This is a genomic window from Yunchengibacter salinarum, assembly GCF_037658235.1.
In the GTDB taxonomy this organism is placed as follows: domain Bacteria; phylum Pseudomonadota; class Alphaproteobacteria; order Sphingomonadales; family Kordiimonadaceae; genus Yunchengibacter; species Yunchengibacter salinarum.
The window spans coordinates 113,545-214,217 of sequence record NZ_JBBJLN010000007.1; the positions used below are offsets into that span (position 1 = coordinate 113,545).

General features: G+C 63.6%; 85 protein-coding genes, 2 tRNA genes and 1 rRNA gene (1 of these 88 running past the window's edge). 36 read left to right on the forward strand and 52 right to left on the reverse strand.

From position 1 onward, the window contains the following. Positions 1–249, forward strand: partial view of a thiolase family protein gene (locus tag WGH93_RS09250; protein WP_374764595.1) — the end only. Its footprint begins 933 nt before the window's first position; only the last 249 of its 1,182 coding nucleotides appear in the window; its start codon lies beyond the left edge, outside the window; it ends in the stop codon at positions 247–249. Positions 250–312: 63 nt separating this feature from the next. Here WGH93_RS09250 and WGH93_RS09255 read toward each other — a convergent pair whose 3' ends face one another. Next, complete coding sequence (locus tag WGH93_RS09255; RefSeq protein ID WP_374764596.1) at positions 313–1,239, reverse strand: hydrogen peroxide-inducible genes activator; 927 nt, start codon at positions 1,237–1,239, stop codon at positions 313–315. A gap of 141 nt (positions 1,240–1,380) precedes the next feature. On the opposite strand from WGH93_RS09255, the gene WGH93_RS09260 reads away from it, so the two are divergent. Next, the gene (locus WGH93_RS09260) at positions 1,381–2,040 is read left to right on the forward strand and encodes a carbonic anhydrase (RefSeq protein WP_374764597.1); all 660 of its coding nucleotides are present in this window, start codon (positions 1,381–1,383) and stop codon (positions 2,038–2,040) included. A gap of 45 nt (positions 2,041–2,085) precedes the next feature. Then, entirely contained in the window at positions 2,086–3,747 is a 1,662-nt protein-coding gene (locus tag WGH93_RS09265; RefSeq protein WP_374764598.1) for a SulP family inorganic anion transporter, read from the forward strand. 303 nt (positions 3,748–4,050) lie between these two features. Here WGH93_RS09265 and ssb read toward each other — a convergent pair whose 3' ends face one another. Then, entirely contained in the window at positions 4,051–4,569 is a 519-nt protein-coding gene (ssb, locus tag WGH93_RS09270; RefSeq protein WP_374764599.1) for a single-stranded DNA-binding protein, read from the reverse strand. Between the two features lie 189 nt (positions 4,570–4,758). On the opposite strand from ssb, the gene WGH93_RS09275 reads away from it, so the two are divergent. The 4 genes from WGH93_RS09275 to WGH93_RS09290 all read left to right on the forward strand — a co-directional run bounded on the left by WGH93_RS09275 (position 4,759) and on the right by WGH93_RS09290 (position 10,728). Further along, a complete protein-coding gene (locus WGH93_RS09275; RefSeq protein WP_374764600.1) occupies positions 4,759–5,316 on the forward strand; it encodes a hypothetical protein in 558 nt (185 codons plus the stop codon). A 165-nt stretch (positions 5,317–5,481) separates the two neighbouring features. Next, positions 5,482–8,346 carry an excinuclease ABC subunit UvrA gene (gene uvrA, locus WGH93_RS09280; RefSeq protein WP_374764601.1) on the forward strand — a complete coding sequence of 955 codons (2,865 nt, stop codon included), beginning with the start codon at positions 5,482–5,484 and terminating at the stop codon, positions 8,344–8,346. 62 nt (positions 8,347–8,408) lie between these two features. Then, on the forward strand, positions 8,409–9,098 hold the full coding sequence (locus WGH93_RS09285; RefSeq protein ID WP_374764602.1) for a methyltransferase family protein: 690 nt from the start codon (positions 8,409–8,411) through the stop codon (positions 9,096–9,098). Between the two features lie 70 nt (positions 9,099–9,168). Beyond that, positions 9,169–10,728, forward strand: coding sequence for a DUF4139 domain-containing protein (locus WGH93_RS09290; protein ID WP_374764603.1), 1,560 nt, complete (start codon positions 9,169–9,171; stop codon positions 10,726–10,728). Here the strand turns inward: WGH93_RS09290 and WGH93_RS09295 are convergent. After that, complete coding sequence (locus WGH93_RS09295; RefSeq protein ID WP_374764604.1) at positions 10,715–11,896, reverse strand: M28 family peptidase; 1,182 nt, start codon at positions 11,894–11,896, stop codon at positions 10,715–10,717. The two genes, WGH93_RS09290 and WGH93_RS09295, sit on opposite strands and share 14 nt — an antisense overlap. A gap of 126 nt (positions 11,897–12,022) precedes the next feature. Between WGH93_RS09295 and trmFO the strand changes: the two genes are divergently transcribed. Beyond that, positions 12,023–13,393, forward strand: a complete 1,371-nt coding sequence (gene trmFO / locus WGH93_RS09300) for a methylenetetrahydrofolate--tRNA-(uracil(54)-C(5))-methyltransferase (FADH(2)-oxidizing) TrmFO (protein WP_374764605.1) — start codon at positions 12,023–12,025, stop codon at positions 13,391–13,393. Positions 13,394–13,442: 49 nt separating this feature from the next. On the opposite strand, the gene WGH93_RS09305 is transcribed toward trmFO, so the two are convergent. The 6 genes from WGH93_RS09305 to WGH93_RS09330 all read right to left on the reverse strand — a co-directional run bounded on the left by WGH93_RS09305 (position 13,443) and on the right by WGH93_RS09330 (position 20,404). After that, entirely contained in the window at positions 13,443–14,000 is a 558-nt protein-coding gene (locus WGH93_RS09305; protein ID WP_374764606.1) for a tetratricopeptide repeat protein, read from the reverse strand. 95 nt (positions 14,001–14,095) lie between these two features. After that, the gene (locus WGH93_RS09310; RefSeq protein ID WP_374764607.1) at positions 14,096–15,466 is read right to left on the reverse strand and encodes an RsmB/NOP family class I SAM-dependent RNA methyltransferase; all 1,371 of its coding nucleotides are present in this window, start codon (positions 15,464–15,466) and stop codon (positions 14,096–14,098) included. Between the two features lie 2 nt (positions 15,467–15,468). Beyond that, the gene (guaB, locus tag WGH93_RS09315) at positions 15,469–16,938 is read right to left on the reverse strand and encodes an IMP dehydrogenase (protein WP_374764608.1); all 1,470 of its coding nucleotides are present in this window, start codon (positions 16,936–16,938) and stop codon (positions 15,469–15,471) included. Between the two features lie 157 nt (positions 16,939–17,095). Then, complete coding sequence (locus WGH93_RS09320) at positions 17,096–17,785, reverse strand: RlmE family RNA methyltransferase (RefSeq protein ID WP_374764609.1); 690 nt, start codon at positions 17,783–17,785, stop codon at positions 17,096–17,098. Next, entirely contained in the window at positions 17,782–19,074 is a 1,293-nt protein-coding gene (locus tag WGH93_RS09325) for a Ppx/GppA phosphatase family protein (protein ID WP_374764610.1), read from the reverse strand. The genes WGH93_RS09320 and WGH93_RS09325 overlap by 4 nt, the downstream gene beginning before the upstream one ends. A gap of 442 nt (positions 19,075–19,516) precedes the next feature. After that, a complete protein-coding gene (locus WGH93_RS09330; protein WP_374764611.1) occupies positions 19,517–20,404 on the reverse strand; it encodes an SPOR domain-containing protein in 888 nt (295 codons plus the stop codon). Positions 20,405–20,689: 285 nt separating this feature from the next. Here WGH93_RS09330 and WGH93_RS09335 point away from each other — a divergent pair, with 285 nt between their 5' ends. Together WGH93_RS09335 and WGH93_RS09340 are read left to right on the forward strand one after the other, a co-directional pair. Beyond that, the gene (locus tag WGH93_RS09335) at positions 20,690–21,820 is read left to right on the forward strand and encodes an efflux RND transporter periplasmic adaptor subunit (protein WP_374764612.1); all 1,131 of its coding nucleotides are present in this window, start codon (positions 20,690–20,692) and stop codon (positions 21,818–21,820) included. Next, positions 21,820–25,011, forward strand: coding sequence for an efflux RND transporter permease subunit (locus tag WGH93_RS09340; protein WP_374764613.1), 3,192 nt, complete (start codon positions 21,820–21,822; stop codon positions 25,009–25,011). The genes WGH93_RS09335 and WGH93_RS09340 overlap by 1 nt, the downstream gene beginning before the upstream one ends. A 33-nt stretch (positions 25,012–25,044) precedes the next feature. Here the strand turns inward: WGH93_RS09340 and WGH93_RS09345 are convergent, their stop codons facing one another. Beyond that, on the reverse strand, positions 25,045–25,815 hold the full coding sequence (locus tag WGH93_RS09345) for a CDP-alcohol phosphatidyltransferase family protein (RefSeq protein WP_374764614.1): 771 nt from the start codon (positions 25,813–25,815) through the stop codon (positions 25,045–25,047). 4 nt (positions 25,816–25,819) lie between these two features. Continuing rightward, positions 25,820–26,482 (reverse strand): phosphatidylserine decarboxylase, encoded by a 663-nt coding sequence (locus WGH93_RS09350; RefSeq protein WP_374764615.1) that lies wholly within the window; start codon positions 26,480–26,482, stop codon positions 25,820–25,822. Positions 26,483–26,744: 262 nt separating this feature from the next. Between WGH93_RS09350 and WGH93_RS09355 the strand changes: the two genes are divergently transcribed. After that, positions 26,745–27,167: a hypothetical protein gene (locus WGH93_RS09355; protein ID WP_374764616.1), complete on the forward strand. Its 423-nt coding sequence runs from the start codon at positions 26,745–26,747 to the stop codon at positions 27,165–27,167. A gap of 50 nt (positions 27,168–27,217) precedes the next feature. On the opposite strand, the gene WGH93_RS09360 is transcribed toward WGH93_RS09355, so the two are convergent. Further along, on the reverse strand, positions 27,218–28,384 hold the full coding sequence (locus WGH93_RS09360; protein WP_374764617.1) for a LysM peptidoglycan-binding domain-containing protein: 1,167 nt from the start codon (positions 28,382–28,384) through the stop codon (positions 27,218–27,220). 158 nt (positions 28,385–28,542) lie between these two features. On the opposite strand from WGH93_RS09360, the gene WGH93_RS09365 reads away from it, so the two are divergent. Then, on the forward strand, positions 28,543–29,142 hold the full coding sequence (locus WGH93_RS09365) for an LOG family protein (RefSeq protein ID WP_374764618.1): 600 nt from the start codon (positions 28,543–28,545) through the stop codon (positions 29,140–29,142). Between the two features lie 229 nt (positions 29,143–29,371). Beyond that, positions 29,372–30,589, forward strand: a complete 1,218-nt coding sequence (locus tag WGH93_RS09370; protein ID WP_374764619.1) for an NADP-dependent isocitrate dehydrogenase — start codon at positions 29,372–29,374, stop codon at positions 30,587–30,589. Between the two features lie 112 nt (positions 30,590–30,701). Here WGH93_RS09370 and WGH93_RS09375 read toward each other — a convergent pair whose 3' ends face one another. The 10 genes from WGH93_RS09375 to WGH93_RS09420 form a co-directional block, all read right to left on the reverse strand. Further along, positions 30,702–32,003, reverse strand: coding sequence for an ion transporter (locus WGH93_RS09375; protein WP_374764620.1), 1,302 nt, complete (start codon positions 32,001–32,003; stop codon positions 30,702–30,704). Between the two features lies 1 nt (position 32,004). Next, a complete protein-coding gene (alaS, locus tag WGH93_RS09380) occupies positions 32,005–34,668 on the reverse strand; it encodes an alanine--tRNA ligase (protein WP_374764621.1) in 2,664 nt (887 codons plus the stop codon). Between the two features lie 181 nt (positions 34,669–34,849). Next, positions 34,850–35,923, reverse strand: coding sequence for a recombinase RecA (gene recA, locus WGH93_RS09385; RefSeq protein ID WP_374764622.1), 1,074 nt, complete (start codon positions 35,921–35,923; stop codon positions 34,850–34,852). Between the two features lie 145 nt (positions 35,924–36,068). Then, positions 36,069–38,456 carry a hybrid sensor histidine kinase/response regulator gene (locus WGH93_RS09390; protein WP_374764623.1) on the reverse strand — a complete coding sequence of 796 codons (2,388 nt, stop codon included), beginning with the start codon at positions 38,454–38,456 and terminating at the stop codon, positions 36,069–36,071. 9 nt (positions 38,457–38,465) lie between these two features. Next, a complete protein-coding gene (gene flhB, locus WGH93_RS09395) occupies positions 38,466–39,548 on the reverse strand; it encodes a flagellar biosynthesis protein FlhB (protein WP_374764624.1) in 1,083 nt (360 codons plus the stop codon). Positions 39,549–39,578: 30 nt separating this feature from the next. Further along, on the reverse strand, positions 39,579–40,337 hold the full coding sequence (gene fliR, locus WGH93_RS09400) for a flagellar biosynthetic protein FliR (RefSeq protein WP_374764625.1): 759 nt from the start codon (positions 40,335–40,337) through the stop codon (positions 39,579–39,581). Positions 40,338–40,339: 2 nt separating this feature from the next. Next, positions 40,340–40,609, reverse strand: a complete 270-nt coding sequence (fliQ, locus tag WGH93_RS09405) for a flagellar biosynthesis protein FliQ (protein ID WP_374764626.1) — start codon at positions 40,607–40,609, stop codon at positions 40,340–40,342. A 246-nt stretch (positions 40,610–40,855) separates the two neighbouring features. Further along, the gene (gene fliE, locus WGH93_RS09410; RefSeq protein WP_374764627.1) at positions 40,856–41,173 is read right to left on the reverse strand and encodes a flagellar hook-basal body complex protein FliE; all 318 of its coding nucleotides are present in this window, start codon (positions 41,171–41,173) and stop codon (positions 40,856–40,858) included. 54 nt (positions 41,174–41,227) lie between these two features. Beyond that, positions 41,228–41,635, reverse strand: coding sequence for a flagellar basal body rod protein FlgC (gene flgC / locus WGH93_RS09415; RefSeq protein WP_374764628.1), 408 nt, complete (start codon positions 41,633–41,635; stop codon positions 41,228–41,230). A 67-nt stretch (positions 41,636–41,702) separates the two neighbouring features. Next, positions 41,703–42,119: a flagellar basal body protein gene (locus tag WGH93_RS09420; protein WP_374764629.1), complete on the reverse strand. Its 417-nt coding sequence runs from the start codon at positions 42,117–42,119 to the stop codon at positions 41,703–41,705. 222 nt (positions 42,120–42,341) lie between these two features. Between WGH93_RS09420 and WGH93_RS09425 the strand changes: the two genes are divergently transcribed. The 3 genes from WGH93_RS09425 to fliP all read left to right on the forward strand — a co-directional run bounded on the left by WGH93_RS09425 (position 42,342) and on the right by fliP (position 43,850). Continuing rightward, positions 42,342–42,689 (forward strand): EscU/YscU/HrcU family type III secretion system export apparatus switch protein, encoded by a 348-nt coding sequence (locus tag WGH93_RS09425; RefSeq protein WP_374764630.1) that lies wholly within the window; start codon positions 42,342–42,344, stop codon positions 42,687–42,689. Continuing rightward, positions 42,682–43,002, forward strand: a complete 321-nt coding sequence (locus WGH93_RS09430; protein WP_374764631.1) for a FliO/MopB family protein — start codon at positions 42,682–42,684, stop codon at positions 43,000–43,002. The genes WGH93_RS09425 and WGH93_RS09430 overlap by 8 nt, the downstream gene beginning before the upstream one ends. 116 nt (positions 43,003–43,118) lie before the next feature. Next, positions 43,119–43,850, forward strand: coding sequence for a flagellar type III secretion system pore protein FliP (gene fliP / locus WGH93_RS09435; RefSeq protein WP_374764680.1), 732 nt, complete (start codon positions 43,119–43,121; stop codon positions 43,848–43,850). Between the two features lie 10 nt (positions 43,851–43,860). Here the strand turns inward: fliP and WGH93_RS09440 are convergent, their stop codons facing one another. The 4 genes from WGH93_RS09440 to WGH93_RS09455 form a co-directional block, all read right to left on the reverse strand. Continuing rightward, the gene (locus WGH93_RS09440; protein WP_374764632.1) at positions 43,861–44,994 is read right to left on the reverse strand and encodes an SMP-30/gluconolactonase/LRE family protein; all 1,134 of its coding nucleotides are present in this window, start codon (positions 44,992–44,994) and stop codon (positions 43,861–43,863) included. An 82-nt stretch (positions 44,995–45,076) separates the two neighbouring features. Beyond that, positions 45,077–46,660, reverse strand: a complete 1,584-nt coding sequence (locus tag WGH93_RS09445) for a peptide chain release factor 3 (protein ID WP_374764633.1) — start codon at positions 46,658–46,660, stop codon at positions 45,077–45,079. Between the two features lie 255 nt (positions 46,661–46,915). Further along, a complete protein-coding gene (gene phaP, locus WGH93_RS09450; protein WP_374764634.1) occupies positions 46,916–47,380 on the reverse strand; it encodes a TIGR01841 family phasin in 465 nt (154 codons plus the stop codon). Between the two features lie 258 nt (positions 47,381–47,638). Then, positions 47,639–49,837: a S9 family peptidase gene (locus WGH93_RS09455; protein WP_374764635.1), complete on the reverse strand. Its 2,199-nt coding sequence runs from the start codon at positions 49,835–49,837 to the stop codon at positions 47,639–47,641. 332 nt (positions 49,838–50,169) lie between these two features. On the opposite strand from WGH93_RS09455, the gene WGH93_RS09460 reads away from it, so the two are divergent. The 3 genes from WGH93_RS09460 (at position 50,170) to WGH93_RS09470 (ending at position 53,643) form a co-directional block, all read left to right on the forward strand. Further along, a complete protein-coding gene (locus WGH93_RS09460; protein WP_374764636.1) occupies positions 50,170–51,027 on the forward strand; it encodes an alpha/beta fold hydrolase in 858 nt (285 codons plus the stop codon). A gap of 79 nt (positions 51,028–51,106) precedes the next feature. Continuing rightward, positions 51,107–52,339, forward strand: coding sequence for a threonine ammonia-lyase (locus WGH93_RS09465; protein ID WP_374764637.1), 1,233 nt, complete (start codon positions 51,107–51,109; stop codon positions 52,337–52,339). A 227-nt stretch (positions 52,340–52,566) separates the two neighbouring features. Continuing rightward, positions 52,567–53,643: a hypothetical protein gene (locus WGH93_RS09470; protein WP_374764638.1), complete on the forward strand. Its 1,077-nt coding sequence runs from the start codon at positions 52,567–52,569 to the stop codon at positions 53,641–53,643. Positions 53,644–53,650: 7 nt separating this feature from the next. On the opposite strand, the gene recG is transcribed toward WGH93_RS09470, so the two are convergent. Continuing rightward, positions 53,651–55,825, reverse strand: coding sequence for an ATP-dependent DNA helicase RecG (gene recG / locus WGH93_RS09475; protein ID WP_374764681.1), 2,175 nt, complete (start codon positions 55,823–55,825; stop codon positions 53,651–53,653). On the opposite strand from recG, the gene WGH93_RS09480 reads away from it, so the two are divergent. Together WGH93_RS09480 and mfd are read left to right on the forward strand one after the other, a co-directional pair. Further along, positions 55,824–56,138, forward strand: a complete 315-nt coding sequence (locus tag WGH93_RS09480; protein ID WP_374764639.1) for an FAD assembly factor SdhE — start codon at positions 55,824–55,826, stop codon at positions 56,136–56,138. The genes recG and WGH93_RS09480 overlap by 2 nt on opposite strands. Positions 56,139–56,182: 44 nt before the next feature. Next, the gene (mfd, locus tag WGH93_RS09485) at positions 56,183–59,689 is read left to right on the forward strand and encodes a transcription-repair coupling factor (protein WP_374764640.1); all 3,507 of its coding nucleotides are present in this window, start codon (positions 56,183–56,185) and stop codon (positions 59,687–59,689) included. A gap of 588 nt (positions 59,690–60,277) precedes the next feature. On the opposite strand, the gene WGH93_RS09490 is transcribed toward mfd, so the two are convergent. Next, positions 60,278–60,919, reverse strand: a complete 642-nt coding sequence (locus WGH93_RS09490; protein ID WP_374764641.1) for a DsbA family oxidoreductase — start codon at positions 60,917–60,919, stop codon at positions 60,278–60,280. Between the two features lie 99 nt (positions 60,920–61,018). On the opposite strand from WGH93_RS09490, the gene WGH93_RS09495 reads away from it, so the two are divergent. From WGH93_RS09495 to WGH93_RS09505, 3 genes are all read left to right on the forward strand, one after another. After that, a complete protein-coding gene (locus tag WGH93_RS09495) occupies positions 61,019–61,399 on the forward strand; it encodes a hypothetical protein (RefSeq protein ID WP_374764642.1) in 381 nt (126 codons plus the stop codon). 54 nt (positions 61,400–61,453) lie between these two features. Continuing rightward, positions 61,454–62,497 (forward strand): GTP 3',8-cyclase MoaA, encoded by a 1,044-nt coding sequence (moaA, locus tag WGH93_RS09500; RefSeq protein WP_374764643.1) that lies wholly within the window; start codon positions 61,454–61,456, stop codon positions 62,495–62,497. Between the two features lie 84 nt (positions 62,498–62,581). After that, positions 62,582–63,340 (forward strand): NAD kinase, encoded by a 759-nt coding sequence (locus tag WGH93_RS09505; RefSeq protein WP_374764644.1) that lies wholly within the window; start codon positions 62,582–62,584, stop codon positions 63,338–63,340. On the opposite strand, the gene WGH93_RS09510 is transcribed toward WGH93_RS09505, so the two are convergent. The 6 genes from WGH93_RS09510 to flgK all read right to left on the reverse strand — a co-directional run bounded on the left by WGH93_RS09510 (position 63,337) and on the right by flgK (position 72,018). Next, the gene (locus tag WGH93_RS09510) at positions 63,337–64,773 is read right to left on the reverse strand and encodes a KAP family P-loop NTPase fold protein (protein WP_374764645.1); all 1,437 of its coding nucleotides are present in this window, start codon (positions 64,771–64,773) and stop codon (positions 63,337–63,339) included. The genes WGH93_RS09505 and WGH93_RS09510 overlap by 4 nt on opposite strands. Before the next feature lie 60 nt (positions 64,774–64,833). After that, positions 64,834–66,639 (reverse strand): PAS domain-containing sensor histidine kinase, encoded by a 1,806-nt coding sequence (locus WGH93_RS09515; protein ID WP_374764646.1) that lies wholly within the window; start codon positions 66,637–66,639, stop codon positions 64,834–64,836. Between the two features lie 88 nt (positions 66,640–66,727). Beyond that, the gene (locus WGH93_RS09520; RefSeq protein WP_374764647.1) at positions 66,728–67,858 is read right to left on the reverse strand and encodes a DUF2336 domain-containing protein; all 1,131 of its coding nucleotides are present in this window, start codon (positions 67,856–67,858) and stop codon (positions 66,728–66,730) included. Positions 67,859–68,100: 242 nt separating this feature from the next. Further along, the gene (locus WGH93_RS09525) at positions 68,101–68,604 is read right to left on the reverse strand and encodes a flavin reductase family protein (protein ID WP_374764648.1); all 504 of its coding nucleotides are present in this window, start codon (positions 68,602–68,604) and stop codon (positions 68,101–68,103) included. Positions 68,605–68,767: 163 nt separating this feature from the next. After that, the gene (locus WGH93_RS09530) at positions 68,768–69,802 is read right to left on the reverse strand and encodes a flagellin N-terminal helical domain-containing protein (RefSeq protein WP_374764649.1); all 1,035 of its coding nucleotides are present in this window, start codon (positions 69,800–69,802) and stop codon (positions 68,768–68,770) included. Positions 69,803–69,858: 56 nt separating this feature from the next. After that, positions 69,859–72,018 carry a flagellar hook-associated protein FlgK gene (flgK, locus tag WGH93_RS09535; protein WP_374764650.1) on the reverse strand — a complete coding sequence of 720 codons (2,160 nt, stop codon included), beginning with the start codon at positions 72,016–72,018 and terminating at the stop codon, positions 69,859–69,861. Positions 72,019–72,276: 258 nt separating this feature from the next. Between flgK and WGH93_RS09540 the strand changes: the two genes are divergently transcribed. After that, complete coding sequence (locus WGH93_RS09540; RefSeq protein WP_374764651.1) at positions 72,277–72,876, forward strand: S24 family peptidase; 600 nt, start codon at positions 72,277–72,279, stop codon at positions 72,874–72,876. On the opposite strand, the gene WGH93_RS09545 is transcribed toward WGH93_RS09540, so the two are convergent. The 8 genes from WGH93_RS09545 to nhaB form a co-directional block, all read right to left on the reverse strand. Next, on the reverse strand, positions 72,873–73,643 hold the full coding sequence (locus tag WGH93_RS09545; RefSeq protein ID WP_374764652.1) for a substrate-binding periplasmic protein: 771 nt from the start codon (positions 73,641–73,643) through the stop codon (positions 72,873–72,875). The two genes, WGH93_RS09540 and WGH93_RS09545, sit on opposite strands and share 4 nt — an antisense overlap. A gap of 640 nt (positions 73,644–74,283) precedes the next feature. Continuing rightward, positions 74,284–74,360, reverse strand: a tRNA-Arg gene (locus WGH93_RS09550). 65 nt (positions 74,361–74,425) lie between these two features. Then, the gene (locus WGH93_RS09555) at positions 74,426–74,704 is read right to left on the reverse strand and encodes an ETC complex I subunit (protein WP_374764653.1); all 279 of its coding nucleotides are present in this window, start codon (positions 74,702–74,704) and stop codon (positions 74,426–74,428) included. Positions 74,705–74,759: 55 nt separating this feature from the next. Further along, a tRNA-Pro gene (locus WGH93_RS09560) sits at positions 74,760–74,836 on the reverse strand. 63 nt (positions 74,837–74,899) lie between these two features. Next, positions 74,900–75,376, reverse strand: coding sequence for a PaaI family thioesterase (locus WGH93_RS09565; protein WP_374764654.1), 477 nt, complete (start codon positions 75,374–75,376; stop codon positions 74,900–74,902). Continuing rightward, complete coding sequence (locus tag WGH93_RS09570; RefSeq protein ID WP_374764655.1) at positions 75,373–75,915, reverse strand: DUF192 domain-containing protein; 543 nt, start codon at positions 75,913–75,915, stop codon at positions 75,373–75,375. The genes WGH93_RS09565 and WGH93_RS09570 overlap by 4 nt, the downstream gene beginning before the upstream one ends. A 90-nt stretch (positions 75,916–76,005) precedes the next feature. Further along, complete coding sequence (locus WGH93_RS09575) at positions 76,006–76,563, reverse strand: cold-shock protein (protein ID WP_374764656.1); 558 nt, start codon at positions 76,561–76,563, stop codon at positions 76,006–76,008. 215 nt (positions 76,564–76,778) lie between these two features. Beyond that, positions 76,779–78,359, reverse strand: coding sequence for a sodium/proton antiporter NhaB (gene nhaB, locus WGH93_RS09580; protein ID WP_374764657.1), 1,581 nt, complete (start codon positions 78,357–78,359; stop codon positions 76,779–76,781). A 214-nt stretch (positions 78,360–78,573) separates the two neighbouring features. On the opposite strand from nhaB, the gene WGH93_RS09585 reads away from it, so the two are divergent. Together WGH93_RS09585 and WGH93_RS09590 are read left to right on the forward strand one after the other, a co-directional pair. Then, complete coding sequence (locus tag WGH93_RS09585) at positions 78,574–79,605, forward strand: XdhC family protein (protein ID WP_374764658.1); 1,032 nt, start codon at positions 78,574–78,576, stop codon at positions 79,603–79,605. Continuing rightward, complete coding sequence (locus WGH93_RS09590) at positions 79,602–80,222, forward strand: nucleotidyltransferase family protein (protein ID WP_374764659.1); 621 nt, start codon at positions 79,602–79,604, stop codon at positions 80,220–80,222. The genes WGH93_RS09585 and WGH93_RS09590 overlap by 4 nt, the downstream gene beginning before the upstream one ends. Here the strand turns inward: WGH93_RS09590 and WGH93_RS09595 are convergent. Together WGH93_RS09595 and WGH93_RS09600 are read right to left on the reverse strand one after the other, a co-directional pair. Then, positions 80,198–80,809 (reverse strand): RecX family transcriptional regulator, encoded by a 612-nt coding sequence (locus tag WGH93_RS09595; protein ID WP_374764660.1) that lies wholly within the window; start codon positions 80,807–80,809, stop codon positions 80,198–80,200. The genes WGH93_RS09590 and WGH93_RS09595 overlap by 25 nt on opposite strands. Next, entirely contained in the window at positions 80,806–82,005 is a 1,200-nt protein-coding gene (locus WGH93_RS09600; protein ID WP_374764661.1) for an aminotransferase class V-fold PLP-dependent enzyme, read from the reverse strand. The genes WGH93_RS09595 and WGH93_RS09600 overlap by 4 nt, the downstream gene beginning before the upstream one ends. Positions 82,006–82,464: 459 nt before the next feature. On the opposite strand from WGH93_RS09600, the gene WGH93_RS09605 reads away from it, so the two are divergent. The 4 genes from WGH93_RS09605 (at position 82,465) to spt (ending at position 86,789) form a co-directional block, all read left to right on the forward strand. Further along, the gene (locus WGH93_RS09605) at positions 82,465–84,204 is read left to right on the forward strand and encodes a fatty acyl-AMP ligase (RefSeq protein ID WP_374764662.1); all 1,740 of its coding nucleotides are present in this window, start codon (positions 82,465–82,467) and stop codon (positions 84,202–84,204) included. Between the two features lie 4 nt (positions 84,205–84,208). Beyond that, positions 84,209–85,237, forward strand: a complete 1,029-nt coding sequence (locus WGH93_RS09610) for an NAD-dependent epimerase/dehydratase family protein (protein WP_374764663.1) — start codon at positions 84,209–84,211, stop codon at positions 85,235–85,237. Between the two features lie 97 nt (positions 85,238–85,334). After that, the gene (locus WGH93_RS09615) at positions 85,335–85,583 is read left to right on the forward strand and encodes an acyl carrier protein (RefSeq protein WP_374764664.1); all 249 of its coding nucleotides are present in this window, start codon (positions 85,335–85,337) and stop codon (positions 85,581–85,583) included. Between the two features lie 3 nt (positions 85,584–85,586). After that, entirely contained in the window at positions 85,587–86,789 is a 1,203-nt protein-coding gene (gene spt / locus WGH93_RS09620; RefSeq protein ID WP_374764665.1) for a serine palmitoyltransferase, read from the forward strand. A gap of 445 nt (positions 86,790–87,234) precedes the next feature. On the opposite strand, the gene WGH93_RS09625 is transcribed toward spt, so the two are convergent. The 3 genes from WGH93_RS09625 to WGH93_RS09635 all read right to left on the reverse strand — a co-directional run bounded on the left by WGH93_RS09625 (position 87,235) and on the right by WGH93_RS09635 (position 89,936). Beyond that, positions 87,235–88,128 (reverse strand): hypothetical protein, encoded by an 894-nt coding sequence (locus WGH93_RS09625; protein ID WP_374764666.1) that lies wholly within the window; start codon positions 88,126–88,128, stop codon positions 87,235–87,237. 3 nt (positions 88,129–88,131) lie between these two features. Beyond that, the gene (locus WGH93_RS09630) at positions 88,132–89,151 is read right to left on the reverse strand and encodes a diacylglycerol/lipid kinase family protein (protein ID WP_374764667.1); all 1,020 of its coding nucleotides are present in this window, start codon (positions 89,149–89,151) and stop codon (positions 88,132–88,134) included. A 161-nt stretch (positions 89,152–89,312) separates the two neighbouring features. Beyond that, on the reverse strand, positions 89,313–89,936 hold the full coding sequence (locus WGH93_RS09635) for a DUF2141 domain-containing protein (protein WP_374764668.1): 624 nt from the start codon (positions 89,934–89,936) through the stop codon (positions 89,313–89,315). Positions 89,937–90,130: 194 nt separating this feature from the next. Here WGH93_RS09635 and lptF point away from each other — a divergent pair, with 194 nt between their 5' ends. The 4 genes from lptF to WGH93_RS09655 are packed head-to-tail and all read left to right on the forward strand — an operon-like array spanning position 90,131 to position 95,226. Continuing rightward, positions 90,131–91,321 (forward strand): LPS export ABC transporter permease LptF, encoded by a 1,191-nt coding sequence (gene lptF, locus WGH93_RS09640; protein WP_374764669.1) that lies wholly within the window; start codon positions 90,131–90,133, stop codon positions 91,319–91,321. After that, on the forward strand, positions 91,318–92,514 hold the full coding sequence (lptG, locus tag WGH93_RS09645) for an LPS export ABC transporter permease LptG (RefSeq protein ID WP_374764670.1): 1,197 nt from the start codon (positions 91,318–91,320) through the stop codon (positions 92,512–92,514). The genes lptF and lptG overlap by 4 nt, the downstream gene beginning before the upstream one ends. 1 nt (position 92,515) lies before the next feature. Next, the gene (locus tag WGH93_RS09650; RefSeq protein ID WP_374764671.1) at positions 92,516–94,093 is read left to right on the forward strand and encodes a lipopolysaccharide biosynthesis protein; all 1,578 of its coding nucleotides are present in this window, start codon (positions 92,516–92,518) and stop codon (positions 94,091–94,093) included. Continuing rightward, a complete protein-coding gene (locus WGH93_RS09655; protein ID WP_374764672.1) occupies positions 94,090–95,226 on the forward strand; it encodes a GNAT family N-acetyltransferase in 1,137 nt (378 codons plus the stop codon). The genes WGH93_RS09650 and WGH93_RS09655 overlap by 4 nt, the downstream gene beginning before the upstream one ends. Before the next feature lie 37 nt (positions 95,227–95,263). Here the strand turns inward: WGH93_RS09655 and WGH93_RS09660 are convergent, their stop codons facing one another. Both WGH93_RS09660 and WGH93_RS09665 read right to left on the reverse strand, forming a co-directional pair. Next, positions 95,264–96,046: an SDR family NAD(P)-dependent oxidoreductase gene (locus tag WGH93_RS09660; RefSeq protein ID WP_374764673.1), complete on the reverse strand. Its 783-nt coding sequence runs from the start codon at positions 96,044–96,046 to the stop codon at positions 95,264–95,266. Between the two features lie 30 nt (positions 96,047–96,076). After that, positions 96,077–97,297, reverse strand: coding sequence for an acyl-CoA dehydrogenase (locus WGH93_RS09665; protein WP_374764674.1), 1,221 nt, complete (start codon positions 97,295–97,297; stop codon positions 96,077–96,079). Positions 97,298–97,466: 169 nt separating this feature from the next. On the opposite strand from WGH93_RS09665, the gene WGH93_RS09670 reads away from it, so the two are divergent. Beyond that, the gene (locus WGH93_RS09670) at positions 97,467–98,618 is read left to right on the forward strand and encodes an acyl-CoA dehydrogenase family protein (RefSeq protein ID WP_374764675.1); all 1,152 of its coding nucleotides are present in this window, start codon (positions 97,467–97,469) and stop codon (positions 98,616–98,618) included. A 75-nt stretch (positions 98,619–98,693) separates the two neighbouring features. On the opposite strand, the gene WGH93_RS09675 is transcribed toward WGH93_RS09670, so the two are convergent. The 3 genes from WGH93_RS09675 to rrf all read right to left on the reverse strand — a co-directional run. After that, positions 98,694–99,266: a superoxide dismutase family protein gene (locus WGH93_RS09675; protein WP_374764676.1), complete on the reverse strand. Its 573-nt coding sequence runs from the start codon at positions 99,264–99,266 to the stop codon at positions 98,694–98,696. Between the two features lie 34 nt (positions 99,267–99,300). After that, positions 99,301–100,308 (reverse strand): Gfo/Idh/MocA family protein, encoded by a 1,008-nt coding sequence (locus WGH93_RS09680; RefSeq protein ID WP_374764677.1) that lies wholly within the window; start codon positions 100,306–100,308, stop codon positions 99,301–99,303. A 288-nt stretch (positions 100,309–100,596) separates the two neighbouring features. Further along, positions 100,597–100,673: ribosomal RNA gene (gene rrf / locus WGH93_RS13220) — 5S ribosomal RNA — on the reverse strand; the annotation flags it as partial.

Genomic DNA, 100,673 nt, shown 5'->3' on the forward strand with positions numbered 1-100,673 from the left:
GACCTGTTCGAAGTGAACGAGGCGTTCGCCGTGGTGGCCATGGCCGCCATGAAGGAACTGGGCCTTGATCACGACAAGGTGAACATCAATGGCGGCGCCTGCGCCATGGGCCACCCGATCGGCGCTTCGGGCGCGCGCATTTCCGTAACCCTGCTGAACGCCATGCGGCGCCACAAGCTGAAAAAGGGCATTGCATCCCTTTGCATCGGCGGCGGCGAAGGCGTGGCCGTGGCGCTGGAAATGATGTAACGCCCGGCGAATCTACCGCATGAAGGGCCGGTGCCGCCCCTGCGTGGCACCGGCCTTTTTCATTCAACTGGAAACAATCACCACGCCTTGCAGGCGCTCATAGCAGATGCGCCGCATCAGGCGGGCGATTTCCCGGTAAAGCTGCCGGTGCGGGCTGTTACGGCGCCACGCCAGCACCACCTGCCGCCTGATCTGGCCGGTGTCGATATCCAGCACCGCCACATCGCTGCGCGGCTCGATCTCCGACTTCACATAAAGCGCGGGCAGAAAGGCCAGCCCCATGCCCATGCCGATCATCTGGCGCAGCGTATCAAGGCTGGTGCCTTCATAATCCCGCATCAAGTGGGCGCCGAAGCGATCCGCCAGCGTCTTCACCTGCTCGAAGAAGCGGTAGCGTTCCTCGATCGCCAGCAGCTTTTCGCCCTTCAGATCGGCGCCGGTGATGGATTTCTTCGCGCTCAACGGATGGTCCGGCGGGGCGGCGAGCCTCAAGGGTTCCTCGAACAGCGGATCATAGCTCAACTCCCCGGTGTCAAGGGGCAGGCTCACCAGGATCAAGTCATGGCGCCCGTCGATCAGCTTGTTTTCCAGATCGCTGGGCGTGTCTTCCCGCACATAAAGGCTGAGATTGGGATAGGCCGCGTGCAGATCGGTGATCACCTCCGGCAGGAAATAGGGGCCAAGCGTCGGCGGCACACCCAGGCGATGCGTTCCCGCCGGACCATCGGAAGCGCTCCGCGCCCTGTCAATGAAAACGCCATATTCATGCAGCACGCTTTCGGCCTGCCCGATCAAGTCCCGCCCCAGGGCCGTGGGAATGGCGCCGCGCCGGGAGCGTTCCAGCAAGGTAACGGCAAGCGACTGTTCCAATGCGGAAATCTGCGCCGTCAGCGTGGGCTGGGATACGCCCAGGCGCTCCGCCGCGCCGCGAAAGCTGCCCGCCTTGGCCACGGTCAGAAAATACTTCATCTGACGGATGGTCGGCTCCATCACCCCTCCTATAGCCAACGGCTATCAATAATTCTTCAAGACTTCTGTATCCTTGCACAGGACGGACACCATATCCACTGCATATGCTGAACCATACCGGGTCAGCCGACCGGCAACCCCTGTACAAGAAAGAGGCCCGACATGGACAAGATCCTATCCGGCGTATCCCGCTTCCAGAAAGACGTATATCCCGAACATCAGGAACTGTTCGAGGAACTGGCCAATGGCCAGGCGCCCGAAGCCCTGTTCCTCACATGCTCCGACAGCCGGGTGGACCCGAACATGATCACCCAGACCAAGCCGGGCGACCTGTTCATCTGCCGCAATGCCGGCAATATCGTGCCGCCCCACCTGTTGCAGGGCGGCGGCATGACCGCCAGCATCGAATTTGGCGTGGCGGCCCTGAATGTGAAGCATCTGATCGTCTGCGGCCATACGGATTGCGGCGCCATGAAAGGCGCCCTGAACCCCAATGGGCTGGATGCCCTGCCCCATGTGCGCGACTGGCTGAGCCACAGCTTCGCCGCCGTATCCGTGGTCAAGGAACTGAACACACCGGAAGATGAATTGCTCGACCGGCTGACCGAGCACAATGTTCTGCTGCAACTCCAGCACCTGCGCACGCACCCGGCGGTGGCGGCCAAACTGGCGACCGATGAACTGCAACTGCACGGCTGGGTTTACGACATTGAATCCGGCGAAGTGCGCGCCTATGATTTCGACAGCCGCACCTGGCTGCCGCTGGGTGAGGCGGAGCGCATCAAGCATCATCTGGGTGACCATACCCACGCCGCCCAGTAAATCGCTCCTACCCCAGTAATCCGCCATTCCCCAGGAGTGACACGTATGAAACTGTTGGATTTTTCCAATCTGCGCGGCGATATTTTCGGGGGCATCACAGTGGCCGTCGTGGCCCTGCCGCTGGCCCTCGCGCTTGGCGTGGCGTCCGGCGCGGGGCCGATCGCAGGCATGTACGGCGCCATCATTGTGGGCTTTTTCGCCGCCCTGTTCGGCGGCACACCCACCAACATCACCGGCCCCACCGGGCCAATGGTGGTGGTTTTCGGCGGCCTTTACGCGGCCTTTTCCGGGCGGCCCGACCTGGCCTTTACCGCCGTGGTGCTGGCCGGCCTGATTCAGATCGCCATGGGCGCCTTCAAGGTGGGGGAATATATCCGCCTGGTGCCCTATCCGGTGATTTCCGGCTTCATGACCGGCATCGGCGTCATCATCATCATCCTGCAATTCGGTCGCCTGCTGGGCCATGAAGCGCCTCCGGGCGTGCTGGGCGCCCTGGGGGCCCTGCCCGCGGCTGTGGCCGACATCAATATGGGTGCGCTGGCTGTAGGCGCCGTCACGCTAGCCGTGATTTTCACCTGGCCGATGAAATGGGGGAAATATTTCCCCGCCCCGCTGGCGGCCCTGTTCGCGGGCGTGCTGGCCAGCATGGTCATTCCCGGCGGTGCGCCGATTCTGGGGGATATCCCCAGCGGCTTACCCAGCTTCCACATGCCCATGTTTGAAGCCGACGCCATGACAAAGGTGATCGAGGCCGCGGTGGTTCTGGCCCTGCTGGGCGCCATTGACAGCCTGCTCACCTCTCTGGTGGCGGACAACATGACCCGCACCCGGCACGAATCCAACCGGGAGCTGTTCGGCCAGGGCATCGGCAATACACTGGCGGGCCTGTTCGGGGCCGTTCCCAGTGCCGGGGCCACCATGCGCACGGTGGTAAACATCCGCACCGGCGGTCGGACCAACCTGTCCGGCATCATCCATGCCCTCGTGCTGTTCCTGATCGTCATTGCCCTTGGTCCGCTGGCCGCCAAAATCCCCCATGCGGCACTGGCGGGCATTCTGGTCAAGGTGGGCTATGACATCATTGACTGGAACTATCTCAAGCGCGCCCACAAGGGCCCGCGGCTGGACCTGATCCTGATGGCGTTGGTGCTGGGCATCACCGTTTTCGTGGACCTGATCACCGCCGTGGCCGCTGGTGTGGTTCTGGCGGCACTGGCCTTTATCCAGCAGCTCGCCAAATCCCAGCTTGAGGAAATCATGCAGGCTCGCGGCGCCATGGACGACCCGGAAGAAATCGCCGAGGTGGAAAAGTCCAATGGCCGGATCAACCTGTTTTCCTTTGGCGGCCCGCTGAGCTTCGGCGCGGCGGCGGACATCAGCCACCGTCTGCGGGAAGAGGTGAAGTACCATGAAAAGGTCATGGTGCTGGATTTCTCCCGCGTGCCCTTCATGGATGTGTCGGCGGCCAACGCTGTGGAAACCATTGCCCGCGATGCCCATGAAGCCGGGAAATGGGTCTTTCTGGCTGGCACCAATGAAAAAGTCCGCGCCGTACTGGCCGGCTTGGGATCGGACCATCACATTCCCTCGGACGGCTATTTCGACACACGCCTTGAAGCCCTGAAGCACGCCAACAAGGTGCTTGCCAAGGATGACGCCGAAAATGGCACGGACCCGTCGGATGGACAGCCGGCACCTGCCACCTGATGAAATAAGGGCGGCCCGGATGGGCCGCCCTTTCTTTTTTTTGATTTCACGCTTGGGCGCTGACGCGCCCCGCTCCAAATGGGCGCCGCACGAGCGGCGGGCCACGCTTGTGGCCTCCGCTCATCCCGCGCAGTGGCGGGATGGCGGTAGAAGCAACGTCCGGGGGTGTTTACCGCTCACGCAAGCGTGCTGCGCACGCGCTCCGCGAGGGCGCCGCACTGGCGGCGGGCCACGGTCGCGGCCTCCGCTCATCCCGCGTTTGGCTGGATGGCGGTAGGAGCGACGCCGGTATGGGGTGTGGGTCTAAAACGGGATTTCGTCGTCCAGATCGTCATGGCCGCCACGGCCACCGCCCTGGGAACCACCCTGGGCGCCACCTTGAGGGCCACCCTGGGCGCCGCCATAATCACCGGCGCCATAGCCCGGATCGCCCTGAAAACCGCCGCCGGCATCACCGCCGCCACCGCCGCCCTTACTGTCCAGCATGGTCAGCTCGCCGCGGAATTTCTGCAACACAATCTCGGTGGAATAGCGGTCCTGCCCGCTCTGGTCGGTCCATTTCCGGGTCTGCAACTGGCCTTCGATATAGACCTTGGACCCCTTGCGCAGATAATTCTGCGCCACCTTGGCCAGATTGTCATTGAAGATCACCACCCGGTGCCATTCCGTCCGCTCCCGGCGTTCGCCGGTATTGCGGTCGCGCCATGTCTCCGACGTGGCCACGGCCAAATTGACCACCGGGCTGCCATCGTTCAGGCTGCGCACGTCCGGGTCCCGCCCCAGATTGCCCACGATGATCACCTTGTTCACGCTCCCTGCCATAATAATCGCCTTTTCTTCTCCGGGGATGGGCTCATGGTTTCGCGCACTCTAGACCAAGCCATGTTCCCCACACAATGACCGTTTTGGTGCCTGCGTGCCGGGCCAGGGATAAACCAAAAGCCGGTTGGGTTCGCGCGGTGTGCCGGGTATGCTGCCACCAAGCGCCCTCTTGCCAACGGGAGAGAGACCATGCGCCGCCTGGCCATCCATACCGCGCTGATGCTTGTCGTGGCCGCCGTGTTCCCGCCCGCCGGGCCGGGTGCGTTTGGCCAGCAGGCCGAGTCCGAAACACGCCGGGGCTGCGCCGGGCAGGACGGCTTCCACGCCTTCGATTTCTGGCTCGGCACCTGGGATGTGACAAGCTGGCAGGACAACAAACCCCAGGGCCGCAACCATATCCGCGCCCTGGAAGATCACTGCCTGATCATGGAACAATGGCAGGGCAAGGGGGGCTCGTCAGGCCGGTCCATCAATTATTACAACCCCGTCAGCGATCAGTGGCGGCAGGTCTGGATATCGGCGCAGGCCTATGCCATCGACATCACAGGCGGCTGGCGGGACGGCGCCATGCGCCTGACCGGCAGCATATGGTATTACACGTCGGGCAGGCAGCGCCCCTTCCGGGGCATCTGGACCCCGCAAGCCGACGGCAGCGTGCGCCAGCGGTTCGAGCAGAAAGCCGATGACGGCGGGGATTGGCAGGTCTGGTTCGATGGCCGCTACACGCCCGCCAAGGCGGCGGAATAAGCCCAGGGCGGCGACTCTGGCCCGACCGGGCCGGATCATCGAACGCCCGCGCGCCGCGAAGCCCTTGGCCCGGCGCCGCTTATGGCTTTCACCTTGACGCGCCCCCTGCCCGCGACACATCAAAGCCTGTCAAACTCATCCCTCACCCATAAGGGCACCTGACTTATGCTGACACAGATTTCCGTGCGCGGGGCACGCGAACACAATCTGAAATCCGTGGATGTGGATCTGCCACGGGACAGCCTTGTGGTGGTCACGGGGCTCAGCGGGTCCGGCAAGTCATCGCTGGCCTTCGACACCATCTATGCCGAAGGGCAGCGCCGCTATGTGGAATCGCTCAGCGCCTATGCCCGCCAGTTTCTGGAAATGATGCAGAAACCGGACATGGACCATATCGAGGGCCTGTCCCCCGCCATTTCCATCGAACAGAAGACCACCAGCAAGAACCCCCGCTCCACCGTGGGCACGGTGACGGAAATCTACGACTATATGCGGCTGCTGTGGGCGCGGGTGGGGGTACCCTATTCCCCGGCGACCGGCCTGCCGATCGAAAGCCAGACCGTCAGCCAGATGGTGGACCGGGTGCTGGCGCTGGGCGACGGCACGCGGCTTTACCTGATGGCGCCCTATGTGCGGGGCCGCAAGGGGGAATATCGCAAGGACTTTCAGGAACTGCGCAAGAAAGGCTTTCAGCGCGTCAAGGTGGACGGCACCCTGTACCAGATCGAGGACGTGCCGGACCTGGACAAGAAACGCAAGCACGATATCGACGTGGTGGTGGACCGGCTGGTGGTGAAGGACGGCATTAAGCAGCGCCTGACCGACAGCGTGGAAACCGCCCTTTCCCTGTCCGATGGCCTGCTGGCGGTGGAAACCGCCCCGCGTGAGGGCGACGGGGAACGGCATCTGATGTCCGCCAAGTTCGCCTGCCCGGTTTCCGGCTTCACCATTGAGGAGATCGAGCCGCGCCTGTTTTCCTTCAACAACCCCTTTGGCGCCTGCCCGGTCTGCGATGGGCTGGGCGCCCGTATGCATTTCGAGCCGGACCTGGTGGTGCCGGATGGCAGCCGCTCCATCGCCAGGGGGGCGCTGGCGCCCTGGTCCAACAAGGGCACGCAGAACCCCTCCCCCTTTTACGGGCAGGCGCTCAAGGCGGTGGCGGAGCATCTGGACATTTCGCTGGACACCCCCTGGCAGGACCTGCCGGACTCCGCCCGCCACGCCATTCTGTACGGGACGGGATCGGAGTCGGTGCGCATCCTGTACAAGGACGGCAAACGCCGATTCGAGGTGAACAAGCCCTTTGAAGGCGTCATTCCCAACATCACCCGCCGCTGGCGGGAAACGGAAAGCAACTGGGTGCGCGATGAACTGGACAAATATCAGGCCAGCGCCCCCTGCGACGCCTGCGGCGGTCACCGCCTGAAACCCGAAGCGCTGGCCGTGAAGGTGGACGGGCGCCATATCGGCGAAATCACCGAACTGTCGGTCAGGGCGGCCCATCGCTGGTTCACCGATGTGGCGGACAATCTGGGGCCCAACCAGCGCACCATCGCGGACAAGGTACTGAAGGAAATCAATGAACGGCTCGGCTTTCTTGTCAGCGTGGGGCTGGATTATCTCACCCTGTCCCGTGCATCGGGCACGCTGTCCGGCGGGGAAAGCCAGCGTATCCGGCTGGCCAGCCAGATCGGGTCCGGGCTGACCGGCGTGCTCTATGTGCTGGATGAGCCCAGCATCGGCCTGCACCAGCGGGACAATGACCGGCTGCTCGCCACGCTCAGAAATCTGCGCGATCTGGGCAATACGGTGATCGTGGTGGAGCATGACGAGGACGCCATCCGCGCCGCCGACCATGTGATCGACATGGGGCCGGGCGCGGGGGAACACGGCGGCCAGGTGGTGGCCGAAGGCACGCCGGAAACCATCATGGCCAGCGAAAACAGCCTGACCGGCCAGTATCTGACGGGCCGTCGCGCCGTCCCCCTGCCCGCCCGGCGGCGCCCGCCGCGCAAGACCCACATGGTCAGCGTGGAAGGGGCCAGCGGCAACAATCTGAAGGATGTGACGGCAAGCCTGCCGCTGGGCCTGATGAGCTGCGTTACCGGGGTCAGCGGGTCCGGCAAATCCACCCTGATCGTTGAGACACTGTACAAGGCGCTGGCACGGGATCTGAACGGCGCCCGCGCCATGCCCGCCCCCCACAAGCGGATCAAGGGCCTGAACAAGCTGGACAAGGTGGTGGATATCGACCAGAGCCCCATTGGCCGCACGCCCCGTTCCAACCCGGCCACCTATACGGGCTGCTTCACCCCGATCCGGGAATGGTTCGCCGGGCTGCCGGAAGCGCAGGCCCGCGGCTACAAGGCGGGGCGCTTTTCCTTCAATGTGAAGGGCGGACGCTGCGAAGCCTGCCAGGGCGACGGCGTGCTGAAGATCGAAATGCACTTCCTGCCCGATGTCTATGTGGCCTGCGATCAGTGCGAAGGCGCCCGCTATAACCGGGAAACGCTGGAAATCCGCTATCGCGGCAAGTCCATCGCGGATGTGCTGGACATGACCGTGGAAGACGGGCTGGACTTCTTCAAGGCCGTGCCCGCCATACGCCAGAAGCTGGAAATGCTGGACCGGGTGGGCCTGTCCTATATCCGCATCGGCCAGCAGGCCACCACCCTGTCCGGCGGGGAGGCGCAGCGGGTCAAGCTGGCCAAGGAGTTGAGCAAGCGCGCCACCGGCAAAACGCTCTATATTCTGGACGAGCCCACAACCGGCCTGCATTTCGAGGATGTGCGCCGCCTTCTGGAAGTGCTGCAAGCCCTGGTGGATCAGGGCAATACGGTGCTGGTGATCGAGCATAATCTGGAAGTGATCAAAACCGCCGACTGGCTGATCGACCTTGGCCCCGACGGCGGCGACGGCGGCGGCGAGATCGTCGCCACCGGCACCCCCGAAGCCGTGGCGGACACCCCCCGCAGCATCACCGGCCAATATCTGAAGGGCATCCTCGCCCGCCACAAGGCGGCGGAGTGACGCGCACACGCCCCCCGTGCTAAACTGGCCATACGCGAAACAGCACGGGGGGAGATCGGGTGATGCTGAAAACGCTCTATCGGGCCTTTGCCGGCCTTGGATCACTGACCATCTGGGCGGCTTTCATCTGGGGCTGGCGGCATGATCCAATGGGGCCGGTCTCTGCGGTCTGGGTCAATCTGGCGCTTTATGGCGGCTTTATCGCCGTTCATATGGCGATGATCACCCCGGCCTTCAAGAAAACCCTGTATGGCGACCGGCGCGGCGGCGGGCTGGAACGGCGTATCTTCGTCAGCGTGGCCGTCCTTACCTGGCTGGCGCTGCTGTATTTTCACCAGCCCCTGCCCGGCCCGGCCCCGGACCTGCCCGCGCCTTTGCGCTTTGTGGGGCTGACCCTGTCGCTTGCGGGCTTCATGGCCTTTACCGGCGGCGCAAGTCAGGACCAGATAGACCGCCTTATCGGCACGCCGGGCCACGAGATCAGCCACAGCCATGATGACAGCACCCCGCTGATGGACAAAGGCGCCTATGGCCGGGTGCGCCACCCCATGTATGCCGGAGCGGTGGTGGCCACGCTGTCCAGCATTCTGATGCACCCCAATGCGGCCCAGGCATTCTGGGCGGTACTGGTCAGCCTGACCTTCATCCTGTTTATCCCGATCGAGGAACGCCAGCTTCTCAAAGCGCGCGGGGACGCCTATCGGCAGTATCGGGAAAAGGTCCGCTGGCGGCTGTTTCCGGGCCTTTGGTGAACGCCGCCTTACGGGTGCCACGATCACCGGCAAGGCTACCCAACCGCCACATCATCCGGGAGTGAAAGCCATGCACCGCCTTGCCCTTTTTCTGGTTCTCAGCCTGTGGCCGCTGCTGTCCGCGGCGGCTGCCGACGACCCGGCGGACAGGATAACCGCAAGGCCAGTGCACGCCACGCTGTATGAAGGGGCCGCCCATATGAGCTTCCGGGCGGAAGTCATGCTTGATGCGGGCGCCAATACCGTCACCCTGACCGGCCTGCCGGAGGACTGGCGCGTTGACCAGCTTCAGGTGACCAGCCTGACGAACGAGGTCAACGTCACGGATGTGAGCCTTCAGCCCGCCACCCGGCCCAATGAAACGGCCCGCATGACGGCCCTGGAATCTGCGATCGCATTGATTCGAGACGATTCGGACATTTTACGGGATCAGGGCAAACGGATCAGAACCCTTATATCCATCCTGAAAAACAGCACCCCGCCCGCGCCGGACACGGCGGACGCCGAGCGCCGCTGGGGTCGCATGGTAGACACCCTGAAAAACCGGATGCAGGGCCTGCAACAGGAACAGCGCCGGATATGGTCAAAGCGCCGGGCACTCATGCAGCGCAAGAAAGCGCTTCAGGTGGAACGGCGCGCCCTGCCCGGACGCATTGACTATCAATCCGCCACCGTGCGGCTGAATGCGCGCTCAGGCACCGAAGCCGTGCTCTCCCTGAAGGGATTGACGCGGCTGGCGGGCTGGTCCCTGGCACCCCGCGCGGCGCTGGATCAGGCAAGCAGCCGGATGACCCTGACCGTCAATGCCCGGCTGCATCAGAAAACCGGGCGGGACTGGCGGGGAATTCCCGTCACGCTGACCACCGCTGCCCCCGATCACTTTCTCAGCGTGCCGGACCCCGGCCCGCACCTGATCACCACGCCGACCGACCGCCCCCGGCCACGCCTGATGCGCGCGGAAGCCAACAAGGCCGACAGCTCCGACAACGACCTGTTCGTCATGCGCCGCACGCTGGCGGAGCCGGTGACCCTGGCCCATGACGCCAGCCTGACCCGCCCCCTATGGCAAAGCGGCATCGATGTGGAAACACAGGTGCGCGTCATGCCGCTGGCCCTGGATCAGGCGATTTTGACGGCCACAGGCCCCTATGACGGCCCGGCGCCGCTGCCCGCAACGCAGATCACCCTGATGCGGGACGGCCTGCCCGTGGGGCACAGCCGAACCGCGCTGATAACGCCCGGCAGCTCTTTCACCCTGCCCTTTGGCCGGATTGACGGGATCACCGTGACCAGCACGCCCATCGCCCGCCCTGATGACGGGGCAGAGGCGCCTACGCCCGAAAAAGGCGCGGACCCGATCATGGTGCGGGAACGCCTTTGGCGCTTCAGCGTAACCAACCGCACCGAAACCGCGCTGCCGGTGCGCCTGATAGCCGTCCAGCCCGGTAGCGATCTGGATAATGTAAGCATAACCACATTGCCGCGCACCACGGAACCGGATGTGCGCAATGCCAATGGCGTTGCGGGCCGGTTCGAGTGGCACATGACCCTCGATCCCGGCGAAAACCGCGATATCCTGTTCGGCTATGGCGTGCGCCACCCCGCCGATATGCGCCTTACCGGTCCTTAACCGCCGACGATGCGGCGGATCGCACCGGCGGCAGGGCGCGCACGAAGGCTTCCGCGAACAGGGCCGCTTCGTGGATCAGCCCCCTGTCGCAGGCGGCCACCGTATCGTCGGGGCGCGCCCGGCGCGGAACCTGCCCCGCCGCATCCCGCGCTCCGATCACCAGACCGGGCAGGCCGTCCCGCATGAAAGGCAGGCTATCGGGCACATCCAGGCCGGTGCGATGGGCTTTCAGGTGGGTGAAGCGCCCGTCTTCCGTCATCAGGCGACCGGCCAGCCGGGTCAGGCCATTATCCGGCTGAACCGGGGTCAGGCCGCCAAAGCGGGTCACCACGCCCAGATCACCGGCGCCCACACAGTCCAGCGCCAGCACCAGTGTCTGCCGCTGACGCAGCTCCTGCCGGTGGCGACGCCAGTAATCCAGCGCACCCAGCCGCAGCGGCCCGGCGGCGGAGGTGACCACCAACCGCACCTCGCAGCCGCGCGGCAGGCGCTCCCACAGGCGGCTGGCGGCCACGGTAGCCGCCGCCACGCCGGACAGATTGTCATTACCCCCCGGCGATGGCCCCAGCCGCACCGCATCAAAGGCCGCCACCATCACCACGGTCAGCAAAGCGGCGCTGACCAGCCATTTGAGCCAGAGCGGCGGCACCACCCCCACGTCCGCCATGATCGGCACGATGGCCGACAGCACGAACAGCACCAGAAGCCCCACAAGGATCTGACGGCGATAACCGGCCTGGCCGGGGCGGAACAGGCTGTCGTTCAAGGGGCTGTCCAGATGAGCGAGAATCAGCACCAGGCGGCGCCCTTCCCCCTTGCTGGCCACCAGATTGGCGGTTTCCAGCCGCGCCAGAAACCATGACAGCGGCCCGCCGCGCCCATCGGCCACCAGCGTCATCAGCACCACCAGCGCCAGTGCCGCGGCGCTGATTATGCCAGCCAGAAACCCCGCCGCCCAGACGCAGGCGATCAGACCCAGCGCCGTCAACGCCAGCGCCACCAATGGCGTGCCGGGAGTATTGAATGGTTCCTCGGTGATGAACAGGCCGGGTATGCCTTCAAGCGGCACGGCCAGTTCCTCCCGCGCATAAAGCTCGTTCTCCGAGCCCGCGCGTCGGTGCGGATACTGCCCCAGCCGATTCAGCACGTCATGAATACCCAGCGCCACGCGCCCCTCTCCTTTCGGGTTTTTGAAACCGCGCCCTTTTTTCCTTAAAATCGCGGGCCAAGTCCAGTACACCCGGCCACAGACAACAGCGGCGCGGCGGACGCCAAATGCACATCAGGAGGTGGCATGAACACCACGACCCCCCACAGCGACATGGCCCCCATTCATGTGATCGGCGGCGGACTGGCCGGGTCCGAAGCCGCATGGCAAGCAGCCAGCCTGGGCGTGCCGGTGATCCTGCACGAAATGCGCCCCGTACGCCAGACCGAGGCCCATCAGACCGACGGGCTGGCGGAGTTGGTGTGCTCCAACTCCTTCCGTTCCGATGACGCGGACAATAACGCCGTCGGCCTGCTTCATGCGGAAATGCGGCGGCTGGGGTCGCTGATCATGGCGGCGGGCGACACCCACAAGGTGCCCGCAGGCTCGGCGCTCGCCGTGGATCGGGACGACTTCTCCGCCCATGTGAGCGCCACCATCGCGGATCACCCGCTGATCACGGTGGAACGCGACGTGGTGGACGGCCTGCCGCCCGCCGACTGGGATAGCGTGATCATCGCCACCGGCCCCCTGACCGATCCGGCTCTGTCGGAAGCAATCCTGAACCTGTGCGGAGAAGAGTCGCTGGCCTTTTTCGATGCCATTGCCCCCATCATTCACAAGGACAGCATTGATTTCGACAAGGCCTGGTTCCAGAGTCGCTATGACAAGGGCGACAGTGCCGACTATATCAATCTGCCGCTGGACCGGGACCAGTACCACGCCTTCATCACCGCCCTGATCGAAGGCGACAAGACCGAATTCAAGGACTGGGAAAAGGACACCCCCTATTTCGAAGGCTGTATGCCGATCGAGGTGATGGCGGAACGGGGGCCTGAAACCCTGCGTTTCGGCCCGATGAAGCCGGTGGGGCTGACCAATCCCCACACCGGGGAGCAACCCCATGCGGTAGTGCAGCTCAGGCAGGACAACAAGCTGGGCACGCTTTACAACATGGTGGGTTTTCAGACCAAGCTGCGCTATGGCGTGCAGGCGGAAACCTTCCGCATGTTGCCGGGGCTGGAAAAGGCCCGTTTTGCCCGCCTGGGCGGCCTGCACCGCAACACCTTCATCAACAGCCCCCGCGTGCTGGACGGGCAATTGCGCATGAAGGCGGACCCGCGCCTGCGCTTCGCCGGGCAGATCACCGGGGTCGAAGGCTATGTGGAGTCCGCCGCCGTGGGCCTGATCACGGGCCGCATGGCCGCCGCCGAGCGCCTTGGCCGCCAGTTACCGCCCTTGCCGAAAACCACGGCGCTTGGCGCGCTCGTCTCTCATATCACCGGCGGCGCGGATGCCAAAACCTTCCAGCCGATGAATGTGAATTTCGGCCTGTTTCCGCCGCTTGAAGGCAAGGTGAAAAAGAAGGAACGCAAACCCGCCATGAGCCAGCGGGCGCGCGCGGCGCTGGAAGAATGGGTCATGGCACAGGAAGGCACCGGCGCGGCGGCGGAATGATCACGCGGCACCGGCCACGGCGCAATAACCGAAAAGCCCGCCGGGGCGCTTAGCGGCCGTCGTCTGTTTTCTGATTCTTGGCGGCGGTGTCGCTGGCATGGACCATCAGCGCCTCCTCCACAGCCGTAAGCGGCGCACAGGCGGAATCGCACAGGCGGGACAGGCGGTCCCGGTTGTGGCGGGCCCGCTCCGGCAGGTCCCGTTGCAGAAAGACAAGGGCCTGGCGCTTCAGCGCTTCCCGGTTGTTGGGCGCCAGTTCCAGCGCGTGCCGGTAATATTTCAACGCGCGGCCCAACTGCTCCAGCGCCTCATAGCTGCGGCCCAGCCCCATCAGGGCCGATACATTGGCCGGGTTGGCCACCAGCGCCTGCTCGAACAGGGCGCGCGCCTTCTTCGCCTCGTCCTGCCCTTCAGCCGCTTCAAGCGCGGTTTCCCCCTGCTTCACCAGATCACGGGAAATATCCCGATATTTGGGGGCCACCTGTGCCTGTGCCATCAATGCCGAGGCTTGAACCGGCGCCGAAAAACCCTGCTGTGCCACCGGCGCAACCAGCAGGGCCAGTGCAAAAGGCATGGCAAGGGCGGAAGCAAAGCGGATATGGCTCATACTGTCGATCCTTCGTTACCGGGGATGCCTGATTATATCCCAAGGCTTGGGCGCTGTCTCCCCCCTCAGGCGGGGAATTCATGTCATAACGGCCTTTATGACGGGGCGCGGCGCAACACCGCCAGGAAAAAACCGTCCGTGCCGTGGCGATGCGGGGCCAGTTGCAGGCCAAGCCCGGCGGGCAAGCTGCTCTCCCCCGCCGGGTCCAGACTTTCGGGAATGGGCAGACCCAGCCCCGCTTCCGCCCAAAGGCCCCGTATGGGCATGGCCTCAAACGCGCCATCAGTCTGCCTCAGGAAATCGGCCACCACGTCCTCGTTCTCCTCCGGCAGCAGGGAACAGGTCATATAGATCAGCCGTCCGCCCGGCTTGACCGCGCGGGCGGCTTCCAGCAGCAGGGCGCGCTGGCGCCCGGCCTGCGCCCGCAACCAGTCCCCATCACCGCGCCAGCGCTGATCCGGGTTGCGCCGCCAGGTGCCGGTGCCGGTACAGGGCGCATCCACCACCACCCTGTCCATGGCATCGGCAAGATGCGCCAGGGCGGACTCCCGCCGCGCGCCTTCCCGGTTCAGCAATACCGGCTGAATATTGTGCGCCCCCGCCCGCGCGGCCCGCTTCTTCAATTCCTGCAAGCGCCCGCGCGCGATATCGCAGGCGTGAATCTGCCCCTTGCCCGCCATCAGCGCGGCCATAAGCAGACTTTTACCGCCAGCCCCGGCGCACAGGTCCAGCACCTGCATTCCCGGCTTGGGGGCTGCCATCAGGCAGGCGATCTGCGCCGCTTCGTCCTGGATTTCCACCCAGCCCCTGGCCAGGGCCTTCGTGCCGCTCAGGTCCACCGGCGTCGCCGATCGCAAGCCGATGGGGGAAAACAGCACCGGTTCGAATCCATCCGGCAGATGGCCCATCACATCCATCAGCCCCGCCAGCTTCAGGGGATTGAGCCGCACATCCAGCCCCGCGCGACTGTTGAGCGCGGCCATGGCCGCCGCCAGCCCGGTGCCAAAGCGGCGGGTGAGCCCGTCCAGCGCCCAGTGGGGAATGCCCAGCCGCGCCGCTTCCGGCGCCGCCGACACATCCAGTTGGTGCAGCCGTGCAAGGGCGGCCTGTTCGTCCTCATCCAGCGCGTCGGGGCCATATGGCCCGTGGCCGAACAATCCGGCATCGATCCAGTGGGGGCGGCTGTCCTCAGGCATAACAAGTGCCGCCAGCACAAGCGCCCGACCGGTCGGCCCCGACGCGCCCGGCACCGCCGCCTCTTCAGCGGACCAGAGCAGCAGGGCGCGGTGGCGCAACAGGGAAAAGGCGGCCTCCCGGATGGCGCGGCGATCACCGCTGCCGGCATAGCGGCGGGTGCGGAAAAACCCGCGCACCAGCCGGTCCATCGGCGCGGCACGGCGGCCCATGGCGGTTTCCACGGCATCGAGAAGCTGGATCAGGTCCCCCAGGCGGGCGGCTGGTACCATGCCTATTTCGCAGGATAATTGGGGGATTCACGGGTGATGGCCACATCATGCACATGGCTTTCCTTCAACCCGGAATTCGTGATGCGGACAAATTCCGCCTTTTCGTGCATCTCCCCGATGGTGCGGCTGCCGGTATAGCCCATGCCCGCGCGCAAGCCCCCCACAAGCTGGTGCAGCACATTGCCCGCCGGGCCCTTGTACGGCACCTGGCCTTCGATCCCTTCGGGGACCAGCTTCAGCGTATCGCTCACATCCTCCTGGAAATAGCGATCCGCGGAACCGCGCGCCATGGCACCCACCGAGCCCATGCCACGATACGCCTTGTAGGAGCGGCCCTGATACAGGAACACTTCGCCCGGCGCCTCTTCGGTGCCCGCCAGCAGGGAACCCACCATGCAGCAGTCCGCCCCGGCGGCGATGGCCTTGGCAATGTCCCCGGACATGCGCAGGCCGCCATCCGCGATAACGGGAATACCCGCCGCGCGGGTGGCCTGAACCACATCCAGAAGGGCCGTGAGCTGCGGCACGCCGACCCCCGCCACCACCCGCGTGGTGCAGATGGAACCCGGCCCGATCCCCACCTTCAGGCCGTCGGCGCCTGCATCGATCAGGGCGCGGGCGGCATCGGGCGTGGCGATATTGCCAGCGATGATATCGGTATCGGGAAAGTCCTTGCGGAAACGGGCCACCTGCTCAATCACGCGGCTGGAATGACCGTGCGCCGTATCCAGCACCAGCAGGTCCACTTCCGCGTCCACCAGGGCGGCGGCACGGTCATAGCCGTCCTCCCCCACGCTGGTCGCCCCGGCGCAGCGCAGGCGCCCCTGGCCGTCCTTGCAGCTATCGGGATTGGCCACCGCCTTTTCCATGTCCTTGACCGTGATCAGGCCCACACAGCGATAGGCTTCGTCCACCACGATCAGCTTTTCGATGCGATGCTTGTGAAGCAGGCGGCGTGCTTCGCCGCTGCTGACACCCGGCTGAACCGTAACCACCTGTTCCGTCATCAATTCATGAACCGGCTGCTGCATCCGGTCGGCAAAGCGCACGTCCCGGTTGGTGAGTATCCCCACCAGCTTTTTCGGGCCCGGACTGTCGCCCCGTTCCACCACCGGGATGCCGGAAATCCTGTGGCGCTGCATCAGGTCCATGGCGTCGGCCAGCGACTGATCGGGATAGATGGTGACCGGGTTGACCACCATGCCGCTTTCATACTTCTTCACCTGGCGGACCATTTCGGCCTGCTCGGCAATGCTCATATTGCGGTGAAGCACGCCAATACCGCCCGCCTGCGCCATGGCGATGGCCATGTTCGTTTCCGACACCGTATCCATGGCGGCGGACAGAAGCGGCATGTTCAGCCGTATATTGCGGGAGACGCGGGTGGCGATATCCACCTGACCAGGCATCACATCGCTGGCATTGGGGACGAGAAGCACATCGTCAAAGGTGAGGCCGAGACGAATATCCATGGGGAGCACCTGCCTGTTGGGGGGCCAAGATATTCGCCGCTTCATACCGAAGATGAGCGCGGCTTACAATGGCTTTTCCGCCCCCGTCGCCCAAGACCACCCCAAACGTCGCCCAGGACCGCCCCGCGGGAACCGCGAAAGGCAAGCGGACACAGGCTCAGCCCTTGAAATCCAGCGCCACCACGAACCATTCCTTGCTGTCCGCCCGGCTGGCGGGGGGCTTGGCATGGCGGACCTGGGCGAAGCGGGTTTTCAACGTGCCCAGCAGGCTGTCGTCAGACCCGCCCTGAAGCACCTTCGCCACAAAGGCCCCGCCGGGCGACAGCACCATGAGCGCGAAATCGAGCGCCGCTTCCGCCAGGGCCACCGTGCGCAGATGGTCGGTCTGTCGGTGACCGGTAGCGGCATTGGCCATATCGGACAGCACCAGATCCACCGGGCCGTTCAGCATGTCCCTGATCCGGGCGTCCGCATCCGGCTCCATGAAGTCCATCTGCACCAGATCCACGCCGTCCATGGGCTCCATCTCAAGCAGGTCGATACCCAGAATGCGCGCGCCGTCGGGGGTGCGCTCCCGCGCCACCTGACACCAGCCGCCGGGCGCGGCGCCAAGGTCCACAATGGTGCGGGCCTTCCTGAACAGATTGTACTTGTCATCCAGTTCGCTGACCTTGAAGGCTGCACGGGAGCGATAGCCGAGTCGCTTGGCTTCCGCCACATAAGGATCGTTGAGTTGCCGCTGAAGCCAGCGGGTGGAGGATGCCTTGCGGCCCCGCGCCGTCTTCACGCGCACTTTTCCCCCGCGTGATCGGCTGCGGGTGCTGTTTCGGTTCCAGGTACGGCTCATGTGATATCGCGTCCTTGTGGGTCGGCGCCTACCCGATCCGTGGCAAAAGCGGTCTGCTCCCGCGCGACGGGCGGGCGTGTAATGCCGGGCATGGTATTGGCGGGCGGGCTGTCCAGTTGCATCAGGCCGCGCAGAATGCCTTCCCGGATGCCACGATCGGCCACCCGCAGGCTCGGCACCTGCCACATGCCCAATATACCTTCCAGAATAGCGCAGCCGGCCACCACCAGGTCCGCGCGCTCCCGCCCGATACAGGGCTGAGCGGCGCGTTCGTCATAGCTCATCTCCGCCACCTGATGGCTGAGCCGCTGAATGTGATGGGCCTTCATCCAGGCGCCGTCCACCTCGTCCCGGATATAGCGGGGCAGCTTCAGATGCAAGCTGGCCAGCGTTGTCACGGTGCCGCTGGTGCCCAGAAACTGAACCCGGCGGCGACCGATGCAGGCTCCCACATTGTGCGCCTCCTCAAAGGCATTGAGATGGGTCTTCACCTCGTCGATCATGGCGGCATAGGCGTTTGCCGAAGCGTTCCCGCGGGCATCGCCGAACTGCTCGGTCAGGTTCACCACGCCCCACGGAATCGACATCCAGCCCTGAATTTCCGAACCGCCACCCGGCTTCATCCGCACCCAGATCAGCTCCGTGCTGCCGCCGCCAATGTCAAACACCAGCGCGTGACGATTGGTGGGCGCCACAAGGGACTGGCACCCCATCACCGCCAGCCGCGCCTCCTCCGCCGCCGAGATGACCTCGATGTTCAGGCCGGTTTCCTGCTTGATACGATCCACGAAGACATCCCGGTTGCCCGCCACACGGCAGGCTTCCGTGGCCACATGGCGCATACAGGTAACGCCGCGACGGTCGATCTTCTGGGCGCAGATTTTCAGGGCGTCCACCGTACGATCCATAGCGGCTTCGGACAGGTCGCCACTGGCCTTGATCCCCTCGCCCAGGCGGACAATGCGGGAAAAGGCATCCACCACACGGAAACCGTGCCGCGTTGGTTTGGCGATCAGCAGTCTGCAATTATTGGTGCCAAGGTCGATGGCGCTGTAAACGCCGCGAAAGCCGCCGTCCCGGTCACGCCCGCCCCGACGCCCCCGGCTGCGGCGACCGCCCGCACGATGCGCTTCGCCCGAACGCTCAGGCCGCCCGCCGCCAGCCGAATCACTCGCCGACCGTTGCCGCGAAGGCGCGGGCTGCGCCTTTGGCCCTTCTTCGCTTTTGAAACCGGGGCGCGGTGCTTTCCCGCGCTGCCGATTACTGGCCTGACCACGATCGGACGGCATACCTGCGTTCCCGAACTTTTACCGACCCCTTTGAGAGCCGTTATTTTCTTCACCATGCGGCCTTCAAAGCCACGCTGGTTCACTTGGGGAAGAAGATAACACCCTACCGGGCGGGAATCCAATTTTATAATATGTTCCTGTAATGTCCGCCTATGTTCTAATATTGTTCTTTACAATGAGAACATAACATGATTTCTATAGCATATGGCACATCAGGAAAGGATATCCCATGGACAGTCATATGCTTTCGCTCGCCGCCTTTGCCCTGATCGGGGTCGCCGGTTTGCTCAGCCTGGCCCACGGGCTGACCATTCTGGTGCGGCACAGCCTGAAACAGGCGTTGAGATGAAAAACCGCCACGGCCCTTGAAGCAGGGCGCGGCGGTTTTGACAGGATGGGCTGCACAGGATGCGGCGTGCCGGACACCGGGGCCGCGAGCGGCTTACCCGCTCTCATTCAGGGGTTCGCCCTGATATTCGGAAATTCGGCAATATTGCGTATCCTGCTGATCACGGATGCGGTCACAGGCGGCACGGGCGGCCTGCTCGCTGGGCAACGGCCCGGCGATCAGCCGCAGAAAGGTGCCAATGCCTTCCTGACTTTGCACATAGACACGCGGCGTCATTCCCTGAAGTTCGCCAACAAAGGTGGACTTCATGCGATTCCAGGCCTCCGGCACCTGCCCCCTGGAACGATAGGACCCAAGATGCATACCGAATTGCGGCCCGCTCGAAGCGGCAGCCGTATCGTCGCTGCCATCATCATCGCCGGTGGTGCCGCCGGACCCGCCGCCATTGCCATCGCCGGACCCGCCACCCGTATTGGCCTCCATGGACGGGCTGAACCCGGACATCCCCTGCCCGGTGGTATCAGCCGGCCCACCGTCGCCATCGCCCGACTCGTTTTCCGACCGCCGCCGGTCGGAAACCTGCAGGCCGAACAGGCGGTTTTCCAGTGACTGCATCTGGGACTGGATGTCGTTCATCTCGCCGCGCACCTCTCGCACCGTCGCCTCATTGGCGGTGGTGGCGGCCTGCACGGCTGTTTCCCGAATGGACCGGATACGGTTTTTCTGCTCCTCCAGTTCGCGGGCCAGGTCCAGATAAAGCTGCTCCAGCGCATCGAAACGGGCCTTCAGTTCCCGGCTGTCCTCGCTGACGGCATAAACCTGATTGTCCAGGCGCTGGGCCTGCGCCTTCACCTCAATCTCGTCGCCAGCCTGCCACAGATCGGTGGTGCCGCCACACGCCCCAAGGCTCAGCGCCGCCACCATGACAAGGGCAGCTTTTGCCGGGCGCCCGGCGGGTGATGTATGCGCGCTTTTGGCCATGACGGTCTCCTTCGGTCCAGCCGCCCCACCGCCGGGCGCCGACGGGCGCAGGCCGGGCGGGGCCTTTCCCGGCAATACAAGCAAACCACATGCCAGTCCCGGCCATGTCCGCTCGTCGAAGATGTGCCCTTTGGGTCTGGCGCGGTCATCCAGTCCGCCAAGCGCGCCGTAGGACGGATTAACACCTGAACACCCCTCGCCAAACCCGCCGGGTCACCCTAGAATGATCTTGCCATCCATGGTCGCAAAAACCGAACGGAAACCACTGAGAGGAACACATTCCGCATGTTGAAGCCTGTTCCAACCGCTCTCGCCATCACCGGCGTTCTGGCGCTCTATCTGGCAGGGGGCATGGTGCTCCGGGATGATGACGCGCCTGAAACCAGGCCGGAAAGCCAGGCCGATTCCCGCTTTTCCGTTCAGGTGCAGGACAGTGCCGCCCGCCCCTTTACCCGACAGGCCGACCTGCGGGGCCGCACACAAGCCATAAGGGAAGTGACCGTGATGGCCGAAGTGGCCGGTCGGGTTGAAGCCACGCCCACCACACCCGGCGCCATAGTTTCGGCGGGTGATATCTTATGCCGCCTGGCCCCCGATGAACGGGAAGCGGAACTGGCGGAAGCCAGAGCCACCCTCGCCCAGCGGGAACAGGAAATGACCGCGGCCCGGCGCCTGTTCGAAGGGGGGCACCGGTCCAGCACCCAACTGGCGGCGGCGGAAGCGGCGCTGGAAGCGGCGCGCGCCCTGGTCTCCCGTCGACAGATCGCGCTGGACAATACCCGCATCCGTGCGCCCTTTGACGGCATTTTCGACCGCCGGATGGCCGAGGTGGGCAGCTATCTGCGCCCCGGTGAAGCCTGTGGGCGGCTGGTGTCCACCGATCCTTATCTGGCCGTGGGGGAAGTGGCGGGGGAAGACGTGTCCAGCCTGTCCGCCGGGGGCAGCGCATCGGTGGAGGTGGCCGGCCTTGGCAGCTACACCGGCACCATTCGCAGCATTGCTGCCGTGGCCAATACCGAAACACGCGCCTTCCGCGTGGAAGTGCTGGTGGACAATGCGGATGGTCGGCTGAAAAGCGGGCTGGCCGCCGATATTTCCCTTGATGTGGCAGAGGTCAGCGCCCACCGCGCGCCCGCTTCCGCCCTTGTGCTGGACAGCGAAGGCGCGCTTGGCGTACGCACGGTGGACCCGCAAGGCCAGGTGCGCTTCCACCGGGTTTCCATATTGGCGGACGATGATGACGGACTGTGGCTTTCCGGCCTGCCGGATCAGGTGCGCATCATCACCGTGGGGCAGAATTTCGTCACCGCCGGGGAGACCGTGCGCGCCGTGTCTGACGCCGACACGCCCGCCGGGGATGCCGCGGTTTCCACAGGCAAGAGCGGCCCGCCCGCGCGCGCAAGCGGGGGACTGTGATGCATACCCTGATCGACCTGGCCGTCAGCAGCAAGCGCCTGATCATCACTTTGCTGGTCATGATCCTGGGCGCGGGTTTTTACGCCTATTTCAACATCGTCAAGGAAGAGCAGCCGGACATCCCCTTCCCCGTCTTTCTGGTGAACATGGCGCATGACGGCATTTCCCCGGAAGACTCGGAGCGCCTTCTGATCAAGCCGATGGAAACCCATATGCGCTCCATCGAGGGGATCAAGGAACTGACCGCCGTAGGCCGGGAAGGCGGCGCCTATATCATTCTGGAATTCTATCCCGACGTGGATCAGGACCGCGCCCGCACCGATGTGCGGGAAGCCGTGGACATGGGCAAATCCCGCCTGCCGGAAGATACGCTGGAACCCCTGGTGAACGAGTTTTCCACCAGCGAGGAGCCGGTCATCACCATCGTGCTGCATGGCACGGCACCGGAACAGACCATGGTGGACATCGTGCGCACCGCGCGGGAGGAGCTGGAAGCCCAGCCCCTGATCCTTGAGGCGGAGACACAGGGCGAGCGGGACCGGATGCTGGAAGTGCTGATCGACCCGCGCAAGCTGGCCAACAATGCCGTAACGCCGCAGGAACTGCTGAACGTGGTCCAGCGCAATAACAGGCTGGTGGCGGCGGGCGCGGTCAGCGGCGCCACCGGGCGCTTTTCAGTGCGGGTGGACGGGTTGGTGGAAAATGCCAATGACGTGCTGTCGCTGCCCATCAAGTCATCGCCGGACGGCGTGGTCACGCTGGGCGACATAACGGACGTGCGCCGCACCTTCAAGGAAGCCACGTCGCTGGCGCGCTATGATGGCCAGCCCGCCTTCACCATCGAGGTGAAGAAACGCTCCGAGGCCAACGCGGTGGAGGCCGCCAACAGCGCCAAGGCGGTGATCGCCGCCATGAGCGCGGACTGGCCGGAATCCGTGCGCCATGACTATCTGTTCGACCAGTCCGTCGAAGTGTCGGACTTTCTGGCCACCCTGCGCAACAATGTGGTCTCGGCCATCGTGCTGGTTTCCATCATCATCGTGGCGGCGCTGGGCGGGCGGTCGGCGCTGCTGGTGGGGATTTCCGTGCCCGGCTCCTTCCTGTTCGGCATTCTGCTGCTCTATTTCACCGGCAACAGCATCAATAATGTGGTGATGTTCGGGCTGATCCTGTCCGTCGGCCTGCTGGTGGACGGGGCGATCGTGGTAACCGAATATGCCGACCGAAAAATGGTGGAAGGACTGGGCCGGGATCAGGCCTATCGCATGGCGGCCAAGCGCATGGCCATGCCCATCCTGTCCAGCACGCTGACCACCATGGCCGCCTTTCTGCCCATTGTCTTCTGGCCGGACGTGATCGGCAAATTCATGGCCTACATCCCGATCACGGTGATCTACACCCTGATCGGCTCCTTCCTGATGGCGATGATCTTCCTGCCTACGCTGGGCGCCGTCATCGGTCGGCCCAGTCAGGCCAACCCCGGCCAGATGCAGACCCTGGCCCAGGACAGCCGGTTCGACGTGTCGAAGCTCAGGGGCATCACTCGCTGGTATGGTGAAATCCTCACCGCCGTAACACGGCATCCGGGCCGGGTTCTGGCGGGTACGGCGGCCATCATGGCGCTGATCGTGGTGGCCTATGTGCAGGCCGGGCTTGGCAGTCGCGCCTTTGCCGACACCGACCCGCCTTATGTGCGGCTGCTGATCCATGCCCGCGGCAATATGGCCATCGAGCAGGTGGACAGCCTGGTACGCCAGGTGGAAGACCGGGTGCGCGACACGCCTGGCATAGAGGCGATCTGGTCCACCACCATGACCAATAACAGCGACATTCGCGGCTCGGAGGACGTGGTGGGCCGCATCAACCTGATGCTGGAAGACTGGTTCGAGCGCGCGCCCGTGGCGGACATCAAGGCGGACCTGCGCGCCCGCGTGGCCGATGTGCCAGGCATCCGCGTGGAGCTGGCGGAAGCCGAATTCGGCCCCATTCAGGGCAAGGATGTGCAGATCCGGGTGAGCGCGGAAAATCCGGGCCTGATCACCCCGGTGGTGGCGGCGATCCGGGACCGCCTGGCGGAAAGGGACGACACGCTGGAAGTGGAGGATACCCGTCATGTGCCGGGCATCGACTGGTCCATGCGGGTGAACCGCGCGGAGGCGGGCCGCTTCGGCACGGATGTGACCACCGTGGGCGGTTTTATCCAGTTGATGACAAACGGTCTTCTTGCCAGCCGCTATCGCCCGGCGGACACCATCGAGGAGGAGGACATACGCATCCGCTTTCCCGCCGAATATCGCGGTATTCAGGCGATGGACGATCTGATGATCCAGACCCCGGTGGGCGGTGTCCCCATCTCCAACCTCGTGGAGCGCGCGCCCACGCAGAAAGTGGGCAAGATCACCCGCGTGAACATGGAACGCGCCGTGACGATCAGCGCCAATGTGCAGAAAGGCGTGCTGGTCAATCGGGTGGTGGGAGACATCAAGGGCTGGATCAAGGATCAGGGTTTTGATCGCCGGGTCGGCATTCATTTCGAGGGCAGCGACGAAGTGCAGCAGGACGCGGCCAGTTTCCTCGTCACCGCCATGGTGGCGTCTCTGGCGCTGATGGGGCTGATTCTGCTGGCCCAATTCAACAGCTTCTATCAGACCCTGCTGATCCTCACCTCCGTCGTCATGGCCACCATCGGCGTGCTGTTCGGCCTGCTGGTGAGCGAACGGGAATTTTCCGTGATCATGACCGGCATGGGGATCGTGGCGCTGGCGGGCATTGTGGTAAACAACAACATCGTGCTGATCGACACCTTCAATCGCCTGAAATCACAGGGTATTCCCGCCATTGAAGCAATTATTCACACCGGCGCGCAGCGGCTGCGGCCCGTTCTGCTGACCACCACCACCACCATGATCGGCCTGCTGCCCATGGCGCTGAAGTTCAATATCGATTTCTTCACCGCCAGCATGGAATTCGGCTCGCCCAACGCCAAGTTCTGGGTTGATCTGGCGGTGGCCGTGGTCTGGGGGCTGGGCATCGCCACCATCCTCACCCTGGTGATCACCCCCGCCGCCCTCGCCCTGCCCGAACGCTGGCGCCTGAAAAAAGCGGCCAAACGCGCGGAAAAGGCCGCGCCGGATGAGTCACGAACCGACCCGGCGACCGGATCTGCGCCGGGGCGGAAAGCGGCGGAATAAAAAAGCAGGAAGCGGTGGAAAACCTCGCCGGGATTACCGACGGTTACGGCGATTGCGACGGCGGCGATAGGCCAGCCAGCTCAGCGGCAGGGACAGCACATAGATCACCGCAATGGTGAACAGCACCGCCCATGTCTGGGCGAAAAGCGCCGCCAGCGTGGCGCCGATCAGCAGCATGAAGGGGGCGAACAGGGCCCTTGGAATGCGAAATGCCTTCAGTGAAAAGGTGGGCAGGGTGGACACCATCAGCATGGCCACACCAATGCCATAGGGCGCGACAAACCAGGGATGGTGAAAAATCAGGCTGTCTTCCAGCGCGAAATCGGCCATGAGCGGCATCATCAAAAGCCCCGCCCCCATGGGCGCGGGCACACCGGTTAGAAAGCCGAGCCGCCGCCGGGGCTCTTCCGCATCCTCAAGCTCAAGCTGGGCATTGAACCGGGCCAGCCGGAGCGCCATGGCGATGGCGAAGATCAGGGATACCGCCCAGCCGGGCCGATCCAGGGTCTGCAACCCCCACAGATAGAGCACCACGGCGGGCGCCACGCCGAAGGCCACCACATCCGACAGCGAATCCAGCTCCGCGCCGAAGCGGCTGGTGGATTTGAGCAGGCGGGCCACGGTTCCATCCAGCCCATCCAGAATGCCCGCCACCACAATGGCCGCCACGGCCAGTTCCCATTTGCTCTGAAAGGCAAAGCGGATCGCCGTCAGGCCCGCCGTGAAGGCCATCAGCGTCACGGCGCTGGGCAATATGGTGCGGATGGAAACCTTGCGGATCAGCGGGGGGTCAGCCTGGGTCATGGCCTTACGCCTTCATCCGGGCGATCACGGTTTCCCCGCCGATCATGGTCTGACCTTCACTGACCATGGCTTCCTGTTTTGGGGCCAGGTAGATATCCGTGCGGCTGCCGAAGCGGATCAGGCCGAACCGCTCCCCGCGCGCCACCTTCTGATCCACCTTCAGGTCGCACAATATGCGCCGCGCCACCAGCCCCGCCACCTGGGCAAAGGCGATGCGGGCGCCGTCCTCGGTGGTCATGGCCACAAGCTGGCGCTCGTTCTCATGGCTGGCCGCCTCGTCCGCCGCATTGAGAAAACGCCCCGGCACATAGATCAGCTTGTCGATGGAACCGGCAGCGGGCACGCGGTTCACATGCACGTCGAAAACAGACAGAAAAATGGAGATGCGGGTGACAGGCTCGCTGCCCATGTCCAGCTCCGGCGGCGGGGCGGCGGCGCTGACGGCGCTCACCACGCCGTCCGCCGGGGCAACCATGACGCCCTCTTGCCGGGGCACCACCCGCTCCGGGTCACGGAAGAAATAGACGCACCAGGCCGTGGCCACCATCCCGATCCAGCCCAGCGGTTCCGCGATCATGAACAGGACGAGCGAGGCGACGAAAAAGAGGGCGACGAACAGATGCCCCTCCCGGTGAATGGGGGTGAGGACCGCATCGCTGGCTTTCATGGGCTTGTTTCCTGTTCCTGTTTCTCCGCGCCGGCTTTTACCGGCAGCGCGAGCATGATATTCCGAATTCGGCCCTAAAGGTGACCAGATGGCCCGCCCGCGTCAAGCATGGCCGCGCACCGGTGCGTCATTGAATGCAAGAAATCGCTTGCCAACACCTTGGCGCCTGCGACAATACTGGCACCGCAAGGGAGATGCGCCGGGCTGACCGGTTCGTGTCCGCCTCCGGTCAACGGCTCTGATTTTCGAGAATAAACCGCTCATGATGCATGTGCCTATGAAACTGGAAGAAACCCTGCGCCAGGGGGAGGGCCACCTCCAGAAGGTTGAGGAACAGCAGTTCCATGCCATCGACTTCAACTGGGAAGGCATCGCTTTTCATGCCGTGTGCACCGAAGCCGCGGACGGAAGCTGTGAAATCCGGCTGACCGGTACGCTGGGCCAGCTTTATTACACGGTTGAAGATGCCATGCAGCGCGGCCTGGCGATCGAGCGGATCAGCCGCTGCAACCGCACCCTTGACGGCGTTTATGACATATCCAGGGACGGCACCGTCACCTATCACAGCCGCACCGGGTGCGACCGGCCCCTGTTGGGGCAGGAATTGATGGCCGCGCTGGCGGTGATCCTGCTGGAAGCGGAAACCCATCTGCGCGGGCTGCACGCCCACCTGAAGCCGGTATAGGCCCGCATTCCCGCCTGTAAAATCATTCGGATAATGGATAAACGCCCGGCTCAGCGCCCCGTTTGGAACCCGGCCCCGGACCCGCTGTCGCCGTCACCGCCATCAGCATCGCTTTCCTGATCGCTTTCCTGCGGCTGTTCCCGTGGCAGATCGAACACCTGCCCCGGATAGATCAGGTCCGGGTCCGCGATCTGTTCGCTGTTTTCCCGGAAAATCAGCGTATAGCGGAAACCGGTGCCGTATAGCTGGCGTGCAATTTCCCACAGCGTGTTGCCGGGCCGCACGATCACACCGCTTTCGGCCTCTGCGGCCTTGATCTTTTCGCCCGTGGTGAAGGGCTGGGTGATGCGCAATTTCACCTCCCCGTCGCCGCCCACGGTCTGATCCGCGCGCAGAACATGCCTGCCGGGCTGGAGCGGATCGGACAGTTTCAGGGTCCAGTCCCCCTCGTCCGTCGCCCTGGACTGGCCAACGAAAGCCTCATCCAGATACAGCCGCACATCGGCCCGTGGCAGCGCCCGGCCCGTCACCACCGCGTGACCGCCCGCGCCATAATCGATCACGTCAATGGCCAGGCTGTCCCCCACCTCGCCGAACCCGGTAACGCCGGGCTTTTGCAGAACACGGCTGCCGCCCTCCCCGTCCCGCGGGCTGAGCACGGCGACCACCCCGTTTTCCTGCCGTTCCATGAAGCGGCGGCTGTCCCGTTCGGGAACGGAGACCACCACCACGTTTTCCGCTTCGCGGGGCGCATCACCATCGCCGCCCGCTTCCAGCGTCAACTTGACGGAACCGCTCTGCAACGGTTCCTCCAGAATCATCACCCACTCGCCGTTCTGATCCGCCGTGACCGCCGACACCTGCTTGCCATTGGCAAAAAGCCGCACTTCCACACCCGGCGCCATACGCCCGGCTATCACCCCGGTACCGCCACGGGAAATGCGCACCAGGTCAAAGGCGGGGCGCGCCGCAACCCCATCGGGGGCCGCGCCCTTGCCATCGCCGCCCGAAGGCGTCGACCCATCGGCATCACGATTTGGTGAAGGGGCGGTGGCAGCGCTCTCGTCCCGCCCTTTATCGGCATCTTGTGGCGACCGATCACCGCTGCCGCCGCTCATCACGAGCACGACGATACCGACCACCACAAGCGCGGCGAGCGACAGGATGGACAGCGCATTCCTGCGCCCTTCGGCGGTTTCCATATCAAAAAGTGCCATGGCACCCCACTTTAACTTCGCTCGACCCGCCCAAACCGGTGATCGGACGCTATCATTTAGCCGATAAAATTGCGATAAAGATGTCAAAATCAAGACGTGACCCGTCGCGCCGTCTGGGTTAAGGCGCACCTGACAGCCTTTTATTCACAGGAGTTCACATGCAGGACAACGCCTCCCGGCCCATCCGCTCCGTCTGTGTCTATTGCGGTTCCCGAATGGGCAACCATCCCGCCTACAAGGACATGGCGGAAACCATCGGTCAGGGGCTGGCGAAACGCGGCCATACACTGGTCTATGGCGCCGGCAGCATCGGGTTGATGGGCGTGGTGGCCCGCGCGGCCAGGGACGCGGGCGGCGAGGTGGTGGGCATCATCCCCCGCCATCTGGACGATGTGGAAATCGTTCAGGACGGGCTGAGCGAAACCCACATCACCGAAAACATGCACGAGCGCAAGAAAATGATGTTCGACCGCTCCGATGCCTTTATCGTCCTGCCGGGCGGATTCGGCACGCTGGATGAAACGCTGGAAGTGATGACCTGGGTGCAACTGGGCCTGCACGACAAGCCGATCATCCTGATCAACCACGAGAATTACTGGACACCGCTGCTGGAGCTGGTGAACCATGTGCTGGAAGCTGGCTTTGCGGACGAAAAACACCGCGGCATCCTGCAAGTGGCCGCATCGGCGGAAGAGGCGCTTGGTCTTCTCGGCCACACGTCGCGCAGCACCCGGCCAAGCGAGAGCGCCCTGTTCTGAGCCTGGCCGCCCTTGCCCGCACTGTTCGCGGGGCTTTCCGGGCCTGGCAAGACCCTGTTCAAACGGCGGAATCACGCTGTCCGCTTTTTTGGCCATTTCACCTTCACCCAGATGGGGCTTGGTGATAGGCTCCGCCGCGATTCGACGACCCGAAAGGGTTGCAAGGGGCGCAAAAGGGGGCAGACGCGGCCTCCTCCCCAGATTCACACTGTAACGCCAGAGGGACCCAATGAGCAAAATCAAGGTAAAAAATCCCGTCGTCGAGATCGACGGCGACGAAATGACCCGGATCATCTGGGACTGGATTCGGGAGCGGCTGATCCGCCCCTATCTGGATGTGGACCTGCGCTATTATGACCTGTCCATCGAAAACCGGGACGCCACCGATGACCAGGTGACCGTGGATGCCGCCGAGGCCATCAAGGAACATGGCGTTGGTGTGAAATGCGCCACCATCACCCCGGACGAAGCGCGGGTGGAAGAATTCGATCTGAACCGCATGTATCGCAGCCCCAATGGCACCATCCGCAACCTGATCGGCGGCACCGTCTTCCGCGAGCCGATCATCATGCAGAATGTGCCGCGCCTTGTACCGGGCTGGACCCAACCCATCATCATCGGCCGCCACGCCTTCGGCGACCAGTACCGCGCCACCGATTTCAAGGTGCCGGGCAAGGGCAAGCTGACCATGCGTTTCGAGCCGGAAGACGGCGGCGAAGCCATTGAAAAGGAAGTCTTTGACTTCCCCTCCTCCGGCGTTGCCATGGGCATGTACAATCTGGATGACAGCATCCGGGATTTCGCCCGCGCCTCGATGAATTACGGGCTGATGCGGAACTATCCGGTTTATCTGTCCACCAAGAACACGATCCTGAAAGCCTATGATGGCCGCTTCAAGGATCTGTTCATGGAAGTCTATGAAAACGAATTCGCCGACAAGTTCCGCGATGCGGGCCTGACCTATGAACACCGCCTGATCGACGACATGGTGGCCTGCGCCCTGAAATGGGCCGGCGGCTTTGTCTGGGCGTGCAAGAACTATGATGGCGACGTGCAGAGCGACACGGTGGCCCAGGGCTTCGGCTCGCTCGGCCTGATGACCAGCGTACTGATGACGCCGGACGGCGGCACGGTGGAAGCGGAAGCCGCCCACGGCACGGTGACCCGCCACTATCGCCAGCATCAGGAAGGCAAGGAAACCTCCACCAACCCGATCGCCTCCATCTTTGCCTGGACCCGTGGCCTGAAATATCGCGGCAAGATGGACGACACACCGGAAGTAACCGATTTCGCCGAAAAGCTGGAACGGGTGTGCATCGAAACCGTGGAAAACGGCTTCATGACCAAAGACCTGGCGCTGCTGATCGGCCCCAATCAGAACTGGATGACCACCAACCAGTTCTTCGACAAGATCGACGAGAACCTGAAAGCGAAACTGGCCATTTAACCACGCCAGGCGCTGTTCGATCCGTAACGGGCCTCGCGGTTTGCGCCGCGGGGCCCTTGTTTTTAAGGGGTCTGTGCTTTTTCAGTTGAGGGTTCAGGTGGCTGAGGGCGCGTCAACCCTGCCCCGCCCCTCCCGTTGGCGCGTGCTCGGCGGAATGATCGGCAGGGTCAATGCCCAGTTCCATCAGGGCCGCGTCCACCCAGTGCCGTTGGCGCGCCACGTCATCCTCGCTCAGGCGGCCCGCCTTCAACAGTGCAGCCAGCGTCCGATCCGCCGCCAGGCGCACATTATGGGCAATGCGGGGTGTGGCCGCCAGACTGTCTTCCAGACGCTCCCGATCCATCCACAGCATACGCACCCGGCTGCGTGCCACGGCGGGCGGCTGCACACCATCATCCCGCACGGGGCTGATGTCCCCGAAAAAGTCACCCGCACCCAGATCGATCCCGCGCCGGTCCAGAAACAGGGTCACTTCCCCGGACAGGATCAGAAAAAGGCCGGTCTCCTGCTCGCCGCGATGGGCCAGCACCATGCCGGGCGCCGCCGTTATGGGCCGCATACGCGCGCCAATGGCGGCGGTGACATCCCGGTCAAGACCGGAAAACAGGAGATTGCGATTCACCAGCCCGGTGGGCACGAGAAATTCCCGACGGTGAATTTCCTCCGTGAAGCCGGAAGCAATAATGCCAATGGGCAGCGCAAAAAAGCCAAGCCCCGACACCATCACCAGACCGCCCAGCAATCGACCCAGATTGCTTACGGGCACCACATCGCCATACCCCACCGTGGTCAGTGTCGCCACCGCCCACCACAGGGCACGCGGGATGCTGCCGAACGCTTCCGGCTGCACATCGCGCTCGGCGAAATAGATCAGCGCCGCGGACAGGAACAACAGGCCCAGCATCACCACCGGAGAGGCGAGCAGCGCCATGCGCTCGGCATAGACGGCCCGGCCCAATGTGGCCAGAGCCGCGGAATACCGGACCAGTTTCAACAGACGCAGCAACCGGAATATGCGCAGAAAACGCAGGTCCACCCCCGGCCCCGCAAGCAGGGCCAAAGGCAGAATGGCCACCAGATCGATCAGGGTCATGGGGGTAGCCATATAGCGCAGGCGGGCCCGTAGCGGGGAAACCGCGCCGTCGGGCTCCCGTTCCGCGGAAACCCAGACACGGGCCACATATTCCAGGCTGAAAAGCGCCAGCGAGACAATCTCGAACGCAAGAAAAGCCCGCTTGTGGCTTTCCCAGAGGTCGTCCACCGTCTCCATCGCGACAGCCGCCACATTGGTAACAATCAGCGCCACCATGAAATACTGGAACAGGCGCGCGGGCCAGGCGCCGAAACCACCCAGTTCCAGAAAATCATACACCCGCCGTCGCATACCTAACGCGTCGGGCGGGTGCACTGTCATATCAGGCTGCCTTCATGGCATCGCGGATGGCATTGAGCGCCGCTTCGGCGCTGTCACCGTCCGGGCCGCCAGCCTGAGCCATGTCCGGGCGGCCACCGCCCCCCTTGCCGCCCACCGCAGCGGCCCCGGCGCGCACCAGGTCCACCGCGCTCAATCGCTCGGTCAGGTCCGATGTGATCCCCACCAGCAGCGCCGCCTTGCCGTCATTGACTGCCACAAACGCCACCACGCCGGAACCGAGGGTTTTCTTGGCCTCGTCCGCAAGGCCGCGCAGGTCCTTCGGGTTCACGCCGTCGAGCACCTGGGCGATCAGCTTCACATCCCCCACCTGCTCGGCTTCCGCACCGCCACCGGACCCACCGAGCGCGGCTTTCTTGCGCTCTTCCTTGAGTTGGCGTTCCAGCGCCTTGCGATCATCCTGAAGGGCGCGGATGCGATCCGGCACCTCGTCCGGCACGGTTTTCAACAGGTCCGCCGCCTCCGCCAGTCGCGCCCGGCGATCCGCCAGAAAATCGAACGCCGCCTGGCCGGTCAGCGCCTCGATCCGCCGCACGCCGCTGGATACCGCGCTTTCGCCCACGATCACGAACAACCCGATATCGCCTAGCCGGTGCACATGGGTGCCGCCGCACAGCTCAACGGAAAAGCCGTCCTTGCCCGCGTCCCCGTCGGCGCCGCCCATGGCCACCACGCGCACCTCGTCGCCGTATTTCTCACCGAACAGGGCCAGCGCCCCGGCCTCCAGCGCGGAATCATAATCCATCAGGCGGGTTTCCACCGGGCCATTGGCGCGGATCATGGCATTGACCGCCTGTTCGATGCGCGCCTGCTGCGCCCGGTCAACCGGCTTGGGATGAGCGATATCGAACCGCAAGCGATCCGGCGCCACCAGCGAACCCTTCTGCGTTACATGGTCGCCCAGTTCGCGGCGCAATACCTCGTGCAGCACATGGGTGGCGGAATGGTTGGCGCGCAGCCGGTCCCGCCGGTCGGCATCAATGGCGAAGCCGAGCCGGTCCCCCGGCTTGACGGTACCTTCCCGCACCTTTGCCACATGCACATGCAGGCCACCGGCGGCTTTCACCGTGTCCGTCACCACCAGAGACACGCCCGGCCCGCTTATGGTGCCGGTATCACCCATCTGGCCGCCGGATTCGCCGTAAAACGGGGTCTGATCCGCGATCAGGCGCACCGTATCGCCCGCTCTGGCCGATGGCAGCTCCGCGCCGTCGGCCACCAGCGCCTGAACCGTACCTTCGGCTTCCGTGGCTGTATATCCCAGGAATTCACTGGCCCCCAGCCGGTCCTTCAACTGGAACCAAAGCTTCTCGGATGCCGTATCGCCGGACCCGCTCCAACTGGCGCGGGCCAGACGTCGCTGCTCTTCCATAGCGGCATCGAAACCCGCCTTGTCCACGCCGCGCCCCTCGGCGCGCAGGGCGTCTTCGGTCAGATCCAGCGGGAAGCCATAGGTGTCATAGAGCTTGAATGCCACATCCCCCGGCAGATCAGCCCCTTCCGGCAGCGCGGCCACGGCCTCCTCCAGCAAGGTCAGGCCGGTGTCCAGCATCTTGCGGAACCGGGATTCCTCCAGCTTCAGGGTTTCCACGATCAGGCTTTCGGCGCGGCGCAGTTCACCGAAGGCATCCCCCATTTCACCAATCAGCGCCGGCACAAGGCGGTGCATCACCAGATCATCGGCCCCCAGCATATGGCCGTGGCGCATGGCGCGTCGCAAGATGCGCCTGAGCACATAGCCGCGCCCCTCATTGGCGGGCATGACGCCATCGGCGATCAGGAAGCAGGCGCTGCGCAAATGGTCCGCGATCACCCGGTGCGAAGCGCGGGTCTCGTCCGTCTCCGCCGCGCCGGTGACATCCACGGACGCCTTGATCAGATGGCGGAATGTATCGATTTCGTAATTGTCATGGGTGCCCTGAAGCACGGCGGCGATCCGTTCCAGCCCCATGCCTGTATCGATGCTGGGGCTGGGCAGGTCGATCCGGGTGCCGTCCGCCATCTGCTCATATTGCATGAAGACCAGGTTCCAGATTTCCACGAACCGGTCGCCATCCTCCTCTGGCGTGCCGGGCGGGCCACCGGCGATATGGGGGCCGTGGTCATAGAAAATCTCGGAACAGGGACCGCACGGGCCGGTATCGCCCATGGACCAGAAATTGTCGCTGGTGGCGATGCGGATGATCCGCTCATCCGGCAGCCCGGCAATGGATTTCCACAGATCGAACGCCTCGTCATCCTCATGATAGACGGTGACGGTCAACCGATCCGGGTCAATGCCGAATTCCTGTGTGATCAGCCGCCAGGCCAGGTCGATCGCGGTTTCCTTGAAATAGTCGCCAAAGGAAAAATTGCCCAGCATCTCGAAGAAAGTATGGTGGCGCGCCGTATAGCCCACATTATCCAGATCATTGTGCTTGCCCCCGGCACGCACGCATTTCTGGCTGGAGGCGGCGCGCACATAATCCCGCGTCTCGGCGCCCGTGAACAGATTCTTGAACGGCACCATGCCCGCATTGGTGAACAGCAGGGTGGGGTCGTTCAGCGGCACCAGGGGACTGGACGGGACCACGGTGTGGCCTTCCCGCTTGAAGAAATCCAGAAATGTCTGTCGAATTTCATTGGTGGTGGGGGCAGTGGCGGCCATGCAAAACCATCCTGTTTGGCTGTGATCACGGTGGGTGCGCGTTCAGGCGACCTTTTGAACGTCCCGTCAACAGCCGCCGTTTTAGCGCCGCACCCGCCCCCTGTCCAGCCACCCCGCCCAAAGCGGCGGAGATGGCTGCCCCCGTTTTCGCCCGCCGCCGTTCCGGGCAGCGGGGAACGGGCTATTCGTCGTCTTCCTTGCCCTTGCCCGGATCGGCCAGCATGGCTTCATTCACCAGACCGGCATTGGACAGGATGGTCTTCTGGATCTTTTCCGCCACATCCGGGTTTTCGCGCAGGAACTGCTTGGCGTTTTCCCGGCCCTGGCCGATGCGCTGGCTGTCATAGCTGTACCAGGCGCCGGATTTTTCCACCACGCCAGCCTTGACGCCAAGGTCCACCAGCTCGCCCATCTTGGAGACACCCTCGCCATACATGATGTCGAATTCCACCTGCTTGAACGGCGGCGCCATCTTGTTCTTCACCACTTTCACGCGGGTGGCATTACCCACCACTTCGCCCTTGTCCTTCACCGCGCCGATACGGCGGATATCGAGCCGGACGGACGCATAGAATTTCAGCGCGTTCCCACCGGTGGTGGTTTCCGGGCTGCCATACATGACACCGATCTTCATGCGGATCTGGTTGATGAAGATAACCATGGTGTTGGACCGGGAAATGGACGAGGTGAGCTTGCGCAGCGCCTGGCTCATCAGCCGCGCCTGAAGGCCCACATGGCTGTCCCCCATCTCCCCCTCAAGCTCGGCTCTGGGGGTCAGGGCGGCCACCGAATCCACCACCAGGATATCCACCGCGCCGGAGCGCACCAGCGTATCCGCGATTTCCAGCGCCTGTTCACCGGTATCCGGCTGGCTGACCAGCAATTCTTCCACGTCCACGCCCAGCTTTCGGGCATACACCGGGTCCAGCGCGTGTTCCGCATCCACGAAAGCGGCAACCCCGCCCTGTTTCTGGGCTTCCGCCGTGGCGTGCAGCGCCAGCGTGGTCTTGCCCGAACTTTCCGGGCCGAAAATCTCGATGACACGGCCCTTGGGATAGCCACCGATTCCCAGCGCGATATCCAGATTGAGAGACCCTGAGGAAATGGTGTCCACATCCACGGTGCGCTCCTTGGCGCCCAGTTTCATGACGGACCCCTTGCCAAAGGCCCGGTCGATCTGGCCCAGCGCGGCTTCCAGTGCTTTTGTCTTGTCCACGGATGATCCTTTCACAAGCTCCAACTCCGGCATGGTCATTTGAACCCCCTTATTCCATAGGCAAAAGCACCGTTCAACGGGTCATTTGTACGATATTTGTTCTATATTGCAATAGGGAAATTCCTGATTTGTTCTTATCAGGTCGAAAAAGCGTTCCCGAACAAGGCCACCCAACGGGGCAATGTCAGGGCGAGAGGGTTTTCTTGACCTCTTCGGCCAGGCTTTTCAGGGAGAACGGCTTGCCAAGGAAGCGCACATCGTCCCCTTCCAGGGATTTGCGCAGCATGTCTTCCGCATAACCCGATATGAAAATCACCGGCGGACGGGGGCCTTGCGCGCCGATCGCCTCCATCAAGGCCGGGCCATCCATGCCGGGCATCACCACATCACTGATGATCAGGTCCACGGCGCCCTCCGCGTCCTGATACAATTCCAGCGCGGTTTCGGCGGAATCGGCCTCCATCACCTGATATCCCTTGTTGGCCAGGGCGCGGGCGGCGAACAGGCGCACGGCGGTCTCATCCTCCACCAGCAGAATGGTGCCCTTGCCGGTCAGGTCGCGCTGACGTTCCTGTGCGTCGTCATGCCCCTCACCGTCGGGGGCATCGTCCGTATCGCCCTCATGGGCGCGGAACAGCAGCGTGAAGGTGGTGCCCGCATCCGGGCTGGAATCAAGAAAGACGAACCCGCCGGTCTGCTTGACAATACCGTAAACGGTGGCAAGGCCGAGCCCGGTCCCCTGCCCCAACTGCTTGGTGGTGAAGAAGGGCTCGAACACCTTGGCCTGAATATCCTCCGGGATGCCCACGCCGCTGTCGCGGATGGTCAGCTTCAGATAATGGCCCGGCGGCACCTCGGGATGAGCGGCGAAAACGGCGTCACCGGGGGCCACCGCGACGGTACGGATCGACAGTCGCCCGCCATCCGGCATGGCGTCGCGGGCATTGACCGCCAGATTGACAATCACCTGCTCGAACTGGCCCTGATCCACCCGGATCGGCGGCAGCTCCCGCCCATGCTGTACGTCCAGCTCGATCGGCTCCCCGATCAGGCGGCGCAGCAGGGCGCTCAGCTCCGCCAGCACATCGGTCACATAGATCACTCTGGGCCGCAGCGTCTGCTGCCGTGACAGCGCCAGCAACTGGCGCACCAGATTGGCGGCCCGGTTGGCATTCTGGCGAATCTGGATGATGTCGGAAAAGGACGGGTCCCCCGCCCCGTGCCGGGACAGCAGCAGATCGCAAAAACCCAGTATGGCGGTCAGCAGATTGTTGAAATCATGCGCCACGCCGCCCGCGAGCTGCCCCACCGCCTGCATTTTCTGCGCCTGAACGAACTGCTGCTCAAAGGATTTTTCCTGGCTTGCATCGGCCAGATACAGGGCGGCAGCCACATCCCCGGAATGTTGAAGACCGGCCACATGGAGCCGGGCGGGTGCGCCGTCCACCGCCAGATGCACGTCCACCGGTGCATCGGGCGCCGCGCCATTGATGGCCGCCTCCAGCCGATCCCGCATCAGGCCACGGTCCTCCGGGACGATGACCGCCTCCGCCGCCAGGCGCCCCTCACCGCCATCCCCCTCACTCAGGCGTTCAAAGCGGGCATTGGCCCTGATCACGGCGCCTTCACCGTCCAGCAGCGCCATGGCAATGGGGGCCTGATCCAGCAACAGGGTAAGAGCGGACTCGTCCAGCGCGGCCATGCTGGGCAGCGACCGCGCCCCGCGCGCATCCCGAACCAGCGCCAGGCTGCCAAACATTTCCCCCTTTCGCCTGACGGGCAAGGGCGTGGTGGCCACCGTCACCGGCATGACGCTGCCATCGGCACAGGCGAGTGACCCGTTTTCACCGGACAGGGTCAGCCCCTGAGGCGCCGCCCCGTCGCCGTGAAGCCCCAGCCAGCGACGCAACACGGTGTTCAGATACACGGGCCGCCCGGCAGGGTCCAGCACCGCCGCACCGATCGACAGGGCTTCCAGCGCCGGGCCGACGCCGTACATGAGGTCGCCCATCTCCCGCTCAAGCCGCGGCGCGGGATCACGGGTGCTGATCTGCCATATCAGGTGGCGGCTCGTGCGCTCCACCGTCAGGGTCACGGGGCCGACAGGCGTGCGTTCCAGCGTTCTGTCCACCGCATCCCGGCCCCGAATGGCGGCAATCAGTGCCGACGCCTGCTCCGGCCCCAGCGCATCCGCCAGACCGGCGCGGTTGCCGCCACACAGCGTATCGAAGCGACTGTTGGAGGCGACGCGAACCCCGTCCATATCGGTGACCAGAACACACCGGCGCGACATGGCCGTAAGCCGCAGCACCAGCCGGATATCCCGCTGCACGGCGGGCGGGGCCACCGCGCCGCCATTGCCCTGCCGGAAATGATCCCAAAGGGCGAGCGCCCCACCGCCCGCCATGACAAGTACAGCGGGCAGCAGCGCCGATGTCATTCCGGCCAGAAACAGCCCCAGGGCAAAGGCCACCACCGCCGCCACAAGGGCCAGTGCCGCGATACGAACGGGCCGGGCGAGGCCGCCAAAGCCATTGGGTGGGTCGGAATGCTGCTGCGGCAGGCGCGACATTGGCGCCCCCTAACCCGCGGCGCGCCGGCGCCCGCCAGCGGCCTTGTTCATGCGCATCACATAGCCGATCACTTCGGCCACGGCCTTGTAGTGCTCCGGCGGCACTTCTTCATCCAGATCGACGGATGCGAACAGCGCCCGCGCCAGCGGCGGGTTTTCCAGCACGGGGATGCCATGTTCCTCTGCCGTTTCGCGGATGCGCAGGGCCACTTCCTCCGTCCCCTTGGCGATCACCTTGGGCACATCCATGGTGCCATGCTTGTATTCCAGCGCCACGGCGAAGTGGGTGGGGTTGGTCACCACCACGTCCGCATTGGGCACGCTGGCCATCATACGTTGCTGGCCCCGTTCCGCGCGGATCTGGGCCAGTTTCTTCTTGACCTCCGGGCTGCCTTCCTGCTGCTTGCGCTCGTCCTTCACCTCCTGCTTCGTCATCTTCATCTTTTCGTGGTAGCTGTGCTTCTGATAAGCGATATCGATGGCGGCCACGATGGTGACCACCAGTGTCACCCCGATCAGAACCCGCACCACCATGATGAAGATGACCTCCACGGTCTCCTCTATGGGCACCATGACCAGCGTGTCCAGCCGGTCCCGCTCCGGCCAGACAATCAACAGAACGGTGAAGCCCACAGCGGCGAATTTCAGAAGGGTTTTCAGCAGCTCGATCAGGCTCTGGGTGCCGAAAATCTTTTTCAGCCCCTTGGCCGGGCTCATATTGCTGAGCTTGGGTTTGAGCTTTTCATTGGTGAAAACGACGGGGTTCTGGACCCGGCTGCCCAGAAACCCCGCCAGCATCAACACGCTGAACGGCACCGCCATGAGCACGCCCACCTCGGAAATCAGCCCGATTATGGGTGGCATTATCCCCGTGGTGCCCTGCGAAATACCGTGAATCTGCTCCATATAGACGGACAATATGTCCCGAAGCGATCCGGCAAACCACGGGGCGGCAATGGCCATAAGGAAGGTGACGACGATCAGCATGACCCAGGTTTTCACTTCCTGGCTAACGGCCATGTCGCCCTTTTCCTTGGCGTCATCCAGCTTTTTGGAGGTGGGCTCCTCTGTTTTTTCCTCGTCGTCCGCCATGGTGTTCCCGCGTGCGCGCCTTAAGGGCCATCAGCCCATGAACCCCAGAAACATCTGCCGCACATGGTCCAGATATACTCGCATGATGGTGCCAACCACCAGCGACAACAGGGTGAAGCCTACCAGAATATTCATGGGCATGGCGATAAAGAAGATCTGAAGCGATGGCGACAGGCGCGCCACCAGGCCAAGGCCCGTGTTGAAGATCAGGGCATAGACCATGAAGGGCGAGGCCATCTGGATGCCCAGATAAAACGCATCGGACACGAAGCCGATCATGACACCGGCAAAATCCGCCACCATCAGCTCCGAACCGGCGGGAAACTTCGTATAGCTTTCCACCATGCCCAGGATCAGCACATGGTGCAGGTCGGTCACGAAAATCAGCGCCGTGGCGATCAGGGTCAGCAGGGTGGCCACGGTGGCCGACTGGGTTCCCTGGGACGGGTCGAAACTCTGTGCCGCGGCAAGGCCCGTATTGAAGGCGATCACCGTGCCCGCCACATGGCTTGCCGAGACCAGCACGCGGGCGGCATAGGCCACCATGCTGCCCAGCAACAGTTCCCGCAGCATCAGCGCCCCCAGCCCAAAGGGCGAGGCCGGCATATCCGGCAGGTGGGCCTGCACCGACAGATAGACCGGCAGGCTGATGACCATGGCAAGGGTGGTTCGGATGCGGGTGGGGATGCTGCGGTCGCCAAGGGCGGGCATGATCAGCGCCATCGGCAACATGCGCACCAGAACCAGAAGATAGCCGAAAGCCTCGGCGGGCAGCACATCTCCCAGCATGATCACCCCCCGCCGGTAACGATCTTGTCGGCGATCCGGTCCATGAAACTGCCAAGAAGCTGCCCCATGCGCGGCAGAAGCAGGGTCAGCCCAAGGAACACCGCAATGATCTTCGGCACGAAGGTCAGGGTCATTTCCTGCAATTGGGTCATGGCCTGGAACAGCGCGATGATAAGGCCGGTGCCCAGCGCGATGGCCATGATCGGCCCCGCCACCGACAAAAGCGTGGTCAGCGCATCCCGCGCCACATCCAGAACTTCAGGGCCGGTCATTGGCTGGTTCCCGTCACTGTTAACCGGTCGGGCGCGCGGCCCGCGAGTGGTGCATCGCCCGGCAGTCTGCCCGCGCTTTCAAGCGGCTGTCAATCAACGCACCGGCAGAACCGGGCAACATTGGCCCATGCACGGCAAAAAGCACCCCCCACGGCAAAGTATGCCGGGTGCAAAGGCGCGCCGATGATGGTGATAGACGCCGTTTCCCGAACCAGGCCCTGGCGGGAACCGGCGTGCCGACAGGCCCTAAATGGGCATCCGCATGATCCGGTTATAGCTTTCCAGAATCTTGTCCCGCACGCGCACCACCGTATTGACGGTATTTTCCGCGTCCGAGACCGCCGTGACCACATCCACAAGATTGCCTTCGCCGCGCACCGCCTGCGCCGAGGCGGTTTCCGCCCGCTCGCTGGTGTCGCGCACATTCTTCAGGCTGTCTTCCAGCAGTTGGGTGAAGCCGGATTGCCCCTCGCCCGCGGCGTCGGCCTTGTCCGCCCCGCCGCTCTGAAGTGCCTGGGACGCGCGGGCATAGGCACTGGCAGCGTCGAAATTCTTGATGTCCATGTGTCACACCTTTCCGGGCCCGCGGCCAAGAGGGCAGGCCCGTTTCACCACGCCCTAACGCAGCAGTTCGACCGTCTGGGTCGCCATCCGGCGCGCGCTTTCCATGGCGTTCAGATTGGAACGGTAGGAGCGCTGCGCCTGCTGCATGTCCATCATTTCCACCATGCTGTTCACATTGGTGGTCTTGATATAACCGTCCGCATCGGCAGCCGGATTGCCCGGATCGTATTTCTTGCCGAAGTCGCTCTGATCATGAACCACCCGATCCGATTTCACAAGGGTCACCTCGCTGGCGCGGTCCAGTTCCGCCTTGAACGTGATCAGCTTGCGCCGATAGGGATCGCCGCCCGGCTCGGACGCCTGCGTGCCCGCATTGGCAAGATTTTCCGAGATGACCCGCATCCGGGTGCTTTGGGCTTTCAGGCCCGATGCGGATGCCATCATTGACTGTTTCAGGTCCATTGTTCGTCTCCTTGGCTCAGGCGGTCAGTGTTCATTCCGGGCGGGCTGGCGGTCATCCGGCCTGTGTTCAGGCCCTGCCCAGGGCGGCTGACAGAATATCCCTGTTCTTCTTGTACAGATTGGCCACCATGCCGTAATTCATCTGATTGTCCGCCAGCTTGATCATCTCGTCCTCCAGCACGACGGCATTGCCATCCGGCGTCACTTCGGTGTCGGCCTCGCGCGCTTCGGGCACCCGCTGATCGCGGCCACCGGCCCCGGCGGCGCCGCGTGCGCCGGCACTGGATGCCGGGCGACCGGCATCATCGGTGCGGCTGGCCAGCTTTTCCACCATGCCGCCGAAAGACTGACCGGGCATTTCCTTGGCGTGATAACCGGGGGTATCCGCATTGGCCACATTCTCGGCGATGGTCTGCTGATTGGCGGTCAGCCAGATCATGCGCTCCTTCAGCGCCGACATCACACTCAGATCCTGCATACTCATTCTGTCACCCTTCCCTTGCCGATGGGGTCGTTCTCAGCCCCGACACCGTGGTCGGATGAATGATATGCAATCATGGTGCCAGTTTAAGAGCGCCACACCGCAAGTCCCCCCTTGCAAAAGCCGGCCCTTTCCGCCTTCACTGGGGGCATGGGCAATGATCACACCAGCAACCGGGATGCCCCTGAACATGGGGCCGGGTCAGCGCCAAGGCGGGCGGTGGCGGTGTCCGGTGATAGCGCCGCTGGCGGGCCCCGTGTCACGGCCACCGGTGAAGGCGCGCTGGCGGAACGGATTCTGGATATCGCCTTCGCCAATGGTGTAAAGGTACGCGAAGATGCGGCCCTGGTGGACATTCTCTCCACGCTTGAGGTGGACAGCCCCATTCCGCTGGAAGCACTGACGGCTGTATCCATGGTGCTGGAACGGGTTTACCGCGCGAACCAGGAGGCCAGCGGCGACCATGGCGCCACGACGGTCAGCGTCGGCACCGGCGCGCGCCCCGATGCGGTGGAAGGCGTGTACCGCCATGCCCCGGCACAGCCCCGGCTTGAAGGAAACGGCGATGGATGACAGCAGCTATGTGGTGGATATCCTGAGCGCGCTCAGCGTGCTGCTGATACTGCTTGGGGTGCTGTTCGGCGGTGCGTGGCTGGTGCGCCGCTTCAATCTGGTTCCGGGCGTTCCCCTTGGCCCGCGCGGCCAATCGCGGGAAGTGGAGGTTCTGGAAACCCGCGCGCTGGACCCGCGCAACCGCCTTGTGCTTGTGCGCTGGCGGGGGCACCGTTATCTTCTTGCCGTCGGTCAGGAAGGCAGCCGCCTGATCGATCGCACGCCAGCCGATACCGGCGGCACCTTTCAGGACCAGTTGAGTGACCCGTCATGACCGCGAAATTCTCCCCTGCGTCCACGCCCGACTATGGCCAGATCGCCGATGATGCCCGGCGTGGTCTGCGACAGGCCCTGAAATGGGCGCTGCCCGTGGCCGGGGCGCTCGCGATCATGGCCGTCATGGTGGTGGCCCTCAGCCAGCCCGGCGCGGCCCAGTCGGTTAATCTGGATCTTGGCGAATCCGGCACGCTCACGGGGCGCGTGGTCCAACTCATCCTGCTGATCACGGTGATTTCACTGGCGCCCAGCATGTTGATCATGGTCACCAGCTTCGTGCGCATGGTGATCGTGTTCTCCATCCTGCGCAACGCCATGGGCACGCAAAGCTCCCCCCCCAACATGGTGATGATATCGCTGGCCTTTTTCCTGACCCTCTATGTCATGGCGCCGGTGTTCGACCGGGTCTGGGAAAACGCCATCGACCCGCTGATCAAGGAAGAGATCGACGAGTTCGATGCCTATGAACGCGCCCGCGGGCCGTTGCACGGCTTCATGATGAGCCAGGTACGCGAAAACGATCTGAAGCTGTTCATGGATCTGGGCAATGTCCCGAATGAAACGGTGGAAAACCCGGAAGACATTTCCATGGCCACGCTGATCCCGGCCTTCATGATCAGTGAAATCCGGCGCGGTTTCGAAATCGGCTTCCTGATCTATGTGCCTTTTCTGGTGCTGGACATGGTGATCGCCTCGGTCCTGATGAGCATGGGCATGATGATGCTGCCCCCGGTGATGGTTTCCATGCCGTTCAAGCTGATCTTTTTCGTGCTGGTGGACGGCTGGAATCTGCTGGCGGGCTCGCTGGTGCGCAGCTTCGGCACCATACCGCCGCCCACACCCTGACCGGCATCCCCTACCGGGCCGCATCCACAGCCAGGGCCGGGCGCGGTATCCGGGCGATATGGGGGCTGTCCAGCGTACCCAGAAACAGCATTCCGCCTCTTTCCTCCACCGATGTCACATGGTGCAGGTGGCTGCCGTCCGGGTCGTCCAGGCTGGCCATCACGGCGGCGCCATCGGCGGCGACCGTCAGCCCCAGCACATGGCCGGAACGCACCGGCGCCGGGGCCAGCCAGTCCGGCAACAGGGTGGTGATGCGCTTCAATACGGGGTAAGGATGCATCCGATCCAGCAGGGCATTGCGCGGCGCGAACAGCGCCACCCAATAAACGCCCCCTGCCCCACGGGAAACACCATCGGGAAAGCCGGGCAGATTGTCCGCCACGATCCGGCTTTCGCCCGCACGCGGCCCGGACAGGAAAAGCTGGCGCAGGCGATAGCGCCCGGTTTCCACCACCAGCACCGAAGACCCGTCATCGGCCACGGCCACGCCATTGGCGAAATGCAGGCCGGAAAGCAGCACCCGCACGGCCCGTTCCGCCGGGTCATACGCCAGCAGGCGCCCGGTGCCGCGCCCCTCAATGATGTCCAGCCGCGACTGGCCAATGGTAAAGCGGGCGCTGGCATCGCTTACATATATCCGGCCATCCGGCCCCACCGCCACATCGTCCGCGAAATGCAGGTGGGCCGCATCCGCCGCGCCAGCCGGGATCAAGGTGTCCACCATCGCCGCGTCCGGGGAAAACGGCTGACGCACGCGCAGCAGGCCGCGACCGGCATCGGCCACGATCAGGCTGCCGTCCGCCGCCCAGTCCAGCCCCAAGGGGCGGCCACCCCGCCCCAGCAATGTATGCAGGCGACGGCCATCGGGGGCCATCACCAGCAGGCGGCCATCATCCAGCCCGGTGATCATGCGCCCGTCATGCCACACGGCCACGTCTTCGCCGCCCACACCGTCGCCCAGGGGCAGGCGCTCGGCGCCATCCAGTTCATTATTGCGGGTCAGGGCGCCCGTCAGGGCCGGCGCGGCGGGTGCGCGCCAGGCCACCGGGCTGATCGGGGCGGGCACCAGAAAGGCCAGAACGCCGAAGAATCCCGCCACCACCAGCAGCAGCCCCAGCACCACACGCAGCCATGTCGAACCCATGTTCGCCCCCTCCTCATGATGATCCCTGTCATGACAGCACCCGAAAACGGCGCCGGGATCAAGGGGAACGACGCAACAGGCCCTATACCACCTCTTCCTTGGCTTTCAGGAAGTGCAATTCGGGGAAGTCATCCATGGCCTTGTCGAGATGCCACTGATTGCGCGCCAGATAGACCGGCGCGCCGGTATGATCATGGGCCAGCGCGGTGCGGTTGCGCTCCTCGAATTTTTTCAGAACGGCCTTGTCGCCCTCCACCCACTGGGCGGTCATCAGGCTGGTGGGCTCGAACGTGACCGGCACCTGATATTCGGTGCGGATGCGATCCGCCAGCACGTCGAATTGCAGGGCGCCCACCACGCCCACCACCCAATCGCTGCTCATCAGCGGCTTGAACACGCGGGCCGCGCCCTCCTCGGCCAGTTGCTCCAGCGCGCGGCCCAGATGCTTGGCCTTCATGGGGTCATCGGCGCGCACGGTCTGCAACAGTTCCGGCGCGAAGCTGGGCACGCCTTTGAAGCGGATGTCCTCGCTCTCGCTCAGCGTGTCGCCAATGCGCAGATTGCCATGGTTGGGGATGCCGATAATATCGCCGGGATAGGCTTCTTCCGCCACTTCACGGTCCCGGGCCAGGAACAGCAGCGCATTATGGATCGCCATGGTCTTGCCATTGCGCACATGCTTCAGCTTGATCCCCTTGCGGAAACGCCCCGAAGCCAGGCGCAGAAAGGCGATGCGATCCCGGTGGCGCGGGTCCATGTTCGCCTGAATCTTGAAGACGAAGCCGGAAACCTTCTCCTCCTCCGGCCTCACCTCGCGGGTGACGGCGGGCGCGGGCTTCGGCGACGGGGCGAAATCCCCCAGTCCACGCAGAATTTCCTGCACGCCAAAATTATTGATCGCCGAACCGAAAAACACCGGCGTCAGCGTGCCATCCAGATAGGCTTGCGGGTCCCACGAAGCGCAGGCGCCCCGCACCAGTTCCACCTCCGAGCGCAACTGTTCCACCGCATAATCGGGCAGCAAGTCATCCAGCTTGGGATCGTCCAGCCCGCTGCACTTGATACCTTCCTTGATCTCGTCGCCCTTGGAGCGGTCGAACAGGATCAGTTGGTCGTTCAACAGATCATAGCAGCCGCGGAAATCCCGCCCCATGCCGATGGGCCAGCTTGCCGGGCACACGTCCAGCGCCAGGCTTTCCTCCACCTCGTCCAGCAGTTCCAGGGGGTCGCGGGCTTCACGGTCCATCTTGTTGATGAAGGTGGTAATGGGCATGTCGCGCAGGCGGCACACTTCAAACAGCTTGCGGGTCTGGGTCTCGATCCCCTTGGCCGCATCCAGCACCATCACGGCACTGTCCACCGCGCTGAGCGTGCGATAGGTGTCCTCCGAAAAGTCCTCGTGGCCCGGCGTGTCCAGCAGGTTGAAGGTGTGCCCCTCGAACTCGAAGGTCATCACAGACGAGGAGACGGAAATGCCCCGTTCCTGCTCCACCTTCATCCAGTCCGACCGGGCGCGGCGCCGCTCCCCACGGGCCTTCACTTCCCCGGCAAGCTGAATGGCGCCGCCGAACAGAAGCAGTTTTTCGGTCAGCGTGGTCTTGCCCGCGTCCGGGTGTGAAATGATGGCGAAGGTGCGCCGCTTGCGGATTTCCTCGGCAAGGCCCATGGGATATTCCCTTACTTGTCTGGTCAGGCTGGCGCGCGGCCAGATGGGCGCGACCCTAGCGATCCGAACCACAAATGCAAGGGGGGAAGCCCGCCTGCCATACCCGGTGAGCGCTGGTTCCGCACCACGCCCCGAACATGAAAAGCCCGCCGCCCTGGGGAGAAGGCGGCGGGCAAGCGCTTAATGGACGAGCGGGCCCCTCAGGAGTTGAGGGAGGGGAGGGAGGGAGACCCCTGAGGCCCCGCCACCGTCACATTACTTCGCTGCGCTTTTCAGATCTTCAACGCACTCGCTGTAGCGCTTTTGCAGAACGGACACGGCCTTCTGGTTGGCGTCCACAGCGGCATCATTGGCTTCACGCAGAGCCTTCAGGTTCTTCTTGAACAGATCCTGGCTCTTCTTGAAGGTTTCGTTGATGCCATCTTCCGGTGTCTTGGTGGAGAACACGCTGGAAGCGTCTTCGCTGAACTGGCTCATATTGTCCTTGGCCAGGTCCACCTGCTTCTGGGCCACCGTCTTGATGCCTTCAAAGGCGAGGCGGCTGGCTTCAGCGGATGCTTCCATGTTCTTGCGACCGAAGTCGAACATGGTGGAAGCGTCAAAGCTCGGCGCCGAGAAAAACTCGGAGAAGGCTTCGAAATTCTTTTTCATGTCATCCGCAACCTTGGTGGCATTGTCAGTTGCGGTGCTCTTGGTGCTTTTCGTGCTGGTAGTGGTCATTTTTCAGTTCCCTTGGTGTCCGGGTTGTCAGTCAAAAAGACGGTTTTCCAACCGGGCCCGTCTGTTCTTCTGACCGCCCGAAGCCATTTGCAGGGTTCGGGGGACTTTCGGGCCGACGATGTCAGCTTATGCTGCACCGCACTCTCTGATGTCGGTTGTACCGGCACCGCAGCATTTTGTCAAGCTTTTTTGTGCAGTGCACACAAGAAAGGGATGCGCCGACACCCCTTTCTCAAGCCTTTGTTTTAACTAACCTTATCAATCCCGTTTCAAGGTTTCCTCAAAATGATCCAGCATTTTTTTGAACAGATGGGCCCGTGCGGCCTCACCCCGTATGCCATGTTTTTTACCCGGATAGGTCATCAGGTCAAAGGGCCTGCCCTGCGCCTGAAGATGATGCATCAGCACCACGCTGTGATCGAAGAACACATTGTCGTCCGCCATGCCGTGGATCAGCAGCAGGCCGCCTTCATAGCCGCCCAGATGGGTCAGCACATTGCCCCGCTCATAGGCGGCCCTGGCCCGCTCCGGGTGGCCCATATAGCGCTCGGTATAGCCGGTATCGTACAGGTGCCAGTCTGTCACCGGCGCCACACTGACCCCCGCCTTGAAGGTTTCCGCGCCCTGAGTCAGGGCCATCAGGGTCATATAGCCGCCATATGACCAGCCCCAGAAGCCGATCCGCTCCCCATTCACATAAGGCAGGGTCTGCAAATGGGCGGCGCCGGTAAGCTGGTCCCGGATTTCCACGGTGCCCATGGCCTTGTATATGGCATCCTCGAACGCCTTGCCCCGGTTCCACATGCCGCGATTGTCCAGAATGAAGACGATATATCCCCGGCGGGCGAGAATCTGGTTCATGTCCAAAAGCCATTCCCGCCGCGCTTCCTGCCCGTGCGGCCCGCCATAGGGGTTGAACACCACCGGATAACGCGGCCCGTCATAGGGCTCGCCCGAGTCCAGCGCCTTTGCAAGCGCGGGCGGCAGGATCATGCGGTAATGCAGGCGGGTGCCGTCCGAGGCGGCCACCGTTCCGAACCGGCTGGGGGCGTGGTCCGCCAGATAGGGGCCGTAAGGGTGATCGCCGTCCAGTCCGTTGCGGGAAATCCACCCCGCCCGGCTGCCATCGGCCAGTTCACGCACCGATATGCGCGGCGGCTGATCGGGCGCGCTGAACCGGTCCACATAAACGCCGTCACCCACCTGCGGCGCGTGCCAGCCGGACTCGCGGCTGATTCGCACCACCTCGCCACCATCCAGCGGCACGCGGTACAGATGCTGTTCCAGCGGCGTATCCATCCAGCCGACGAAATAGACCTGCCCCGCCGCTTCATCCACGCGGGCCACATGGTCCACCACCCAGTCACCCTGGGTCAGCGGGGTCAGCGCGCCTTCGGCATCGGCCCGGTAAACATGGCGGTACCCGCTGCGTTCACTGGTCCAGACAAAGCCGCCCGACTCCAGAAATGTGAGATCGTCGGTCACATTGACCCATGTATCCGCCGTTTCGCTGAGCAGGGTCCGGGTGCCGCCGGACAGGTCCCGCCTGATCAGGTCAAGCCGCGTCTGGTCCCGATTCAGCGCCTGATAGGTCAGCGCGTCGGCGCCGGGCAGCCAGTCCACCCGCGCCAGATAGCCGTCGTCGAATACCTGCTCGAACCAGCGCGGCGCCCCGCCGGACAGCGCCACCACCCCAAGCCGCACACTGGCATTGGCCGTGCCCGCCTGCGGGTAGCGCTGCTCAATGCTGGTAACACCGCCGTCGGGGCCGAGTTCATAGCGTTCCTTCACCATGACGGGGCTTTCATCCACCGCCGTCACGGCAATGTGGCGCTCATCCGGCGCCCACCAATAACCGGTACGACGAGCGAATTCCTCCTGCGCGATGAACTCCGCCGTGCCGTGGCTGAGCGTTTCGCTGGCGCCCCGTGTCAGCCGCGTTTCCGCGCCGTCCGCCACCGCGACGGCATACAGATCCCCGTCCCGGATGAAGGACACATAAGTACCCTTGGGGGAAAAGCGGATGTCCGTCTCGAACGCCTCGCTGTGGGTCAGCCGCTTCGGCGTGCCGGTTTCCCCTTCCCCCACGGGCAGAACGAACACATCGCCGTCCAGCGGAAATACCAGCATGGTGCCGTCATGGTTCCAGTCATAGGAAACGATGCCCCGCTTGCCGGTAAGCGTGCGGTCCCGCTCCCGCCGGGCTTTCTCCTCTTCCGACAGGGCGCGTTCCGCACCGTCGATCAGGGTGGCGGAATCCACCAGCCTGCGCGCCGCGCCCGCGTCCCGGTCAAAGGCCCAAAGGTCCAGCACGCTCTGGTCGCTTTCCTTGCCGCGCAGAAAGGTGATGCGCCCGCCATCGGGCGACAGCTTCAGCCCCTGCACCTGTGGCCCGGACAGCGACGGACTCGCCACCAGCCGGTCAATGGTCAGATCATCGGCGCTGGCCGCGGTCATGTGGTTCCCCTGTGTAATGACGCCCGAAATCATGAAGATGAAGGCTGAAAGCCCTGCCCGCACAGGGCCCTTGAAGCGATGCGTCGCCATGAATGATGCTCCCCCTGATGGTATGTCATGCGACGCGCGCACGCGGCGCCGCCCCTGACAGCTTCCTATCAGATGCACGCCACAGACGGTAGGCCCAACAGCGCCCCGCGCGCCCTGCCGCTTGCACTTGGCGATCAAAGCTGCCAACGTCTCGCGCCGCGAAAAGACGGGAAAGGTCTTGAAGGAACAGGCGTGCGGACTGACCACGGACCCGCTTGAGAAGACCGCAGGAAGGATGACCCATGGCGCATTTCGACGAGGCCAGCTTCACCAACAGCGACGGGCTTTCGCTGCATTATCGGGACTACAACATGCCGCCCTCGCCCAACACGGTGATCTGCCTGCCGGGCCTGACCCGCAACGCGCGGGACTTCGAGGCACTGGCGGAGCGCCTGTCGGAGCGCGCCCGCGTCATCTGCCCGGACATGCGGGGCCGCGGCGGCAGCCAGTGGGACCCCAGGCCCGAACGCTATGCCCCGCCCACCTATGTGGCGGACATTCGGGAACTGATGGCGCATCTGAGCATCGGCCAGGCCCATTTCGTGGGCACGTCGCTGGGCGGAATCCTGACCATGATCACCGCCGCCACGTCGCCGGGTGTGGTGCAGACCGCCATTTTGAACGACATCGGCCCCCATATCGAGCCGGCGGGCATCCAGCGCATCCAGTCCTATGTGGGCAAGGTGGAAGGCGTGAAAGACTGGGATGCCGCCGTACAAGCCTGCAAGACCATGATGGCGGACGCCTACCCCACCTTCGACGATGACGACTGGCGCGATTTCGCCCGCTCGATCTTCGCGGAACGGGATGGCGGCCCGGTGCTGGACTATGACCCCGCCATCGCCGAGAATCTGAACGCCGACAGCAGCGAGGTGCTGCCCGACCTGTGGCCCGTGTTCGAGGCCCTGACCGGCATCCCCACCCTGGCGCTGCGGGGGGAGCTGTCGGACATTCTGTCCGCCGAGACACTGGCGGCGATGGAACGCGGCCACCCCCGGCTCACCGCCGTGACGGTACCCGATGTGGGCCACGCCCCCACATTGAAGGAACCCGCCAGCGTGGCCGCGATCGAGCAGTTTCTGGAACCCCACCTGAAATAAACCGGGGCTGGACAGGCCCGCCCCCCTGTGGCAACAGCCAAGCCAGTCTTTTACCCACCTTAACCAGGACCCGAAAACCATGGCGAGCGATCAGACCAAGCCGACCCTGCCCATCAATGCGGACGATGTGAAAGCCGCCGCCGGGAGCATTCAGGGCGCGGTGAAGCGCACGCCCACCACCCAGTCCACCACCCTGTCGGAGATCACCGGGGCGGACATCTATCTGAAATTCGAGATTTTCCAGTTCACCGCCGCCTATAAGGAACGGGGCGCGCTGAACAAGCTGCTGTCCCTGCCGGCGGATACCAGCGGGGTTGTGGCCATGTCCGCGGGCAATCACGCCCAGGGCATCAGCTATCACGCCGCCCGGCTGGGCATTCCGGCCACCATCGTCATGCCCGAAGGCACCCCCTTCAACAAGGTGAAGCGCACCGAGGAACTGGGCGCGCGCGTGGTGCTGGCCGGTGCCAATATCGAAGACGCCACCAAGGCCGCACTGGACCTGGCGGAGCAGGAAAACCTGACCTTCGTGCACCCGTTCGACGACCCCATGGTGATGGCCGGGCAAGGCACGGTGGGGCTGGAAATGCTGGCGGACGTGCCGGACCTGGACACGCTGGTGGTGCCCATTGGCGGCGGCGGGCTGATTTCCGGCATCGCCACCATCGCCAAGGCCATCAACCCGGATATCCGCATTGTCGGCGTGCAGACGGAAGCCTTCCCCTCCATGAAGGAGGCGATCGAGGGCACGTCGCTGCACGGCTCGCACATCACCATCGCCGAAGGCATCGCCGTGGCCAATCCGGGCCAGAACACCCGCAAGGTGGTGAAAGCCCTGGTGGATGAAATTCTGGTGGTGCCGGAAAGCCGGATCGAAGCCGCCATCGTGATGCTGATGGAAATCGAAAAGGTGGTGGTGGAAGGCGCCGGGGCCATCGGGCTGGCCGCCGTGATGACCTATCCCGAACGCTTCCGGGGCCGCAAGGTGGGCACGGTGCTGTGCGGCGGCAATATCGACAGCCGTTTGCTCGCCTCCGCCATCATGCGCGGCATGGCGCGGGACGGGCGGCTGTCCCGCCTGCGCATCACCATGCTGGATCAGCCGGGCAATCTGGCCAAGGTGACGGACGTGGTGGCCCGCGTGGGCGCCAATGTGATCGAGGTGAAACACCAGCGCGAATTCGGCGCCATCTCCCTGAAAATGACGGAAATGGAACTGGTGGTGGAAACCAAGGACCGCGAACACGCCGACCGCCTCGTCACCGTCCTGGAGGAAGAAGGCTTCCAGGTCTCACTGGCGAAGACGGTTTAGCGCCCCTGAAAGCACTATCGTTAGCGCATATATGCCAAGGCCCCCTTTTGGATTCCTGGGGCCGGATAGCAGGACCACCGCCGCCCGCAATCGCCGCAAGACGGCATCGAAACTGTAGGGGATAGATTTCCCCCTTGTGTTTCCGGTATCATTAAATCAACCTCAGATTTTATAGCGCCTTCTACAAGCCGGGTGCTGGCTGTCGCTTGTTTCATCGGGGGTTGATCATGGGCATGGGTATATACTTCAAAACCATTCTGGGCCGACTTGAAAGCACGCTATTTTCCGCCCCGACCCTGTTGATGGCATTTGCGCTGCTGTGCTTGTCCGTCCCCGCCAGTGCCAGCATTCCGGGGCGGGAGGCATCCTGCAAATATGACGGTTTTTACCGAGCGGAAACCATGGTGGAGCGGTCGCCGGACATTGCCCCCTATCTGGACGGCGAAATGCGCCCCTATCTGCGCCAAGCCCTTTTGTCGCAGCGGGACTTTCATCATTTGCTGGGATATTATTACCTGAAGGGCAATGTGGCGCTGCTGACCAAGCTGCTGGACCATTTCATCGAATACCGGCCAGCCTATGATTATCAGGCCTATTATCCCCGCCATGTGGTGTTCCTGTTCGCAGCCGCCGATCTGGCGGGCCACCTGCCCACCCTGCGCTTTCTGGACGGGCTGTTTCTGGACGAACTCAAAGTTCCAAGCACCATAAAGATTGCCTGGCTATTTAATGGGCTGCCCTATTCGGAAGACAGCTTCGAAGACTATCTGAACATGCGGATTTTATTGCTGTCCGGTCAGCCCTGGCAGGATATTGAGCGGCGTGTGCAATACACCCCCCTTATGTCACTGGTCTCCGACTTCTATCCAATCCGTGAAAAACTGGATAATGATATTTTCGACCGGGAAAAGATAGCCGCCCGCTATTATCAGCATTTCGCAAAAGCGACATTCCTTCACGCTACCCGCATGGCGGCGGAGGGAAACCTTTTCAAGTTCGGCAGTGATCGGGTCACTTACAAGATTGAGGAATACTTCCAGAAGCGCCTGGACCAGTTCTGGGGCAACGCCTACAACAATTTAAACAGGGCCATTCATGAGGCCGATAAAAGCTGCTCTCCACGATTGAAGGCCTTTTATGTACGGGTCCATGAAAACATACCCCATATGCCCCCGGACAAACGGGCATATATCCGCGAAAAATACGACATATCGGATGCCCCCGCCGAAGACCTGGAAGCGCTCGCCGCCGCCTATGCCAGGCAGTTCTTTACCCGCAAAGACCGGGAATACCGCTCCTATTAGCCGCGCCCTAACCGCTTTGCATCAGGCGGATGCCCTCGTCGCGCTCGAACAGATAGAGGGCGAGGCGCAGCGCCTGGCCGCGGGGGCTGTCCAGCGTGGGGTCCGTGGCGACAATGCGGCGGGCGTCGTCGCGGGCCATTTCGATCAGGTCCGTATGGGCGGCCAGATCCACAAGCTGGAAATCCGGCAGGCCGCTCTGGCGGGTGCCCAGCACCTCCCCCGCGCCGCGCAGGCGCAGGTCTTCCTCCGCGATCAGGAAGCCGTCCTCCGTTTCCCGCATCACGTTCAGGCGGGATTTGGCCACATCGCTGATATCGTCGGCGCGGATCAGCAGGCAGGTGGACTTGCCGCTGCCCCGCCCCACGCGGCCCCTGAGCTGGTGCAGTTGGGCCAGGCCGAAGCGCTCCGCCTGCTCGATCACCATGATGGTGGCCTCCGGCACGTCCACGCCCACCTCGATCACCGTGGTGGCCACCAGTATCTGCGCCTCCCCGGACTGAAAGCGCGCCATGGCGGCGTCTTTTTCCTCCCCCTTCATGCGGCCATGCACCAGCGCCACCCGATCCCCGAAGCGGGCCTGAAGATCGGCGAACCGCTCTTCCGCCGCGGCCAGATCGCTGGTCTCGGATTCCGCCACCAGCGGGCACACCCAGTAAGCCCGCGCCCCGTCCGCGATCTTTCGGGACAGCGCATCCATCACATCGCCCAGCCTTTCCTGTGGCAGAACGCGGGTATCGATGGGCTGGCGCCCCGGCGGCTTTTCCCGAATGCGGGACACATCCAGATCGCCATAAGCGGTCAGTGTCAGCGTGCGGGGAATGGGGGTGGCTGTCATCACCAGCGTATCCACCCCGCGCGTGGCCTTGCGGGCCAGTTTCAGGCGCTGCTGCACGCCGAAACGGTGCTGTTCGTCGATCACCGCAAGGCCCAGGTCCCGGAATGTCACCGCGTCCTGTATCAGCGCATGGGTGCCCACCAGCACATCGATCCGCCCGGCGGCCAGATCGCGCAGGATCGCTTCCCGCGCGCGGCCCTTCACCCGCCCGGTGAGCAGCGCCATGCGCATGTCCGCCGCGCCAAGCAGGGGTGTGAGGCTTTCAAGGTGCTGCCGCGCGAGGATTTCCGTAGGCGCGATCAGCGCCGCCTGCGCGCCCGCCTCCACCGCCAGCGCCATGGACAGCGCGGCCACCACGGTCTTGCCGCTGCCCACATCCCCCTGCAACAACCGCAGCATGGCGTGCGGGCCTTCCATGTCCGCCACGATTTCGGACAGCGCCTTTTGCTGGTCACCGGTCAGGCTGTAGGGTAGCGCCCGGAAAATGGCGCCGCGCCGGTTGCCATCGCCCATCAGCGCCCGCCCCCGGCGACGGCGGGACCGTTCCCGCGCCAGGGCCAGCGCAAGCTGGGTGGCCAGCAATTCGTCAAAGGCGAGGCGCCGCCGGGCCGGGCTGTCCGCCAGCACGTCATCGGGGCTTTCAGGCTGATGCAGGCTGACCAGCGCGGCACGGAAAGCGGGCCAGCCTTCGCGCTTCAGCAAGGCCGGGTCCTGCCATTCGTCCAGGTCCGGCACGCTGTCCAGCGCGGCGCGGATGGCCTTCATCAACCCCTTGTTGCTCAGCCCCCTGGTCAGCGGATAAACCGGCTCCAGCGCGGGCATTGTGTTCGCCGCCTCAAGGGGAAGGATGTAATCCGGGTGGCTCATCTGCGGCCGGCCCTGATAGCGTTCCAGCCTGCCGGATACGAGCCGGGTGGACCCTTCGGGCAACTGCCCCTCGATCCAGGCGCGGGAGCCATGAAAAAATACCAGCGACAAAAAGCCGCCCGCATCCTGTACGGTGACCCGGTGCGGCTGTCGGCGATTGGCGGGGGGCGTGTGCTGTAAAACGGTCACTTCCAGCGTGACCACCGCGCCTTCCCGCGCGGTCTGGCTGTCGGCGCCGGGGCGGCGATCCACCAGCGAGGCGGGCATGTGAAACAGCACATCCTTCACCGCGGGACCGGCCAGCGCCTCCACCGCCTGACGGGAGCGCTTGCCGATGCCGGGCAGAGATTCTATATCGGCGAAGTACTGGAACAGGGCTTCCGGGCGCATGGCGGCTTTCCGTCTTCTGGCCTTTTCTTTGCGGGGCGGCGTTCGGGGGCATCCTAGCTGTGCATGGTGACAATTGGAAAGGCCGGAAATGACAGAGCGCGACCGCCCCAAGGCATATGACCCGCACGGCGAACTGGACCTGGAAAACCGGCGGCGCCGCCTGTTGTTCCGGGCGTGGCACCGCGGCATCAAGGAAATGGACCTGATCTTCGGCAATTTCATCCAGAGCCGCATGGAAAGCCTGAGCCACGAGGACTGCGCCTGGTTCGAGCGCCTGTTCGAGGAAAACGATCATCAGGTGATGAACTGGGTCACCAGCAAGGAAGACCCGCCTCAAGCCTATGCCGGGCCAATGATGGACGCCCTGCGCCAGCTTGATTTCATGACCCTGAAAGCGCGCTGACGCGCCCGCTGCCATAACAAGACACAGAACAGAACGGAGCCTGCATGTCGCTTGATGCCCTGATCAACGCGGAACACCCGCTGACCGTAGCCGGTGTTCCCGGCGGGTTCGATGCCTGGCTTCTGACCCGCGCGGCGGCCGAGGCCCATAACAGGCTGAAAAAGCCGGTGCTGCACATCACCCGCGATGACCGGGCGCTGTCGGCCCTGATCGGCCAGGTGGCCTTTTTCGATCCGGCCCTGACCGTGCTGGATTTCCCGGCCTGGGATTGCCTGCCCTATGACCGGGTGAGCCCGCAGGCAGACATTACCGCCCGACGAATGGAAACCCTGAGCCGACTGGCGGCGGGCGTGAAAGGCCCCGCCCTGATCCTGACCACGGTGAACGCCGTGCTGCAACGGGTGCCGCCGAAGGAATGGGTGGCCGCCGCCAGCCTGGGCCTGGCGCCCGGCGACCAGACCGACATGACCGCCCTGACCGACCGCCTGCATGAGGCGGGCTACAGCCGCAGCGATCAGGTGATGGAACCGGGCGAATATGCCGTGCGCGGCGGCCTGCTGGACCTGTACCCCACCGGCGCCGAAGAACCGGTGCGGCTGGACTTTTTCGGCGACGAGCTGGACAGCATCCGCCGCTTCGACCCGCTGAGCCAGCGCACCACCGGCAGGCAGGATCGGGTCAATCTGAAACCGGCGGCGGAATTTTCGCTGGACCCGGAGTCCCGGCAGCGCTTCCAGCGCGCCTATGTGAACACCTTTGGCCCCGCCAAGGGGGAAGACCCGCTGTTCGAAGCGGTGGGCCAGGGCCGCGCACTACAGGGGGCGGAACACTGGCTGCCCTTTTTCCATGACCGCATGGACAGCCTGTTCGACTATGTGGACAGCCCGGTGCTGACCATGGACCATCAGGCCGACATCGCGGCGGACGAACGGCTGAAAGCGGTTCAGGACCATTTCGAGGCACGGCAAACCGTGCTGGCCATGATCCGGGAAGGCAAGGACACCACATCGCCCCTGTACAAACCCTGCCCGCCCGGCCTGCTGTTTCTGACCGGGCAGGAATGGGAAAGCCGCCTGCTGGACCTGAACGCCCGCCACTTCAGCCCGAACAACGAGCCGGAGAACGAAACCACCATCACCATGAAGGCGCGCCGGGGCCGGGATTTCGCGCCGGAACGCAATGACAGGGCGATCAATATATATGACGCGGTGCGCGCCCATGTGGTGGATCTGCGCAAGGCCGGCAGGCGCGTGGTCTTCGCCTGCACCAGCGCGGGCGCCGCACAGCGCATGGAAACCGTGCTCAAGGACCACGGCGTGGCCCCCATCGCCTTCGCGGAAAGCTGGGCCGCCATCCGGCGGGAGACGAAATCCCTGTCCGCCGTTACCGTGCTGCCCGCGGATGCCGGGTTCGAGACCGACGATCTGGCGCTTTTGACCGAACAGGACATTCTGGGCGACCGGCTGGTGCGCAAGGTACGTCGCCAGCGCAGGGCCGACAATTTCCTGTCCGAGGCCAGCGCCCTTTCACCGGGCGATCTGGTGGTGCACACCCAGCACGGCATTGGCCGGTTCGACCGGCTGGAAGCGGTGGAAGTCAACGGCGCCGCCCATGATTGCCTGGCGCTGGTCTATCATGGCGGCGACCGGCTGTTCGTACCGGTGGAGAACATCGAGGTGCTGTCCCGCTATGGCGGGGAGACCACCGAGGCCCAGTTGGACAAGCTGGGCGGTGTGGCCTGGCAGGCGCGCAAGGCGAAAATGAAGGAGCGCATCCGCGAAATGGCGGATCAGCTCATCAAGCTGGCGGCCCAGCGGGAAATGCGCGAAGGCACCCGCATCGCCCCGCCGGAAGGGCTTTACGAGGAATTCGCCGCCCGCTTCCCCTTTGAGGAGACGGACGATCAGTTGCGCGCCATTTCGGATGTGGCGGGCGATCTGGCAAGCGGCCGCCCCATGGACCGGCTGATCTGCGGCGATGTGGGCTTCGGCAAGACGGAAGTGGCGCTGCGCGCCGCCTTTCTGGCGGTGATGGCCGGGCATCAGGTGGCGGTGATCGCCCCCACCACCCTGCTCGCCCGCCAGCATTATCAAACCTTCGAGGAACGCTTCCGCGACCTGCCGGTGAAGGTGGCGCAGCTATCGCGGCTGGTCAGCCAGAAGAACGCCAAGGCCACCCGCGCGGAACTGGCGGACGGCACGGCGGACATCGTAATCGGCACCCATGCGCTGCTGGGCAAGGGCATCAGCTTCCGCGATCTGGGCCTGTTGATCGTGGACGAGGAACAGCATTTCGGCGTCGCCCACAAGGAACGGCTGAAGGAACTGAAGGCGGACGTGCACGTACTGACCATGACGGCCACGCCCATTCCGCGCACCCTGCAAATGGCCATGAGCGGCATCCGCGACCTGTCCATCATCGCCACGCCCCCGGTGGATCGGCTGGCCGTGCGCACTTTTGTGCTGCCCTTCGACCCGGTGGTGGTGCGGGAAGCCCTGCTGCGGGAGCATTTCCGCGGCGGCCAGAGCTTCTATGTGTGCCCCTATGTGGCCGACCTTCAGGAAGCCGCCACCTTCCTGAAAGATCATGTGCCGGAAGTGAAATTCACCATCGCCCACGGCCAGATGCCCGCCCGCGAGATCGAGGACGTGATGACCGCCTTTTACGAAGGGCGCTTTGATGTGCTGCTGTCCACCACCATCATTGAAAGCGGCATCGACATTCCCACCGCCAACACCATGGTGGTGCACCGCTCCGACCGCTTCGGGCTGGCCCAGCTATACCAGCTCAGGGGGCGCGTGGGCCGGGCCAAAATGCGGGCCTATGCCTATCTGACCGTGCCGCCGCGCAAGGCGCTGAGCGAAAACGCGGACAAGCGCCTTCAGGTGCTTCAAACCCTGGACACGCTGGGCGCGGGCTTCAATCTGGCCAGCCATGACATGGACATTCGCGGCGCCGGCAACCTGCTGGGCGAGGAACAAAGCGGCCATGTGCGCGAGGTGGGCGTGGAACTCTATCAGAAGATGCTGGAAGAAGCGGTCAGTGAAGCCCGCGCGGGTGGCGCCGATGACAGCCTGGCCGAGGACTGGTCGCCGCAGATCAATGTGGGGGCCACGGTGATGATCCCGGAAAGCTATGTGCCGGACCTGAACACCCGTATGGCGCTCTATCGCAGACTGGCGGACCTGACCACGCGCGAAGATGTGGATGCCTTCGCCGCGGAGTTGATCGACCGGTTCGGCCCCCTGCCCGGCGCGGTAAAGCAGCTTGCCCATGTGATGATCATCAAGGGCCACTGCAAACGGGCGGGAATCGAAAAGCTGGAAGCCGGGCCGAAGGGCATGACCATCAGCTTTTACAAGGACAGTTTCCCCAACCCCGCGGGGCTGGTGGACTTCATCTCCCGCACCGGCGCCACGGCCAAGCTGAAGCCGGATCACAAGCTGGTCTATCTGGCCCGCATGGAATCGGTGGTGCAACGCCTGAAATCCGTCAATGCGGTGGTCAAGCAGTTGGCGAGTCTGGCGGAAAAGGCCCCGGAAAATGCCTGACCCTGCGGGGGAATCGCACTGGTCGTCCCGACTGCATGAAGGTGGTCACACAAATGTGATCCGAAGGACCGGATCATCGGCGCGACACACCAAACCACAGATTTGCAACGCATTTTTCCCGGCATGTTGAACCGCATTCCGCATTGCAATCTGCAAACGTTTGCAAAAGTCGCTGTCGCCACCTTGACGTTTACCTTTTGGAAAGGGAGTCTCGCTACCGTCCAGTTGACGGCGCCGGGATCGTTTCGGGTGGTTTTGAGGCCCCGGCGGCTGTCACGGAATACCGGGCCGGGCTTTTAGCCCGGTTGGCGTGGGGTCCAGGGTTGCGTTCAGTTTCAAGGTGTTACAAGTCGCGCATCTTGCCCAGGCCAGTACGGTTATCCGAAGGCCGGGTGCTACATGATCAATATTGCATGTGGTGTGTTGGGGTTCCCCCCTGCTTTCGGATTTCAGGGTGATCAGGGTTACGAGTTGTTCTGAGTGATCACCCTTCCCTTGAACGGGGGCCGGGCATGTCCCAAGGTGTATCGAGTACCCGTCCGGCCCTCGTTTCTCTTTTTCCCGAAATTTCGCGTGCCACCGCCCCGATCAGGCTTCGCCCGCCACCTGTGGCGCCAGCCGGTCCATCACCTGCATCAGCACCTCCGGCGCCTGCGCCCCGGATACGCCCGCCTGCCGGTTGAACACATAATAGGGCACGCCGGTCACGCCCATCTGCCGGGCGGCCATCGCTTCTTCCTCGATCATCGCCTTGTCCCGGTCACTGGCCAGCAGGTCCGCCACCAGCGCCCGGTCCATGCCCGCATCCCCGGCCACGTCCGCAAGCAGGGCATGATCCCCGATGAAGCGCGCCTCTTCGAAATACAGGCTCATCAGCCGATCCGCCACCGCCGCCTGCACCCCGGCGGACAGGGCCCAGCGAATCAGGCGGTGGGCATCCAGGCTGTTGGCGATCCGCACCGGCGTGGTGAAATCGAATGCAATGCCCGCTTCGGCGCCGATGCGGGTCAGTTGGGCGCGCATCTGGTCAAGCTCCGGCCCGTCGCCGAACTTGGCGCGGTAGGCGGCGTCCCGGTCCACGCCGTCTTCCGGCGTGTTGGGGTTGAGCTGATAGGGCCTGTAGCGCACCGCCTGCACCAGGCCGGGCCGGGCGGCCATGGCCCGGTCCAGATGGCGTTTGCCCACAAAGCACCAGGGGCAGACCACATCGATCACCACATCCACATTCATTGCACGGCCTCCTTCCAGGCAGCAGGTTAACAGGGGCGGTTCTGGCGCGAAAGGGCGGGCTGTGCTATGCTGGCCGCCCATGTTCGAGGAGTGAAGCCCATGGATGCCCTTTCCAAAGCCACGCAGGGTCTTTTGGCCAGCCAGCAGCGTGCCACCGATCTGGCCGGGCGCATTGTGCGGGACTCTGCGGCTGACGCCAGCACCACCAACCGCATCCTTGGCGCCGCGGAGGGCACGGGCACACCCCCTGCCCCGGCACAGGCAGCGGGCGAACAGGCCGGGCAGCAACAGCCGCAGGCCGGGGCCGCCCCCCGCCCCCCGCAGGTCAGCGGGGCGGACGCCGCCGGCTTTTCCGACCTGATCCAGACAGTTGTGGACTTCCGCGCGGAACAGAATGTATTTCGCGCCAATGCGGCGGCTTTTTCCCGTATTGCGGAGACGGAAAACGCCCTTGGCGGCCTGCTGGACGACGAAAGCTGACCCACGGCGCGTCACCACGCTTGACGATGGCGCCGCGCGCGCCAAAATCAGACCATGCCGGATAGCATCCCCATAGCAGACATGCCCGCGCGTGGGCGCGCCCCCGATCTGGTGGACCCGTTCGGGCGCACCATCACCTATCTCAGGCTCAGCGTTACGGATCGCTGTGACCTGCGCTGCCGCTATTGCATGGCGGAGGACATGACCTTCCTGCCCAAAAAGGACGTGCTCAGCCTGGAAGAGCTGTTGACCGTCTCGGACGCCTTCATGGACCGGGGCGTCAGGCGCATCCGGCTGACGGGCGGGGAGCCGCTGGTGCGGCGGAACATTCAATGGCTGATCGACCGGCTGGGAGCGCGGGTGCAATCCGGCGCGCTGGACGAGGTGACGCTCACCACCAATGCCACGCAGTTGCCAGCCATGGCGGGCAAGCTCGCCCGCGCGGGCGTGCGGCGCATCAATGTGTCGCTGGACACGCTGGACCCGGCCACCTTTCACGCCATCACCCGCCGGAACCGGTTGGATGATGTGCGCCGCGGGCTGGATGCGGCGGAAGACGCGGGCCTGAAGGTGAAACTGAACGCGGTGGTGATGAAGAACCGCAACGCCCACACCATCCCGGACCTGTTCGATTTCGCCCGCCACCGCGGCTTTGACCTGACATTGATCGAAACCATGCCCATGGGCGACGTGGCCGACGCGCGGGAAGACACTTATATGCCCGTCAGCGCCCTGCTGCCAGCGCTTGAGGCCCGCGCCGCACTGACCCCCAGCGATCACCGCACCGGCGGCCCGGCCCGTTATATGGACATTGCGGGCAGCCGGTCCCGGCTGGGGCTGATCACGCCGCTCAGCCGCAATTTCTGTAGCGGCTGCAACCGGGTGCGCGTGACCTGCACGGGGCAGATTTACATGTGTCTGGGCCAGGATGACCATGTGGACCTGCGCGCCGCCCTGCGCGGGCCGGATGGCGCGGCGGCGCTGGATGCGGCGCTGGACCGGGCCATCGGCGCCAAGCCCGAAGGCCACGACTTCGCCGTCACCGATGGCCACATGACCGGCAAGGTGGACCGGCACATGTCCATGACCGGGGGATAAGCGCATAAACCCTTGCGGTGCGGGGCCTTTTCTGAAACCGTGATGGCCGTTGAAGGGGCCTTGAACGCAGGGGATGAAGGGCGCATGAAGCTCGCCGTAATCGCAAGCCAGTATGGCGAGGCGGAAGACTCCGCCCGCATGATCCGCCAGAAATACGCCACCGTGGGCGTGGAAAGCGCCGACGTGATCCTGGCGCTCGGCGGGGACGGCTTCATGTTGCAGACCATCCATGCCTATATGAACCGGGACGTGCGGATTTTCGGCATGAACCGGGGCACGGTGGGCTTTCTGATGAACCGCTATGACCCTGATAAACTGATCGAGCGGATCGAGAAGTCGGACCCCATCAGCCTGCACCCGCTGAAAATGCGCGCCACCACCTGCGACGGGGAAGTGGTGGAGCATATCGCCGTGAACGAGGTCTCACTGCTGCGCGAAACCCGGCAGACGGCAAAAATCCGCATCACCATAGACGGAAAAGTGCGCCTGAACGAACTGGTGGGGGATGGCGTGCTGGTGGCCACCCCGGCGGGCAGCACGGCCTATAACCTGTCCGCCCACGGGCCGATCCTGCCCATCGGATCGAAGCTGCTGGCGCTGACCCCCATTTCCGCCTTCCGCCCGCGCCGCTGGCACGGCGCCCTGCTGCCCCACACGGCCCGCATCGAACTGACCATGCAGGAACCCCACAAGCGCCCCGTCTCGGCGGTAGCCGACATGCACGAAGTCCGCGACGTGCGCCACATCCTGGTGGAAGAGGACTGGGAAAACCAATGCACCCTGCTCTTCGACCCGGAACACAATCTGGAAGAACGGATACTGACGGAACAATTTACGGATTAGTTACCAGAACAGAGTATATCGGAAAAACGCTCGACTGCCGCAATTGACTCTTCCCGCGCTTCTCTTTCGCCGTATGACAGACCAGATACTTGCCCAGCTGCAGTAATCCACAACCGATCTTTACGGGGAGGATTGTCTACATGATCCGAGCTTTCTATATATTCATTCTGCTTATCATACCATTCAGTATCGCCATTCCCCAAAAACGTGCCTAAAATCGAACCTTCCAACCAAGACATATTATCCCTATTGAAGCGATCATATGCATCCCAAATCTGAAAATGCCGACGAATTTTTTCATAAGCTTCCGGACCAGAAAGATTCAATACTTCTTTATAAAGAGAAGGAGAGTGATCCTTTAATGTAACCAGTACAAAGATCGGGATGCAGGGGAACCCTCGTAAAGATTGGCAATTCTCTATAATCACCTTTACACTCAAAAATATCTTTTTCTGATTTCTGATTGGAACACCCATAACGCGAAATAAATTTGGTATGAAATTATCAAATGGCTGCCCGGAATTACCTCTTTGGGAAAACAAATGCTCGAACCCATAATGATCATATAGCTCATTTACAATCGCTTCTGGATTAGGCGTAGGTAACGAGACTTCCCAATCGATAAACCTTTTGAGATACCCGGCACTGTCAACCTCAGAGCCATAAACGGCATGTATTGCTGAATGAATCTGACGCTCTGCAACCATCAAAACGAAAATAACACCCTCTACATCAAAAAAGTGCTTTATTTTCTCCAATACTTTAATTGCATAATCAGGACGACACCGATCCAACTCATCAACAATAAAAATAAGCTTATTTTTTAGCCCTCCCTCGTCATCAAACCCAGAAATTTCTCTAACCAATAAGGACAAGTCTTCCTTGAATTTTTCCATATTGGAATAAATTTCTTTCTGCTCAATAATTAATGACTCGGAGTATCCAGATATTAAATCAGAAATATCACCCTTACCCATTTTAAAAATATTAGACGCGTCTTCGGCAACACCGTCTCCAAATGCTTTGCTTAATATTGCTTTTCCTATTAAATAGGGAGCATTTTTGATTAAAGGTGATGCAACCCTTTTCTTTATATTATCGAGAATAGTATCTGAATCTTCGGAATTTCCTTTTAAATTCTCATCCAGACACATTACCAACGCAGCCATTGGATCGGACATGAAGTCGGACTTCCATGCGTCAAAAAGCACGACCTTGCCGCCTTCGGCCTCAATCTTCTTTTTCCACTCGCCAGCGAAATAACTTTTACCCGTTCCATATTCACCTTTTACGCTGATGACAAAAGGTCCTGGTGCAGTTGCAATCAGGTCGGTCATGCGATCTGCGAAGACCTTTCGATTCAAAAGATCTCCTGTGAACGGCGTATCATCTCGCTGGGCACGTGGCGCTTTTCGAAGGCCGGAATCAGTCATGAAGTCACCTCTCAGGTCAAAAAATCACCCAAGAGGCTAACAAGGAATTTCAACTTAAAGTCAAATAAAATCGCCGCAGTGGTCGGATTCATTGGTTTTTTCGGTGCCGTCTTCGGTGGCGGGGAGGGTGAGGGTGAAGGTGCTGCCGTTGCCTTCTTTGCTGGTGGCGGTGAGGGTGCCGCCCATGGCTTCGGCCAGTTGGCGGGAGATGTGGAGGCCGAGGCCGGTGCCCTCCTGGCCGCGGGCGTAGGCTTCGCCCTCCCCCCTGATCTGGCTGAACTTGTCGAAGATGTGCTCCAGCCGGTCGGCGGGGATGCCGGGGCCGGTGTCCGTCACGTGCAAGTGGGTCCGGGTGCCGTCCGTTTTTGCTGACAGGGTAACATGGCCGTGCTGCGTGAACTTGACGGCATTGCCCACCAGATTGATCAGGATTTGCGACACGCGGCGCCGGTCCCCCACAAGGGGTGCGTCACTGTTCGCCACGGTCAGGCTCAGCCCCCGTGCCTCCGCCCGGTCGGCCATCATGGATGCCGTCTCCGCCAGCAGCGCGGCGGCGTTCAGCGGCGTGGCGGACAGGGCCAGCCCGCCGCTTTCCAGGCTTGTGGCGTCCAGCACATCATTGATCAGGCTGAGCAGATGCCGCCCGGCGCGGGCGATCTCCGCCCCGTGCTGTTGATAGGTTTCGCTCAGGGGTCCGTGGCGGGCATCCTTCAGCCCGTCGGAAAAGCCGATCACCGCATTGAGCGGGGTGCGCAGTTCGTGGCTCATGGCGGCGAGAAATTCCGTGCGCGCCTTCAGGGCCGCGCTCAGCTCCCCGTGGGCCTGATCCAGCGCATGGTTCTTACGGGTCAGTTCCTTCAGCAGCCCTTCCATCTCCCGGCGGGCGTCGTCCCGCTCCTCCGCCTGCCGGTAGCGGTCCTCCACCGCCATGCCCACGCCGCGATACCCCCAAAACGTGCCGCGCGGGCCAAAGACCGGCACGGCTGACAGGTGAAAACGCTGCCGGTCCCCGCTGTCGTCGCGGATATGCACAAGCTGGTCCCGAAACGGCTTGCGGCGGCTGATGGCGGCATCCATGTCCGACCGGCCCGACAGATTCTTTCCCGGCAGGCCCAGGTCCATCAGATGGGTGCCGATGAACAGCGGCGCGGGCTGCCCCACAAGGGCCGTGAACCGTTCGGACAGGCTGGTGATTTTCAGCTCCGCGTCCACCTCGAAAAACCAGTCGGATGTGGCGCGGGCGAAATCCTGATGCCGGGCCTGAAGCTTGCGGGCATCCTCCACGGCGCGAATATGGCTGGTGACATCTTCATAGGTGCCGGCCACAGCGATGATCTGGCCGCCCGTGCCGCGCACCGGCATATGGCGGCCCAGCCAGGTGCGGGTTTCCCCGCTTGCCAGCGTGATGCTTTCCCGCTGGCGCAGCGTTTCACCCAATGCGACCACATCCGCCAGTGTTCCGGCAAGCTGGGGCACGCTGTAGCCCACGCCCGCCTCGCCGGGGCCGGGGGCCAGTGTGGGCCCGTCCAGCCGCTCCATCAGGGTGTGATAATGGCCGTTCACATGCAGCAGGGTGCCGTCCGCATCCGCCAGATAAAGCGGCAGGCTTTCATCCACCACCAGCCGGTTCAAAAGCGCGGCCACCGGCCCGTCCGGCGCGGGCTGGGATTCCGGCGTGGTCTGGGGTGGTGTTTCGTCAGCCCCCTGCCCCGCGGCCTTCTGCCCCGCACCGCCCGCATCCGCACGGTGGCCACGCCCGGCCAGGCTGACCACCTTGCCGTCCGCCTTGCCGCCCGTGCCGGGGCGCGGCGCTTCCGTCCCGTCTTTCAAGCCGTCTTTCGGCGCTTCGCCGCTCCGTGCTGCCATGGTCCTGTCCCCCCTGATGCCGCCACCCCCGGCGGCCCGGTAACCCCATCACTCTATGACGCACTCAGATACTCGGCTGTTCAGTTCATCAGGCGCTTCTATTATTCAGGCGCTCCAGTTCCTCGATCGCATTCTGATAGGCATTGTCCCGCTGCCACACCTGCAAGGCCGCCTTTGCCTGTTCCATGGTCACGGACTGGAACAGCTTGGAAATGTTGGCCAATATCCCGGTTTCCCGCGGGTTGGACCCGTCCCGCGCCTGAAGGATCAGCAGCGCCAGCGTGGTGAACTGGTTGCGGTCCATACCGATGGCGCGGGCCAGAATGGTGAAGCTCTGGCCCTTGGTGTCGGAAAATATCCGCCACGCCGTCTCGAAAGTAATACCCGCCAGTTCCGCCAGCCCGGCCACGAACACCGCCACCCGCTGTTGCCTGAGCGCCGTGGTCAGGAACGAAATGCTCAACTCCCCGCCTTCCCGCATCCGGCGCACCAGCTTCTGGGCGCGCACGCGGGCGCTGTCGCTGCTTTTATGGTCCACAATGGCGGTTCTGGTGGCGCGGCTGACGGCGTTTTCCACCACCAGCGGGTCCACATCGAAATCGTCCAGAATGCGCTGGCGCAGCGCGGCGGATACCCACCAATACATGCGATAAGCCAGATCGCCCGGCAGATCATCCCGCCCCAGCAGGGGTTCCTGAAAGCGATCCACCCGGCGGCTTTCGGCCACCAGATATTCCATGGCCGATGCGGAAAGCCGGGCATCCGCATTGTTGAGCAGCGCCTCGATCACATCTTCGGAGCCATATTCCACCAGCGCATCGCTCACCTGCTGGCTCAGCCCTTCCCGCATGGCGATGGCAAGCCGGTGCTCGTCCGTGCGGATGCGCACAATCTCGATCAGGTCCGGGTCTCGCAACAGGGTGCTTTTCTCAAGCAGGGGGCGGGCGATATCCACCTCATCCGACGCCAGCAGCTTCACCAGATCGGGATAATCGGCGCCGGAACGGGCCAGCGCCTCCGCCAGTTGCTTGCGCACGTCGCGCTCCACCTGATCGATCAGCTTGGCGAGAATGTCGGACATCAGCGCCCGCTCCTGCTCGCTCAGGCGGCCTTCGTCGGACAGGAACAGGTCGGTGATATTATCCACAAGATGGGCGCGCGCCTCGCGGGAACGGTCCCGCGCGAGGGTCAACAGTCTGGCAATCTTGTCGTCCGTCATACCGCCCTCCCGTCACCCGAATGCTTTAGGCAGAATTGACTAGAATTTTAACTTTACGGATTCCAGAGGCAGATTCAAGGGTTTATGGGTGGGCCTTCACAAAGGGATTGAGAAGATCGCCGGAAGATCACCAAATATGGAGTCCCGGCAGAGCGCCAGTCGCCAGATATGGTGCCTGGCAGGGTGCCGGACCAGCGCGGAAAAATCCTGAAAAATCGCGGCGATGCGGGGAAAAAAGCGGTTCAATCGCCGCGACGCGGAACCATGTGCGCCCAGCCGCCATCCATATAGCACAAGGGGGCGCCGCCCTTTTCCGGGGCGGTCACGGCCTCGATCGAGCCGATCACGACGCCGTGGCTGCCCACGTCCAGAATGCTTTCCACCCGGCATTCGAACGCCACCAGTGCATCGCTCAGCACCGGCACGCCCAGCGCCCCGGTACGCCAGGCGCCCTTGCGGAAGCGGTCACTTTCCGGCGTATCGTCCAGCCCGGCAAAGCATTCCGCAAGCGCCTGATGCCGCTCCGCCAGCACATTAACCGCCATCACCCGACCGTTGGACACAAGCCCGTACGACCCGCCCTGCCGGTTGATGCAGGCCAGCAGCCGGGGCGGCTGCGCCGATAGCGACGTGACAGCGGTGGCCGTCAGCCCGCCCTGCACGCCATTATGGGCGGTGGTGACAATGGTGACGGCACCGCCCAATCGGCGCATACCCAGTTTGAAGTCGTGCTCGCTGACAGGCATAAGGCTCCCGCATGGTGACTGACGAGGGCGCGCGGCGCGGCGCGGATCACTTGATGGTTAGGCCAAGCTCCCCGCCCCGGCAAGGGGGCCATGGTCCGAAACACGAAAAAAGCCGCGCCGGAACACCTCGGTGCGCCCAAAAAGCCAGCCCGATGCGATGCGCTCAGATGAAGTTGAGCAATGTAAGCTGGGACAGTGTGGAGATGGACTGGAACGACGCCTGAAGGGCCACCTGATCATTTTGCAGACGGGATATGGCCTCCGCCATGTCCACATCCTCGATATCGGCGATAAAGCCATCCAGAAACACCTCCCGATCCCGGTGCTGTTCGCGGATGGTGTCCATCTGGCTCTGGATGAAGCCGTTATTGGTCTGGATCTGGCGCATATTGTCGATGCGGGATTCCAGCGAGCCGATCTCCCCCTGAAGGAAGCTGAACTGGGCGTCCGTCAGTTCGCCGGATGTGATCGGAAAGTCCGGGTCGCCGTCATTCACGCCGTCGCCGTCCAGATCGCCGCTGCCAAGGCGGTAGAAGCTCTCGAAGATTTCCAGGCCCACATCCTCGGCCAGCACGCCGAATTCAATGTCCACATTGTCGGCCACACGCACGGAAAAGGCTTCATCGGAATTGGAAAACTCCTGCCGGATGGCATCCTGAAGGGACACATCCTGCGTGCCGTCCCCGTCAACATCATCCGCAACGCCGTCACCATCGGCGTCGATCCGCGCCTGCACCCGGTTGATGAAGTCCTGCAAGGTGCCGTTCTGAACTGGCGCCTGGCCGGACTGGGTGCCCGAAAACAGGAAGGTGCCGTCAAAATTGGTATTGAGCGCGTTGGTCACGAAGCGGAAGCTCTGGTCCAGCATCTGATCAAAGGCTTCCGCCTGGTCATTGGCAACCGTGGTGGCCACCGTATCCTTCACGCGCCCCATGGTGTCGATGATGCTGCCCAGTTGCACATCATTGGCGTCCAGCTTGCCCACCACCGTATCGATGGATCGCTGATATGTCTGGATGCGCGACCGGAAACTCTCGGACCCAAGCAGTGTATTGACCTTCCCCGCAAGCCCCCGGAATTCATCCGTTTTCTTGCCGGTGGAAATCTGTTCCTGCGCCTCGAACACCCGGCGCTGGTTCTGCTGAATGGCCTGAAGCAGGTTCTGCTGCTGACCGAAGCTGGAAATCCGTGAAACCATGGCAACGTCTCCTGATGCTGTATCAGGCTATGCACATTCCATGCCGATTTTTGATGCTAGACTGCGGACAACAGACTGTCGAACAGCTCCTGAACCGACGACAACACCCGTGCCGCCGCATTATAGCTGTTCTGATAAGTGACCAGATTGGCCAGTTCCTCGTCCATATTCACGCCGGACACATCGGCATTGCGTTCTTCCAGTTCAAGCTGAAGCGCCTGATTGTCCTCTTCCAGGTTTTCCGCGCGCGCGCCCATCAGGCCCGCATTGCCCAGAAAATTGCCCACATATTGCGACATGGTCACATTGGTCTGCCGCAATTCCCCCGCCTCGGCAAATTGCACCAGGGAGGTTTCTGCCCGCTGAAATGCCAGGGCACCGCGCTGGTCCCCCGATGTGAGGCCGGTGGCGCCAACGCCGCCAGTGTCGTCAAACTTGGCCAGGGAAAGCTGGTCCGGTGAATCCTGAATGCGATCCAGTACCCGCAAGTCCCGCGCCGCCGTGGCCCGAAAGGCGGTATCCAGCCCGAATGTCTCGGACACACGCTGGCCGGTGCCGCCCATATCGGTGGTGTCCGTCACCGTTTGCAGGCGGACATTTTCCCGCCCCGCCACAGGCTCGTAGCTGATCTTGCCGGTATTGCCATCAAGGCTGAAGGTGAAGAAATTGTTCAGGCCGTTGGCCGGGCTGTTCAAGGCCGACACCAGATCATTGACCGTGCTGCCGGCCCCCAGCGTGATGGCCACCTGGGTCAGTTCCCGATTGTTCTCCCCGGCGACCCGCAGATTGATGTCCCCGCCACTCGTGCCCAGATCGTCCGTGCCCGACAGGCCCGGCTCAAAAATGCCGTCGCTGTCCGACGTGATCAGATCGTTCATGCCGAAAAAGTGTGAAAAGCCGCGCCCCGCCCGGCTGCTCTCATTGCCGTCCACATCATCGATCACCACGCCGTCATTGGCATTGGCGGCGGTCAGGCTCATCACCCCATTGGTCAGGGACAGCGTGGCCGCGCCGTTGAAACCGGCGGCCCCGTTCACCGTGGCGATCAGATCGTTGAAACTGGCGTTCGCCCCGTTCGGAATGGCCGTGCCGTTCACCGTGCCCGCATCGAAATCCACCGTTACCTGATCGGTGATCTGATTGCTGCCATCCAGCACGTTCAAGGTCATCGCCCCGCTGAAATTCAGATCATGATTTCCCTGAATGGCGGTCTGCTTGCCGGTCAGCGAATTGGGCGGCGGCACGGTATTGAAATCATTGTGGATGGCGTTGAATTCGTCCTTGACCCTGGCGCCCATCTCACCCAGCGCCTCGGACAGGTCAACAAGCTGCTCATCGCGCACATCCAGCAGACCCTTCAACCGCCCGGAGCGGATATGCGGCGCCAGATCGGTACCGGCGGGGTCTTCCTTGGCCAGGGTATCCGGGTTCACCTCGAACATTTCCACATTGGGAAAAATGGTCTCGGCATTGGAAATGCCCGGCGCATTGTATTCAAGCTGCCGCAGGGTCTGATCCACCAGCACCATGCCGGAACCGGTGGTCACCCGGAACGTGCCACCGGCCTGGCGCGACGAATTGATATCAATGAACTCGGAAAGGTCGCTCAGGGCCCGCGCCATCTGGTTTTCCACGCTGCCCTGCCCGTCCAGGCTGGTGCTGGCCTCCGCCAGAAGCGGGTTCAGGTCATGGATTTCCCGCAGCAGACCGTTGATCTGATCAACCGAATCCACCATGCGCTCACTGGCTTCACCGCGCAATTGCTGCACGCTGTCCTGCAAACGGTCCACATCCCCCAGAAAGCCCTGAAGGTTGGTCACGGTCTGCTGGCGGCGAATGGTATCGGTGGGGCTGAGCGACAGATCGGCCATGGCGCCGAACACCCGGTCGATCCGTGACGAAAGCGAACTCTGACCATCCGGTTTGCCCAGAAAGCCCTGCAACTGATCGTGGATTTCCCGCTGAGCGGTAAATTCGTAGCGGTTGGAAGAAGCGGTGCGCGCGGCCTTTTCCAGAAACTCATCCACCACGCGCTCGATCCCGGAAACCTTCACCCCATTGGCCTGGGTGCCCGTGATATTCGCCTCTGTTTGAACTTCCAGACGGCGGAATCCGGGCGTGTTCACATTGGCCACATTGTTGGACGTGGTGCGGATGGCCGTCTGGCTGGCCTGAAGGCCGGTCAGGGCTGTGTCCAGAATGGAATTCAAGGCCATTGATCTCTCCCGCTGGGATATGGGCATCTGCCGGGCGGCAGGTCCTTCCCCGGTGTCGGCAAGGCTTGCCGCGCCCCGTCATTGTGGGCGCCGCACCAGCCCGTACCGATCTGGTTCGGCCATAGTGATGCAATGGCTGTGCCACCCCATGCGGATCAAGCACCCCCTCAGCCTGATAAATCCGTTGCACGCATAAGTGTTCTTGATATGTTCTATAAAGGTTCAGCAACGCACGTGTTTCAGTAAAGGATGCCGCTTATGTCAGTTTTACCCCCCTTCACCAGCCATCACAGGGATGCGCCCCGAAAACTGACGGCACCACACAATGGCGCGGCGGCAGGATCATCCGCCTCGACACCGGCCTTCAGGCCCTGTGATCACGCCCCCCGGCGCGGGGGACCGGGGGCGGGTCGCGGAACGCGCAGCCTTCGCCGCCGCGGCCTGCCCGGCACCCGGCCACGTCGCATTCAGCGCACCCTGCCCGTTCTGGGGCGCGCCCAGGGCGGTGAGGACGGCGCGCTGATCCTGGGGGAAGGCCCGATCGGCTGGGCACGGCGGCCCAGCGGTCTCGACCATGTGGCGGAAGCCTTTGCGGTATTCATCACGGGCGACAGCATGGCGCCACTGCTCAGGGGCGGGGACCTGGTGCATGTGGACCCGCGCCCCACGGCTGCCAGCGGCGATCTGGTGCTGGTGGAAACCCGTTATCACACGGGCTATATCAAGTTCCTTGAAAGCCGCAGCCATGAAGCGCTCGTGCTGCGCCAGACGAACCCTGAAAAGCGGCTACGCTTCACGGCGGATGATATTCGCCATGTGTTCAAGGTGGTGGGCTGGCAGGGCATGGACCAGATCTAGCCGCCCGCATCCTCCGCCGGGGTGAAACCGTATTTCTCAAGGATCGCGTCATAGCGCGGGCTCTGCTTTATGACACGAATGGCTTGCGTAAAGTCCTTCGCAAGAGCCTGCGAACCCGACAATTGCGGCGAAAAGGCGATATAATCCGGCGCCCGGTCGATCACCGGGGTCAGGAACCGCAACTGATCCGCCACCTCCATCAGCCGGGCATGAAACATCAGGGCCGGACGGTTGCCTACGCCCGCATCCACACTGCCATCCAGAACCGCGCGGATCAGGGCTTCCTCGTCCCGCACATTCTGCTTGTCGATCTCCGAAGCCTCGGCAAAGGCGGCACCGTGATAATACCCCCGCACCCGCGCCACACGCTTGCCATCAAGCACGGACAGGTCCCCGTCAAACGCCACATCGGCATCAGCGCGCACAAATACGGAACTGGTTTCGCTGATGTGGGACTCATCCACATAAACGGCGCCCTTTTCCCGATCTTGTGAGCGGAAGTAAAGGATCAGGCCGTCCACCTCACCAACACGCAGCAATTGCTGAAGGCGGGCGAAATTATAGCGTTGAAAGACCAACTCATGACCCAGCCGATCCGCGGCCGCACGGGCCAGTTCCACGGCGGCGCCTTCATAACGCCCCTCGGCACGGTAATAAAAAGGCGGGTAATCCTGCGCCGCCAGCCCCATATAAAGTGTATCAGCCCGCGCGCCGCCAACGCTCGCCATCAGGCCGAATACCAGCGCCAGACCGATCGATCGTGCCATACGCACAGCAACTCTCCTCAAAACAACGTCACAACACAGGACGATCAATGCCACGGCACAGGGTACCAGACCAGACAAAAAAGCCCAATCCCGCGCATCAAGACCCTGAAGACCACACCCCCATCACGGGCAAAACAGCTTCACGCGACCGACACGATCGTCACCCACCGGGACGGATACTCGGCTTCATGCTCGCGCACCATCCGAACCGCCCGCTCGCGGACCTCCGGGGAATGGACTTTGTTTGGCTTGCTCATCTTCGGCTCCTTTCCGCGCCTGTCTACTCAAGCGTTGGAGCCACCGGCAAAACCGGGGTGGTTCAGGGAGGCCGACAGCCTGAATGACACTGCCGATATATGAGCCCCATATGTCCGCCACCCCCTGACCGACCCCATATGGGCCGGCGCGGATTAGAATTCGGCTGTCCAACCCGGTCGAGTCGAACCCGGTACCGAGTCTCTTTCGTCCCCTGTCCAGCACGTTCTGACGCTTCACGCCCCGCCTGCCAAGTCCCGACGAGAGACCCTGCCAGAGCGGTCATGATGCCAGCGCCGTCTGCTGACCTATTGCTTACCGGGCGCAGGAGATAATTTTGCCGCGCCATGGTTAAGCGACAAGAACTTGATTTTTATGAAGAAAATGGCGCGCCCGGCAGGACTTGAACCTGCGACCTTGAGTTTAGAAGACTCCTGCTCTATCCGGCTGAGCTACGGGCGCTTTGGAGGGGGTGAAACAGGCCAGGAGCCGGGGATCGGGGGCGGTGATCGCCCCAGGCCGTGGCCTTATTTGAAATTGTCCGCATAGGCCTTGATGATGGTGCGGCGGCGATGTTCCGGCAGCACCTCGTGCGGGATGTCATAACGTTTGGCGTATTGTATCGCTTCGTCCCGCGTATCGAATTTCAGCTTGATCTGGCGGCGCATGTCGCCGGAGCCGGTCCATCCCATCAGGGGGTCAAGGCGCTTGGGCTCTTCCGGTTCATATTCCAGCACCCATTTGCGGGTATTGGCGGTGCCGGACTGCATGGCCGTTTTGGCCGGACGATAAATGCGTGCTTTCATGCCATTTTCCTTCGCCGTGACCTGGGGCACATCACCGGACGCGCACCGCCCGAACTGGTCGGGGAGACTGGATTTGAACCAGCGACCCCCAGTACCCAAAACTGGTGCGCTACCAGGCTGCGCCACTCCCCGACTGGAAGATGTATTAAGGATTTACCGGCGCGCGGGCAAGACAAAATTCCCCCCGCCACCGGCTTACCGGCGCCGCAGAGCCTTGAAAACGGCGTTGATGCGCGCCGCAACGGCATCTTCCGCCATGACCGTGCCATCCACCGCCACCAGATCGCTCTCACCGTCCTTATCCCGCATTGGCCGGGCATGGGCGCGCCCGCTGACCCATTGATCATGGCGGGCCGGGCCGATGAAATCCGTGGTCAGGCGCACCGTTACAAAAGGCGGCGCGATCACCCGCATCACCGCCGCGGACAACAGAATATCGGCAAAGGTCATCATCATGCCGCCGTGGCAGATACCGCCCGCATTGATGTGGCAGTCATCCACACGAAAGCCTCGCTCGACCGCGCCCCCCTGATGCGGCCGCTCAAAAAGCGGCCCCACATGCCAGCCAAAGGCGGAGTTGGACACGATAGGTTCATAGCCGTGCGGCGGGCGGGCGCGCGCGACCATGGCCGCATCGGCCACCCGCCCCTCTCCCGGTTCGGGCCCGCTCACCAGGCCTTGCCCGGCTCGTTGATATAGGGGTGCAATACACGGTCCCCCGCTTCTATCCCCAATTCTTCGGCGAGGCCGCCCCGAATCTCCAGCACCGCCACGGCGCGCCCGCGCGAGCGGCGGGGCGTGTCCGTGCGTGGCCGGGCATTGGCCACCACATTGGCAATGCGCCCGCCCGCGCGAATGAAAAGAATGTCCAGCGGGATATAGGTGTTGCGCATCCAGAAGCTGCGCCGCTCGGCATCCGGGAACAGGAACAACATGCCCTTGCCGTCATCCAGCGACCGCCGATACATTAGGCCCTGTGCCCGGCTTTCCGGGTCGCGCGCCAGTTCCACGGTGAAGGCATGACGGCTGCCATCCCCGGCGACCACCACCGCCCGATCAGGCGTTGGCTCGATCGCCGCTTCAGGGGTCGGCTCCGCCGCGGAAAGTGGCGCCGACGCAGGGCCCGAAAGACTGGCCGCAAGCAGCACCAGCGCCGCAAAACGAGCGGCTGACAGAAATAAATGACGAGTCCGAGTGAATAAGGCGCTCATGATGTGTCCCGTGTTGAATGTCACGGACACAGTGCCGTCACGGCGCACAATAGGCAAGGGACAGGCCCCGCACCCGCGCCGTGAACAGGATCAGGCGTCCCCCGGCAATGCGATCTGCGCCACCAGCGGGCCGCGTTCGCCCGAGCCGATCCGCACACGCACGGGCTGGCCGGGATCAAGGTCCGTCAGGCCAGCGCGGCGCAGGGTTTCAATGTGCACGAAAATGTCCTGGCTGCCATCCCCGCGAGAGACAAAGCCATACCCCCGCGTGCGATTGAACCACTTCACCGTCACATCCTCGAATTCATCGGCCACATCCACATTCATGCCGGGATGGGAAAATGAGGACCGCCCCAGATCTTCCGGGGTGACGGCGGTGGACAGATCAATGGTGATCACATTGACAGCCTGAAGGCCACGCTCCCGCTGCGCCGCCTCGCAGCGCACGGTGGTTCCTTCGGGCACGGAACGGCGGCCCACTTCCCGCAACACGGAGAAATGGAGAAGCACGTCGCCACTGCCATCTTCCGGCACAATGAATCCGTACCCCTTGACGGCGTCGAACCATTTCACACGACCGGTCAACTCGATACAATCGGCCTCGTCCTTCTCAGGCGCGACGGCGCCCCCGGTTTGGTCGTCCATCATCAGGATCCCCACATCACACACTTTCAACAATTTGTGACGGAGTTTACCATTCCTTAACCAGAATACAAGTCAAAACACGGTTAATATGCCCGGCCCCGGACAGGGTTAACCGCACGGCAAACCGCGGAAATCACCCCATTCGGCCCCGATCAGCCCATCACGAAAAAAGGCCGGCCCCACCTGGGAGGCCGGCCTTGCACATGGCAGCGCCGAGACTAGTGGCCCCCTTCAGAAGCCTCTCCCGGCAGTTCGGTATGATGCTCGATCAGGTGCGCGTCATACATGTATTCGGTGGCTGGCTCCAACAGATAGACCACGGCCAGGAAACCGGTGATCGCCATGGTCACCGTATAGGGGAAGGCCATGATCACCATGCGCATATAGCTGAGACGGATTAGCGGCGCCAGCGCGCTGGTCAGCAGGAACAGGAAAGCGGCCTGCCCGTTCGGCGTGGCAACGCTGGGGATATTGGTGCCCGTATTGATCGCCACGGCCATCATGTCGAAGGTGTCGCGATCGATTATGCCATTGGCCAGCGCCTCGGCTGTTTCGTTCACATAGACCGTGGCCACGAACACATTGTCTGAAATGGCGGACAGGAACCCGTTTGCCACATACAGCGTGGAAATCTGCTGCGACCCGTCCAGGCTGAAGACGAAATCGGTCACGGGCTTGAACAGATTGTTATCCGCGATCACGGCCACCACGGCAAAGAACACCACCAGCAACGAGGTAAAGGGCAGTGCCTCCTCAAAGGCATGGCCGATACGGTGCTCTTCCGTTACGCCCAGGAAGGTGGTGGCCAGCACGATCACGCTGAGCCCGATCAGCCCCACCTCGGCCATGTGGAACATCAGGCCGATCACCAGCCAGACGGCCACAAGCCCCTGCGCCACCAGGCCCGCGCGCTCTTCGCGGGTGCGGCGCTCATCCTGATAGGCGTCATAGTCCTGAAGGATTTTCAGCACCTTGGGCGGCAGCTTGGCGCCGTACCCCACTATGGCCGTTTTCTCCAGCATGATGACGGTCAGCAGGCCCACCACGAATACCGGCAGCGATACGGGCGCCATGCGGAAGAAGAATTCGATGAAATCCCAATTGGCCCGCTCCCCGATCAGCAGGTTCTGCGGCTCGCCCACTAGGGTCATCACACCGCCGAGCGCCGTGCCCACCGCAGCGTGCATCATCAGGCTGCGCAGGAACGCCCGGAAACCTTCCAGATCATAGCGGTTGAGCTGATCCACCTGTTCATCGTCGCCATGATCATGGCTGTGGTGGAAATCCTTGCCGGAGGCCACCTTGTGATAGATGGAATAGAACCCCACCGACACGGTGATCACCACCGCGGTCACCGTCAGCGCATCCAGAAAGGCGGACAGAATCGCCGCCGAGGCGGAAAACATCAGCGACAGGGCCAGCTTGTTGGGCACCCGGCAGATCAGCTTGGTGAACAGGAACAGCAACAGCCCCTGAAGGAAGTAGATCCCCGCCACCATGAAGACCAGCAGCAGAATCACCGGCAGGCCGCCCTGAATTTCATGATAGACCGTTTCCGGGCTGGTCATGCCCATGAACAGGGCCTCCAGCGCCAACAGCCCGCCGGGTTGCAGCGGGTAGCATTTCAGGGCCATGGCGAGTGTGAAAATGAATTCCAGCACCAGAATCCAGCCCGCCATGTAAGGGTTCCACATGTTCAGGAACGGATTGATGACGAGAAATGCCAGAATGGTCCATTTATACCAGATCGGCGACTTACCGAGGAAGTTCCTCCCCGCCGGGTTGGAAAACAACGCCATAGGACTGGTCCCCTTGTTTTGAATTGGTGTGGCACTGCCCCGTGCCCCTCCACAGCCCGAAACGCCATCCCGCGCCGGACCCCGTTATTTCGGCTTTTATCGCCAGTCGGGGTCAAGATCAAGAAAGGATACAGGAACGCGCCCGCCCTTGCCGCGGGCCGGGTCAGCGATTAGCGTCTTGCTCCCGGTATTCCCGTCACCCGTGGAGAGTCCCATGCATCAGGAACTGGCCGCCCTTCATGACTGGCTTGTCGCTGGCGACAGCGCCGTTCTGGGCGTGGTGGTCGCCACCTGGGGCTCGGCCCCCCGCCAGCCCGGCAGCCTGATGGCCCTGCACGGGGATGGCCGCGTGGTGGGGTCGCTGTCCGGCGGCTGTGTGGAAGGCAGCGTCATGGCGGAAGCGGCGCGCCTGACACCTGGGGACCGCGCCCTGCTTCTGGATTTTTCCGTATCCGACACGGATGCCTTCGCCGTTGGCCTGGCCTGCGGCGGGCAGCTTCAGGTGGCGCTGATCTGTCTGGGCCCGGAAAACGCCGGGGCGGTGCAGGCCGCGCTGACCGCCCTGACCGAACGACAGGGCGCCACCCTGCACCTGAACCTGAATGACGGGTCGGCGCGGCTTGAATCGGGGTGCCACAGCCACACCCCCGTGCTGTGGAAAGATTCCGCGCGCGCCGCCCCCACATCGCTCGCCCTGCCCATTCGCCCCAGCCCCCATCTGGTAATCGTGGGCGCGGTGCACATTGCCCGCCACCTGGCGCCCATGGCCGCGCGGTGCGACTGGCGGACAACCGTGCTGGACCCGCGCGGCGCCTTTGTGGACAGCGGCCCCATCCCGGAAGCCACCCTGGTGGAAGACTGGCCCGATGACTGGCTCGCCGCGCACCCGCTGGACCGGCACAGCGCGCTGGTGGCCCTGACCCATGAACCCAGGATCGACGATGCGGCCCTGTGGTGCGCACTGGGCGGCCCGGCCTTTTATATCGGGGCGCTGGGTGGGCGGAAGTCCCACGCCCGTCGGCTGGAGCGGCTGGCCGGAGCCGGCTTCGATCAAGACGAGCTGGATCGCATCCACGGGCCGGTGGGGCTGGACATTCAGGCCGCCACCCCGGCTGAAATCGCCGTGTCCATTCAGGCGGACATGATCCGCGCATACCGCACACGGATTGTTCCCCGGCGCCCTGATAGAGCGACGGAAAACCCTGCCGGGGAAACTGCCGAAAAGACCCCCGGAGAGACCTCATGACACGCCGGATCACCGCGCTCATTCCCGCCGCGGGTCGGGGGCGGCGCTTCGGGGGCGGCAAGCTGCGCGCGCCCGTTGGCGGGCAGGCGCTGATCCGCCATGTGGTGGCGTGTTATGCGACTCATCCGGCTTTCGATCCGGTGATCATCGTCACAGGCGCGGACGGCGCCGCCCTGCGGCGCGCCCTGAAAGGGCTGAAATGCCGCTGCATATCGGCACCGGCGCCCGGTGCGGGCATGGCCGCCAGCCTCAAAGCCGGTGCCCGCGCGGCGCCGCCCGATCAGGCGGTGGCGATCCAGCCCGCCGACATGCCTTTGATAAACCACGCATTGCTGGATGAAATGCTGCGCCGCCATCGCCCGCACCGGATAGTGCGCCCGGTCCATGAAGGCGTGCCCGGCCATCCGGTGATCTGGCCCGCCCGCGCCCTGCCCCGACTGCGCCAGATGACGGGTGAAAACGGCGCCCGCCGCCTGCTGACGCGCTGGTCAGCCCTGCTGGACCGGGCACCGTGGGACGAAACCGCCATATTCGATGTGGACCGGCCCGGCGATCTGGCCCGGCTGAAGGCGAACCGGGGTCACGCCTGGGGTCAGTATTCCTCTGGCAGAGGATGATCCGGGTCGGTGGCATCCACCAGCGGAATCGCCAGATCGGGGCCGAACCCGGCCCGCATCATGGACTTGATCTGCCGGTCCCGGCGCTCCGGCTCAAGCGGCACATCCGGGTTCCGGCGAAACGGCCCGAAACGCCGCCGCCGGGCATAGGCCACCGCCGCCTCGCGGGGCAAGGGTTCCTCGGTCTCCGCATCTAGGGCGGCAAGCGCCGCCTGCGCCTCCGCCTCGTCCACACCCTTCTGTTTCAGGTCCATCGCGATCTGTCGCGGCGGCTTGCCCCGGCCCAGCAGGCTGCGCGCCCGCACGCGGGCGAAAGCGGCATCGTCCACATAACCCAGTTCCGCGCATTTGCTCACCACCGCGGCGACGGCCTGCCGGTGCTCGGCGCTGATCTCCCACAGCCCGGTGCGCCTTTGCACTTTCCGCAGCAACACGTCTTCCAGCCGCGCACGACTGGCCATGAAGCGGCCCAGATAATGCAGCGCCGCCCGCTCCAGATATGCGGGGGTAACGGGCTTTCCCCCCGCCCCCTCCGCGCGCACCCGGTCGGCCCCGGCTTCGCCGTCTGTGGGCGCGTCCCGGCTCACAACGCCGCCACCCGGTCCAGAAAGCGGTCAATCTCCGCCTCCAGCACATAGACATGGGGGGAAACCCGAACCAGGCTGTCAATGCCGCGCGGCTCCAGATCGCGCCTTGTATGCGCCACGGAGGCCACCTGCACCGCGATATCCTCGGCCTCCAGCGCCGCCTTGACCTGCTGAGGAGACCGGCCTGCCAGTGTGAAGGTGACGATTCCGGCGGACGCCCCCTCAGGGCAGCCCATCTCCACCCCCTCAAGGGCGGCAAGCCCGCGCCGGAGCCTTTCGGCCAGCGCCGCGATCCGGTCATGAACCGCCTGCGGCCCGGTGGCCCACAGCCCGTCCAGTGCCGCCAGCAAGCCCAGTTGCCCGGCCACGCTGCGCTCCCATGCTTCAAACATGCGGGTGGAATCGGGTATCTGAATGCGGTCCTGCGCCACCCAGCCGGTGGTGTTGGTCAGCATCACCGGCAACAGGCGTTCCCGCATATCGGCGCGCACATATAAAAAGCCGGTGCCTCGCGGCCCGCGCAGGAATTTTCGCCCGGTGCCCGTCATCATGTGGCAGCCGATCCGCGCCACGTCCAGCGGCAACTGCCCCGCGCTCTGGCAGGCATCCAGCAGAAACGGCACATCCGCCGCACGGCACACCGCGCCGATGGCCGCCACCGGATTCACCTCCCCGCTGGATGAGGGCACATGGCTCAGGCTCACCAGCCGGGTGCGCCTGTCAATCAGGCGGGCCACGTCCGCGTCCGTTATGCCGCTGCCCGGCGACCCCGCCACGCGAATCTCCACGCCGTCCCGCTCGGCGCGGTGCAAATAGGCCACATAATTGCTGCAATAATCATTATAAGCGGTGACCAGATTGTCGCCCGCCGCCATAGGCACGCTGTAGAAGGCACGGGTCCAGGCATCCACCGCGCTGGCGGTGAAGGCATAGTCATCCGCCGCGCCGCCGAACAGCGCCGCCAGCCGGGGATACAGCGCCGCCAGCCGATCCGCGACTCGCTCCTGCGCCACATAGCCGCCCACGCGGGCTTCCAGCGCGATATGGTCCGTCAGCGCGGAGATCACCGACTCCGGCATCAATGCGGCCCCGGCATTATCCAGATGCAAACGGTTGGCCGCGCCGGGCGTGGCGGCTTTCAAACGAACGGGATCGAGCGGGGAATGCGCCCCCCTGGCGGCTTCGGTATCTGTCATGATCCATCCTGTTTACGCGCCTGACCGGCCACGCTCAAGGCCCCTTGTACAGCACCATGATGATGCGGAAAGGCGCCCCGGAACAGTTTTGGCTTGCACCAATGCGCGAGGGCGGCTAATCACCGGCACCGCTGGAGCCGGATCACGCACAACCGCCGCAGAAAGAACTTGAAGCCCTTGGGCGGTGCTTTTCTAATGGGGCGCGACGCCATCATTTCGCCACATGATGATGGCTGATCACGCGCCCTGATGTTTTGGGTTCGGGTCTGACGCCTGAGTCCGGGGCTTGGGTTCGGGACCAAATGACTGAAGCCTGAACCCGGTGGCCGGGTTCAGGGTGCCTGTGTTTCAAGGTCTGGAACGGGGCGCGTGCCGTCTCAGACCGGGTTTCGGGAAGATCCTGCCTCTTGCAGGGCGCCGAAAGGCCGGATAGGAATGATCGCCGGGGCTGCCGATAGTATGACTGATACACCGACCATCACACCTACCAACGATGCGACCCTGCCGCGGCGCTTTTCGGATTTCGATACCCTTGTGGACGCGCTGGAATATGCCGCGCGCGGACAAAGGGGCACCAATTTCTATAATGCGCGCGGCGACCTGGTGGACAGCCGCACCTGGGCGCAGCTTCGGGACAGCGCGGAAATGCTGGGGCGAAAGCTCACCGGGCTCGGCTTCAGGAAAGGCGACCGGCTGGCCCTGATCGCCGAAACCAATGTGGCTTTCGTGGAAACCTTTCTCGGCTGTCAGTATGCGGGTGTGCTGCCGGTGCCGCTGCCCCTGCCCACCTCGTTCGGTGGCAAGGAAGGCTATGTTAGCCAGTTGACCGCCCAGCTTACCAGTTGCGGCGCGCGCGGCGTGGTCGGGCCGGATTTCATGGCCGACATCATCAAGCAGACCGCCGACGGGCTGGACATCGCCTTTTCCGGCTCCCGCTTCGATCTGGAACAGGCCACCGATGCATCGGGCGGGCTGGCGAAGCTCACGGCGGACGATCTGACATATCTGCAATATTCCAGCGGCAGCACCCGTTTCCCGCACGGCATCTCCATCACTCACCGCTCGCTGATCGCCAATACATTCGGCATGGGCTATCACGGCGTGCAGATGCAGGACGGGGACCGCTGCGTAAGCTGGCTGCCCTTTTATCACGACATGGGGCTGGTCGGCACCTTCCTGACCACGCTGACCAACCAGGTATCGGTGGACTTCATCCCCACGGAAGAATTCGCCCGGCGCCCGCTGAGCTGGCTCAGGGTGATCACCGCCAACAGGGGGACCATCTCCTACAGCCCCACCTTCGGTTATGACATCTGCACGCGCCGCGCGGCGCTGCGCGCCAAGGCGCTCGACGAGCTGGACCTGACCACCTGGCGGGTGGCCGGCATCGGCGGGGACATGATCCGCCCCGACGTGCTGCGCGGCTTCCACGACACCTTCAGCGCCATCGGGTTTGACGACAGGGCCTTCCTGCCCAGCTACGGCCTGGCGGAATGCACGCTGGGCGTCAGCTTCGGCAAGGCGGGCCGCGGTGTGGAGATCGACCAGAAAGAAGAAGCGCTGCTGTCCGGCGAGCAGGACAGCGCGGCAAGCGGCGACAGCCAGCGGATGCGCGAAGTGGTCAATTGCGGCACGCCGCTTCCCGAATTCGATGTGGCCATCCGCACCGAGGACGGCGAAACCCTCGGTGAAGGCGGCGTGGGCAAGGTCTATCTGCGCGGCACATCCGTCATGCGGGACTATTTCAACGACCCGGATGCCACCCGCGCCGTGCTCAGCGACGACGGCTGGCTGGACACCGGCGACATGGGGTATCTCAAGGACGGCGACCTGTTCATCGTTGGCCGCGCAAAGGACATGATCATCGTCAATGGCCGCAACCATTGGCCGCAGGATATAGAATGGGCGGCGGAACAAATGCCCGGCGTGCGCCCCGGTGACGTGGCCGCCATTTCCATTCCCGGCGAAAACCGGGAGGAAGTGCCCCTGATCCTGGCCCATTGCGGTATGACGGACAGCAATGAACGCGCCCGTTTCATCGACGAGATGAAACGCCTGGTGCAAAAGGAAACCGGCATCATCTGCATGATCGAGCTGGTACCACCCCGCAGCCTGCCCCGCACCAGTTCCGGCAAGCTCAGCCGGTCCAAGGCCCGCACCAAATATCTCAATGGCGGGCTGCAAGCGCGGGCCAGCTAGCCCCGTGGCCGCGCCCGGCACCGACCCCGCACCCGCCGGCCCCGCATCGCCGGTGGTCGCTGTCACCGGCGCCACCGGCTTTCTGGGGCGCCATGTGATCACGCGCCTGGCCGATGCCGGGGTGAGCGTGCGCGCGCTGGCCCGCCCGTCCCTGGCGGCGGATCTGGCGGCCACGGAAACCCGGCCCATAAGCTGGATCGCTGGCCGCCTGCATCAGCACGCAGCGCTGGAACAGCTATTGGCGGGAGCCGACGGCGTGATCCATCTGGCAGGGCTGGTGAAGGCGCTGGACCGGGACGGCTTCTTCACCGTCAATGCTACCGGCAGCACCGCCCTTTTCAAGGTCGCCGCCGCCACGAATGTGCGCCATGTGCTGCTGGTCTCTACTCTGGCCGCGCGGGAACCCCATCTGTCCGCCTATGGCGCCAGCAAGCGGGCCGCCGAACAGATGCTGGAACATCCGGCGCGGGCGGGGCTCGCGGCCTGGCCCTTTGGCTGGACGGTCGTGCGCCCGCCCGCCATTTACGGCCCCGGCGACATGGAAATCCTTACGCTCTTCAAGGCCATGCGCTTCGGTCTGCTGCCTGCGCCGGGCAGCCGCCACAACCGCTTTTCCATGATCCACGCGGACGACATGGCCGGTGCATTGGTGGCGCTGTCGCTGGCGGGAATCGCCGACCCGGCCAGCCATCAACACAAGGTCTATGAGATGGACGACGGCACACCCGGCGGCTACGGCATTCATGACGTGGCCGGGGCGCTCGCCCCCCATGCCCCCGGTGGCCGACGGCCCCGCGTGGTGCCGGTCCCCGGCGCGGTGCTGCAAACGCTCGGTCTCGGCGGCGGGCTGATCGGGCGGCTCAGGGGGCGCCCCCTGACGCTGGACCGGGACCGAGGCCGCTTTCTGGCACACCCGGACTGGGTGGTCACCAAAGGCAGGGTGCCGCGGCTTGAAAACTGGCAGGCGCGACACACTCTTGTCAGCGGGCTTGCGGATACCATTGCATGGTACCGCGATCACGGGTACCTATAGCCCTTTCAAACCCGGTGCAGGCACATGCGCGCCTGGCACGGGGATCGTATTCAGTCACGTGGTCGGCAGGCGCCGACAGAAGAAGGGCAGGCACCGCATGGCCAAACAGGCAACCCTGGACAGCATTATCGCGTTGATCGCTCCGCTCAACAAGAAAGGGGTCACGGTCGCGCCCCAGACCTCCTTCGCCGGGGACCTGGAACTGGACTCGCTCACGGTCATGGACCTTGTGGCAGAGATCGAAGACGAATTTGACATCGTTCTGCCGCTGAATATCCTGCCTGAGCTTGAGACCGTGGAACAGGTGGCGGACGCGGTGGAGCGCATTCAGGAAAAAGGGGTGTAAGCCATGAACCTGCTGGACAAATTCGACCCCGTGGCCGCCCAGAAGGCCCATTTGCCGGTGGACAAGGCGGACCCCTTCAAGGTGGTGATGGACGAGGTTCTCTCGGAAACCGAAGCCATGATCGATGGCCGCCGCACCATCCTTGCGGGCACCAACAACTATATGGGCATGACCTTCTATCAGCCCGCCATGGAAGCGGCGGAAACCGCGCTCAGGGCCTATGGCACGGGCACCACCGGCTCCCGCGTGCTCAACGGCACCTATGACGGGCACAAGAAGCTGGAAGCCACGCTGGCCGATTTTTACGGCATGGATCATTGCATGGTCTTTTCCACCGGCTATCAGGCCAATCTGGGCGTGATCGCCACGCTGGCGGGCAAGGACGACTATCTCATCATCGATGCGGACAGCCACGCTTCCATCTATGACGGCGCGGCCATGGGCAATGCCACCGTCGTGCGCTTCAAGCACAATGACCCGGACAATCTGGAACGCCGCCTGAAGCGCCTGCCCGCGGACGCCGGCAAGCTGGTGGTAGTGGAAGGCATCTATTCCATGATGGGCGATGCCGCACCGCTGAAGGCGCTGCTGGAAGTCTCCCGCAAATATGGCGCCATGACCCTGGTGGACGAAGCCCACTCCATGGGCTTCTGCGGCGAAACCGGGCGCGGCGTGGCGCAGGAACAGGGCGTTGAGCATCTGACCGATTTCATCATCGGCACTTTTTCCAAGTCGGTGGGCACCATTGGCGGTTTCTGCGTTTCCAACGAGCCCAAGTTCGACACGCTCCGAATTGTCTGTCGCCCTTATATGTTTACCGCCTCGCTGCCGCCCAGCGTCGTGGCGGGGGCGCTGGCATCCATCGAAGGGTTGAGCCGTGCGGACAATCGCCGGGCGCACCTTTGGGAAAACGCCCGCCGCCTGCACGGCGCGCTCAAGGACATGGGCTTCACGCTGGCCACACCCGAAGCGGAAAGCCCGATCATCGCCCTTTGCCTGCCGGACCCGGTAAGCTGCACCCGGCTCTGGGAAGCCCTGTTGCTGGAAGGGGTCTATGTGAACATGGCCCTGCCCCCCGCCACGCCGAGCGGCATGAACCTGCTGCGCGCCTCGCTCTGCGCCCAGCACAGCACCGAACAGGTGGACCGGATCATCACCCGATTCCACCGTGCCGCCGAAAAAGTGGGGCTGCTGGAAGCGGCCTGACTTAAAGATTCCGCTCACGCCGGGCGGCTTGCGCCCGGCTTTGTTTCCGCTCACGCAAACGTGCTGCGCACGCGCTCCGCTAGGGCGCGGCACTTGCCGCGGGCCACGCTTGTGGCCTCCGCTCATCCCGCGTGTGCGGGATGGCGGTAGAAGCAGCGCCGGTGCTTGTTTGCTTACCGCTCACGCAAGCGTGCTGCGCACGCGCTCCGCGAGGGCGCGGCACTTGCCGCGGGCCACGCTTGTGGCCTCCGCTCATCCCGCGTGTGCGGGATGGCGGTAGAGGCGACGTTGGTGTCTGTGAGTCGCGGCTTTGTTTTCGCTCACGCAAGCGTGCTTTCGCACGCGCTCCGCGGGGGCGCCGCATGGGCGGCGGGGCGCGGTCGCGCCCGTCGGATGGGTCCGTGGGCGGGATAGTGGCGGGTCCAGAGGCCGAACGATCGGTTGGTCAGCGGAAGGCGCCTTTTCGGCGTAATTGCCAGAACAGCCGGAGGCCGGAGCGGATCGGATGTCGGCGCATGGCGTCCGTCACCGGGACGGGCACGCCGGAATGGCGCTCGATCTTCCAGGCCAGATAATCAATGCCGCCATCAAAGGTGGCGGCTGCCTTGATCAGGCGCAGAAAGCTGACCGTTTTGCCATTGACACGCCTGAGCCACCAGTACCAGCGCGCCGCTGTCGGACCACGCGCCGCCTGCGGAGGAAGATGGGGCAGCATCAGCGGCGTCAGCTTTTCATACCGGGCCGCGTCCAGGGCGTGGATTTCGTCCCCCTTGCCGCCTTTTTCCGAGCGCAGCTCAGCACGATAGGTCTGGCGAAAGGCCGTTTTCCAGAGCCCGGCATGATCCGCATCCGGCGCCATGGGCCGGGCATGGGCCAGCATGGTGGTCACCGCCCGCCCCACCTGATCGGCGATATGGCGGCGATCCGCCCGGCTGCGGGCCTGCAACAGCAGAACCGGCTGGGAAAACCGCGCCCAGACCGACACATTCAGACAATCGGGGGACACGCGGCGGGCCAGGTCATCCAGGGAAAGCACCGCCACCTTGGACCGCAGCACCTGATCGCCCCACCGGGTTTCATGGTAAAATACATTGGGCGGCAAAACGCGATTGGCCACCGCCAGCCAGGCCCGGTCATAAACTGGCCGGTACCGGTCCACCAGCACATAAAAATCGAGGATTCGATCCGCCACCTGACCGGTGCGCAGGCAAGAGCCGTAAAACAACACACCCGCCACACCGGGGGAAAAACGATCCGCCACATCGCGGGCGGCGGCATCGATGGCGCCTGGAACGGATTTGGCGTCCCACTCCGCCAGAATGGCCGCGCCGGGGGTCACGGCTCAGAGCCGGACAAATGTAAGCGCCCGGTCCCCCCGCACGGTGATGGGCACACCCGGCTTGGGCGTATAAATTTCGCCGTCCAGGGTCAGGGGATCGGTGCATTCCAGCACCACCTGATCGCTGCGCCGGGTATGAGCGCCCTTCACGGTGGTGCGGCCAAACCAGCGCCCCAGCACGGCAACGAAAGCCCGCATCACATTGGCCGTGCCCGGTTCCACCGCGGCGAAGCCAAGCCCACCCTGACCTTCCCGGCCAAAGGGCTTGAGCCCGAACAGCAGGCTGTTGAGCGAGGTCACGAAAACCGCCATATATCGCCCTTCCAGCGCGCCGCCCCCGCGCACCCTGATACGCATGGGGTTGGACCGCATCAGCTTGCGCTGCGGGCCGATCGCCAGAGCCGCGCCCAGCATGGTGAACAGGGAAACACCATGCGCCACCACATTGGGCAGGCCGCGCGCATAGGCATGACGCCGACACCAGAAAATCGCCTTTACCACCCCGGCAGCCCCCAGAAAGGTGCCCACCCTGGGCGGCGTGCCGTCACCCATATCCAGTTCAAGCAGGTTCCGGCTGGTGAGCCGATCCGCCAGCTTGCCCCGGCGCAACAACGAAAGCGCGCGCCGCAGAACCTTTTCCGGGCACCCCCTGGCGCCCAGATCGGCGGCAGTCATGTTGGTCTTGCCGCCGGGCAGCAGCACGATGGGCGGGATCACCTTGAACGGCGACCGGTGCAGCAGGGCCGCCAGCACCATGCCGATGGTACCATCGCCGCCATTGATGATCAGAACCGCGGGATTGGCGCGGGCCAGCAGGGCCAGGGCGTCATCCACGCTGGCAGGGCCATCCAGTTCGTAATGCACCACATTGCCGCTTTCCGAGACCAGGCGACGGACCTTTTCCATGCCCCCGGCATTGGTTGTGCTCTTGGGATTGGAAATCAACCCGACCATGGGCACCACGGCGCCGCTTTTTACTGTTGACCGGTCCAGTTGCATCGCATCCCAATCCTGTTCTGGCATTCAGCGGGCCAGATCCGCAATAAAACCTCGCATCGGGCCCTGCCCGACGCGGCATCTCGGTTGCGCCTGATTTAGCCAAACTTGACCCGAAAGGCAAGAGGAAGGCCCCTCACATATCCGTGGCTTTCTCTGGCGTGTCTTCCAAAAACGCCCGTGGGGTCTTATCTGCGCCGGAGACGGCGGCGTTTTTTCTTTTCGGGTGCGTCGCTGCCGAACATATAGGTGAGCCGCACATCCATATCCTGAACACCGGGCTCGGCGGTGAACACCACCTTGTCGAAATCGGGCTTCCCCAGCCCCAGTTCCGGGTTGCGGGAAAAGCCGAACCCTTCGGAGAAGAAGTCCGCCTTGCCGTTGGCGTTCCGATCATGCAGCACCACAAGCGCCTGTTCCCCGGCTTTGGGCAATGGCACGCAGACCGTCTGATCATGATCCTCGGCAGGCACATCCACCCGGATCAGTTTGGCGCCCTTGGCCAGAAAATCATCCGGGTCGGGGCCATAAATCTGCACCCGGATATTGCCCTCCGCCTCGGTAATATTGCTCACATGCACGCGAACACTGGCCTCGCCGGAACCGGGCTCGCAGTCATCGCCCAGATAGCCCGCCGCGTTTTCCAGCGTGGTGGGGGGCGGCCTGCCGCTTTCGGAATCAGCCGCCTCTTCCTGAAGCGGCGCGGCGGACAGGCCCGCAAGAGGCAGCGAAAACACACCCAGTACCAGGGCTGCCTGGCGCAGGATGCGAACCGGGGACACAACCGAACCGGCACGGACAAACGGGAACATCAGACTCTCCTTACATGTTGACAGCCCAGGGCCGCGGCATTGGCCCGGCAAGGCCCTGGCGGCCCGGAACACCGCTTGCTCCACCCCTGCCGTGCGATCATGGCCGGAATATGGTGGCCCAAAGGCAGGATGTGGCAAGGCGGGAAGCCGCCATTGCCCTTGCATCCACCCCTAAAGCAGTGTAGCGCCAAACTATGCTCTCGCGTCTTGACAGATATGTGCTCCGCCAGGTGATGACTCCCATGCTCATCACGCTGGGCATTGCCGCCCTGCTGCTGATTCTGGAGCGTATGCTGCGTCTTTTCGACTTCGTCGTCAACGAAGGGGGGCCGGTGGGCGTGGTCTTTCGCATGTTGGCCAATCTTACGCCGCACTATATGGGGCTGGCACTGCCCGTCGGCCTGTTCCTGGGCGTTCTGCTGGCCTTTCGCAAGATGTCCCTGAACAGCGAATATGACGCCATCGTGGCCAGCGGCATCGGCCTGCCCCGCCTGATGCGCCCGCTGCTGCTGCTTTCCCTGCTGCTGGTGGCGATCAATATGGCCCTTGTGGGCTGGGTTCAGCCGCACAGCCGCTATGCCTATCGCGGGCTGGTGTTCGATCTGCGCTCCGGCGCGCTGGGTGCCAGCATCCGGGTGGGTGAATTTGTCGAGGTGGGCGACAACATGGTTCTGCGGATCGAGGAATCCCGCAATCAGGGCGCCGATCTTTATGGCGTTTTTCTGGAACGGCGGGACGAACGCGGCAGCATGTCCGTCACCGCCGAGCGTGGCGGCTTCTATGCCACCGACAATGATCAGACCGTGCTGCTCAGGCTGTTCAACGGCATGTTGGTGGACCTGAACGAAAGCCAGGAAAAACCCCGCGTCCTCACCTTTGACGAACAGGATCTGGCGATCGACCTGCCCACCAGCACGCCGTTTCGGTCCCGCGGGGGGGAAGAACGGGAAATCACCCTGCCCGAACTGATGCAGATGAAAGACGACCCGACCCTGAGCGATGGGCGCCGGAACGCCTTTGAAGCCCAGTTCCATTGGCGGCTCATGCACAGCATCACCTTTTTGATACTGCCCTTTCTGGCCGCCCCCATGGGCCTGACCAACAAGCGCACCGGGCGCAGCACCGGGCTTGTGGTGGGGCTTGGCCTGCTGATCGTCTATAATGAAGTGATGGAAGGCATGGAAACCGCCGTGGCCGCGGGCATATCGCCCTATCTCAGCATATGGGCGCTGTTCACCGGCTTTGCCCTGCTCAGCCTGTTCTTCTATCATGTAGCAGCGCACCGGGCGGGCGGCGACCCGCTGGCCTGGGTCAATGCAAGCTGGAACATGGTGGCGGGGCCGATCGGGCGCCTGTCCCGCAAGCTCATCGGGGTGCATGAATGACCGCCGCGCCAGCCAGCCGCCCGATCTCCACCCTGCGGGCCCTGCGCCGACGTTTCCTGCCGTCGCGCACCCTGTCCACCTATATGGCCAGGATGCATCTCACACGCTTCTTCGGCGTTCTGCTGGGGCTGACCATGGTGCTCCAGATTCTCGACCTGCTGGCACAGAGCGACGATATCCTCTCTGCGGAGGGCGCGTCCTATGCCTCCATCATCAGCTATGTCTCGCTGCGGCTGCCGCAACTGATCAGTCAGTTCGCGCCGTTCGTGGCGCTCCTCGCCACGCTTTTGACGCTGGCCACGCTGAACCAGCACAGCGAAGTGATCGTCATGAAAGCGACGGGGCTGTCGGCCCACCGTATTCTGAGCCCCATCGGGCTGGCCAGCCTGATGATCGCGGGCGCCCATTTCGCGTTCAACGAACTGATCGTGGCCGATGCCAGTCGGGAACTGGATTACTGGGCGAAGAATGATTATGCGGTGGACCTGCCGCCCCCCACCGAACTGGGCGGTCAGGTCTGGCTGAAAGACGGTGAAAAGCTGGTTCGGGTGGGGCGCGTAAGCCGCGTACATGACCGGATCGTTCTGGACCGGGTTGCTATCTTCAAGCGGGAAGGCACATCACGACTCGTGGAACTCGCACGCGCCGACTTCGCCTGGTATCGCGATGGCCGATGGACCCTGCATGAGGTGCGCCGCTTCGACACGCAAAGTCACGCCCTGTCCATTCAACCCACCGAGCCGGTGGACCTGAATGTGTCGCCGGGGCGCTTTACCCTGCTGGACATCAAGCCCGATCATCTGCCGTTCGCCAGCCTGTGGTCCAAGATCGAACAACGCCGGGAAGAAGGGCTGGCAACCGACCGCCTGATGGCCAGCTTCCTGCAAAAGATCGCCGGGCCCGCCGCCAGCATCCTGATGCCGCTGTTGGGGGCCGTGGCCGCTTTCGGCATTCATCGCGGCGGCAGCCTGTTCCTGCGCCTGGTGCTGGGCATGGCGCTGGGCTTCACCTTTTTCGTGGCGGACAATTTCATGCTGGCCATGGGGGAATTCGGCGTCGCCCCGCCCATTCTGGCCGCATGGGCGCCCTTCCTGCTGTTCCTGCTGGTGGGGTATGCGGTGCTCTTCTACAGCGAGGAAGGACAGGTGGGCACCAAACTGGCCCGATGGCGCAGCCGACGGCGGCGTGGCTGACATGGCGACGGCCCAGGGCAATGGCAATCACCGCGTGGCGGCGGGCGCGGGCAAAGCCTTTCTCGGTCGGTTGGGCGCGCTGATCGAAGTGGCCAGCCTGATCGCCTTTGGCTGGGCCTATGGCGCCGAAACATTCGGGCTGTATGCCGCGCTCTGGTCTTATGTGAAGGTGCTCTCCGCGCTCAGCGATGTGGCCATGACCACCGCCCTGCAACGCTTTGTCCCCCTGGCCGAGCAGTCCGGCGACCATCAGCCCGCCGAGCGGGCGGGGGCGGCGCTGAAGCTGTCCGTGGGCATAGGAATCGCGCTGGCGCTGGCCATGACCGCGCTGGCCCAGCCGCTGGGCCGGCTGATCAATGCCGGGGCCGAAGACAGCGCGGCGCTGGCCGGGATCATCCGGCTTTATGTGTGGACCGTGCCGCTGTGGACCTGTGTGGAAAGCGCCACCGCCGCCATTCGCGCGCGGCGCACCTTCGGCCCGGAAATCAAGGTGCGCATTTTCGTGGAACAGGGCGCCCGGCTGGTGCTGGGGCTGGGCTTTGCCGGATTGGGGCTGATGACCTTCGGGCTGTTCGCCGCGCATCTCGTCTCCACCGCCATAGCCGGGGCGCTGGCGCTCAGGCTGGTCAGCCGGGCCTATGGCCTGCGGGCGGTGCTGCGCGCGCCCGTACTGGCGCCGGGCAACCGGGCCATGCTGGGATACGGGCTGGCGGTCATGCCGGCGGCCCTGACCAAGAAGCTGTTTTCCGAAGTGCCGGTCATGGCCCTCAACGCCATGCTGCCGGGGGCGGACGGCGCGCGGGCGGCGGGCTTTTATGCTATTGCCCGCAAGGTGGCAAGCGCCCTGCAAGCGGTGCGGCTCACATTCGATTATGTGATGGCACCGCTGGCCGCCGAACGGGTCAGCCGGGGTGACCGGGCCACACTGGCCAGCATGGGCGCCTTCGCCACCCGCATCGCGCTGGGCCTGGCCTTGTTGCTGGGGGCGACCCTGATCATGATGCGCCACGACCTGCTTGCCCTGATGCGCCCCGACTTCATGGCCGCGGCCAGTGCCATTGTGATTCTGGTAGCGGGCCGGGTGCTGGAAGCGGCCACCGGCCCGGCCACGGCCCTGGTGGAAATGCTGGGCCACCACGCCCTGCCCGCACTGAACAGCCTGGCCGGGCTTGTGGTGATGGGCGGTCTCGGATTGTGGCTGATCCCGCCCCACGGCCTGAACGGCGCGGCGGTGGCCGCCGCCGCCGGGCTGAACACCACCGCCCTGCTGGCCCTGTGGCAAACGATGGCGTTGTTCCGGCTCAACCCCTATGGGCGGGCCATGATCCGGCCCCTTGCGGTGGCGGGGGGGCTGGCGCTTCTCATCCTGCTGGCGGGCCGGGGGATTGCCCTGCTCGGCCCACCGCCTGGAAGCCTTCTTGTGATCATGCCGCTCTTGCTGCTATCAGCGATGGCGATCTTCATCCGCGCCGGGCTGACCGGGCCGGATGAAACGGCGCTTGGGCGGCTGGGGCGGCTTGCCCGGCTGCTGGGGCGGCGCAAGGATCAGCCACCCGAAACGGAAAGGGATGCCCCGTGACCACCACTATCCGGCCCGTTCGCACCAAGCGGGATCTCAAGACCTTCATCACCTGCACCCGGCACATCTATCGGGATGATCCGAACTGGATACAGCCGCTCACGCTGGAGCGGCTGGACGCGCTGCAAGCCCACAAGAACCCCTATTTCAACCATGCGGAGGTGGCCTTTTGGCTGGCGGAGCGCAATGGTCATGTGGTGGGGCGGGTTTCGGCCCAGAGCGACCGGCTGGCGCAGGATCGCTATGGCACGGACCTGGCCCATTTCGGCTTTTTCGAAGCGGAGGATTTCGAAACCGCCCGCGCGTTGATGGAAACCGCCGAAGCCTGGGCGCGGCAGCGGGGGCTGACCCGCGTGCAGGGGCCGTGGTCGCTGTCCGCCAATGAACAGGCGGGCCTGCTGGTGGATGGCTTCAACACGCCGCCGGTTTTCATGATGCCCCATGGCAGGCCCGATTATGATGGCTGGCTGAAAGACCTGGGTTATGGCGAGGCGCGGGACATGCTGGCCTATGAACTGGACCTGCACCCCGGATTCCCGGAAAAAACCCATCGCATCGTCAAGCTGGCCAGGCGCAACAAGCGGCTGAATGTGCGCGAACTGGACATGAAGCACTTTGACCGCGACCTTGCCCTTATCATGGATATCTTCAACGAAGCCTGGTCCGACAATTGGGGCTATGTGCCCTTCACGGAAGAAGAAGCCGCCCATGCGGCCAAGGCGCTGAAGCCCATCGTCAAGCCCTATCGCACCATGATCGCGGAAGTGGACGGCGAACCAGCCGCCTTCATGGTCACCATTCCAGACGTGAACCACAAAATCCGGGACCTGAACGGCAAGTTGACACCGATCGGGCTGGCCAAACTGTTATGGCGCCTGATTCTGAGTGGCCGGGAGGACCGGATGCGGGTGCCGCTGATGGGGGTGCGCAAGGCCTATCAACGCGGGCCGATCGGTGCCGCGCTCGCCATCTGGATGATCAGCGACAGCCGCGACAATGTGGTGGATCGCGGCGCCACCTTTGGCGAACTGGGCTGGATACTGGAAGACAATGACGGCATGAACAAGATTCTGACCGACATAGGCTGCAAGCCATACAAGACCTATCGGGTCTATGAAAAAGGGCTGGCCTGAACAGCCAGCCCCACGCCGTTTTCACCCGACCGGGCGATCAGATCAGCGCCGCGCTGTGGGCGCCGTCCACAGGCAGGGCCACGCCGGTAACGAAGCTGGCCGCGTCGCTTGCCAGCATCAGCATGGGCGCTTCCAGTTCATGCAATTCGCCCACACGGCCCGCCGGGGTTTTGGCCACCATGGCCTTGCCGCGCTCGCTGTCCAGGAAGGTATCGTTGATTTCCGTCTTGAAATAGCCGGGGCAGAGCGCGTTCACCCGGATACCGAACCGCTGGAATTCCAGTGCCATGGCGCGGGTCATCTGCACCACGCCCGCCTTGGAAACGGCATAGGTCATCTGCATGGGCGCCACACCAAGGCCGAGAATGCTGGCCGTGTTGATGATGCTGCCCGACTGGCCCGCATCGCGCAGGCGGCGGGCGGCCTCGGTGGCGACCCGCCACATGCCCTTGAGGTTGGTGTCCATGGTGATGTCCCAGGCATCCTCGGTGCTGTCCACGGCCCATTCGGGCACCGCCAGCCCGGCATTGTTGCAGACCACATCGGGCAGCCCCAACGCGGATTGAGCCTGATCGAAGGCGGCTCGCACACTGTCGCCATCGGTGACATCCAGCGCCACGGCCAGGGTGCGACGGCCCGTCTCCCCGGATATTTCGTCCGCCAGCGCCTTCACCCTGTCTTCCCGGCGGGCGCCCAGCACCACATCGGCCCCGGCGCGGGCCAGGGCACCGGCGAACTGGGCACCGATACCGGAACTGGCCCCGGCCACCAGGGCCACCTTGCCGGTCAAGGAAAACATGGTCTCCACAGTACGGGTCATACGCCCCTCCCCTTTTTTGAAAACGTGCCCTTAGCCGGTGAACGCCTGAAGCCCGGTTATGGCGCGCCCCAGGATCAGGGCGTGCACATCATGCGTGCCTTCATAGGTGTTCACGGCTTCCAGATTCATCGCATGGCGGATGATATGATATTCGTCCGACACGCCATTCCCCCCATGCATGTCGCGCGCGGTGCGGGCGATATCAAGCGCCTTGCCGCAATTATTGCGCTTCATCATGGAAATCATTTCGGGGCTGAAGCTGTCCCCGTCCATCAGGCGGCCCAGCCTGAGCGCCCCTTCAAGGCCAAGGGTGATATCCGTCATCATGTCCGCCAGCTTTTTCTGCACAAGCTGGGTATTGGCGAGCGGGCGGCCAAACTGCTTGCGGTCCAGCGTGTATTGCCGGGCCGCGAAAAAGCAGAATTCCGCCGCGCCCATGGCGCCCCATGCAATGCCATAACGCGCCCGGTTCAGGCAGCCGAACGGCCCGCCAAGGCCGCTGGCGTGGGGAAGCAGATTTTCTTCCGGCACGAACACGTCGTCCATCACGATCTCGCCGGTAATGGAGGCCCGGAGCGAAAACTTGCCCTCGATCTTGGGCGCACTCAGCCCGTCCATGCCCTTTTCCAGAATAAAGCCGCGAATCTTGCCGTCATGGGCATCCGACTTGGCCCAGACCACGAACACATCCGCGATCGGGCTGTTCGTGATCCACATCTTGGCGCCGGTCAGCCGGTAGCCGCCGTCCACCTGCCTTGCGCGGCTTTTCATCCCCGCCGGGTCGGAGCCCGCGTCCGGCTCCGTCAGGCCGAAGCAGCCCACCAGTTCCCCGCTGGCGAGACCGGGAAGGAATTTTTGGCGCTGATCCTCGCTGCCATAGGCATAAATCGGGTGCATCACCAGTGAGCTTTGCACGGACATGGCGGAGCGATAACCGCTGTCCACCCGCTCCACTTCCCGCGCCACAAGACCGTACGAGACATAGGATGCCCCGGCGCAGCCATAGTCCTCCGGCAGGGTGATGCCCAGCAACCCCTGCTCCCCCAGCTCCGTCATGATCTCGCGGTGGAATATCTCGTGCCGGTTCGCTTCCAGCACACGGGGCATCAGCCTGTCGGTGCAATAGGCCCGCGCCGCGTCACGGATCATGCGTTCCTCTTGCGACAACTGCTGATCCAGAAAGAACGGATCGTCCCAGTGGAAGGGCACGATTCCCTTGGGATAATTCATCGCGGGCTCACGCTTGCTCATGCTGCATCCTTGTTGAACCGGGGACAGCCCGCCCCGACCTTAGGGAGGACCGTTGCATTGGAAACTTCCGACCCAGAGGCTAGTGCGCCAAAAGGCGTGCGGCAAGGGGCGCTTGTCACACAGGATCAGGGGTGTACCTTTTCACGGGGGAAACAAGGGAGGACGATCCATGCCGTTTGATCAGGAAACGCTGGGCCAACTGCTCGCCACGCTGGAACGCTTCGTTGCCGAACGCATGATCGTGAACGAACCGATTGTGGAGCGGGACGGGGCCATTCCGGCGCCTCTGGTGCAGGAAATGCGGGATTTGGGGCTGTTTTCGCTGTCCATCCCCGAAGAATATGGCGGCCTTGGCCTGACCATGCGCGAGGAAGTGGAAGCCGCCCTGATACTGGGCCGCGCCGCGCCCGCCTTCCGGTCCATCTTCGGCACCAATGTGGGCATCGGCTCACAAGCCATCGTGATCGACGGCACCGAGGCACAGAAAGCCTACTGGCTGCCCCGGCTCGCCAGCGGGGAGGTGATCGGCTCCTTCTGTCTGACCGAACCGGACAGCGGCTCGGACGCGGGCGCGCTCAAGACCAGCGCCCGGCTGGACGGCGACCATTATGTGCTCAACGGCACCAAACGCTATATCACCAATGCCCCGATCGCCGGGCTGTTCACGGTCATGGCGCGCACCGACCCGGATACACGCGACCATAGCGGGGTCAGCGCCTTTCTGGTGCCCGCCGACACAGCCGGCATCCATATCGGTCAGCCGGAAAGGAAGATGGGCCAGAAAGGCGCCCCCGTGGCGGATGTGGTGTTCGACGACTGCCGGGTTCCGGCGGAAAACATCATTGGCGGCGTGCCGGGCCGGGGCTTCAAGACGGCCATGAAAGTGCTCTCTCGCGGGCGGCTGCACATCGGGGCAAGCTGTACAGGGCTGGCAAGCCGCGCCCTGAACGATGCCGTACGCTATGCCAGGGAGCGAAAACAGTTCGGCCAGGCCATCAGCGACTTCCAGCTCATTCAGGCCATGATCGCGGACAGCGAAACGGAAATCCAGGCATCCCGCGCCTTGGTGCGGGAAGCGGCTTCGGCCATGGATGCGGGCGAGGACGTGCGGCGCCAGGCGAGCTGCTGCAAGCTGTTCGCCAGCGAAATGGTGGGCCGCGTGGTGGACCGGGCGGTGCAAATTCATGGCGGGGCGGGCTATATCGCCGACTATGGCGTGGAGCAGCTATACCGCGATGCCCGCCTTTTCCGCATCTATGAGGGCACCACCCAGATTCAGCAGATCATCATCGCCCGCGACGTGATCGCCAACATGGAATAGCGCCCCATGGAAAACGCCCCCAAAGCGGGAGCGTTTCCTGTTTCGGATCATCGTATTATACGGACTTTCAGGGCCCTAGTGTTCGTGCTTGATACGGGTCACGACACCGCAGGCGATGCGGCCACCCGCGCCCGCCTGTTCGCCGTAACTGTCCGGGTATTGATGCACGATCACGGCGCTGCCGTCCGAATCCATCAGGGAATTGTCGGCGTCCGGGTTCAGGCTCACCAGATCGGTGAACATCTCGGCATTGGCGATCTCGTCCCCCTCGGCATGGATATTGGGCAGGTCGCCCGCGTGGCGGCCATCCCCATGATAAAAGCCGTGGCTGTTTCCTTCCGGGTTATAATGACCCCCAGCCGCCTTGAAGCCGTCCTCGCAGCTTCCCGTTTCATGCAGGTGGAAACCGTGCGCTCCGGCGGGGATATTGGTCAGCGATGCCTTTATATGCACGCCCTGATCGGTTTCGGTCAGCACCACTTTGCCGATCTCCCGGCCATCCTGATCATGCATCATGGCATTGGCCGTGTGCTGATCATGGGCCGTGGCCCCCTCTGGCGCCAGACCGAGAGACAAGGCACTCACGGCCAGGGCGCCAAGCGCCGCCATACCGGTTTTCCGCTGCCACTGGCGTCTATGTAATGTCATGGATATCCTCCTGATTCCTGGCCATGATGATCAATCATGTGGTCTTGAGATGGCCATTCTCCCCACCCTCAACAACCCCCGGCGCCGATGCCGCCTGCTGTATACGCTCCAGCACCCGTGTGGTGCGAAGACTGTCGGCCAGGGTCGGTGCCGAAGACTGACCGGCCTCAACGGCGGCGGCGAATGCGCGTAGCATGTCCACATAGGCATTGCCGCGGGAATATGTGAGCGCGCGCCCCGCACCATTCTTAAGCCGGATGTGAATATCCGATTGCGCGTTGATCTGGTTAAAGGGCTCCATGATCTCCACCTGGCCGCGCTCCCCCATGATATGCAGGCGCTGGCTGCGCTCGCTCCGCATGGATGCATGAAGGCTGGCAAGCCCGCCATCAAAGGTCAAAACGCAGGCCAGCCCCACGTCCATGGGAATATCAGGGTGAAGCTGCCGATCCGCCACAATGCGGGACGGCTCCTGCCCCATAAGGCGCAGCGTGCTGTCCACCAGATAGGCGCCGATGTCCCAAAACACACCGGCCCCCAGCTCCGGCTGAAAGCGAATATTGGACGGGTCTTCCTTGAAATAGGTGAAATAGCCGTTGATCCCCGTCACCGGGCCGATTTCACCCGCCGCAAGAATGGCCTGAACGGCCCGCCACTGCGGATGAAAGCGATACATGAAGGCTTCCATGACGAACAGGTCCGGGTGTGCTTCGCTCGCCGCCTGCAAGGCCATGAGAGACTCCGCATCCAGCGCGACCGGCTTTTCCACCAGCACATGCTTGCCCGCCTCCAGCGCGCGTATGGCATAAGGCACATGCTGAACATGCGGCAACGGAATATATACCGCGGTGACGGACGAATCCGCCAACAACGCCTCATAATTGTCATGCGCCCGATCAATGCCGTGCTTGCGGGCGAACGCAGACGCCCGATCACCGCTGCGGGACGCCACGGCCCTGACCGGATGCCGCAGCCGCCGCATTGCGGGAACAAGGCGCTCCTCGGCAATTTTGGCGGTTCCGAGAATTCCCCAGTTCAGCATCGTCACAGCGCCTCCTTCGCCCACATCCTTTCCGCCGGACGCAGCCTGATGCGTCACCGCCCGCATCCGCGCCCTTGGCCCTGATGCTAAAGCAATGACTTGTGATTGGAACCCGGCGCGTGAGTGCTGTCGATAATGTGATCCCGGCGCCGGGGGTCAAAAAAGCGGAAAAACCACCACACCGACGGGATGTCAGACAGCAAAAGCCCGGCGGACCTTCAAGGTCACGCCGGGCTTTTACATTCATTTCAGTAAACAACGTGATTTTTTTGTATCATTGATGGGCGGATCTGGCGGCGACCTACTCTTCCGCGGCTTGAGCCGGAGTACCATCGGCGTAGGCCTGTTTCACTTCCGAGTTCGGG

Bases quoted from the DNA above. Each gene is read 5' to 3' on its own strand.
- WGH93_RS09575 (WP_374764656.1), bottom strand. From the start codon at position 76,563: ATGATGGACGACCAAACCGGGGGCGCCGTCGCGCCTGAGAAGGACGAG.
- guaB (WP_374764608.1), bottom strand. From the start codon at position 16,938: ATGGATATTCGTCTCGGCCTCACCTTTGACGATGTGCTTCTCGTCCCC.
- WGH93_RS09345 (WP_374764614.1), bottom strand. From the start codon at position 25,815: ATGACCCAGGCTGACCCCCCGCTGATCCGCAAGGTTTCCATCCGCACC.
- WGH93_RS09615 (WP_374764664.1), top strand. From the start codon at position 85,335: ATGGCCAAACAGGCAACCCTGGACAGCATTATCGCGTTGATCGCTCCG.
- WGH93_RS09320 (WP_374764609.1), bottom strand. From the start codon at position 17,785: ATGAGCCGTACCTGGAACCGAAACAGCACCCGCAGCCGATCACGCGGG.
- WGH93_RS09350 (WP_374764615.1), bottom strand. From the start codon at position 26,482: ATGAAAGCCAGCGATGCGGTCCTCACCCCCATTCACCGGGAGGGGCAT.
- WGH93_RS09540 (WP_374764651.1), top strand. From the start codon at position 72,277: ATGTCAGTTTTACCCCCCTTCACCAGCCATCACAGGGATGCGCCCCGA.
- WGH93_RS09665 (WP_374764674.1), bottom strand. From the start codon at position 97,297: ATGAGCAAGCGTGAGCCCGCGATGAATTATCCCAAGGGAATCGTGCCC.
- WGH93_RS09260 (WP_374764597.1), top strand. From the start codon at position 1,381: ATGGACAAGATCCTATCCGGCGTATCCCGCTTCCAGAAAGACGTATAT.
- WGH93_RS09440 (WP_374764632.1), bottom strand. From the start codon at position 44,994: ATGGGTTCGACATGGCTGCGTGTGGTGCTGGGGCTGCTGCTGGTGGTG.
- WGH93_RS09325 (WP_374764610.1), bottom strand. From the start codon at position 19,074: ATGCCGTCCGATCGTGGTCAGGCCAGTAATCGGCAGCGCGGGAAAGCA.
- WGH93_RS09675 (WP_374764676.1), bottom strand. From the start codon at position 99,266: ATGACATTACATAGACGCCAGTGGCAGCGGAAAACCGGTATGGCGGCG.
- flgK (WP_374764650.1), bottom strand. From the start codon at position 72,018: ATGGCCTTGAATTCCATTCTGGACACAGCCCTGACCGGCCTTCAGGCC.
- WGH93_RS09660 (WP_374764673.1), bottom strand. From the start codon at position 96,046: ATGACCCGTACTGTGGAGACCATGTTTTCCTTGACCGGCAAGGTGGCC.
- lptF (WP_374764669.1), top strand. From the start codon at position 90,131: ATGCTCTCGCGTCTTGACAGATATGTGCTCCGCCAGGTGATGACTCCC.
- flhB (WP_374764624.1), bottom strand. From the start codon at position 39,548: ATGGCGGACGACGAGGAAAAAACAGAGGAGCCCACCTCCAAAAAGCTG.
- WGH93_RS09445 (WP_374764633.1), bottom strand. From the start codon at position 46,660: ATGGGCCTTGCCGAGGAAATCCGCAAGCGGCGCACCTTCGCCATCATT.
- WGH93_RS09600 (WP_374764661.1), bottom strand. From the start codon at position 82,005: ATGACAGATACCGAAGCCGCCAGGGGGGCGCATTCCCCGCTCGATCCC.
- WGH93_RS09390 (WP_374764623.1), bottom strand. From the start codon at position 38,456: ATGTCGCGCCTGCCGCAGCAGCATTCCGACCCACCCAATGGCTTTGGC.
- trmFO (WP_374764605.1), top strand. From the start codon at position 12,023: ATGAACACCACGACCCCCCACAGCGACATGGCCCCCATTCATGTGATC.
- WGH93_RS09480 (WP_374764639.1), top strand. From the start codon at position 55,824: ATGACAGAGCGCGACCGCCCCAAGGCATATGACCCGCACGGCGAACTG.
- uvrA (WP_374764601.1), top strand. From the start codon at position 5,482: ATGCTGACACAGATTTCCGTGCGCGGGGCACGCGAACACAATCTGAAA.
- flgC (WP_374764628.1), bottom strand. From the start codon at position 41,635: ATGGACCTGAAACAGTCAATGATGGCATCCGCATCGGGCCTGAAAGCC.
- recA (WP_374764622.1), bottom strand. From the start codon at position 35,923: ATGACCATGCCGGAGTTGGAGCTTGTGAAAGGATCATCCGTGGACAAG.
- WGH93_RS09335 (WP_374764612.1), top strand. From the start codon at position 20,690: ATGTTGAAGCCTGTTCCAACCGCTCTCGCCATCACCGGCGTTCTGGCG.
- nhaB (WP_374764657.1), bottom strand. From the start codon at position 78,359: ATGGCGTTGTTTTCCAACCCGGCGGGGAGGAACTTCCTCGGTAAGTCG.
- WGH93_RS09360 (WP_374764617.1), bottom strand. From the start codon at position 28,384: ATGGCACTTTTTGATATGGAAACCGCCGAAGGGCGCAGGAATGCGCTG.
- WGH93_RS09310 (WP_374764607.1), bottom strand. From the start codon at position 15,466: ATGGTACCAGCCGCCCGCCTGGGGGACCTGATCCAGCTTCTCGATGCC.
- WGH93_RS09265 (WP_374764598.1), top strand. From the start codon at position 2,086: ATGAAACTGTTGGATTTTTCCAATCTGCGCGGCGATATTTTCGGGGGC.
- phaP (WP_374764634.1), bottom strand. From the start codon at position 47,380: ATGACCACTACCAGCACGAAAAGCACCAAGAGCACCGCAACTGACAAT.
- WGH93_RS09275 (WP_374764600.1), top strand. From the start codon at position 4,759: ATGCGCCGCCTGGCCATCCATACCGCGCTGATGCTTGTCGTGGCCGCC.
- WGH93_RS09330 (WP_374764611.1), bottom strand. From the start codon at position 20,404: ATGGCCAAAAGCGCGCATACATCACCCGCCGGGCGCCCGGCAAAAGCT.
- moaA (WP_374764643.1), top strand. From the start codon at position 61,454: ATGCCGGATAGCATCCCCATAGCAGACATGCCCGCGCGTGGGCGCGCC.
- WGH93_RS09680 (WP_374764677.1), bottom strand. From the start codon at position 100,308: ATGCTGAACTGGGGAATTCTCGGAACCGCCAAAATTGCCGAGGAGCGC.
- WGH93_RS09375 (WP_374764620.1), bottom strand. From the start codon at position 32,003: ATGACAGTGCACCCGCCCGACGCGTTAGGTATGCGACGGCGGGTGTAT.
- WGH93_RS09460 (WP_374764636.1), top strand. From the start codon at position 50,170: ATGGCGCATTTCGACGAGGCCAGCTTCACCAACAGCGACGGGCTTTCG.
- WGH93_RS09365 (WP_374764618.1), top strand. From the start codon at position 28,543: ATGCAGGACAACGCCTCCCGGCCCATCCGCTCCGTCTGTGTCTATTGC.
- WGH93_RS09525 (WP_374764648.1), bottom strand. From the start codon at position 68,604: ATGCCTGTCAGCGAGCACGACTTCAAACTGGGTATGCGCCGATTGGGC.
- mfd (WP_374764640.1), top strand. From the start codon at position 56,183: ATGTCGCTTGATGCCCTGATCAACGCGGAACACCCGCTGACCGTAGCC.
- ssb (WP_374764599.1), bottom strand. From the start codon at position 4,569: ATGGCAGGGAGCGTGAACAAGGTGATCATCGTGGGCAATCTGGGGCGG.
- WGH93_RS09285 (WP_374764602.1), top strand. From the start codon at position 8,409: ATGCTGAAAACGCTCTATCGGGCCTTTGCCGGCCTTGGATCACTGACC.
- fliP (WP_374764680.1), top strand. From the start codon at position 43,119: ATGGCCGTCATGGTGGTGGCCCTCAGCCAGCCCGGCGCGGCCCAGTCG.
- WGH93_RS09570 (WP_374764655.1), bottom strand. From the start codon at position 75,915: ATGAGCGCCTTATTCACTCGGACTCGTCATTTATTTCTGTCAGCCGCT.
- WGH93_RS09465 (WP_374764637.1), top strand. From the start codon at position 51,107: ATGGCGAGCGATCAGACCAAGCCGACCCTGCCCATCAATGCGGACGAT.
- fliE (WP_374764627.1), bottom strand. From the start codon at position 41,173: ATGGACATCAAGAATTTCGACGCTGCCAGTGCCTATGCCCGCGCGTCC.
- lptG (WP_374764670.1), top strand. From the start codon at position 91,318: ATGACCGCCGCGCCAGCCAGCCGCCCGATCTCCACCCTGCGGGCCCTG.
- WGH93_RS09585 (WP_374764658.1), top strand. From the start codon at position 78,574: ATGCATCAGGAACTGGCCGCCCTTCATGACTGGCTTGTCGCTGGCGAC.
- WGH93_RS09505 (WP_374764644.1), top strand. From the start codon at position 62,582: ATGAAGCTCGCCGTAATCGCAAGCCAGTATGGCGAGGCGGAAGACTCC.
- WGH93_RS09555 (WP_374764653.1), bottom strand. From the start codon at position 74,704: ATGAAAGCACGCATTTATCGTCCGGCCAAAACGGCCATGCAGTCCGGC.
- WGH93_RS09515 (WP_374764646.1), bottom strand. From the start codon at position 66,639: ATGGCAGCACGGAGCGGCGAAGCGCCGAAAGACGGCTTGAAAGACGGG.
- WGH93_RS09455 (WP_374764635.1), bottom strand. From the start codon at position 49,837: ATGACCGCGGCCAGCGCCGATGATCTGACCATTGACCGGCTGGTGGCG.
- WGH93_RS09520 (WP_374764647.1), bottom strand. From the start codon at position 67,858: ATGACGGACGACAAGATTGCCAGACTGTTGACCCTCGCGCGGGACCGT.
- WGH93_RS09545 (WP_374764652.1), bottom strand. From the start codon at position 73,643: ATGGCACGATCGATCGGTCTGGCGCTGGTATTCGGCCTGATGGCGAGC.
- WGH93_RS09495 (WP_374764642.1), top strand. From the start codon at position 61,019: ATGGATGCCCTTTCCAAAGCCACGCAGGGTCTTTTGGCCAGCCAGCAG.
- WGH93_RS09470 (WP_374764638.1), top strand. From the start codon at position 52,567: ATGGGCATGGGTATATACTTCAAAACCATTCTGGGCCGACTTGAAAGC.
- WGH93_RS09650 (WP_374764671.1), top strand. From the start codon at position 92,516: ATGGCGACGGCCCAGGGCAATGGCAATCACCGCGTGGCGGCGGGCGCG.
- WGH93_RS09355 (WP_374764616.1), top strand. From the start codon at position 26,745: ATGATGCATGTGCCTATGAAACTGGAAGAAACCCTGCGCCAGGGGGAG.
- fliQ (WP_374764626.1), bottom strand. From the start codon at position 40,609: ATGACCGGCCCTGAAGTTCTGGATGTGGCGCGGGATGCGCTGACCACG.
- WGH93_RS09630 (WP_374764667.1), bottom strand. From the start codon at position 89,151: ATGCCAGAACAGGATTGGGATGCGATGCAACTGGACCGGTCAACAGTA.
- WGH93_RS09340 (WP_374764613.1), top strand. From the start codon at position 21,820: ATGCATACCCTGATCGACCTGGCCGTCAGCAGCAAGCGCCTGATCATC.
- WGH93_RS09670 (WP_374764675.1), top strand. From the start codon at position 97,467: ATGCCGTTTGATCAGGAAACGCTGGGCCAACTGCTCGCCACGCTGGAA.
- spt (WP_374764665.1), top strand. From the start codon at position 85,587: ATGAACCTGCTGGACAAATTCGACCCCGTGGCCGCCCAGAAGGCCCAT.
- WGH93_RS09370 (WP_374764619.1), top strand. From the start codon at position 29,372: ATGAGCAAAATCAAGGTAAAAAATCCCGTCGTCGAGATCGACGGCGAC.
- WGH93_RS09605 (WP_374764662.1), top strand. From the start codon at position 82,465: ATGACTGATACACCGACCATCACACCTACCAACGATGCGACCCTGCCG.
- WGH93_RS09490 (WP_374764641.1), bottom strand. From the start codon at position 60,919: ATGAATGTGGATGTGGTGATCGATGTGGTCTGCCCCTGGTGCTTTGTG.
- WGH93_RS09420 (WP_374764629.1), bottom strand. From the start codon at position 42,119: ATGAGTATGCAGGATCTGAGTGTGATGTCGGCGCTGAAGGAGCGCATG.
- WGH93_RS09590 (WP_374764659.1), top strand. From the start codon at position 79,602: ATGACACGCCGGATCACCGCGCTCATTCCCGCCGCGGGTCGGGGGCGG.
- WGH93_RS09530 (WP_374764649.1), bottom strand. From the start codon at position 69,802: ATGGTTTCACGGATTTCCAGCTTCGGTCAGCAGCAGAACCTGCTTCAG.
- alaS (WP_374764621.1), bottom strand. From the start codon at position 34,668: ATGGCCGCCACTGCCCCCACCACCAATGAAATTCGACAGACATTTCTG.
- WGH93_RS09255 (WP_374764596.1), bottom strand. From the start codon at position 1,239: ATGGAGCCGACCATCCGTCAGATGAAGTATTTTCTGACCGTGGCCAAG.
- WGH93_RS09635 (WP_374764668.1), bottom strand. From the start codon at position 89,936: ATGTTCCCGTTTGTCCGTGCCGGTTCGGTTGTGTCCCCGGTTCGCATC.
- fliR (WP_374764625.1), bottom strand. From the start codon at position 40,337: ATGCTGGGAGATGTGCTGCCCGCCGAGGCTTTCGGCTATCTTCTGGTT.
- WGH93_RS09290 (WP_374764603.1), top strand. From the start codon at position 9,169: ATGCACCGCCTTGCCCTTTTTCTGGTTCTCAGCCTGTGGCCGCTGCTG.
- WGH93_RS09430 (WP_374764631.1), top strand. From the start codon at position 42,682: ATGGATGACAGCAGCTATGTGGTGGATATCCTGAGCGCGCTCAGCGTG.
- WGH93_RS09510 (WP_374764645.1), bottom strand. From the start codon at position 64,773: ATGACTGATTCCGGCCTTCGAAAAGCGCCACGTGCCCAGCGAGATGAT.
- WGH93_RS09305 (WP_374764606.1), bottom strand. From the start codon at position 14,000: ATGAGCCATATCCGCTTTGCTTCCGCCCTTGCCATGCCTTTTGCACTG.